This window comes from Streptococcus sp. SPS1, assembly GCF_030439915.1.
Lineage (GTDB): Bacteria > Bacillota > Bacilli > Lactobacillales > Streptococcaceae > Streptococcus.
This window is the reverse complement of record NZ_JAQFJG010000002.1, coordinates 115,011-228,587: the sequence shown is the minus strand read 5'-3', so window position 1 is coordinate 228,587 and position 113,577 is coordinate 115,011. Positions and strand designations below refer to the sequence as shown.

General features: G+C 40.2%; 125 protein-coding genes, 7 pseudogenes and 1 riboswitch (2 of these 133 running past the window's edge). Of the genes and pseudogenes, 28 read left to right on the top strand and 104 right to left on the bottom strand.

What is annotated here, in order from left to right:
- From PCY12_RS03145 to PCY12_RS03095, 11 genes are all read right to left on the bottom strand, one after another.
- A protein-coding gene (locus tag PCY12_RS03145; RefSeq protein WP_301351468.1) for an acyl-CoA thioesterase/BAAT N-terminal domain-containing protein crosses the window boundary here: on the bottom strand, positions 1 to 779 show its 5' portion. The gene continues 454 nt to the left of window position 1, outside the view; the window shows 779 of its 1,233 coding nt (coding positions 1-779); the start codon lies at positions 777 to 779; its stop codon lies off the left edge, out of view.
- Positions 780 to 835: 56 nt separating this feature from the next.
- The gene (locus tag PCY12_RS03140) at positions 836 to 1,291 is read right to left on the bottom strand and encodes a MarR family winged helix-turn-helix transcriptional regulator (protein WP_000358209.1); all 456 of its coding nucleotides are present in this window, start codon (positions 1,289 to 1,291) and stop codon (positions 836 to 838) included.
- A 92-nt stretch (positions 1,292 to 1,383) separates the two neighbouring features.
- A complete protein-coding gene (gene leuS, locus PCY12_RS03135; protein ID WP_301351467.1) occupies positions 1,384 to 3,885 on the bottom strand; it encodes a leucine--tRNA ligase in 2,502 nt (833 codons plus the stop codon).
- A 346-nt stretch (positions 3,886 to 4,231) separates the two neighbouring features.
- The gene (locus tag PCY12_RS03130) at positions 4,232 to 5,320 is read right to left on the bottom strand and encodes a glycerol dehydrogenase (protein ID WP_301351465.1); all 1,089 of its coding nucleotides are present in this window, start codon (positions 5,318 to 5,320) and stop codon (positions 4,232 to 4,234) included.
- 17 nt (positions 5,321 to 5,337) lie between these two features.
- Positions 5,338 to 6,006 carry a fructose-6-phosphate aldolase gene (locus PCY12_RS03125; protein WP_061765830.1) on the bottom strand — a complete coding sequence of 223 codons (669 nt, stop codon included), beginning with the start codon at positions 6,004 to 6,006 and terminating at the stop codon, positions 5,338 to 5,340.
- An 18-nt stretch (positions 6,007 to 6,024) separates the two neighbouring features.
- The gene (locus PCY12_RS03120; protein ID WP_000247407.1) at positions 6,025 to 8,463 is read right to left on the bottom strand and encodes a glycyl radical protein; all 2,439 of its coding nucleotides are present in this window, start codon (positions 8,461 to 8,463) and stop codon (positions 6,025 to 6,027) included.
- Between the two features lie 161 nt (positions 8,464 to 8,624).
- On the bottom strand, positions 8,625 to 9,914 hold the full coding sequence (locus PCY12_RS03115; protein WP_301351464.1) for a PTS sugar transporter subunit IIC: 1,290 nt from the start codon (positions 9,912 to 9,914) through the stop codon (positions 8,625 to 8,627).
- A 16-nt stretch (positions 9,915 to 9,930) separates the two neighbouring features.
- Positions 9,931 to 10,239: a PTS sugar transporter subunit IIB gene (locus PCY12_RS03110; RefSeq protein ID WP_301351463.1), complete on the bottom strand. Its 309-nt coding sequence runs from the start codon at positions 10,237 to 10,239 to the stop codon at positions 9,931 to 9,933.
- Between the two features lie 33 nt (positions 10,240 to 10,272).
- On the bottom strand, positions 10,273 to 10,593 hold the full coding sequence (locus tag PCY12_RS03105; RefSeq protein WP_000402908.1) for a PTS lactose/cellobiose transporter subunit IIA: 321 nt from the start codon (positions 10,591 to 10,593) through the stop codon (positions 10,273 to 10,275).
- A 195-nt stretch (positions 10,594 to 10,788) separates the two neighbouring features.
- Complete coding sequence (locus PCY12_RS03100; protein ID WP_301351461.1) at positions 10,789 to 11,769, bottom strand: sugar-binding transcriptional regulator; 981 nt, start codon at positions 11,767 to 11,769, stop codon at positions 10,789 to 10,791.
- Positions 11,770 to 11,781: 12 nt separating this feature from the next.
- Complete coding sequence (locus PCY12_RS03095; RefSeq protein ID WP_050242602.1) at positions 11,782 to 12,528, bottom strand: DeoR/GlpR family DNA-binding transcription regulator; 747 nt, start codon at positions 12,526 to 12,528, stop codon at positions 11,782 to 11,784.
- Positions 12,529 to 12,649: 121 nt separating this feature from the next.
- Here PCY12_RS03095 and PCY12_RS03090 point away from each other — a divergent pair, with 121 nt between their 5' ends.
- The 8 genes from PCY12_RS03090 (at position 12,650) to PCY12_RS03055 (ending at position 21,537) form a co-directional block, all read left to right on the top strand.
- Entirely contained in the window at positions 12,650 to 13,426 is a 777-nt protein-coding gene (locus PCY12_RS03090; protein WP_301351460.1) for a glycyl-radical enzyme activating protein, read from the top strand.
- A 174-nt stretch (positions 13,427 to 13,600) separates the two neighbouring features.
- Positions 13,601 to 15,250, top strand: coding sequence for a histidine kinase (locus tag PCY12_RS03085; protein WP_301351458.1), 1,650 nt, complete (start codon positions 13,601 to 13,603; stop codon positions 15,248 to 15,250).
- Entirely contained in the window at positions 15,243 to 16,013 is a 771-nt protein-coding gene (locus tag PCY12_RS03080) for a response regulator (protein WP_301351457.1), read from the top strand. Before PCY12_RS03085 ends, PCY12_RS03080 begins: the two co-directional genes overlap by 8 nt.
- Positions 16,014 to 16,306: 293 nt before the next feature.
- A complete protein-coding gene (locus PCY12_RS03075) occupies positions 16,307 to 17,347 on the top strand; it encodes an ABC transporter substrate-binding protein (protein ID WP_301351456.1) in 1,041 nt (346 codons plus the stop codon).
- 162 nt (positions 17,348 to 17,509) lie between these two features.
- A complete protein-coding gene (locus PCY12_RS03070; RefSeq protein WP_000731166.1) occupies positions 17,510 to 18,556 on the top strand; it encodes an ABC transporter substrate-binding protein in 1,047 nt (348 codons plus the stop codon).
- Positions 18,557 to 18,568: 12 nt separating this feature from the next.
- Positions 18,569 to 19,660, top strand: coding sequence for an ABC transporter ATP-binding protein (locus PCY12_RS03065; RefSeq protein ID WP_033685580.1), 1,092 nt, complete (start codon positions 18,569 to 18,571; stop codon positions 19,658 to 19,660).
- Positions 19,650 to 21,308 (top strand): iron ABC transporter permease, encoded by a 1,659-nt coding sequence (locus tag PCY12_RS03060; RefSeq protein ID WP_301351454.1) that lies wholly within the window; start codon positions 19,650 to 19,652, stop codon positions 21,306 to 21,308. The genes PCY12_RS03065 and PCY12_RS03060 overlap by 11 nt, the downstream gene beginning before the upstream one ends.
- An 82-nt stretch (positions 21,309 to 21,390) precedes the next feature.
- The gene (locus PCY12_RS03055; protein ID WP_007285118.1) at positions 21,391 to 21,537 is read left to right on the top strand and encodes a hypothetical protein; all 147 of its coding nucleotides are present in this window, start codon (positions 21,391 to 21,393) and stop codon (positions 21,535 to 21,537) included.
- Here PCY12_RS03055 and PCY12_RS03050 read toward each other — a convergent pair.
- The 49 genes from PCY12_RS03050 to uvrA form a co-directional block, all read right to left on the bottom strand.
- A complete protein-coding gene (locus PCY12_RS03050) occupies positions 21,534 to 22,226 on the bottom strand; it encodes a histidine phosphatase family protein (RefSeq protein WP_301351452.1) in 693 nt (230 codons plus the stop codon). The two genes, PCY12_RS03055 and PCY12_RS03050, sit on opposite strands and share 4 nt — an antisense overlap.
- A 243-nt stretch (positions 22,227 to 22,469) precedes the next feature.
- Complete coding sequence (locus PCY12_RS03045; protein ID WP_301351451.1) at positions 22,470 to 23,807, bottom strand: PFL family protein; 1,338 nt, start codon at positions 23,805 to 23,807, stop codon at positions 22,470 to 22,472.
- A gap of 9 nt (positions 23,808 to 23,816) precedes the next feature.
- Positions 23,817 to 24,083 (bottom strand): ACT domain-containing protein, encoded by a 267-nt coding sequence (locus tag PCY12_RS03040; RefSeq protein ID WP_261043234.1) that lies wholly within the window; start codon positions 24,081 to 24,083, stop codon positions 23,817 to 23,819.
- 264 nt (positions 24,084 to 24,347) lie between these two features.
- A complete protein-coding gene (gene rplQ, locus PCY12_RS03035; protein WP_000331493.1) occupies positions 24,348 to 24,734 on the bottom strand; it encodes a 50S ribosomal protein L17 in 387 nt (128 codons plus the stop codon).
- Between the two features lie 11 nt (positions 24,735 to 24,745).
- Positions 24,746 to 25,681 carry a DNA-directed RNA polymerase subunit alpha gene (locus tag PCY12_RS03030; protein ID WP_000568988.1) on the bottom strand — a complete coding sequence of 312 codons (936 nt, stop codon included), beginning with the start codon at positions 25,679 to 25,681 and terminating at the stop codon, positions 24,746 to 24,748.
- A gap of 42 nt (positions 25,682 to 25,723) precedes the next feature.
- Positions 25,724 to 26,107, bottom strand: coding sequence for a 30S ribosomal protein S11 (rpsK, locus tag PCY12_RS03025; protein WP_001118385.1), 384 nt, complete (start codon positions 26,105 to 26,107; stop codon positions 25,724 to 25,726).
- A gap of 17 nt (positions 26,108 to 26,124) precedes the next feature.
- A complete protein-coding gene (rpsM, locus tag PCY12_RS03020) occupies positions 26,125 to 26,490 on the bottom strand; it encodes a 30S ribosomal protein S13 (RefSeq protein ID WP_000090781.1) in 366 nt (121 codons plus the stop codon).
- Positions 26,491 to 26,507: 17 nt separating this feature from the next.
- Positions 26,508 to 26,624 (bottom strand): 50S ribosomal protein L36, encoded by a 117-nt coding sequence (gene rpmJ / locus PCY12_RS03015; RefSeq protein ID WP_001808836.1) that lies wholly within the window; start codon positions 26,622 to 26,624, stop codon positions 26,508 to 26,510.
- A 24-nt stretch (positions 26,625 to 26,648) separates the two neighbouring features.
- Positions 26,649 to 26,867 carry a translation initiation factor IF-1 gene (infA, locus tag PCY12_RS03010; RefSeq protein WP_001029883.1) on the bottom strand — a complete coding sequence of 73 codons (219 nt, stop codon included), beginning with the start codon at positions 26,865 to 26,867 and terminating at the stop codon, positions 26,649 to 26,651.
- A 116-nt stretch (positions 26,868 to 26,983) separates the two neighbouring features.
- On the bottom strand, positions 26,984 to 27,622 hold the full coding sequence (locus tag PCY12_RS03005) for an adenylate kinase (RefSeq protein WP_001050436.1): 639 nt from the start codon (positions 27,620 to 27,622) through the stop codon (positions 26,984 to 26,986).
- 263 nt (positions 27,623 to 27,885) lie between these two features.
- The gene (secY, locus tag PCY12_RS03000) at positions 27,886 to 29,196 is read right to left on the bottom strand and encodes a preprotein translocase subunit SecY (protein ID WP_301351450.1); all 1,311 of its coding nucleotides are present in this window, start codon (positions 29,194 to 29,196) and stop codon (positions 27,886 to 27,888) included.
- A gap of 12 nt (positions 29,197 to 29,208) precedes the next feature.
- Complete coding sequence (gene rplO, locus PCY12_RS02995; RefSeq protein ID WP_000766087.1) at positions 29,209 to 29,649, bottom strand: 50S ribosomal protein L15; 441 nt, start codon at positions 29,647 to 29,649, stop codon at positions 29,209 to 29,211.
- 144 nt (positions 29,650 to 29,793) lie between these two features.
- A complete protein-coding gene (gene rpmD / locus PCY12_RS02990; protein ID WP_000057241.1) occupies positions 29,794 to 29,976 on the bottom strand; it encodes a 50S ribosomal protein L30 in 183 nt (60 codons plus the stop codon).
- Positions 29,977 to 29,989: 13 nt separating this feature from the next.
- Complete coding sequence (gene rpsE / locus PCY12_RS02985) at positions 29,990 to 30,484, bottom strand: 30S ribosomal protein S5 (protein ID WP_000874202.1); 495 nt, start codon at positions 30,482 to 30,484, stop codon at positions 29,990 to 29,992.
- Positions 30,485 to 30,501: 17 nt separating this feature from the next.
- On the bottom strand, positions 30,502 to 30,858 hold the full coding sequence (gene rplR / locus PCY12_RS02980; protein ID WP_000624044.1) for a 50S ribosomal protein L18: 357 nt from the start codon (positions 30,856 to 30,858) through the stop codon (positions 30,502 to 30,504).
- A gap of 83 nt (positions 30,859 to 30,941) precedes the next feature.
- A complete protein-coding gene (gene rplF / locus PCY12_RS02975) occupies positions 30,942 to 31,478 on the bottom strand; it encodes a 50S ribosomal protein L6 (RefSeq protein ID WP_000086626.1) in 537 nt (178 codons plus the stop codon).
- A gap of 187 nt (positions 31,479 to 31,665) precedes the next feature.
- Complete coding sequence (rpsH, locus tag PCY12_RS02970) at positions 31,666 to 32,064, bottom strand: 30S ribosomal protein S8 (protein ID WP_000245504.1); 399 nt, start codon at positions 32,062 to 32,064, stop codon at positions 31,666 to 31,668.
- A gap of 180 nt (positions 32,065 to 32,244) precedes the next feature.
- Complete coding sequence (locus PCY12_RS02965) at positions 32,245 to 32,430, bottom strand: type Z 30S ribosomal protein S14 (RefSeq protein WP_001085697.1); 186 nt, start codon at positions 32,428 to 32,430, stop codon at positions 32,245 to 32,247.
- A gap of 17 nt (positions 32,431 to 32,447) precedes the next feature.
- On the bottom strand, positions 32,448 to 32,990 hold the full coding sequence (gene rplE / locus PCY12_RS02960) for a 50S ribosomal protein L5 (protein WP_000013542.1): 543 nt from the start codon (positions 32,988 to 32,990) through the stop codon (positions 32,448 to 32,450).
- Between the two features lie 23 nt (positions 32,991 to 33,013).
- A complete protein-coding gene (rplX, locus tag PCY12_RS02955) occupies positions 33,014 to 33,319 on the bottom strand; it encodes a 50S ribosomal protein L24 (RefSeq protein WP_000497691.1) in 306 nt (101 codons plus the stop codon).
- A gap of 78 nt (positions 33,320 to 33,397) precedes the next feature.
- Positions 33,398 to 33,766, bottom strand: a complete 369-nt coding sequence (gene rplN, locus PCY12_RS02950) for a 50S ribosomal protein L14 (RefSeq protein WP_000616545.1) — start codon at positions 33,764 to 33,766, stop codon at positions 33,398 to 33,400.
- 25 nt (positions 33,767 to 33,791) lie between these two features.
- Positions 33,792 to 34,052, bottom strand: coding sequence for a 30S ribosomal protein S17 (gene rpsQ, locus PCY12_RS02945; RefSeq protein WP_000440801.1), 261 nt, complete (start codon positions 34,050 to 34,052; stop codon positions 33,792 to 33,794).
- 24 nt (positions 34,053 to 34,076) lie between these two features.
- Positions 34,077 to 34,283 (bottom strand): 50S ribosomal protein L29, encoded by a 207-nt coding sequence (gene rpmC / locus PCY12_RS02940; RefSeq protein ID WP_000772918.1) that lies wholly within the window; start codon positions 34,281 to 34,283, stop codon positions 34,077 to 34,079.
- Positions 34,284 to 34,292: 9 nt separating this feature from the next.
- On the bottom strand, positions 34,293 to 34,706 hold the full coding sequence (gene rplP / locus PCY12_RS02935; RefSeq protein ID WP_000960946.1) for a 50S ribosomal protein L16: 414 nt from the start codon (positions 34,704 to 34,706) through the stop codon (positions 34,293 to 34,295).
- 3 nt (positions 34,707 to 34,709) lie between these two features.
- The gene (gene rpsC, locus PCY12_RS02930; protein WP_000529936.1) at positions 34,710 to 35,363 is read right to left on the bottom strand and encodes a 30S ribosomal protein S3; all 654 of its coding nucleotides are present in this window, start codon (positions 35,361 to 35,363) and stop codon (positions 34,710 to 34,712) included.
- Between the two features lie 12 nt (positions 35,364 to 35,375).
- Positions 35,376 to 35,720 (bottom strand): 50S ribosomal protein L22, encoded by a 345-nt coding sequence (gene rplV / locus PCY12_RS02925; protein WP_000818137.1) that lies wholly within the window; start codon positions 35,718 to 35,720, stop codon positions 35,376 to 35,378.
- A gap of 11 nt (positions 35,721 to 35,731) precedes the next feature.
- Positions 35,732 to 36,013 carry a 30S ribosomal protein S19 gene (rpsS, locus tag PCY12_RS02920; RefSeq protein WP_000533766.1) on the bottom strand — a complete coding sequence of 94 codons (282 nt, stop codon included), beginning with the start codon at positions 36,011 to 36,013 and terminating at the stop codon, positions 35,732 to 35,734.
- Between the two features lie 103 nt (positions 36,014 to 36,116).
- A complete protein-coding gene (gene rplB, locus PCY12_RS02915; protein ID WP_000512910.1) occupies positions 36,117 to 36,950 on the bottom strand; it encodes a 50S ribosomal protein L2 in 834 nt (277 codons plus the stop codon).
- 17 nt (positions 36,951 to 36,967) lie between these two features.
- Positions 36,968 to 37,264, bottom strand: a complete 297-nt coding sequence (locus PCY12_RS02910; protein ID WP_001055347.1) for a 50S ribosomal protein L23 — start codon at positions 37,262 to 37,264, stop codon at positions 36,968 to 36,970.
- Entirely contained in the window at positions 37,264 to 37,887 is a 624-nt protein-coding gene (rplD, locus tag PCY12_RS02905) for a 50S ribosomal protein L4 (protein WP_000024539.1), read from the bottom strand. Before rplD ends, PCY12_RS02910 begins: the two co-directional genes overlap by 1 nt.
- Positions 37,888 to 37,911: 24 nt before the next feature.
- Positions 37,912 to 38,538 carry a 50S ribosomal protein L3 gene (gene rplC / locus PCY12_RS02900; protein WP_000160197.1) on the bottom strand — a complete coding sequence of 209 codons (627 nt, stop codon included), beginning with the start codon at positions 38,536 to 38,538 and terminating at the stop codon, positions 37,912 to 37,914.
- 217 nt (positions 38,539 to 38,755) lie between these two features.
- Positions 38,756 to 39,064 carry a 30S ribosomal protein S10 gene (gene rpsJ / locus PCY12_RS02895; RefSeq protein ID WP_001284513.1) on the bottom strand — a complete coding sequence of 103 codons (309 nt, stop codon included), beginning with the start codon at positions 39,062 to 39,064 and terminating at the stop codon, positions 38,756 to 38,758.
- 244 nt (positions 39,065 to 39,308) lie between these two features.
- Positions 39,309 to 39,935 carry a phosphoribulokinase gene (locus PCY12_RS02890; RefSeq protein WP_301351447.1) on the bottom strand — a complete coding sequence of 209 codons (627 nt, stop codon included), beginning with the start codon at positions 39,933 to 39,935 and terminating at the stop codon, positions 39,309 to 39,311.
- Positions 39,932 to 40,522 carry an anaerobic ribonucleoside-triphosphate reductase activating protein gene (gene nrdG, locus PCY12_RS02885; RefSeq protein ID WP_301351445.1) on the bottom strand — a complete coding sequence of 197 codons (591 nt, stop codon included), beginning with the start codon at positions 40,520 to 40,522 and terminating at the stop codon, positions 39,932 to 39,934. The genes PCY12_RS02890 and nrdG overlap by 4 nt, the downstream gene beginning before the upstream one ends.
- A complete protein-coding gene (locus PCY12_RS02880; RefSeq protein WP_301351443.1) occupies positions 40,515 to 41,021 on the bottom strand; it encodes a GNAT family N-acetyltransferase in 507 nt (168 codons plus the stop codon). Before PCY12_RS02880 ends, nrdG begins: the two co-directional genes overlap by 8 nt.
- 43 nt (positions 41,022 to 41,064) lie before the next feature.
- Positions 41,065 to 41,205, bottom strand: coding sequence for a hypothetical protein (locus PCY12_RS02875; protein ID WP_000521621.1), 141 nt, complete (start codon positions 41,203 to 41,205; stop codon positions 41,065 to 41,067).
- 11 nt (positions 41,206 to 41,216) lie between these two features.
- The gene (gene nrdD, locus PCY12_RS02870; protein WP_301351441.1) at positions 41,217 to 43,424 is read right to left on the bottom strand and encodes an anaerobic ribonucleoside-triphosphate reductase; all 2,208 of its coding nucleotides are present in this window, start codon (positions 43,422 to 43,424) and stop codon (positions 41,217 to 41,219) included.
- A gap of 119 nt (positions 43,425 to 43,543) precedes the next feature.
- Positions 43,544 to 45,082, bottom strand: coding sequence for a damage-inducible protein CinA (locus PCY12_RS02865; protein WP_173282723.1), 1,539 nt, complete (start codon positions 45,080 to 45,082; stop codon positions 43,544 to 43,546).
- Positions 45,083 to 45,336: 254 nt separating this feature from the next.
- Complete coding sequence (gene cls / locus PCY12_RS02860) at positions 45,337 to 46,869, bottom strand: cardiolipin synthase (RefSeq protein ID WP_301351439.1); 1,533 nt, start codon at positions 46,867 to 46,869, stop codon at positions 45,337 to 45,339.
- 145 nt (positions 46,870 to 47,014) lie between these two features.
- Positions 47,015 to 47,473, bottom strand: coding sequence for an SP_0198 family lipoprotein (locus tag PCY12_RS02855; RefSeq protein WP_301351437.1), 459 nt, complete (start codon positions 47,471 to 47,473; stop codon positions 47,015 to 47,017).
- A gap of 87 nt (positions 47,474 to 47,560) precedes the next feature.
- Positions 47,561 to 48,811: a folylpolyglutamate synthase/dihydrofolate synthase family protein gene (locus PCY12_RS02850; RefSeq protein ID WP_301351436.1), complete on the bottom strand. Its 1,251-nt coding sequence runs from the start codon at positions 48,809 to 48,811 to the stop codon at positions 47,561 to 47,563.
- Between the two features lie 358 nt (positions 48,812 to 49,169).
- Positions 49,170 to 49,475: a DUF1292 domain-containing protein gene (locus PCY12_RS02845; protein ID WP_000017620.1), complete on the bottom strand. Its 306-nt coding sequence runs from the start codon at positions 49,473 to 49,475 to the stop codon at positions 49,170 to 49,172.
- A 15-nt stretch (positions 49,476 to 49,490) separates the two neighbouring features.
- Positions 49,491 to 49,910 carry a Holliday junction resolvase RuvX gene (gene ruvX / locus PCY12_RS02840; RefSeq protein ID WP_033609357.1) on the bottom strand — a complete coding sequence of 140 codons (420 nt, stop codon included), beginning with the start codon at positions 49,908 to 49,910 and terminating at the stop codon, positions 49,491 to 49,493.
- A gap of 3 nt (positions 49,911 to 49,913) precedes the next feature.
- Complete coding sequence (locus PCY12_RS02835) at positions 49,914 to 50,180, bottom strand: IreB family regulatory phosphoprotein (RefSeq protein WP_000507059.1); 267 nt, start codon at positions 50,178 to 50,180, stop codon at positions 49,914 to 49,916.
- Between the two features lie 86 nt (positions 50,181 to 50,266).
- Positions 50,267 to 50,836, bottom strand: coding sequence for an SP0191 family lipoprotein (locus tag PCY12_RS02830; RefSeq protein ID WP_301351434.1), 570 nt, complete (start codon positions 50,834 to 50,836; stop codon positions 50,267 to 50,269).
- Positions 50,837 to 50,901: 65 nt separating this feature from the next.
- Positions 50,902 to 51,300, bottom strand: coding sequence for a transcriptional regulator Spx (gene spx, locus PCY12_RS02825; RefSeq protein ID WP_000591165.1), 399 nt, complete (start codon positions 51,298 to 51,300; stop codon positions 50,902 to 50,904).
- A 135-nt stretch (positions 51,301 to 51,435) separates the two neighbouring features.
- Complete coding sequence (mgtA, locus tag PCY12_RS02820) at positions 51,436 to 54,096, bottom strand: magnesium-translocating P-type ATPase (RefSeq protein WP_301351432.1); 2,661 nt, start codon at positions 54,094 to 54,096, stop codon at positions 51,436 to 51,438.
- A 194-nt stretch (positions 54,097 to 54,290) separates the two neighbouring features.
- A riboswitch (M-box (ykoK) riboswitch) is annotated at positions 54,291 to 54,441 on the bottom strand.
- A gap of 57 nt (positions 54,442 to 54,498) precedes the next feature.
- Positions 54,499 to 55,560 carry a Xaa-Pro peptidase family protein gene (locus tag PCY12_RS02815; RefSeq protein WP_001042882.1) on the bottom strand — a complete coding sequence of 354 codons (1,062 nt, stop codon included), beginning with the start codon at positions 55,558 to 55,560 and terminating at the stop codon, positions 54,499 to 54,501.
- Entirely contained in the window at positions 55,553 to 58,384 is a 2,832-nt protein-coding gene (uvrA, locus tag PCY12_RS02810) for an excinuclease ABC subunit UvrA (RefSeq protein ID WP_301351430.1), read from the bottom strand. The genes PCY12_RS02815 and uvrA overlap by 8 nt, the downstream gene beginning before the upstream one ends.
- A 131-nt stretch (positions 58,385 to 58,515) precedes the next feature.
- Here uvrA and PCY12_RS02805 point away from each other — a divergent pair, with 131 nt between their 5' ends.
- From PCY12_RS02805 to PCY12_RS02790, 4 genes are all read left to right on the top strand, one after another.
- Entirely contained in the window at positions 58,516 to 59,460 is a 945-nt protein-coding gene (locus tag PCY12_RS02805) for a magnesium transporter CorA family protein (RefSeq protein WP_000815623.1), read from the top strand.
- An 11-nt stretch (positions 59,461 to 59,471) separates the two neighbouring features.
- Positions 59,472 to 60,149, top strand: coding sequence for a DUF1129 domain-containing protein (locus tag PCY12_RS02800; protein WP_301351428.1), 678 nt, complete (start codon positions 59,472 to 59,474; stop codon positions 60,147 to 60,149).
- Positions 60,150 to 60,288: 139 nt separating this feature from the next.
- The gene (locus PCY12_RS02795) at positions 60,289 to 61,323 is read left to right on the top strand and encodes a S66 peptidase family protein (protein ID WP_301351427.1); all 1,035 of its coding nucleotides are present in this window, start codon (positions 60,289 to 60,291) and stop codon (positions 61,321 to 61,323) included.
- Positions 61,324 to 61,428: 105 nt separating this feature from the next.
- Positions 61,429 to 61,692, top strand: coding sequence for a SemiSWEET family transporter (locus PCY12_RS02790; RefSeq protein WP_000166114.1), 264 nt, complete (start codon positions 61,429 to 61,431; stop codon positions 61,690 to 61,692).
- An 84-nt stretch (positions 61,693 to 61,776) separates the two neighbouring features.
- On the opposite strand, the pseudogene PCY12_RS02785 reads toward PCY12_RS02790, so the two are convergent.
- Positions 61,777 to 62,208, bottom strand: a pseudogene (locus PCY12_RS02785) (DNA-3-methyladenine glycosylase I); the annotation flags it as partial.
- Between the two features lie 549 nt (positions 62,209 to 62,757).
- Between PCY12_RS02785 and PCY12_RS02780 the strand changes: the two are divergent.
- The 3 genes from PCY12_RS02780 (at position 62,758) to msr(D) (ending at position 66,114) form a co-directional block, all read left to right on the top strand.
- Entirely contained in the window at positions 62,758 to 62,928 is a 171-nt protein-coding gene (locus tag PCY12_RS02780) for a hypothetical protein (RefSeq protein WP_000873143.1), read from the top strand.
- Between the two features lie 385 nt (positions 62,929 to 63,313).
- Positions 63,314 to 64,531, top strand: coding sequence for a macrolide efflux MFS transporter Mef(A) (gene mef(A), locus PCY12_RS02775; protein WP_054367041.1), 1,218 nt, complete (start codon positions 63,314 to 63,316; stop codon positions 64,529 to 64,531).
- A 119-nt stretch (positions 64,532 to 64,650) separates the two neighbouring features.
- Positions 64,651 to 66,114, top strand: a complete 1,464-nt coding sequence (msr(D), locus tag PCY12_RS02770; protein ID WP_000420313.1) for an ABC-F type ribosomal protection protein Msr(D) — start codon at positions 64,651 to 64,653, stop codon at positions 66,112 to 66,114.
- A gap of 117 nt (positions 66,115 to 66,231) precedes the next feature.
- Here msr(D) and PCY12_RS02765 read toward each other — a convergent pair whose 3' ends face one another.
- From PCY12_RS02765 to mutL, 7 genes and pseudogenes are all read right to left on the bottom strand, one after another.
- On the bottom strand, positions 66,232 to 66,531 hold the full coding sequence (locus PCY12_RS02765) for a DUF5960 family protein (RefSeq protein WP_001072467.1): 300 nt from the start codon (positions 66,529 to 66,531) through the stop codon (positions 66,232 to 66,234).
- On the bottom strand, positions 66,518 to 66,886 hold the full coding sequence (locus PCY12_RS02760) for a hypothetical protein (protein WP_000567222.1): 369 nt from the start codon (positions 66,884 to 66,886) through the stop codon (positions 66,518 to 66,520). Before PCY12_RS02760 ends, PCY12_RS02765 begins: the two co-directional genes overlap by 14 nt.
- Positions 66,887 to 66,898: 12 nt before the next feature.
- Positions 66,899 to 67,234, bottom strand: a complete 336-nt coding sequence (locus tag PCY12_RS02755) for a hypothetical protein (protein ID WP_000806926.1) — start codon at positions 67,232 to 67,234, stop codon at positions 66,899 to 66,901.
- The gene (locus PCY12_RS02750; RefSeq protein WP_001813542.1) at positions 67,231 to 67,476 is read right to left on the bottom strand and encodes a hypothetical protein; all 246 of its coding nucleotides are present in this window, start codon (positions 67,474 to 67,476) and stop codon (positions 67,231 to 67,233) included. Before PCY12_RS02750 ends, PCY12_RS02755 begins: the two co-directional genes overlap by 4 nt.
- A 187-nt stretch (positions 67,477 to 67,663) precedes the next feature.
- A pseudogene (locus tag PCY12_RS02745) lies at positions 67,664 to 67,849 on the bottom strand (DNA-3-methyladenine glycosylase I); the annotation flags it as partial.
- A gap of 9 nt (positions 67,850 to 67,858) precedes the next feature.
- The gene (gene ruvA, locus PCY12_RS02740) at positions 67,859 to 68,452 is read right to left on the bottom strand and encodes a Holliday junction branch migration protein RuvA (protein ID WP_301351426.1); all 594 of its coding nucleotides are present in this window, start codon (positions 68,450 to 68,452) and stop codon (positions 67,859 to 67,861) included.
- A 15-nt stretch (positions 68,453 to 68,467) separates the two neighbouring features.
- Entirely contained in the window at positions 68,468 to 70,417 is a 1,950-nt protein-coding gene (mutL, locus tag PCY12_RS02735; RefSeq protein WP_301351424.1) for a DNA mismatch repair endonuclease MutL, read from the bottom strand.
- A 205-nt stretch (positions 70,418 to 70,622) separates the two neighbouring features.
- On the opposite strand from mutL, the gene PCY12_RS02730 reads away from it, so the two are divergent.
- The 3 genes and pseudogenes from PCY12_RS02730 to PCY12_RS02720 all read left to right on the top strand — a co-directional run bounded on the left by PCY12_RS02730 (position 70,623) and on the right by PCY12_RS02720 (position 72,986).
- A complete protein-coding gene (locus tag PCY12_RS02730; RefSeq protein WP_301351422.1) occupies positions 70,623 to 71,063 on the top strand; it encodes a LytTR family DNA-binding domain-containing protein in 441 nt (146 codons plus the stop codon).
- Entirely contained in the window at positions 71,060 to 71,518 is a 459-nt protein-coding gene (locus PCY12_RS02725; protein ID WP_301351420.1) for a DUF3021 domain-containing protein, read from the top strand. Before PCY12_RS02730 ends, PCY12_RS02725 begins: the two co-directional genes overlap by 4 nt.
- A gap of 215 nt (positions 71,519 to 71,733) precedes the next feature.
- Positions 71,734 to 72,986, top strand: a pseudogene (locus tag PCY12_RS02720) (NRAMP family divalent metal transporter).
- Positions 72,987 to 73,269: 283 nt separating this feature from the next.
- Here PCY12_RS02720 and nrdI read toward each other — a convergent pair.
- The 3 genes and pseudogenes from nrdI to PCY12_RS02705 form a co-directional block, all read right to left on the bottom strand.
- Positions 73,270 to 73,740 carry a class Ib ribonucleoside-diphosphate reductase assembly flavoprotein NrdI gene (gene nrdI, locus PCY12_RS02715; RefSeq protein ID WP_176139473.1) on the bottom strand — a complete coding sequence of 157 codons (471 nt, stop codon included), beginning with the start codon at positions 73,738 to 73,740 and terminating at the stop codon, positions 73,270 to 73,272.
- Positions 73,741 to 73,817: 77 nt separating this feature from the next.
- Complete coding sequence (locus PCY12_RS02710; protein WP_301351418.1) at positions 73,818 to 74,351, bottom strand: ABC transporter permease; 534 nt, start codon at positions 74,349 to 74,351, stop codon at positions 73,818 to 73,820.
- A 60-nt stretch (positions 74,352 to 74,411) separates the two neighbouring features.
- A pseudogene (locus PCY12_RS02705) lies at positions 74,412 to 74,606 on the bottom strand (helix-turn-helix domain-containing protein); the annotation flags it as partial.
- Positions 74,607 to 74,722: 116 nt separating this feature from the next.
- On the opposite strand from PCY12_RS02705, the gene PCY12_RS02700 reads away from it, so the two are divergent.
- Positions 74,723 to 75,292, top strand: a complete 570-nt coding sequence (locus PCY12_RS02700; RefSeq protein ID WP_301351416.1) for an MptD family putative ECF transporter S component — start codon at positions 74,723 to 74,725, stop codon at positions 75,290 to 75,292.
- Positions 75,293 to 75,321: 29 nt separating this feature from the next.
- On the opposite strand, the gene PCY12_RS02695 is transcribed toward PCY12_RS02700, so the two are convergent.
- The 15 genes from PCY12_RS02695 to PCY12_RS02625 form a co-directional block, all read right to left on the bottom strand.
- Positions 75,322 to 76,014: a methionine ABC transporter permease gene (locus PCY12_RS02695; protein ID WP_000818850.1), complete on the bottom strand. Its 693-nt coding sequence runs from the start codon at positions 76,012 to 76,014 to the stop codon at positions 75,322 to 75,324.
- Position 76,015: 1 nt separating this feature from the next.
- On the bottom strand, positions 76,016 to 77,077 hold the full coding sequence (locus tag PCY12_RS02690) for a methionine ABC transporter ATP-binding protein (protein ID WP_000085663.1): 1,062 nt from the start codon (positions 77,075 to 77,077) through the stop codon (positions 76,016 to 76,018).
- Positions 77,070 to 78,443 (bottom strand): M20/M25/M40 family metallo-hydrolase, encoded by a 1,374-nt coding sequence (locus tag PCY12_RS02685; protein ID WP_301351414.1) that lies wholly within the window; start codon positions 78,441 to 78,443, stop codon positions 77,070 to 77,072. Before PCY12_RS02685 ends, PCY12_RS02690 begins: the two co-directional genes overlap by 8 nt.
- 99 nt (positions 78,444 to 78,542) lie before the next feature.
- On the bottom strand, positions 78,543 to 79,397 hold the full coding sequence (locus PCY12_RS02680) for a MetQ/NlpA family ABC transporter substrate-binding protein (RefSeq protein ID WP_050207619.1): 855 nt from the start codon (positions 79,395 to 79,397) through the stop codon (positions 78,543 to 78,545).
- 153 nt (positions 79,398 to 79,550) lie between these two features.
- The gene (locus PCY12_RS02675; RefSeq protein WP_049513066.1) at positions 79,551 to 80,381 is read right to left on the bottom strand and encodes an amino acid ABC transporter substrate-binding protein; all 831 of its coding nucleotides are present in this window, start codon (positions 80,379 to 80,381) and stop codon (positions 79,551 to 79,553) included.
- Positions 80,382 to 80,484: 103 nt separating this feature from the next.
- The gene (locus PCY12_RS02670) at positions 80,485 to 80,808 is read right to left on the bottom strand and encodes an AzlD domain-containing protein (RefSeq protein ID WP_301351412.1); all 324 of its coding nucleotides are present in this window, start codon (positions 80,806 to 80,808) and stop codon (positions 80,485 to 80,487) included.
- Positions 80,798 to 81,493 carry an AzlC family ABC transporter permease gene (locus PCY12_RS02665; protein WP_078135725.1) on the bottom strand — a complete coding sequence of 232 codons (696 nt, stop codon included), beginning with the start codon at positions 81,491 to 81,493 and terminating at the stop codon, positions 80,798 to 80,800. The genes PCY12_RS02670 and PCY12_RS02665 overlap by 11 nt, the downstream gene beginning before the upstream one ends.
- 273 nt (positions 81,494 to 81,766) lie before the next feature.
- Entirely contained in the window at positions 81,767 to 82,993 is a 1,227-nt protein-coding gene (locus PCY12_RS02660; protein WP_261060003.1) for an MFS transporter, read from the bottom strand.
- A gap of 148 nt (positions 82,994 to 83,141) precedes the next feature.
- Positions 83,142 to 83,810, bottom strand: coding sequence for a CPBP family intramembrane glutamic endopeptidase (locus tag PCY12_RS02655; protein WP_301351411.1), 669 nt, complete (start codon positions 83,808 to 83,810; stop codon positions 83,142 to 83,144).
- 66 nt (positions 83,811 to 83,876) lie between these two features.
- A complete protein-coding gene (locus PCY12_RS02650) occupies positions 83,877 to 84,074 on the bottom strand; it encodes a peptide pheromone VP1 (RefSeq protein WP_301351483.1) in 198 nt (65 codons plus the stop codon).
- A gap of 289 nt (positions 84,075 to 84,363) precedes the next feature.
- Positions 84,364 to 85,227, bottom strand: coding sequence for an XRE/MutR family transcriptional regulator (locus tag PCY12_RS02645; RefSeq protein WP_301351409.1), 864 nt, complete (start codon positions 85,225 to 85,227; stop codon positions 84,364 to 84,366).
- A gap of 103 nt (positions 85,228 to 85,330) precedes the next feature.
- The gene (gene tsaD / locus PCY12_RS02640) at positions 85,331 to 86,341 is read right to left on the bottom strand and encodes a tRNA (adenosine(37)-N6)-threonylcarbamoyltransferase complex transferase subunit TsaD (protein WP_301351407.1); all 1,011 of its coding nucleotides are present in this window, start codon (positions 86,339 to 86,341) and stop codon (positions 85,331 to 85,333) included.
- Positions 86,331 to 86,768: a ribosomal protein S18-alanine N-acetyltransferase gene (rimI, locus tag PCY12_RS02635; RefSeq protein ID WP_301351405.1), complete on the bottom strand. Its 438-nt coding sequence runs from the start codon at positions 86,766 to 86,768 to the stop codon at positions 86,331 to 86,333. Before rimI ends, tsaD begins: the two co-directional genes overlap by 11 nt.
- A complete protein-coding gene (gene tsaB / locus PCY12_RS02630; RefSeq protein WP_301351403.1) occupies positions 86,765 to 87,448 on the bottom strand; it encodes a tRNA (adenosine(37)-N6)-threonylcarbamoyltransferase complex dimerization subunit type 1 TsaB in 684 nt (227 codons plus the stop codon). Before tsaB ends, rimI begins: the two co-directional genes overlap by 4 nt.
- Positions 87,449 to 87,551: 103 nt before the next feature.
- Positions 87,552 to 87,767, bottom strand: a complete 216-nt coding sequence (locus PCY12_RS02625; RefSeq protein ID WP_301351401.1) for a hypothetical protein — start codon at positions 87,765 to 87,767, stop codon at positions 87,552 to 87,554.
- A 280-nt stretch (positions 87,768 to 88,047) separates the two neighbouring features.
- On the opposite strand from PCY12_RS02625, the gene PCY12_RS02620 reads away from it, so the two are divergent.
- On the top strand, positions 88,048 to 88,281 hold the full coding sequence (locus tag PCY12_RS02620; protein WP_000639572.1) for a DNA-dependent RNA polymerase subunit epsilon: 234 nt from the start codon (positions 88,048 to 88,050) through the stop codon (positions 88,279 to 88,281).
- A 1-nt stretch (position 88,282) separates the two neighbouring features.
- Positions 88,283 to 89,962 carry a ribonuclease J gene (locus PCY12_RS02615; protein WP_049509919.1) on the top strand — a complete coding sequence of 560 codons (1,680 nt, stop codon included), beginning with the start codon at positions 88,283 to 88,285 and terminating at the stop codon, positions 89,960 to 89,962.
- 202 nt (positions 89,963 to 90,164) lie between these two features.
- Here PCY12_RS02615 and mnmG read toward each other — a convergent pair whose 3' ends face one another.
- The 13 genes and pseudogenes from mnmG to PCY12_RS02550 form a co-directional block, all read right to left on the bottom strand.
- Positions 90,165 to 92,078 carry a tRNA uridine-5-carboxymethylaminomethyl(34) synthesis enzyme MnmG gene (gene mnmG, locus PCY12_RS02610; RefSeq protein ID WP_301351399.1) on the bottom strand — a complete coding sequence of 638 codons (1,914 nt, stop codon included), beginning with the start codon at positions 92,076 to 92,078 and terminating at the stop codon, positions 90,165 to 90,167.
- Positions 92,079 to 92,087: 9 nt separating this feature from the next.
- A complete protein-coding gene (locus PCY12_RS02605; protein ID WP_173213256.1) occupies positions 92,088 to 92,546 on the bottom strand; it encodes an NUDIX hydrolase in 459 nt (152 codons plus the stop codon).
- 391 nt (positions 92,547 to 92,937) lie between these two features.
- Complete coding sequence (locus tag PCY12_RS02600; RefSeq protein ID WP_185761002.1) at positions 92,938 to 93,084, bottom strand: hypothetical protein; 147 nt, start codon at positions 93,082 to 93,084, stop codon at positions 92,938 to 92,940.
- A 15-nt stretch (positions 93,085 to 93,099) separates the two neighbouring features.
- Positions 93,100 to 93,993, bottom strand: coding sequence for a serine protease (locus PCY12_RS02595; RefSeq protein WP_301351398.1), 894 nt, complete (start codon positions 93,991 to 93,993; stop codon positions 93,100 to 93,102).
- 119 nt (positions 93,994 to 94,112) lie between these two features.
- A pseudogene (locus PCY12_RS02590) lies at positions 94,113 to 94,241 on the bottom strand (DNA mismatch repair protein MutT); the annotation flags it as partial.
- Between the two features lie 8 nt (positions 94,242 to 94,249).
- Positions 94,250 to 94,705, bottom strand: coding sequence for an NUDIX hydrolase (locus tag PCY12_RS02585; protein ID WP_301351397.1), 456 nt, complete (start codon positions 94,703 to 94,705; stop codon positions 94,250 to 94,252).
- 140 nt (positions 94,706 to 94,845) lie between these two features.
- A complete protein-coding gene (gene mnmA / locus PCY12_RS02580; RefSeq protein ID WP_203212598.1) occupies positions 94,846 to 95,967 on the bottom strand; it encodes a tRNA 2-thiouridine(34) synthase MnmA in 1,122 nt (373 codons plus the stop codon).
- Positions 95,968 to 96,123: 156 nt separating this feature from the next.
- Positions 96,124 to 97,518: an argininosuccinate lyase gene (gene argH, locus PCY12_RS02575; protein WP_301351395.1), complete on the bottom strand. Its 1,395-nt coding sequence runs from the start codon at positions 97,516 to 97,518 to the stop codon at positions 96,124 to 96,126.
- Positions 97,519 to 97,546: 28 nt separating this feature from the next.
- Positions 97,547 to 98,743, bottom strand: a complete 1,197-nt coding sequence (locus PCY12_RS02570) for an argininosuccinate synthase (RefSeq protein ID WP_301351394.1) — start codon at positions 98,741 to 98,743, stop codon at positions 97,547 to 97,549.
- Positions 98,744 to 98,759: 16 nt separating this feature from the next.
- Positions 98,760 to 99,566 carry an ABC transporter substrate-binding protein gene (locus tag PCY12_RS02565; protein ID WP_301351392.1) on the bottom strand — a complete coding sequence of 269 codons (807 nt, stop codon included), beginning with the start codon at positions 99,564 to 99,566 and terminating at the stop codon, positions 98,760 to 98,762.
- A gap of 206 nt (positions 99,567 to 99,772) precedes the next feature.
- A complete protein-coding gene (locus tag PCY12_RS02560) occupies positions 99,773 to 100,414 on the bottom strand; it encodes an ABC transporter ATP-binding protein (protein WP_000571037.1) in 642 nt (213 codons plus the stop codon).
- On the bottom strand, positions 100,411 to 102,519 hold the full coding sequence (locus PCY12_RS02555) for a bacteriocin-associated integral membrane family protein (protein WP_301351391.1): 2,109 nt from the start codon (positions 102,517 to 102,519) through the stop codon (positions 100,411 to 100,413). Before PCY12_RS02555 ends, PCY12_RS02560 begins: the two co-directional genes overlap by 4 nt.
- A 285-nt stretch (positions 102,520 to 102,804) precedes the next feature.
- On the bottom strand, positions 102,805 to 103,392 hold the full coding sequence (locus tag PCY12_RS02550) for a hypothetical protein (RefSeq protein WP_301351389.1): 588 nt from the start codon (positions 103,390 to 103,392) through the stop codon (positions 102,805 to 102,807).
- Positions 103,393 to 103,713: 321 nt separating this feature from the next.
- Between PCY12_RS02550 and PCY12_RS02545 the strand changes: the two are divergent.
- Positions 103,714 to 104,007 (top strand): annotated as a pseudogene (locus tag PCY12_RS02545) (helix-turn-helix domain-containing protein); the annotation flags it as partial.
- 259 nt (positions 104,008 to 104,266) lie between these two features.
- Here PCY12_RS02545 and PCY12_RS02540 read toward each other — a convergent pair.
- Entirely contained in the window at positions 104,267 to 104,788 is a 522-nt protein-coding gene (locus tag PCY12_RS02540) for a hypothetical protein (protein WP_301351387.1), read from the bottom strand.
- A gap of 674 nt (positions 104,789 to 105,462) precedes the next feature.
- On the opposite strand from PCY12_RS02540, the gene PCY12_RS02535 reads away from it, so the two are divergent.
- The gene (locus PCY12_RS02535; protein WP_061438620.1) at positions 105,463 to 106,326 is read left to right on the top strand and encodes a helix-turn-helix transcriptional regulator; all 864 of its coding nucleotides are present in this window, start codon (positions 105,463 to 105,465) and stop codon (positions 106,324 to 106,326) included.
- A gap of 51 nt (positions 106,327 to 106,377) precedes the next feature.
- Here PCY12_RS02535 and PCY12_RS02530 read toward each other — a convergent pair whose 3' ends face one another.
- Positions 106,378 to 106,998: a LysM peptidoglycan-binding domain-containing protein gene (locus PCY12_RS02530; protein WP_301351386.1), complete on the bottom strand. Its 621-nt coding sequence runs from the start codon at positions 106,996 to 106,998 to the stop codon at positions 106,378 to 106,380.
- 241 nt (positions 106,999 to 107,239) lie between these two features.
- Between PCY12_RS02530 and sdaAB the strand changes: the two genes are divergently transcribed.
- The 4 genes from sdaAB to PCY12_RS02510 are packed head-to-tail and all read left to right on the top strand — an operon-like array spanning position 107,240 to position 109,771.
- Positions 107,240 to 107,911 carry an L-serine ammonia-lyase, iron-sulfur-dependent subunit beta gene (gene sdaAB, locus PCY12_RS02525; protein WP_000838912.1) on the top strand — a complete coding sequence of 224 codons (672 nt, stop codon included), beginning with the start codon at positions 107,240 to 107,242 and terminating at the stop codon, positions 107,909 to 107,911.
- A gap of 8 nt (positions 107,912 to 107,919) precedes the next feature.
- Positions 107,920 to 108,792 (top strand): L-serine ammonia-lyase, iron-sulfur-dependent, subunit alpha, encoded by an 873-nt coding sequence (gene sdaAA / locus PCY12_RS02520; protein WP_301351385.1) that lies wholly within the window; start codon positions 107,920 to 107,922, stop codon positions 108,790 to 108,792.
- A 21-nt stretch (positions 108,793 to 108,813) separates the two neighbouring features.
- On the top strand, positions 108,814 to 109,446 hold the full coding sequence (locus tag PCY12_RS02515) for an HAD family hydrolase (RefSeq protein ID WP_301351384.1): 633 nt from the start codon (positions 108,814 to 108,816) through the stop codon (positions 109,444 to 109,446).
- Between the two features lie 49 nt (positions 109,447 to 109,495).
- A complete protein-coding gene (locus PCY12_RS02510) occupies positions 109,496 to 109,771 on the top strand; it encodes a hypothetical protein (RefSeq protein ID WP_301351383.1) in 276 nt (91 codons plus the stop codon).
- On the opposite strand, the gene PCY12_RS02505 is transcribed toward PCY12_RS02510, so the two are convergent.
- The 3 genes and pseudogenes from PCY12_RS02505 to PCY12_RS10305 all read right to left on the bottom strand — a co-directional run.
- On the bottom strand, positions 109,750 to 111,600 hold the full coding sequence (locus PCY12_RS02505; RefSeq protein WP_301351381.1) for a nucleoside-diphosphate sugar epimerase/dehydratase: 1,851 nt from the start codon (positions 111,598 to 111,600) through the stop codon (positions 109,750 to 109,752). The genes PCY12_RS02510 and PCY12_RS02505 overlap by 22 nt on opposite strands.
- 236 nt (positions 111,601 to 111,836) lie before the next feature.
- The gene (locus tag PCY12_RS02500) at positions 111,837 to 112,637 is read right to left on the bottom strand and encodes a glycosyltransferase (protein ID WP_367316706.1); all 801 of its coding nucleotides are present in this window, start codon (positions 112,635 to 112,637) and stop codon (positions 111,837 to 111,839) included.
- A pseudogene (locus PCY12_RS10305) lies at positions 112,617 to 112,764 on the bottom strand (glycosyltransferase family 2 protein); the annotation flags it as partial. The gene PCY12_RS02500 and the pseudogene PCY12_RS10305, both read right to left, overlap by 21 nt.
- A gap of 57 nt (positions 112,765 to 112,821) precedes the next feature.
- Here PCY12_RS10305 and PCY12_RS02495 point away from each other — a divergent pair.
- Positions 112,822 to 113,577: the 5' portion of an MFS transporter gene (locus PCY12_RS02495; RefSeq protein WP_301351378.1), read on the top strand. Its footprint extends 411 nt past the window's final position; 756 of the gene's 1,167 nt are visible here — the first part of the coding sequence; it begins with the start codon at positions 112,822 to 112,824; the stop codon falls past the right edge of the window.

The window sequence follows — 113,577 nt, the reverse complement described above, 5'->3', positions numbered from 1 at the left end:
TGCACATCTTCCAAAATACTTTGTCCAGCCAGAACAAGCTCTGCTCCTTTAGAGCGACCATATATTCCTATTTTTGTATTATCAACTTGAGGATGATGATATAGAAAATCTTTCGCCTCCTCCAGACATTCTATTGGAATTCGTTCTAAATTTTGGGGTAATCCCTCTAAACCAAAATAAGCTATTGCAAGACAAATATAGCCTCTTGAAGATAAAAGTTGGGCAATATTCTGAGCTTTTTCAATTCTTCCCTCACTACCGCTAACAATAATCACGGCTGGCGCCCTTCTTAACTTTTCATCATAAAATAATCGACCTTGAAAATGCTTGTCATAGATATCTTGATATCTTACTCCCAGATTCATATAACGCCTTACAAAACTTTGCTCCGCGATTACATCTTTTCCCAGCCTGATTTTAATTTCAACACCAAAACAATCTCGTAATGGAATTCTATCAAGAGAACTCGGTAATCTCCTTTTCCTATTCTTCAACGGTTTCGCATTAAAGAATAATCCCATTTCTGAAACTCCTTTATAAGATCCCGAAATAGATGCTGTCTGAGAGGTATCAATCATACCGTCCTGATCAGATAAAAAAATTGCGGTTGATTTCCATATAACATCATGATCTAAAAGCAAGGGAGCATTTATACAGTAATAATCAGACAGGTACATTTCTACACAATACATTGCCCTTGGTTCTAAACCATTAATAGCAATATAAAAAGATTCATCCGCTAAATCTGTTTGTGAAATCAGTTCTATGTTTACAGTCATATCTTCTCCTTTTTGTTAATCCACTTAACAATTATATTTGAAATTTACCGTGACTTTTACCACGGTAATTCTCCCCACACCTTTTCAATATCATCCATCAATTTCACAACTGTTTTAAGTTCCACCTCGCTATAGTTGTTTAAAACTGAAAAGATTGATTTTTCAATATATGCTTGTTGCTCCTTATGGATTTTAAAAATTTCGATGCCCTTTTCAGATAATCTCAAATATTTATTTTTCCCATTATTCGGATCAAAATCAAAAACAACTAAATTTTTTTGAATCAATCTCCTAACACTTTGAGTTATTGCACTTCTTGAAACTTCTAATAATTCAGATAATTTTACTAGATTTAAGGGCTGATTTTCCCCAATCACAACAATCAAATGTACCTCATTCAAAGTAATGGATTTGTCAACACCACTTTTATGTTGATTTTTTTTTAACTGGTCAAACGCTAAAATAAATCTATTGAAACGATTATTAAATGCAATAAATTCTTTTTTATCCATAATCTCTCTTTCCTTTGTTAATCATATTAACAAAACAGAAACTTCCTGTCAAATAAAAAATCCTCCAGATTCTACTCTGAAGGATTCATTTCTTATTTCACAACAATATTAACTAATTTATTCGGTACCGCAATCACTTTCACGATTTCCTTACCGTCAATTTCTGCTTTGACTTTTTCGTCAGCCAGAGCAATTTCTTGTAATTCTTCGCGTGATAGGTCTTTAGAGACCATGAGTTTAGCACGGACTTTTCCTTTAATTTGGACGACGATTTCGATTTCGTCTTCAACTAATTTGCTTTCATCCCAAGTCGGCCAAGCCACGTAAGAGATTGACTCACCTGTTGCTGCAACTGTTTGCCAGAGCTCTTCTGCCAAGTGAGGAGCAAATGGCGCAATCAATTGGATAAATCCTTTGGCATAGTCCACATAGAGCTTGTCTTCCTTGTTAGCGGCGTTGACAAAGACCATAAGTTGGGCAATAGCTGTGTTGAATTTCAATGATTCGATTTGCTCTGTGACAGCTTTAACGGTTTCGTTATAAACCTTGTCAAGAGCACCATTGTTTTCCGCAAGGATTTCCTTACTCGTAATCAAACGGTAAACACGGTCAAGGAATTTACGGCTTCCTTCCAGACCTTCTTCTGACCAAGCAATCGAAGCATCAAGTGGTCCCATAAACATTTCATAGACACGAAGGGTGTCAGCACCGTATTGTTCCACCACGTCGTCTGGGTTGACAACGTTCTTGAGCGATTTAGACATCTTGGCTGGTGCTTGCTCCAACTCTTCCCCTGTTTCCACATGGAAGAAAGAACCGTCACGTTTTTCAACCTTGTCAGTCGCCACAAGAGCCCCACGGTGGTCACGGTAACTTGTTCCCAAAATCATCCCTTGGTTAAAGAGTTTTTGGAATGGCTCTTTTGTTGGAACAACACCAAGGTCATAGAGGAATTTGTGCCAGAAACGAGCGTAAAGCAAGTGAAGAACGGCATGCTCTGCACCACCAACGTAGATATCTACTGGCAACCATTGTTTGAGAAGGTCCTCATCAGCCAATTTCTCAGTGTTGTGTGGATCGATATAGCGGAGATAGTACCAGCTTGAACCTGCCCATTGTGGCATGGTGTTGGTTTCACGACGACCCTTGACACCATCTTCACGAGTCACTTCAAGCCAGTCTGTCAAGTTAGCTAGTGGACTTTCACCAGTACCTGAGGGACGGATGTCCTTGGTTACAGGCAAAACAAGTGGCAATTCACTTTCAGGAACAGCTGTTGAAGTTCCATCTTCCCAATGAATGATAGGAATTGGTTCACCCCAGTAACGTTGACGGCTGAAGAGCCAGTCACGGAGACGGTAGGTAACCTTCTCCTGACCACAGCCTTTTTCTTCCAACCAAGTTACAATCTTGGCAATAGCATCTTCTTTGTTGAGTCCATCTAGGAAGTCTGAATTAACATGAAGACCATCTTCTGTGTAGGCAGCTTCTGCTACATTTCCACCTTCAAGCACTTCTACGATTGGAAGGGCAAATTGTTTAGCAAATTCCCAGTCACGTTGGTCATGGGCTGGTACAGCCATAACGGCACCTGTACCGTAACTAGCAAGAACATAATCCGCAATCCAGATTGGAATCTCTTTGCCATTGACAGGGTTGATGGCATAAGCACCAGTCCAAACACCAGTTTTTTCTTTGGCAAGGTCGGTACGAGCCAAGTCTGATTTAAGGCTAGCTTGATGTTTGTAATCTGCCACTGCCTCTGCTTGCTCTGGACTTGTGATAGCATCTACTAATTCATGTTCAGGAGCCAAGACAGTGAAAGTCGCACCGAAAAGGGTATCAGGACGAGTGGTAAAGACTGTGAATTCCTTATCTGTTCCCTTAACTTTAAAAGTTACATTAGCACCAGTTGATTTCCCAATCCAGTTGCGTTGCATGTCCTTGATAGACTCTGGCCAATCAAGTTCATCCAAATCATTAAGCAAACGCTCTGCGTAGGCCGTAATTTTAAGCATCCATTGACGCATTGGTTTGCGGACAACTGGATAGCCTCCACGCTCAGAAGTTCCGTCAGGAAGCACTTCTTCATTGGCAATGGCAGTTCCCAATTCCTCAACCCAGTTTACTGGCACTTCCGCTTCATAGGCCAAGCCTTTTTCGTAAAGCTTGGTGAAGATCCACTGAGTCCATTTGTAGTAGTTTGGATCTGTTGTATTGACTTCACGATCCCAGTCATAAGAAAATCCAAGCGCATTGATTTGGCGTTTGAAGTTGGCAATGTTCTCAGCCGTAAATTCTGCTGGGTCATTACCTGTATCCATAGCGTATTGCTCTGCAGGCAAACCAAAAGCATCCCAACCCATTGGGTGAAGGACATTGTAGCCTTGCGCACGTTTGTAACGGCTGAGGATATCTGTCGCTGTATAGCCTTCGGGGTGTCCTACGTGCAGACCCGCTCCAGATGGATAAGGGAACATATCAAGAGCATAAAACTTCGGTTTTGAGGCATCTGTTCCTGTCTTAAATGTATGATGTTCTGCCCAGTAACCCTGCCACTTAGGCTCAATTTCTTTATGATTGTAAAAACTCATGGTCTCTCTCCAATTTTGTGATGTTACTATTATACCATTTTTGAGGGAATTTGAAATGTATTAAAAGAAAAAACTGTATACTGTATTTCATTAATTTTGATGGCTCTGAATTGCTCTATCACCCACTTTTTTATCTTATATGCGGGAAATCAAAGAGCAAAACAAGAAGTTTATCTCTTATAACACAAAATACTAATTTTAGACCGAAGATACGACTGGAATGCTAATTAATGTATTTATAATAAATAGCCGACAACCTATGTCGCTTTTTGATTTATGAAGAACGTCGGATTCAATACAAGGATCAATAAAAGACTACCATTTGGAAAACAGTAGTCCTTATTGTTTATTTTGAATTTACATAGGCGTCTACAGCGATGATAGCTTGAGCAACATCTGAAGGCGAAATCTTAAACGGCATCTGATGGATTGTCTCACCCTCCATAGTTGCTTGTTTACCAACTTTTATTAAATCATCATATCCAACTTGATCTAAATGCATTTCTTTTAGAGTTGTTGGCATACCAATTTTTTTGTAAAACTCAATATACTTATCTAGTTCTTCTTTAGGTCTATTTTCCAATAATAGTTGTACCAAAGTTCCATAAGCTACTTTTTCACCATGTGTTAAATGATGAATGTCACCTGTCAATGCAGTAAAACCATTATGAATTGCATGCGCCGCAGCTAATCCTCCACTTTCAAAACCTAGACCACTCAATAGAGTATTAGCTTCAACAATATTTTCTAATGCTGGTGTCACAACTTTAGCTTCACAAGCCGCCATGGCCTGTAAACCATCTGCGAACAGCGTTTCTTCACATTTTTTCGCAATTGCAACTCCAGCCAACGTTTGTTGTTGTCCTAACATAGTTTTTCCATTTGCCTGCATAACCGCACGCGCCTCAACCCAAGTTGCTAAACCATCTGCAATACCAGACGCTAATAAACGCTTAGGGGCTTGTGAAATAACTTTTGTATCAACCAAAACTAAATCTGGATTTTTAGAATAAAATAGATAATGATCAAATGCACCTTCATCTGTATAAATAACAGATAAAGCAGATACAGGTGCGTCGGTCGATGCAATTGTTGGAGCAATAATAACAGGTTTTTCAATCAAATCTGCAATAGCTTTTGCACTATCAATCGTCTTTCCTCCACCAAGACCGATAATACTATCACAATTTTCTTTCTCAGCCAAGGCAACAACTCGATTGATTTCATTGTCAGAAGCTTCACCATTAAACTGGGCTAGAACAATATGGAAACCATACCTATGTAGGTAATCTTCAAATCGTTTTCCAACAATATCATAAACCAACTGATCGCATAATAGAATAGGACGATTTCCCAAATCCAACATTGATTTGGCATTTTCAAACAAGGCATTTTCCCCTTGAATATATCTAGAAGGGCTAGCAAAAATTCTCATGTTTGTTTCCTTTCTACCTAAATGGAACGACTATGTTGAGTAACAAACCAGTCGTCAGAAAAATCATCAACCGCCTTTTGGATAGATGGCATGGCGAAAGCTGATTCAAAAACATCTGCTCCTGCTGTAACAGCATGCGCACCTGCAGCTAAAGCATTATTTACTTGTGCTACATTTTTAAAGGATGCAGCTAAAATCTTACTAGAAGAGTTCTGTCTATCAATAGCAAGAGCTAATTGACGAATGACAGAATTTGAATCAATGTTCAGATTTTCCATTCTATTATAATATGGAGCTAGGTAATCCGCTCCTGCTTCGATAGCTAATAATCCCTGAATAACTGTATAAATAGCTGTTGCAGTGATATGGTAGCCCTCTTTTTTTAGCACCTTTATTGCACGTAATCCAGCTGGAGTAACAGGTACTTTGATAAATATATCATCTCCTGCTTGTCTCCGAATTTCATGAGCATCCTTTAAGATGCCTTCAAAATCTTGAGAAATCACCTGAACATGAATAGAGGGTGTAGAGCCAATCAATTCTCTTACATCTTTGATTCGTTCAAAAAAATTAATAGAACCCTCTCTTTTGGCAATAGTGGGATTTGAAGTTACCCCAGCTAGCGGTAAAATTTCAGACCACTTTTTAATCTCATCTAAATTTAATGTGTCAAGCATAAATTCCATAAAAAGAACCTCTTTATTTTACAAAGTATGCTCAGTACGTCCTATAATATCATCTTGGGTTGCCTTAGAAAGAACATTGAAGAATGCAGAGTATCCTGCAACACGAACAATTAAATCTCTGTGTTTTTCAGGATGTTTCTGAGCGTCAATCAACGTCTCTCTGGAAACAACATTGTATTGAATATGGTACCCATGTAAACGATTAAAGAATGTTCGTAACAAAGCAATTAGTTTTAATTTATCTTCTTCTTTGGCTAACGTTTGAGGATTTACTTTCTGATTTAAGAGAACCCCACCTACGATTTCATCTGTTGGTAATTTTGAAACAGATTTTAAAACAGATGTAGGGCCGTGTTGATCCATATTATGTGATGGTGAACAACCCTCTGCTAACGGTGTACCCGCGTTGCGTCCATCTGGCGTTGCTAATGTTCCACGTCCCTGCCCTACGTTGGCTGAGATAGAAGATGTTCCTGAATAACGAATTCCTCCAATAGGACCTCTTCCATAACGTGTATTAGGATATTTAGCAATTTCATCAACATAAATGTCATAAGCAGCAGTAACCAATTTGTCAGCATAATCATCATCATTACCGTACTTAGGTGCATCATGAATCAACATTTCTTGAATGACCTTACCTTCTTCTCCGGCATAATCTGTTTCCAGTGCATGCCAAAGCTGACTTGGGCTTATACGTTCTTCCTCAAATACCAATTTTTTAATTGCAGCTAATGAATCCGACAAATTTGCAATTCCAACTTGCAAACCTGATATATAATCATATACTGCTCCACCTTCTTTAAGGTGTTTTCCACGACCAATACAATCATCAGTCAATGCTGAACATAGAATATCAGGAACTTCTCGTTCCAATGATAAATCAATAGAATTTTCAACAATAACACTCATTCGTGTCAAATATCTTAGTGTTTTATCCCAAGCATTTTCTAATTCAGAAAAGTTCTTCATATCCTTAAAATGACCAAAGCTTGGTGCAAACCGTTTACCCGAAGCCGGATCAATTCCATCATTCATCGTGATAAGTAGAACCTTAGGGAAGTTCATATAACTCATACCTGTGCAACGATAGCCCCATTTCCCTGGAACTGCCGTTTCAACACATCCAATGGCACTGTAATCATAAGCATCATCTTCCAATACTCCTTTTGCAATAAAAGAAGGAATAATAATCTCATCATTATTAAATGCAGGCATACCAAAACCAAGTTTCATCACTTCAATACACTCATTCATGAAACGAGCATCTAAACCTGCATGGTAACGTACAGTTAGATTAGGTTGCGGTAGATGGGTTTGTGCAACTGATTTTAATACCAAATAAGATAATGGGTTAACAGCATCCTTCTTATCTCGAGTCTGTCCACCAATTGTAACATTTTGATATAAAGGACTTCCTGCTGAAGAAAATGTATGTGCTTGACTGCGAACCTTATTAATTGTAATTGTCTTAATCCAAAGATTTGTCAGACGTTCAACAATGCTATCTTCTGTTTCTTTACCACTTTCTAAATCAGCCTTCATATATGGATACATATATTGATCAAAACGACCATATGAAAGAGAGTGGCCATTAGATTCAATTTGTAAAATACATTGAATAAACCAAACTGATTGAATAGCTTCTGCAAAAGTAGTTGCCGGTTCATATGGGACTCGAGAGCAAATATCTGCAATCTCAAGTAATTCTTTCTTACGTTTAGGATTTGCATTTTCGGCTAAACTTTTAGCAAGATCAACAAAGCGATTTGCATATACTTTAATAGCATCGATTACGATAAAGATAGAGTCGTAAAAATGATATTTATCAATACTTGCTGGATCTGTTAAATCTAGCGCTGCTTTCGCTTTACGAGCCCGCTCTTCAAAACCTCTTAAACCAAATTGCAACAGTTTCTGATAGTTAACTGCTAAATGAGCATCTCCAGAATTCATCTTACCTTCCATACCGAAGAATCCTGTTTCCATATAAACAGACACTTCTTCAGGTAACAAGGCACCAGCTCTAGCACGTAAATTATTATTTTCCCAAAACGGAGCAATACTTCTAAGTTGTTCTTTTGTTTCTTCAGTAATATAGAAAACATCTCCATCACGCTTTTCAAAAAGATCCAACTCATTGAGAACAAATTCTAGCGTATATTCTGGAAAAATAGGAGCATCTTTATTGGAAGAAGCTTGATTTCCTGCAATCATAGATTCTTCTTCAATATAGATAGTCATATTTTCTAAAATTTCTTTCAGCATATAGGCGCGTTTTAGGACATTAGGTTGTTCCTTATATCGATCATAAGCGCGTGTTGCTAGAACTGCTCTCTCAGCATCAATATAAGGTTTTTTATTTAAAACATCTTCTCGATATTTGTTCATTCTTTCAGTAAGGCTACCAAAATATTCTGTCTTGATTGTCGTTCTTGCTACTTCTTTATTTACCATCGTAAACACCTTTCTTTCGAAAATATTTTTGTTTCTTTCGAAAATATAATACCTGGTTTTTTAGAAAATTTCAAGCTTTTAACTAGAAAAACTTTAACTCTCTAATTTTTAGCACAAATGTGTATGTTTAATGATAATACACAAATGTTTTTTTAGAATTATCATGCTTCATTCTGATAAGCTAAACGATCCTGTACTTTAAAGAATGGGAAATAAACTAATGTAGACATCGCTAATATCACTAGCTGAGTAATAACTCCTTGCCATCCACCAACCATAAATCCTGATATAATAGCTGGGGTGCTCCAAGGTAATGTAACTCCTGAAAATGGCTGCATGAAACCTGTTGCAATAGCTCCATATACTATAACAGCTGCAAGTACAGGAACAAGAATGAAAGGTACAAACATAACTGGATTCATGACAATCGGAAATCCAAATACAACTGGCTCATTTACGTTAAATATTGCTGGAAAAGCGGCAACTTTTCCTAAGGCTTGGTATTGTTTTGATTTTGCTGCAAAAAGCATGGCAACTACAAGACCAAACGTAATCCCTGAACCTGATAGAATTAAAAATGAATCTAAAAATTGTTGAGTAACAATATGTGCACCATTTTCTAATGATAGATTACCAGAGGCTAACATAGCTTTATTAGCATCAAGATTAGATAAAAGCAGAGCTGTCACTACTCCATTTACTACCGATTGTCCATGAACACCAAACCACCACAAAAATGATATAAAGAATGCAATTCCAATAGCACCATACAAAGATCCAGTTAAACCTTGCAATGGAACTTGAATAGCAGAATAAATCATTTCTATGAATGTTCCGCCATTAGTCAATGACTTCGCTAAAATATATACAATCATAGAAGATAAGAAAATTACAAATGCTGGAATCATTGCTTCAAACTGTTTGGCAATAGCTTGTGGAACTTGTTCTGGCATCTTAATAACAATTTTTCTCTTTATAAAGAAGGTATAAATACTTCCTACTACCAAACCTATAATGATAGCACCGATAATTCCTTGGCCTCCAAACCAAACTTTACTAATAGCGTCCCCAATCGCCTCACCTTGTTTAGGGATATAAGATGATCTTAGCAAAATAAAGAATGCAGATACAGATAGAACTCCAGCTGGTAAAGCCTCTACTCCGCTATTCTTAGCATAAGAATAGGCAATTGAAAAACAAGAAATTAGACCCATAATAGCAAAAGTTCCTGAATATACTTGCATAAACGGCTCTGTCCAATTAGCTCCAAAAACACTAGCAATGCTCTTATTTAATCCTTCAAAGGGTAATTGCCCCATAATTAAGAACAAACTCCCAACTACTGTTAATGGTAAAATAGCCAACATACCATCTTTTAGAGCTATAATACCACGCATATTCACAAATTTCATCATTGGTGCAATGATTTTCTGAACATCCATCTTTGCCATAATAAATCTCCTTTTCTTACCCACTAATCAAAGATAGGGCCAAATCCAATACTTTTTTTCCATCTAACATGCCATAGTCCATCATCGGAATAACAGCTATCGGAATACTGCATTTATCGCAAATCTCTTTTGATTTATCTAATGTATAAGCAACCTGAGGCCCCAATAGTGCGACATCTATATTTGGGGCATAATCCGCTAATTTAGACTGAGAAAACGCCTCTATTTCTGCTTCAACTCCACTAGATTGCGCTGCAATTTTCATATTATTTACAAGCATACCAGTAGAAAATCCTGCTGCACAAAATAAACCGATCTTCACCATTATATTTTCCTCCTCTATGTTAATACTCTAGTATTATTTTTTATGAAGTTCTTTTCTCAAACTAATAATTTCTTTGATTAAATTAATCTCCGTCATACTAGTCATGAGATGATCTTGTGAATGGACAAAGAGAGCTGTAATTTCTGTCTTTGTACCAGACGCTTCCTGTGCCAAGAATTTTGTTTGTAGATTATGGGCTTCTAATAAGGCTGCATCAGCTAACTGTATTTCTTCTTCACATCGTTCACATGTACCGTTTTTTATGTAATCTAATGCTTTATAAATATGTTGTTTCGCATCGCCAGCATATAAAATTAAACCCATGATAATTTGATCTGGAACAATAATTTCCATAAATTCCTCCTCATTTCACTATGTAAAAAGCTTTTTTCATTTGAAATTTTAAAATTTTCTTTTGTAACTATAGAATACAACTACATAAGAAACTTGTCAATCTAAAAACAACAAATAGACAATTTTTATTTATATAAGCACAAATGTGCAAATTATTGAAAATAAAAAACGATAAACTGAATCAGTCTATCATTTTCACTCACATAAAATATTTCGAAAAGAAAAATCACCATCTTCTTCCAAGACTTTTAAAATTGTATTTTTATCTGTAATCAAATGATTTACTAAATTAGCACGCAAGACAGAAAGAATCGCAGATACTTTCGTATCACCGTAAGCAACAGCTAAACTTTGAGGAATATTTTTTAAATCTTCCAAAGAGATGGCTATCGTTCTTTCCTGTAAGTTCTCATAAACTTCTTTACCTTTTGAATCAAAGAATCGACAACAAATTTCCCCTACAGTTTTAACTTTGGTTAATTCTTTAAAGTCATCCTCTGTAAGCATGTCTAACCATTGATGTTTTCCTTTATTACTAAAATCACCAATCCCAACCACAGCTATATCTAAATCTTTCCAACTATTTTTCAAATCTTCAAAATATCTTGATTGCAAAATACCATCTGCTAACAATTTGTTCTCTTGCACAATCGTTGCATTCATAAATGTACACTCTCCATGAAATTTTCTAGACATTTCATAGATCAGTGTATTCACATGGTATTTAGCGTGTATGTGACTAGGACCACCTGCTAGAGGATAGAAGTGAACATTTCGGACACTTTTGCTGTGGATTAAATCTACTAAATTACTTAAACTTTTCCCCCAAGAAAAGCCAATTTTCATATTATCATCAATTAAATTCCTAAGGACACCTGCTGCAACTTGAGAAATTCTTTCAGATAAAATTGTTGGATTATCATCAAATTCATTTGGAATAATTTCTAAACTTTCCAGACCATATTTTTCTTTTACATAATTTTCCAACTTAAACATATTGGTATCAAAATTCTCTATTTCAATTTTAACAATTCCTGCATTCTTTGCTTCTGTTAACATTCTACTAATAGAGGTTCTATAAATTCCTAATTTTACTGCTATTTGTGACTGATTTAAGTTTTCAATATAATACAGATAAGCAATTTTAGAGAGCAGTTTATTCCTATCTTGATTCATACACTTAACCTCTTACGAAACTACCTTAACCATTATCCCAGCATTTTCTAATGTAGCTATATTTTGTTTAGAAAGTCCTTCGTCTGTTATTACTTCATAGACTTGACTTAAAGCAAATCTTCTTACTGTACCCCTTTTATCAAATTTACTTGAGTCAGTTAGCACAATGACTTTATCCGACGCTGCTGAAATATATTGAACTACCTCACTGCGCATTAAATCTTTTCCTGTAAAGCCCATCTCTTTATCGTAGCCATCTGTCCCAACAAAAGCTTGACGCACATGAAAAGTCTGTATCATTTCTTTTAATAAAGGTCCTACGGTAACCTGTGAATCTTTCTGAAACTCTCCACCAAGAACAATAACACGACATGAATCATAACCTCTTACAAAATTTGCTATAAAAAATGAATTTGTTACAATAGTGACATTTCTTTTTTGCTTGCAAATTTCCTCAGCAAGTAAAGCACAGGTTGAACCAGATTCTATCATTATTGTTTCATTATCTGATACCAATTTTACTGCTTCTTGAACAATTTTTCTCTTAATTTCATAATTAATTGACAAACGTACGTTTAAGTCATCTCCACTATTTAATACAGCATATCCATGCTCTCTGTGTAATAAGCCTTTTGACTCTAGTTTATCTAAATCTTTTCTAATCGTTACTTTCGATACATTTAATTTTTCCGATAATGTATTAACATCAATCTTTTCATATTCTGATACTAATTTAATAATTTGTTCCAATCTTTTCATTTTACACCTCCGTTTTATTCTACCAAAATAAATAGCAAAAAACAACAAATTAAACTTTCGTTCGTAATTGTTTTTCTTTCGTTTTTGTGATAGGATAGAATTATGAAGAGGAGGAACTATTATGGAAGTATCTAAAGGAATTATTTTTAATATTCAACACTTTTCAATTCATGACGGCCCAGGCATTCGTACAACTGTTTTTTTAAAAGGATGTCCTCTGCGCTGCCCATGGTGTTCTAATCCTGAATCTCAAAGAATGAAACCTGAAAAAATGAAAGATGCTCAACGTGAGAAATTCACTTTAGTCGGTGAAGAAAAAACTGTAGAAGAAATTATTGCAGAAGTATTGAAAGACAAAGAATTTTACGAAGAATCCGGTGGAGGTTTAACTTTATCAGGAGGTGAAATATTCGCTCAGTTTGAATTTGCTAAAGCCATCTTAAAGTCAGCTAAAGAACATCACATACACACTGCCATTGAAACCACTGCCTTTGTTGATCATGAAAAATTTGTTGATTTAATCCAATATGTGGATTTTATCTACACAGACCTAAAACATTATAATTCTATAAAACATAAAAAAGTGACTGGGGTTTTTAATCAAATGATTATTAAAAACATTCATTATGCCTTTTCTCAACATAAAACTATCGTTTTAAGAATCCCGGTTATTCCTGATTTTAACAATAGTTTAGAGGATGCAGAAGAATTCGCTACTCTATTTAACTCATTAAATATCGACCAAGTTCAACTACTCCCTTTTCATCAATTTGGTGAAAACAAATATCGTTTATTAAATCGGAAATATGAAATGGATGGAGTCAACGCACTTCATCCTGAAGATCTTATTGATTATCAAAAGGTATTTCTGAACCATCATATTAATTGTTATTTCTAGTTTATTTCCTTGAAATGCTCTAGCTATTTGCAGATAACAAGCATCTATAATACATACTTAACTTTTCAAAAGGTTTAGCTAAAAAATTTTAGCCAAACCTTTTCTATTTTACCTTGCTCTAGAATTTTTAAACTGCTATACTTATAACAGAAAACCCTTCCAAGGAGGTAGCGGATGTCTCATTCCTTTAAAAAATCTCTCCAAAAAGAAATTCTCCATAGAAGCTCTATCGCAGCCTTTGTGACCTCTCTTTTACTACTCATTTTACTTTTTGGTTTTTCCTATTTTTTACAAGAGCAACAACTCTCCAAAGATACGAGACAGATTGTAAAACAGGTTCAAGAAATGAAAGAAGCAAATAATGAGCTCCTGACTACCATGAACCATAAAATGATTCTTGGATTTTTGGATGGCAAACACACAGAGCGAGAAGTCTTTAGCTTATTTTACGAGACAAAAGCTAAATTAAAACTTAGTTCTGACCTCATTATCCTAAGCGATACAGGTGAATTACTATTTAGTACCAATCGAAATCATCAAGAAAGTATTTTATCACCCTACTATCTAAAACTACTCATTCAAAATCCTTCTCAAGATAAAGTGACAGAAAAAATTGCACTCTCTTCAGATAAACAACACTACACACTCTTTATCAAACCACTACTTCAAAACCAACGAGTTAAGGCCTATACTATTGCTTTCGTAAATGAGAATGATTTCATCTCAAGTTTCCCAATGATCAATTCCAAATACATCATTACCGATAGCTTTGGAAATATGTTTTCCAACAATACAAATCAGTTTACTCGTTCCACTCTTGAAAAATTGGATGAAAAACTCCTACACTCTCGCACCCACTGGTATGCGAATGAACCGCTTATTGTTCAAAAAGAAAAAGTCGGTGCTATTTTTTCAATCTATACTTTTCAATCCTTTTTTCCCATTCCTAGCTTACTTGGTCTAGCCTCCATTCTCACCTTATGTATATTCTTCCTCTACTTCTGGCAAGCAAGGCGAATTGCTCATAAGATTGCCACACACAACGCTGTTCCTATTGAAAGCTTAGTTTACCAACTTCAAGAAATTCCTAAACAAGCAGAAAAAAGGCTTTCTCTACAAACAGGTGATGAGTTTGAGTTTATGGCAGAAAAAATCAACAATATGTTGTACGAATTAGATCAACTTCATCAAAAAATGTTGACCATAGAAAAAGAAAAGTGGATTTTTGAAAGAAAAATGCTGGAAGCTCAGTTCAATCCTCATTTTCTCTACAATACACTTGAGACGATTAAAATCACTTCTTTAATGGATGCCGCTCTCACACAAGACCTGATTCAAAACCTCACGCGCATTCTTCGCTACAGTATCACCGATTTAGAAAAAGAAACAACCATTTGCCAAGATTTAAAGATTATAGAGGATTACCTGATTATTCATAAGATTCGTTTTGAGCACTTTTCTTATGATATTGTCTGTCCAGAAACTGTCGATAATCAGCCTATTCCTAAACTTTTCTTGCTTCCTCTAGTAGAAAATGCTATAAAATATGGGATGCAATACCGTATTGATCTTCATATTGATATCCAAATTACCTTGGAATCAGATTCTCTAACTTTTTTAGTCAAGGATAATGCTGGAGGACTCACAAAACAAGAGCGACTCGCTATTTTAGACTCTTTAGAAAGCCCTCATACCCAGCATGGTATCGTTAACAGCTATAAACGATTGAGCAATTTCTTTTCTGATGTCCAGCTAGATTTAGGAGTCAATCGCCAAGGAGAAACTTGGGTCAAATTTATAACGAAAGGACTAACTCATGTTTAAGCTCATCATCGTAGAAGATGAACACCTCATTCGAAAATGGCTAGAGATTGCCGTAGATTACTCTGCCTTAGGTATCCAAGTCGTAGGAACTGCCAGTCACGGTCAAGAGGGAATGAAACTCATCCAAGAAAAAGAACCTCATATTGTCTTAACAGACATCACCATGCCAATTATGGATGCTTTCATGATGTTTGAAGCCACTCGTACTCTCTCTTATGAAAAAGTTATCTTATCAGGTTATAACGATTTTCAAAATGCCAAAAAAGCCATGCAATATGGGGCAGTTGATTTTCTATCCAAACCAATTGATACCAAGGAATTGACAGAATGTCTTCAAAAAATTGTTTTGCGATTACGAGTTAGCACTTATCAAGAAACTCCTTTTTTAGAAGAATATCAAACTTTACTCACCTCTATCCAACAAGTCGATACACAAAACCAAATCATTCAGCAAATTCTGGAATTTGTGCATCAACACTACTGCATGCACTTTACCATTTCTACCATTGCAGAGCATCTAGGATATAGCGAAAGTTATCTATACAAGGTTATCAAAGAAGACTTCCCAATGACACTAAATGAATATATCTTACGCTACCGCCTCAAGCAAGCTATAGATAAAATGGCTGAATCCCCTAATTCTCCCTTAAGCGATATCTCTGAACAAGTTGGATTTTCAGACTATAAATATTTTGCCAAAGTTTTTAAAAAGTATCTCCATATTTCTCCAAAAGAATTAAAACTCATGGATAAAAACCATTGATGTAAAAGGATTGCTCAGGCAATCTTTTTATTTTGTACTTTTACTAGAGCAAACTAGGAAACTCGCTACAAGCTGCTCAAATCATAGCTTTGAAATCACAGATAAAATGACGTGCTTTGAAGAGAATTACCATCGAAATCCCAGTTACAATTCACCCATCCTTGCTCTAGGAACTCATTTCCTATTTTTCGTTTTAGATTTCTTTAAGGTTTTTATTATATCCTGTAGGACTCTACAATTTAAAAACATTAACAATCTAGGTAGAGAAAATGTTCGTAAAAAAGGAGATACTTATGAAAAAAATACTATTCTTTCTCTCTTGTGGCTGGATATTCCTTTCTTTATCAGGGTGTTCTTCTCCTATAGAAGCGGAAACTAGCGCTGAAAAAGATTCAGATAACACTTTGGTTGTCTACTCGCCTAACCCTGAAGACCTTATCGAAGAAACAGTCCCAGCCTTCGAAGAAAAATATGGTATTAAGGTTGACTTAGTACAAGCCAGCACTGGTGAATTGTTCAAAAAAGCTGAGGCCGAAAAAGAATCCCCTGTAGCTGATGTCATTTTCGGAGGCTCCTACGCCCTCTTCTCTTCTAACGAAAATCTTTTTGAACCTTATATTTCTCAAGAGAACGACCAGATAATCCCTGAATATCAAAATAAAACAGGATTCTATACACCTTATACACTGGATGTCAGTGTCATCATTGCCAATTCAGCCCTTACAAAAGATATTAAAATTGAAGGCTACAATGATCTACTCAATCCTAAATTAAAAGGAAAAATTGCTACTGCTGATCCAAGTAACGCATCTAGCGCCTTTGCTCAATTAACAAACATGCTTGTAGACCAAGGTGGATACGAAAATGAACAAGCTTGGACCTATGTGAAAAATCTATTTACCCTAGTAGATGGAAAAATTGCATCTAGCTCTTCAAATGTTTACAAAGCTGTCGCCGATGGGGAAATGGCTGTTGGACTCACCTATGAAGATCCTGCTTTAAAACTCTTAAATGATGGGGTTGATGTAAAAGTCATTTATCCAAAAGAAGGAACCGTCTTTTTACCTGGTAACGCGGCTATCGTCAAAAATGCCAAACACATGGAAAACGCTAAGAAATTTATCGATTTCCTCCTTTCTCAAGAAACCCAAGATAAGCTAGGAACTGAAACTACAATCAGACCCATTCGTAAAAATGCTAAAACCAATAAAAATATGAAGGCTATGACAGAAATCAATATTGCCACTGAAGATTCCGATTATGTCATTAAAAATAAATCTGCTATTCTTAAAAAGTACAATGACATTTTTACAGATATCCAATCTAAAAAATAAAATTTGACTTTCCAATGATTAACTGTCAAACCCTACTATAAAATCAAGAAGATTACTTCCGTTTTTGTAGAGAATTTTACTCTAATAGAATAGAATTGTCGGTTTTAAAAACGCTTACATTGTTTTAAAATAAACTTAAATAACACAACGGAGGTATCCATCATGAAAAAGAAATGGATGTATTATGCTGCTTGCGGACTAGCTCTTTTTGGTCTTGCTGCTTGTTCTTCTAATGAATCTGCCGATGGCGGTTCATCTGATAAAGGAGACGGCGGTTCGCTAGTCGTTTATTCACCAAACTCAGAGGGCTTAATTGGAGCAACTATTCCTGCCTTTGAAGAAAAATATGGTATCAAAGTAGAACTGATTCAAGCTGGTACCGGAGAACTTTTCAAAAAACTAGAGTCAGAAAAAGAAGCTCCTGTAGCTGATGTCATCTTTGGTGGTTCTTATACACAATATGCTACCCACGGAGAACTCTTTGAAAACTATACTTCAAAAGAAAATGATAATGTTATCAAAGAATATCAAAACACAACTGGCTACTCTACTCCTTATACACTAGATGGTAGTGTTTTAATCGTCAATCCTGATTTAACGAAAGGCATGAACATCGAAGGATATAGCGACCTTCTCAAACCTGAACTAAAAGGAAAAATCGCAACTGCTGACCCAGCAAACTCTTCTAGCGCCTTTGCTCAATTAACAAATATGCTACAAGCTCAAGGTGGTTACAAAGATGATAAGGCTTGGTCTTATGTAAAAGATCTTTTCACACTTATTGATGGGAAAATCGGTTCAAGTTCATCTGGCGTCTATAAAGCAGTCGCTGACGGAGAAATGGCTGTTGGTCTCTCTTATGAAGATCCAGCAGTTAAACTCTTAAATGACGGGGCTAATATCAAGGTAGTCTATCCAAAAGAAGGAACCGTCTTCCTACCTGCTAGTGCTGCTATCGTTAAAAAAGCGAAAAATATGGAAAATGCCAAGAAATTTATCGATTTTATTATCTCTCAAGAAGTACAAGATACACTTGGTACAACCACTACTAACCGTCCTGTTCGTAAAAATGCTAAAACAAGCGAAAACATGAAACCAATTGACAAAATCAAAACACTCACTGAAGATTATGATTATGTCATCAAGAATAAATCAGATATTGTTAAGAAATACAACGAAGTCTTTACAGATATCCAATCTAAACAGTAAAAGAGGTTCACTATGAGTGAGATCAAAATTATTAACGCAAAAAAAATCTATCACGATGTCCCTGTTATTGAGAATTTGAACATTACAATTCCAAAAGGAAGTCTCTTTACCCTTCTTGGACCTTCAGGTTGTGGGAAAACGACTCTTCTTCGTATGATTGCAGGTTTCAACAGTATCGAAGGCGGAGAATTTTACTTCGATGATACAAAAATCAATAATATGGAACCCAGCAAACGCAATATCGGCATGGTTTTCCAAAACTACGCTATTTTCCCACATTTGACTGTCCGAGACAATGTTGCTTTTGGTCTCAAGCAAAAGAAGGTTCCAAAAGAAGAATTGGTCCAACAGACAAACAAGTATCTTGAACTCATGCAAATTGCTCAATACGCGGATCGGAAGCCCGATAAACTCAGTGGTGGACAACAACAACGTGTCGCCTTGGCACGTGCCTTAGCGGTTAATCCAAGTGTTCTCCTCATGGACGAGCCACTTAGTAACCTAGATGCCAAACTTCGCTTGGATATGCGTCAAGCTATTCGGGAAATCCAACACGAAGTGGGAATTACAACCGTTTATGTGACCCACGACCAAGAAGAAGCCATGGCTATTTCAGATCAAATTGCTGTTATGAAAGATGGGGTGATCCAACAAATCGGCCGACCAAAAGAACTCTATCATAAACCAGCTAATGAGTTTGTAGCAACCTTTATCGGACGCACAAATATTATCCCTGCCAATCTCGAAAAACGGAGCGACGGCGCTTATATCGTCTTTTCAGATGGCTATGCCCTTCGAATGCCAGCCCTTGATCAGGCTGAGGAACAAGCTATTCATGTAAGCATCCGTCCTGAAGAGTTTATCAAAGATGAATCTGGAGATATTGAAGGAACTATTAGCGATAGCGTCTATCTTGGACTAAATACTGAATACTTCATCGAGACAGGCTTTGCCTCAAAAATTCAGGTTAGCGAAGAATCAACTTTTGAAGAAGATCTACAAAAAGGCGATCGTATTCGTCTACGAATCAATACTCAAAAATTAAACGTCTTTTCTGCAGATGGTTCCCAAAACCTGATAAAAGGAGTCAACCATGGAACGTAAAAAACTAAATATTTGGACAGCCTCCTCTTTCTTCATCTTTCTTACTTATCTTGTCTTTCTCGTTTATCCTATCGTTACCGTGCTAAAGCAAGCACTCATACATGAAGGACATTTCTCACTAGCTAATTTTGTCACTTTCTTTAGTAAAGCCTACTACTCTGAGACACTCGTCAACAGTTTCAAGGTTTCTATTACCGCTACTGTCACTTCCTTAGTCGTAGGAACCTTATTAGCTTATCTCTTCTCTATGTATGACTTCAAGGGAAAGAAATTTCTACAAATATTAATTATCATTGCTTCCATGTCAGCTCCGTTCGTGGGAGCCTACTCCTGGATTCTCTTGCTGGGACGAAATGGGGTCATTACTAAATTCCTGACAAATACCCTTCATCTTCCAGCTATCGATATTTATGGATTCAAAGGAATTGTACTTGTCTTTACACTGCAACTATTCCCACTGGTATTTCTATACGTTGCTGGGACAATGAAAAGTATTGATAATTCTCTACTTGAAGCTGCTGAAAGCATGGGGTCCTTCGGATTTAAGCGTATCGTAAGGGTTGTTTTGCCTCTCCTAGTTCCAACCTTACTAGCAGCTGCCCTGCTTGTATTTATGAGAGCATTCTCAGACTTTGGAACCCCTATGTTGATTGGTGAAGGATATCGGACTTTCCCTGTCCTGATTTATACTCAATTTATTAGCGAGGTTGGAGGAAATTCTGCTTTTGCATCTGCTTTAGCCATTATGGCGATTATCATTGCCTTGGCAATTTTCCTTATCCAAAAATACATTTCAAACCGCTACAGTTTCAGTATGAATTCGCTCCATCCAATCGAGCCTAAAAAAACTACAAAAGGAAAAATAGCTGCCATTTATGCAACAGTCTACGGAATTATCTTGTTCTCTGTTCTACCTCAAGTCTACTTGATTTATACTTCTTTCCTAAAAACATCAGGTATGGTATTTGTTAAAGGTTATTCTCTAAACAGTTACAAGGTAGCTTTCAATCGTATGGGATCTGCTATTTTCAATACCATTCGTATCCCTTTGATTGCCTTAGTTCTAGTTGTCCTATTTGCAACATTTATCTCCTACCTAGCCGTTAGAAAACGGAATTTGTTTACAAACTTAATTGACAGCCTCAGTATGGTCCCTTATATTGTACCAGGAACCGTTCTAGGGATTGCCTTCATTTCTTCCTTCAATACTGGTCTATTTGGAAGTGGATTTCTTATGATTACAGGAACTGCTTTCATCTTGATTATGTCCCTATCTGTCAGAAGATTGCCTTATACTATTCGCTCATCTGTTGCTAGTTTGCAACAAATAGCCCCAAGTATTGAAGAAGCCGCGGAAAGCTTAGGAAGTAGTCGTCTCAATACCTTTGCCAAGATTACAACTCCAATGATGCTATCTGGTATTATTTCTGGAGCCATCCTATCTTGGGTCACAATGATTTCAGAACTCTCTACTTCTATCCTCCTCTACAATGTCAAAACAAGAACAATGACTGTAGCCATTTATACAGAGGTTCTCAGAGGGAATTATGGTGTAGCCGCAGCCTTGTCAACTATCTTGACTATTCTAACAGTAGGTTCCTTGCTCTTATTTATGAAAATCTCTAAAAGCAACAGCATTACACTTTAGTTTCCCCCATCAAAAACAGCCGAAAGGATTACCCTCGGCTGTTTTTTCTTATCTTGATATTCCTATCAAATTCTTATACTCAATGAAAATCAAAGAGCAAACTAGGAAACTAGCCGCAGGTTGCTCAAAGCACTGCTTTGAGGTTGTGGATAGAACTGACGAAGTCAGTAACCATATCTACGACAAGACGACGTTGACGCGGTTTGAAGAGATTTTCGAAGAGTATTAAATAGAGGCTTCCTCCATCTTCTCACGTCCTAGTTCCCGGTAACTACGGTCGCCGACAACTTCTACGCTAAACTGACCGTCCTCATATTCAAGGATCGTCACGCTACCATTATCCAGACCATGAGGATGCATACCATTGATCAGATAAACAATGGTTCCAATAGTCATTCCGTGGCTCACGACAAGAGCATTGCCCCCACCTTGCTCTTCCATTTCTTTGGCAATCGCTTCAAAACCTTCCTTGATTCGACCACTGAGTTTTTCCCAGCCTTCAGCCCAACCAGCTGTATCGACCTCTACCAAACCCTCAGCCAGTTCAGCATAAGACAATTGGTGAACGTGGTCCACATTAAAGATACGAGGAATAATGCCCATGAAAAGATCGCCATCGTAGGCTCCGTCAAAGCTACCAAAACACCATTCTCTGATACGCTTGTCCATGCGATAAGGGATTTTCCCCTGCAATCCAAGTTCTTCAAGGATAATTCCCATTGTCTGAATGGTGCGCCCAGAATCACTCGAATAAGCGCGCTCAAACTGCAAACCAGTTTCTCGCAAACCGATTCCTAACTCTTGAATCCCTCGTTCACCTTCAGCTGTTAAGGGAGTATCGCTCCAACCTTGCGCGCGACCAATCGTGTTAAACATAGTCTTGCCATGACGTACCAAATACAATCGTACTTTTACCATTTTCCGTCCTCCGTTTGCTTCTATTATATCATGGATGATAAAACAAAAGCCACCCAGACAGGCGACTTTTGCAGGAGATTATTATGAAAAAGTTTAGGAGTTCATTAAATAAAGATATTAGATGAAAATCAAATTCAAACTAAATCAGTGTTATCTGTTTCAAATAATATTAGGAGGTCTTTATTTAATGATTATAGTATACACATCCAACCTTAAATAGAGCTTAAAATTTCTCCTATTTTCTTAATTTTTAAAACTATGAATTGGTGCTGGGATTTGTCCTCCACGAGAGATGAAATCGACAGACGAAGCCCCATTGACTTTCATAACAGGTGCAGTTCCTAATAGGCCACCAAACTCAATCATATCGCCTTCTTTTCCTTTTGGAATGATACGAACAGCCGTTGTCTTCATGTTAATAACACCAATTGCAGCCTCATCTGCAATCATGGCCGCAATGGTTTCAGCAGGTGTATTCTCCGGAATGGCAATCATATCCAAACCAACGGAACAGATAGCCGTCATAGCTTCTAGTTTTTCCAGATTAAGAGAGCCATTTTGCACTGCAGCAATCATTCCTTCATCCTCTGACACAGGGATAAAGGCACCAGACAAACCACCGACTTGGTTGCAGGCCATAACTCCACCCTTCTTAACTTGGTCGTTCAAGAGTGCCAAGGCAGCCGTCGTTCCATGCGTACCAACTGTTTCTAGTCCCATTTCTTCTAGGACACGTGCAACAGAATCTCCAACCGCAGGAGTTGGCGCCAAACTCAAATCCACAATACCAAACTCCACACCCAGTCTCTCACTGGCCATTTGACCAACCAATTGACCGATACGAGTGATTTTAAAGGCAGTCTTCTTGACCGTTTCTGCTACTACATCAAAGCTCTGTCCACGAACTTTTTCCAAGGCACGCTTGACCACACCAGGACCGGAAACTCCGACATTGATGATAACATCTGCCTCCCCAACACCATGGAAGGCACCCGCCATAAATGGATTGTCCTCAACAGCATTAGCAAATACAACCAACTTGGCCGCTCCCATATCTGATAGAGTTGCCGTTTCCTTGATAACTCTTCCCATATCTGCGACAGCCGTCATATTGATACCAGACTTGGTTGAGCCGATATTGACTGACGAGCAGACCTTGTCCGTTTCAGCCAAAGCACGAGGAATAGAATTGATGAGAATCTCATCTCCCTTTTGATAACCTTTTTGTACCAAGGCAGAGAAACCACCAATAAAATCCACACCGATTTCTTTCGCAGCCTTATCAAGCGCTTTTGCCAGAACCACGTAGTCCGTCGCATCTGTCGCTGCCCCAATCAAAGAAATAGGAGTCACCGATACACGCTTATTTACGATAGGAATTCCCAACTCAGCTGCAATTTCGTCGCCAACAGCCACTAAATTAGCCGCCTTGGTCGTAATCTTTTGATAAATTTTCTCCGCAGCACGATTGATATCTGGATCGATACAGTCCAAAAGAGAAATCCCCATGGTAATGGTTCTAATATCGAAGTTTTGCTCCTCAATCATGGAGATGGTTTCAGTAACTTGTCTAATATCCATGTGCACCTCCTAGATATTATACATAGCTTCGAAAATAGCTGCACTCTGAATATTGATTTTTACATTCAAAGTTTGACCAAAGGTTTCAAACTCATTACGAAGATAGGTGAAATCTTGCTTTTCATTGCTAGAGACGACAGCCATCATCGTGAAATATTCATCCAAGACAGTTTGAGAAATATCGTCTATATTCAAACCCAATTCTGCAATTTTACCAGAAACACCTGCAACAATTCCAGATTTATCTTTACCAACAACAGTTATAATCGCTTTCATAAGCAAACTCCAATTCTTCTTAAAATAGGAAACCTGAACATTAAACAGGATTCTTTTCAAATAGTATAGCATAATTCCAACTAAAATACTCAAAAACGCCTGCTTACGAAGTTGTTCTTAAGAAAAAAACAATTTCGTAAACAAGCGTCTACTATCCCAACTTATGATGAGTGTTCCCGCTAGGACCGAAATCCTAGCGGTAGACCAGAGCTAGACTAAGAGCACAAGACTCCATCATCATAACACTCAACAAAATTGATGATTTTATACTAATTCGATGATCGCCATTGGCGCTGCATCACCACGACGTGGTTCAGTTTTAAGGATACGAGTGTATCCACCGTTACGTTCAGCATAACGAGGTGCGATTTCTGAGAACAATTTTTGAAGTGCTGTAGTAGAAGTGTACTTGTCAGTTGCTTCATCATAGTTTTCAGATGCGATTTCATTACGTACGAAAGCAGCTGCTTGACGACGTGCATGCAAATCACCACGTTTACCTAGAGTAATCATTTTTTCAACAGTTTTACGGATTTCTTTAGCACGAGCTTCAGTTGTCACGATTGATTCGTTGATCAAAAGGTCAGTTGTCAAATCGCGAAGCATTGCTTTACGTTGTGAGCTAGTGCGTCCTAGTTTACGGTAAGCCATGTATTCCTCCTTTATTTATCTTTTAATCCAAGACCCAAATCAATGAGTTTGAGTTTCACTTCTTCCAAACTCTTGCGTCCAAGATTTCGTACTTTCATCATCTCTGCTTCAGATTTTTCTGTCAAATCATGCACAGTATTGATACCGGCACGTTTCAAACAGTTGTATGAACGCACAGACAAGTCCAGTTCCTCAATCGTACGATCCAAAATACGATCGTCAGATTCAGTATCAGCTTCTTTCATCACTTCAGTTGACTTAGCAATCTCAGTAAGATTTGTAAACAAATCAAGATGTTCTGTCAAAATACGTGCAGAAAGCCCTAAAGCATCTTCTGGAATAATTGTTCCATTTGTCAAGATTTCAAGGGTTAATTTGTCAAATCCATCATTGCTACCTACACGAGCAGGTTCCACTTGATAGTTGACTTTGGTAACTGGTGTATAAATAGAATCTACAGCAAGTGTCCCAACTGGTGCATTATCTTTTTTATTTTCATCAGCAGGTACATATCCACGACCACTGTTAACAGTCATAGTCGCTTTTAGAGAAGAACCTTCACCGATTGTAAAGAGATAATGATCTGGATTTACAATTTCAATATCGCTATCTGTCAAAATGTCACCAGCTGTTACTTCAGCAGGACCTTCAACATCTAGTTCGATGATTTTTTCGTCTTCAACGTACGATTTCACTGCAATTCCTTTAATGTTCAGAATGATTTGCATCACGTCTTCACGAACACCTGGAACTGTGTCAAACTCATGTAACACACCATCAATGTTGATAGATGTCACAGCTGCTCCTGGTAGAGAAGCTAGAAGTACACGACGAAGAGAGTTACCAAGAGTTGTACCGTAGCCACGTTCAAGTGGTTCAATTACAAACTTGCCATAATCTTTATTTTCATCAATTTTTGTTATATTTGGTTTTTCAAACTCGATCATTTAGTTACTCCCTCTTAAACGAAAAGCAGTGTAATGCGATGATTATACACGGCGACGTTTTGGAGGACGAGCACCATTGTGTGGCACTGGAGTCACATCACGAATTGCTGTTACTTCAAGACCAGCGGCAGCAAGCGCACGAATAGCTGACTCACGACCAGAACCTGGACCTTTTACAGTAACTTCAACTGATTTAAGACCGTGTTCTTGTGCAGATTTAGCAGCAGCTTCAGAAGCCATTTGAGCAGCGAATGGTGTAGATTTACGAGAACCTTTGAAACCAAGAGCACCAGCTGATGACCAAGCAATTGCATTACCATGCACATCAGTAATCATAACAATAGTGTTATTAAATGTAGCGTGAATATGAGCAATACCAGATTCGATATTCTTTTTCACACGACGTTTACGTGTTGGTTTAGCCAAGACTTTTACCTCCTATATTATTTTTTCTTACCAGCAATCGCAACAGCTTTACCTTTACGAGTGCGAGCGTTGTTTTTAGTGTTTTGTCCACGGACAGGAAGTCCACGACGGTGACGGATACCACGGTATGAACCGATTTCCATCAAACGTTTGATGTTCAAGTTTACTTCACGACGAAGGTCACCTTCAACTTTGATTGCATCCACTTCACGACGGATAGCATCTTCTTGATCTGATGTAAGATCACGTACACGAACATCTTCTGAGATTCCAGCAGCAGCCAAAATTTTCTTAGATGTTGCAAGTCCGATACCATAAACATAAGTCAATGAGATTACTACGCGTTTGTCATTTGGAATGTCAACTCCAGCAATACGAGCCATGTTTTCTCCTTTCTATCTTATCCTTGACGTTGTTTGTGTTTTGGATTTGCTGGGCAAATTACCATAACACGACCATTACGACGAATAACTTTACAGTATTCGCAAATTGGTTTGACCGATGGTCTTACTTTCATTTCTTATCCCTCCAAGTTTTTCGATTATTTAAAGCGGTAAGTGATACGTCCACGTGTCAAGTCATATGGACTCATTTCGACAGTAACACGATCTCCCGCTAAAATACGAATATAGTTTTTACGAATTTTACCAGAAACTGTTGCTAAAATCTGATGTCCATTTTCAAGTTCAACCGTAAACATTGCATTCGGCATTGTATCAACTACTTTGCCTTCAACTTCAATCACATCGTCTTTTGCCACGCAAAAGCACCTCCATAAATTTCGATTCGATGCCTCTAGACACAGAGACAACAATTATAAGTCAGACTATCTCAGTATAACATTTGTAGCGGATTTTTGCAAGTGTGAAAAACGCTTTATTTCAAATTTGTCAATACTTTTTCGATATCTGAGAAGACATCGTTAATATCTTGATTACCTTCGATGTCATGAACCAAACCTTTGGCACGGTAGTGAGCAATGATTGGTTCTCCTTGTGCAATATTCACATCCAAACGACGTTTGACTGTCTCAGGCTTATCATCTTCACGTTGGTAGTAATCTTCTTCTTTATAGTCAACTGGTGGGTTAAAGACCTTGTGGAAAGTTTCCCCAGTTACGCGGTGGATGATACGACCACTCAAACGTTCTAAGAGGCTATCTGGATTTACTTCAATGTTGATGACACCTTCTAGTTCAATGCCAAGTTCAGCCAATGTTTTGTCCAAGGCATGAGCTTGTTCGATTGTACGTGGGTAACCATCCAATAAGAATCCTGTTTCTTTAATATCATCTTGTGAAAGACGTTCTTTTACGATTCCATTTGTAACTTCATCAGGAACTAATTCACCCTTGTCAATGTATGACTTAGCAAGAACACCCATTTCAGTTTGATTTGCCATTGCAGCGCGGAACATATCACCTGTTGAGATATGTGCAACATGGAATTGTTCTACGATTTTTGCTGCTTGAGTTCCCTTACCTGCACCAGGTAAGCCCATAATCAAAAGATTCATGATCTGATCTCCTTATTTTATTTTTAAGTAGAAGTAAAAAGTCTTTCACCCCTATTTAAAAACAAAATAGAAGAGGGGAGACCAAACTCTCACAAATGTTAGAGTTTAAACCTCCACTCCCTCAGTATTTACTGATTCATACTCAATGAAAATCAAAGAGCAAACTAGGAAGCTAGCCGCAGGTTGCTCAAAGCACTGCTTTGAGGTTGCAGATAAAGCTGACGTGGTTTGAAGAGATTTTCGAAGAGTATCAGTAAATACTTTTATTCTGTTCTATCCATGAAACCAACATACTTACGTTTCAATAGGTAACCTTCCAATTGCTTGATTCCTTCGATACCAGTAGAGATAATGATCAAGAGACTGGTTCCCCCAAAGGCAACAACATCAGAAAGACCAAATACATCTTTAGCTGCAATCGGCAAAATGGAAATCACACCAAGGAAGAGGGAACCAACAGTTGCAAGACGACGAAGAAGTTTAGACATATATTCTTCTGTACCTTTACCAGGACGAACTCCATGGATATAGGCACCGCTCTTTTGTAGGTTCTCTGCCGCTTTTTCAGGATTAATCTGTACAAACGTATAGAAGAATGTAAAGAGAATAATCAACAAAGCATACATGGCAATACCAGTTGGAGAAGTGGTTGCCAACATCTCTTGTGCTACCCTTACCCAAGCCCAATCATGACCTGTAGCGCTCAAAAACTGAAGAATAGCCGCAGGCGCTGCAGTAATGGAACTGGCAAAGATAACAGGGATAACTCCAGCAGGGTTTACCTTCAATGGAAGGTAAGAGCTAGATGGAGCACCTTGTGCAACCTTAGTATATTGGATTGGAATTTTGTATTCTGCTTGTTGAACATAGGTTGTAAAATAAATGATCAACAATACAGTAATAATCAAAATGATTACGAAAATGATAGATGAAGTGATACGGCTACTTGGGACGTTCACAAAGTAGTCCACATAGATGCCCTGAATCATCTCTGGAATTGAGGCAACAATCCCGGCAAAGATAATCATGGAAACACCGTTTCCGTATCCCTTATCTGTAATTTGCTCTCCCAACCACGTGACAATCATACTACCAGCTGTTAAGATGATACCAATCGTCAGAAAAACTTGTGGAGTTAAAGCAGTTTTAATCAATTGAGCTCCAGCCAAGGTATTAAAACCAGCTGTAATCCCGATAGATTGCACAAAAGCGAGAACTAGAGCAATATAACGAGTAGCTTGATTTAATTTTCTTCGGCCTACTTCCCCTTGTTTCCCCCACTCTACAAACTTGGGTAAAATATCCATTTGCAAGAGTTGGACAACGATAGAAGCAGTGATATAGGGACTAACTCCTAGAGCAAAAATCGAAAAGTTTTTTAGGGCATTCCCCGACACCAAGCTCAACATGTTTAAGAAGGATAATCCACTTAAAGCATTCAAGCTATTGGCATTCACACCAGGAACTGTAATGCTAGTTCCGACACGAAAGACCAAAACGATAAAAATTGTAAATAAAATTTTTGATCGAACCTGCTTGACTTTAAGAGCTTCTCTTAATAATTTAAAAAACATAGGTCACCTCTCTTAGATGACTTCTACTGAACCACCTTTAGCAGTGATAGCTTCTTCAGCTGATTTAGAGAATTTAGCTGCTTTCACAGTCAATTTCTTAGTCAACTCACCGTTACCAAGAATTTTAATACCTGATTTTTCAGCTTTAACAATTCCTGCTTCGATAAGAACAACTGGAGTAACTTCAGCACCATCTTCAAAGACGTTCAATTGGTCAAGGTTCACAATTGCGTATTCTTTAGCGTTGATGTTAGTGAATCCACGTTTTGGAAGACGACGGAACAATGGAGTTTGTCCACCTTCAAAACCAAGGCGAACTCCGCCACCGCTACGAGCTTTTTGACCTTTTTGACCACGACCAGATGTTTTACCGTTACCTGATGAAGTACCACGACCAACGCGGTTACGTACTTTACGAGAACCTTCTGCAGGTTTCAATTCATGAAGTTTCATTTTTATTTTCTCCTCTTTTGTAAAATGCTAGCGCCGATAAGGGAGAAAAGGTTGTCTCCCCCATCAACTCGCCTATACGACGTCATCATAGATGACTATATCTAGTTTTAGGGGATGGTATAGTGCACATCCCCTAAAAATTCATTAGTTTACTTCTTCAACTGTTACCAAGTGAGATACTGCTGTGATCATACCACGGATAGCAGCGTTATCTTCTTTAATAACAGAGCTGTTCAATTTGCCAAGTCCAAGTGCTACAACAGTTTTACGTTGTGATGGAATGCGTCCGATTGGAGACTTAGTCAAAGTAATTTTAATTTGAGCCATTTTATCCCCCTTCTTATGCCAAATCAGAAACTGAAATACCACGAAGGGCAGCAACTTCTTCAGCGCGTTTCAATTGTTTCAAACCTTCAACAGTTGCACGAACAATGTTGATTGGAGTGTTAGAACCAAGTGATTTAGATGTAATATCTGCCACACCTGCCAATTCCACAACGGCACGAACTGCACCACCAGCGGCAACTCCAGAACCTTCTACAGCAGGTTTCAACAATACTTTAGCTCCACCGAATTCTGAAAGAACTTCGTGTGGGATTGTTGTTCCAACCATAGGAACTTCGATCAAGTTTTTCTTAGCATCATCTACTGCTTTACGGATTGCTTCTGGAACTTCTTGAGCTTTACCAGTACCAAATCCTACGCGACCGTTGTGGTCACCAACAACAACAAGAGCTGCGAAACGAAGACGACGTCCACCTTTAACAACTTTTGTAACACGGTTGACAGCAACTACGCGTTCTTCTAATTCAACTGCATTGTCTTTAAATGCCATTTTCTAGTGTCCTCCTATTAGAATTTCAATCCGTTTTCACGAGCTGCATCAGCCAAAGCTTTCACACGTCCGTGATATAGATATCCACCGCGGTCGAACACCACTTCTGAAATACCTTTAGCGTTTGCACGTTCTGCAACGAGTTTACCGACAGCAACGGCTTGTTCAGTTTTAGTTCCTTTTGAAACTTCTTTGTCAAGAGTTGAAGCACTTGCGAGCGTTACACCCGCTACGTCATCAATCACTTGAGCGTAGATGCCTGTATTAGAACGGAATACGTTCAAACGTGGGCGATCAGCAGTTCCAGAGAGTTTTCCGCGAACGCGACGGTGGCGTTTTTGGCGGAGTTTGTTTTTATCTGGTTTTGAAATCACAGTTTTCACCTCTTTAGTTTTAAATCGTGTGCTATGCACAAAGTTGGAAAATAGGTTGGTGGTTGAGACTCAACCACTCAACATTATTTACCTGTTTTACCTTCTTTACGGCGAACGAATTCACCAACGTAACGGATACCTTTACCTTTATATGGTTCTGGTGAACGAAGGCTACGTACGTAAGCAGCTGTTTGTCCAACTACTTCTTTTGAAATTCCGCTAACAACGATTGTTGTTGGGTTTGGAAGTTCAAAAGTAATTCCTTCTGGAGCTTCAACTTCGTCTGGATGAGATTTACCAACAGCCAAAACAAGTTTAGATCCTTGAAGTTGTGCACGGTAACCAACCCCACGCATTTCAAGTTCTTTCTTGAATCCTTCTGATACACCAACAACCATGTTGTTCAAAAGGGCACGAGTAGTTCCGTGGATAGTTTTCATTTCTTTTGAATCGTTTGGACGGTGAAGAGTTACTTCAGTACCTTCCACACGGATTTCAATATCTTTTGAGAACTCACGAGTAAGTTCTCCTTTAGGTCCTTTTACAGTTACAACGTTGTCATTGTTAGTGATTTCAACACCAGCAGGCAACACGATAACTTTATTACCAATACGTGACATGTTTATTTTCTCCTGTTAAATTGTCAGGCCAGAACGGCCAGTTTTCACGGGGTTAAATCGATTTCTCGATTTAAAGGAACATTTAGGTTTCAATTTCAAAGTGAATCTAAGCATCGTCTCGCAGGCATAACTTTGGGTTAGGTAAGAGACGATAACGAAGAGTCACAAAGAAATTGGGAGCTAAATATTACCAAACGTAAGCGATAACCTCACCACCAACATTCTTTTGGCGTGCTTCTTTATCAGTAAGCAAACCTTCAGAAGTTGAAAGGATAGCAATTCCAAGTCCGTTAAGAACTTTTGGAAGGTCTTCACGTTTTTTGTAGACACGAAGTCCTGGTTTAGAAACACGTTTCAAGTTAGTGATAACTTTTTCACCGTTTGGTCCGTATTTAAGGAATACACGGATGATGCCTTGTTTGTCATCTTCGATGATTTCAACGTTTTTTACAAAACCTTCGCGTTTAAGGATTTCAGCAATCCCTTTTTTGATGTTTGATGCAGGTACTTCAAGTACTTCGTGTTTCGCTTGGTTAGCGTTACGAATACGAGTTAGGAAGTCTGCGATTGGGTCAGTCATAACCATTTTGTTTTTCTCCTCTTACTAGTAGTTTGCAAGTTGCACTTGCTAGTTAATGATTGAGCTAGGCTCAGAATATGTTTCTAGGTTTCAATTCCTAAGTGAGTCTAGGCATCTGCTTGCAGGCATAACTTGAGTTAGGCAAAAGCAGATAACGACGAATCACGACGGGATTGAAAGCTAGAATTACCAAGATGCTTTTGTTACACCAGGAATTTGTCCTTTGTAAGCTAATTCACGGAAGCAAACACGGCAAAGTTTAAATTTGCGGTAAACTGAATGTGGACGACCACATTTTTCACAACGAGTATAAGCTTGAGTAGAGAACTTCGCTGGACGTTTGTTCTTAGCAATCATTGATTTTTTAGCCATTAGATTTACCTCCTATATTATTTTGCAAAAGGCATTCCAAGGCCTGTAAGCAATGCACGTGACTCTTCGTCAGTGTTAGCAGTTGTTACGATAACGATGTCAAGACCACGAGTTTTGTCAACGTCATCGAAGTTGATTTCTGGGAAGATCAATTGTTCCTTCACACCAAGTGTGTAGTTCCCGCGTCCATCAAATGATTTTGTTGGAACACCGTGGAAGTCACGTACACGTGGAAGTGAAACTGAAACCAATTTATCCAAGAATTCGTACATACGTTCACCACGAAGGGTAACTTTTGCACCGATCGCAACACCTTCACGAAGACGGAAGCCGGCGATTGATTTTTTAGCTTTAGTGATAAGTGGTTTTTGACCTGAGATAAGTGCCAATTCTTCAGCAGCTTTTTCAAGGCTTTTAGCGTTTGATACAGCTTCACCAACACCCATGTTCAAAACGATCTTATCTACTTTAGGCACAGCCATCACTGATGAGTAGTTGAATTGTTCTGTCAAAGCAGGAACTACTTCATTAAGATATTTTTCTTTTAAACGATTTGCCATTATACTTCTCCTTTCCTTCGTGATTAATCAAGCACTTCGCCTGATTTTTTGTTGTAGCGAACTTTTTTACCGTCTACAAATTTGTAACCAACACGACCAGCTACACCATTTTTGTCCAAAACTTGAACGTTTGATACGTGAATAGCTGCTTCTTTCTCGATGATACCACCTTGAGGAAGTTCGTTAGTTGGACGTTGGTGTTTCTTAACGATGTTAACACCTTCAACGATAACTTTGTTTACTTTTGGAAGGGCAGTAAGGACAACAGCTTCTGTCCCCTTATCTTTACCAGCGATTACGCGAACTTTGTCGCCTTTTTTTACAAACATTAGGTTTCTCCTTGATTTTTCTTACGCCCATAAGGGCACCCTGGAGTTAAATCCAGGGGACTAGTTTGTTTCTAAAAATTAAAGTACTTCTGGAGCAAGTGACACGATCTTCATGAAGCCACCTTCACGCAATTCACGTGCAACTGGACCAAAGATACGTGTTCCGCGAGGAGTTTTGTCTTCACGGATGATAACTGCTGCGTTTTCGTCAAATTTGATGTATGAACCATCAGCACGACGAGCACCTGATTTAGTACGAACGATAACTGCTTTAACAACGTCACCTTTTTTAACCGCACCACCAGGAGTAGCTTGTTTTACAGATGCCACGATAACATCACCGATGTTTGCAAATTTACGTCCTGAACCACCAAGAACTTTGATAGTCAAGATTTCGCGAGCACCGCTGTTGTCTGCGACTTTCAAACGAGTTTCTGTTTGAATCATTTCAGTTTTCTCCTTTCAGGTTTGATTAGATGATGACCGCTTCTTCAACAACTTCTACAAGACGGAAACGTTTTGTAGCTGAAAGCGGGCGAGTTTCCATGATACGTACGATATCGCCTTCTTTGGCAACATTGTTTTCATCATGAGCTTTGTATTTTTTAGAGTAGTTAATACGTTTACCATAGACTGGGTGGTTACGTTTTGTTTCAACTACAACTGTGATTGTCTTGTCCATTTTGTCAGATACAACACGTCCAACAAGAACTTTACGATTATTGCGTTCCATTGAAATTTCTCCTTCCCTAGTCTATTATTTCGCTTCAGATTGAACTGTTTTGATACGAGCGATTTGTTTTTTAACTTCTTTCAAGCGAGCTGTTTGTTCCAATTGACCAGTAGCAGCTTGGAAACGAAGTTCAAACAATTCTTTTTTCAATTCGTTTTCGCGCTTCGCGAGTTCTTCTTGAGAAAGACCACGAAGTTCTTTAACAAATTCTTTTACTTCATTAAGTTTCATGCCTTCTCCTTATTCTGCTTCACGTTTTACGAATTTACATTTAACTGGCAATTTGTGGCTAGCAAGACGAAGCGCTTCACGAGCGATCTCTTCAGATACACCAGCGATTTCGAACATCACTTTACCACGTTTAACTGGTGCTACCCAACCTTCAGGTGCCCCTTTACCAGATCCCATACGCACACCGATAGCTTTAGCAGTGTATGATTTGTGTGGGAAGATTTTAATCCAAACTTTACCACCACGTTTCATGTAACGAGTCATGGCGATACGAGCAGCTTCGATTTGGCGGTTAGTGATCCAGTGGCTAGTTGTAGCTTGAAGACCGTATTCACCGAATGCTACTTCTTTTCCACCTTTTGCTTCACCGCGCATTTTTCCACGGAATTCACGACGGTGTTTAACACGTTTAGGTACTAACATTGGTTATTTACCTCCTTTAGTGTTTTTGCGAGCTGGAAGAACTTCACCACGGTAGATCCATACTTTAACACCAAGTTTACCGTATGTAGTATCTGCTTCTTCCCAAGCGTAATCGATATCTGCACGAAGTGTGTGAAGTGGAACAGTTCCTTCAGAGTATCCTTCAGCACGGGCGATATCTGCACCGTTCAAACGACCTGATACTTGAGTTTTGATTCCTTTAGCTCCAGCACGCATTGCACGTTGGATTGCTTGTTTTTGTGCACGACGGAAAGCAACACGTTGCTCCAATTGACGAGCAATTCCTTCACCTACAAGGTGAGCATCCAAATCAGGTTGTTTGATTTCGATGATGTTGATGTGTACTTGTTTTCCAGTCAATTTGTTAAGTTTTGCACGGAGTGCATCAACGTTAGCACCGCCTTTACCGATAACCATACCTGGTTTAGCAGTGTGAAGTGAAACGTTAACTTTGTTTACTGCGCGTTCGATTTCGATAGTTGAAACTGCTGCGTCAGCAAGTTCTTTTTGAACGAATTTACGGATTGCAAGATCTTCATGAAGGTAATCCGCGTATTCTTTTTCAGCATACCATTTGGCATCCCAATCACGGATGATGCCGACACGCATACCAATTGGATGTACTTTTTGACCCACGATTTTACCTCCTTATTTTTCTGCAACAGCTACAGTGATGTGAGCTGTACGTTTGTTGATTGGTGAAGCTGAACCTTTCGCACGTGGACGGAAACGTTTCATAGTTGGCCCTTCGTTTGCGAATGCTTCAGATACTACCAAGTTAGCTTTATCCAAACCAAAGTTGTTTTCAGCGTTAGCTACAGCTGAGTTCAAAACTTTCAAGATGATTTCAGCAGCTTTGTTTGGAGTGAATGTCAAGATTGCGATTGCATCGGCTACGCTTTTACCACGGATGTTATCAAGAACAAGACGTGATTTACGAGGTGAAACACGTACTGTACGAGCCATTGCTTTAGCTGAAGTAATTTCTGCCATTTATGTTCTCCTTATTTTCTACGTGTTTTCTTGTCGTCTGCAGCGTGACCTTTGTAAGTACGAGTTGGTGCAAATTCACCAAGTTTGTGACCTACCATGTCTTCTTGGATGTAAACAGGTACGTGTTTACGTCCGTCATAAACTGCGATAGTGTAACCAATGAAACTTGGGAAGATCGTTGAACGACGTGACCAAGTTTTAATAACTTTTTTCTTTTCGTCGTTAGCTTGAGCTTCAACTTTTTTCATCAAATGCTCATCGACGAAAGGTCCTTTTTTAAGACTGCGTCCCATTTTTATATTTTCTCCTTTAAATGTTGTACCACAGCGGCTTGCGCTCCTATGGAGCGCTACCGAGCTGGCGGATTTACTAGTCGCTTAAGCGACTAGTTTAATATTATTTCTCGTTGCGACGACGAACGATAAGTTTGTCAGATTTCGCTTTCTTGTTACGAGTTTTAAGACCAAGAGCAGGTTTGCCCCATGGAGTAGATGGTGCTTTACGACCAACTGGTGCTTTACCTTCACCACCACCATGTGGGTGATCGTTAGGGTTCATTACAGAACCACGAACTGTTGGGCGGATACCTTTCCAACGGCTACGTCCTGCTTTACCAAGGTTTACAAGTCCATGTTGTTCGTTTCCGACAACACCAACTGTAGCACGACAAGTTCCAAGGATCATACGTACTTCGCCAGATTGAAGACGAACAAGAACGTATTTACCTTCTTGACCCAATACTTGAGCAGAAGCTCCAGCAGCACGTACCAATTCACCACCACGACCTGGTTTCAACTCGATGTTGTGGATCAAAGTACCAACTGGGATGTTAGCAAGTGGAAGAGCATTTCCGACTTTGATATCTGCTTCTGGACCTGAAACGATACGTTGACCCACTTCAAGACCTTTTGGAGCGATGATGTATGCTTTCACACCGTCAGTGTAGTGTACAAGAGCGATGTTTGCAGAACGGTTTGGATCGTACTCGATTGTTTTAACAACTGCTTCAACGTTGTCTTTGTTACGTTTGAAGTCAACCAAACGGTAGAAACGTTTGTGTCCACCACCTTGGTGACGAACTGTGATACGACCGTTGTTGTTACGACCAGCCTTGCTCTTCAATGCAACAAGCAATGATTTTTCAGGAGTGCTTGTTGTGATTTCAGCGAAATCCAAAGAAGTCATATTACGGCGACCGTTTGTTGTTGGTTTATAAACACGAATTCCCACGATATTTCCTCCTTAGATTATTCAGCTTCAGCAGCAAACAACTCGATTGCTTTAGAATCAGCTGTAAGTGTGATGATAGCTTTTTTAGTTTTGTTAGTAAAACCAGTGTAACGTCCAACACGTTTAGCTTTTGGTTTTACGTTGATTGTGTTAACGTTGGCAACTTTAACACCTTCGAAAGCAGCTTCAACAGCTTGCTTGATCAAAAGTTTGTGTGCACGAGTGTCAACTTCAAATACATATTTACCTGCTTCGAGTTGAGCCATTGAGCTTTCAGTGATGACAGGTTTTTTGATAACATCATACAAATTCATTATGCAAGAACCTCCTCGATTTTAGAGATAGCTGCTTGTGTGACAAGAAGTTTGTCGCTATTTGCGATGTCAAGAACACTTGCAGTTGTAGCAGTTGCAACTTTCACGTTTGGAAGGTTACGAGCTGAAAGAGCTGCGAATTCATTTCCTTCTTCAAGGATAACAAGAACTTTAGAATCGATGCTCAATGCTGCAAGAACTTTTGCAAATTCAGCAGTTTTTGGAGCTGTAAATTCAAGAGAATCAACGGCTACAAATTTGTTTTCAGCAACTTTTTCAGAGTAAACTGATTTAAGAGCTAGGCGACGAACTTTTTGTGGAAGTTTGTAGCCATATGAACGTGGAGTTGGTCCGAAGACAACACCACCACCACGCCATTGTGGTGAGCGGATAGAACCTTGACGAGCACGTCCAGTTCCTTTTTGACGCCATGGTTTGCGTCCACCACCTGATACTGCAGAGCGGTTTTTAACAGCGTGTGTTCCTTGACGAAGGCTTGCGCGTTGGCTGATGATCACATCAAACACAACTGATTCATTTGGTTCGATACCAAATACTGCATCGTTAAGAACAACTTGGCCAGCTTCTTTACCAGTTTGGTCAAATAATGTTACGTTTGCCATTGTGACTGATTTCCCCTTTCTTTATTATTTACCAGCTTTAACTGCTGATTTGATAGTGATAAGAGATTTCTTAGCACCTGGTACGTTACCTTTGATAAGGATAACGTTCTTTTCTGGAACAACTTGTACAACTTCAAGGTTTTGAATTGTTACGCGGTCGCCACCCATACGTCCTGCAAGGTTTTTACCTTTGAATACGCGGTTAGGTGCAACAGGTCCCATAGAACCTGGACGACGGTGGTAACGAGAACCGTGAGCCATTGGTCCACGTGATTGTCCGTGGCGTTTGATAACACCTTGGAAACCTTTACCTTTAGAAGTACCAGTTACGTCAACAACGTCTCCAGCCGCGAATGTTTCAACTGTGATTTCAGCACCAACTTCCAAGCCTTCAACGTTTTTGAATTCACGAATGAAGCGCTTAGGAGCCGTGTTAGCTTTCGCTACATGTCCTTTAGCAGGTTTGTTGCTCAATACTTCGCGTTTGTCATCGAAACCAACTTGGATAGCGTTGTATCCGTCTGTTTCAACAGTTTTAACTTGAAGAACAACGTTTGGAGTTGCTTCAATAACTGTTACAGGGATCAATTCGCCAGCTTCAGTGAAGATTTGAGTCATTCCCACTTTTTTCCCTAAGATTCCTTTTGTCATGAGAAAATAGTTCCTTTTCTATATTTTTTATTCAAAAAGTTTTTAACGAGCGTTTTTTATGCTCAAGTCTAAGATACAAAGGGGCGTCAAACTCAAAGTGAAAATAGGAAACTAACGCAGCGTCTAGCAGACACTAGGAAGTTTGTCTTTTTCACACCGAGTTTAGCCCGTGTTCAATTAGATTGAAACACCAGCCTCTGCTCTTTTATATTTTAGATTAAAGTTTGATTTCTACGTTTACACCACTTGGAAGATCCAATTTCATCAAAGCATCAACTGTTTTTTGAGTTGGGTTAACGATATCGATCAAACGTTTGTGTGTACGCATTTCAAATTGTTCGCGAGAGTCTTTATATTTGTGAGTCGCACGAATGATTGTGTAGAGGCTACGTTCAGTTGGAAGTGGGATTGGACCCGCAACTTGTGCACCTGTACGAGTAGCTGATTCTACGATTTTTGCAGCCGCTGTGTCAAGCGTACGGTGTTCGTAAGCTTTCAAACGGATACGGATTTTTTTGTTTGCCATCTTTTTCTCCTTTTCGTCTATTTAAGATAATAGGCTAGCTCCACAAGAAAACCGACGCGGTGTTGCGTGGCAATGCAACCGAGCGTGTCGCAACCTCTTGCATCAAAGCTAAAGCTGTAATTTACAGCACCATAATAGAATAACACAAATCCCCTGCGATTGCAAGGGATTTGTTGCTGTTTTTTCATTTTTTTACAATGAAACTGTTTTCCTATTTTTTCTTTTTAAAATTAGGGATTTTCTTCTATATAAACTGACTCCTCTTGACATCAAATTTATCTTCTGATTGGTCCACTAAGATATCCGCCTCAGACTCAGTTTCTTTATAGTATCGCAGATACTGCTCCCGTCTCATCTGATGACTAGCCAATATAACGGATGCATCGCGATTTCTCACAGTCGTATCTCTAGCTAGGCGCCGCTTTAATTCGGTCTCCTCATCCGTGTAGAAACAGATGGTTTTGTCAAAGAGTTCTTTGGGTAAAAAGCCAACAGACATCCCTTCGACAATCAGAATTGGCTTTGCTCCAGACAAGACCTCACTAGCTTTCCAAGGTTCTTCAATTGTTAAGATATCCATGCCAGCCTTTAAAGCGAGAATGTCTCTTTCTAAACTTACCAGTTCATGAGCCACAGGTAAACAAGCGGTCACTTTTTGGTCTGGAGTCTCCTTTGGCACCACTAAATGACGATTTGAAGCAATGTAAGGATCGGTTTCCAATAAGTTTACCTTTGCAGAATCTAGGGTTTGGTACAATTCCTGTGCAAAAGTTGATTTACCCGAAGCTCCATGACCGTATATTCCCAGTGTCCTGACTTTCCCCGTCTCGATCTCTGAGACTAGTTGGTCTACTAAGTCTTCTTTCTTCATTCTCTCTTCACCTGTTCATAGCTTTCTTTTCCGTCATTAAGCTTATGCCAAATCACTACTTGCCCACTTTTGAGAGAGTTTTGCACATCAATAATTCGTTGATTGGACGAACCTCGAAACTGGAGCATAAGATTCCTCTTAGTTCGATCGTATCGTCCATCGACAAGGATGTCAATCAAGGATAAGAGTTCCAGTTTATCTGGAGTTTCCAACATCATTTCTTCCCATGTATAGCCCGTCCAGGACCAGATATCTTTATCTGGTAATTCCTTCCGAATCCGCTTAACGAGAGGTAAGAGAATGCCCGTATTGAGGAAAGGCTCCCCTCCCAGCAAGGTCAATCCTTGAACATAAGGTTGAGCGAGATCTTCCATGATCTGTTCTTCTAATTCTGCTGTATAAGGAATTCCGGCATTGAAGGACCAGGTCGCTACATTATAACACCCCTCGCAGTGAAACATGCAACCTGCTACATAGAGAGAGTTGCGCACGCCTTCTCCGTCCACAAAGTTAAAGGCCTTGTAGTCAATGATACGCCCTTGACTGAGCTCCTCACTTTTCCATTCTTGTGGTTTTGGATTATTCATTCGCTACCTCTATCCAATAACGATCGACTCCATTACGAACATCCTCAAGGAGCCCACCATTTGCTAAAATGACTGCTCTGCTAGCAGAGTTATTCACGCTACAGGTGACAAGAGCTTTCTTGATGTTCTTTTCCTTAGAAACTTGCAAACCCTGACGGAGAGTTTCCTTAGCATAACCTTTGCCTCTTTCAGACGGTCGGATGGAATAGCCAATGTGGTCAGCATAATTCAATAATCCCTCATTCAGTCTCAATCGCAGATTCAAAAAAACTAGAGCACGACCTACATCATCAAATGATACAAATTGAATAGAAGGAACACGATTTTCAGGCAAGTTAATCCCCATTTCCTGATTCTGATTACTTTCCAACCATTCCTCATAAGAAAAATTTTCTGTATCCCAGAAACCACCGTCGTGAGGTGACTGGAATTTCTCGAATTCTGCCATCATCTCTAAAACTGTTTCTTTATCTGCTAATCTTGGTCTGCGTAATTCCATCCTTACCTCCCACTATGAGAAAAGCGAGAGCTGACTCTCACTTTTATTTTTTCTTATTCTTGTTTAAAAATTGTTCTCTGAGGCTGAGCAAACGTTCTTTTTTACCAGCTCCACCTTTAGAGTGTTTCTCGTGATAACGGGTCACTTGTGCTCGACCCTTATCATCTAATTGATATTTTCCCATTTCATTTCTTTCTAATTTGTTACTTGATGTCCAGCTATTTTAATCGTTGAGCCATTCATGTGTTTGACACGCGCTGCGATTTCCTTGTGACGTCCATTAACCATCGGACGCGCTTGAGGATTGCCTAAATAGCCACAAGTTCGTTTAACAACGTCTACTGTTTTAGGGTCGCTATTGCCACAGTTTGGACAAGCAAATCCTCTCTCAGTTGGTTCAAAATCCCCTTCAAAGTCACACTTGTAGCAACGGTCAATCGGAGTATTGGTGCCTAGATAGCCTACACGGTCATAAGCGTAATCCCAGACAGCTTCCAAGGCTTTAGGATTTTGCTGAAGGACTGGATACTCACAATAATGGATGAAACCACCTGACGCACCTGCTTCTGGATAAACTTTCTCAAAGTCTAATTTTTCAAACGGTGTTGGATTTTTACGAACATCGTAATGGAAAGAGTTGGTGTAGTATTCCTTGTCAGTAATATCTGGAATAGAGCCAAACTTGTCTGTATCTAGTCGGCAGAAACGATCTGTCAAACTTTCAGATGGTGTTGAGTAGATAGAGAAATGATAGCCATATTGGTCAGACCACTCTTCTACACGGCGTTTCATATCGCGAATGATGTCTAGCGTGAATTCCTTAGCATCTGGATTGCTTTCCCAGCTGTTACCAAAGAAAACAGTCGCTACTTCATACAAACCGATATAGCCCAGCGAAACTGTTGCCCGACGGTTCTTAAAGAGCTGGTCAACGCTTTCTTCTTTACCTAGACGATGGCCAAAAGCACCGTACTGATAAAGGATAGGAGCATTGGCTGGTGTCGCCTCTTTAGTGCGTTCGACACGGTAAACCAGAGCATCTTCAGCGATATTCATCCGCTCGTTGAAGATCTCCCAGAACTTATTCATGTCTCCCTCAGACTCGAGGGCAATACGAGGCAGGTTAACCGTCACAACGCCTAGATTCATCCGACCTGAATTGACTTCTACACCATTTTCATCCTTCCATCCTTGAAGGAACGAACGACATCCCATAGGAACTTTGAAAGAACCTGTCAACTCAACAATCTTATCATAGGACAAAACATCTGGGTACATCCGCTTGGTTGCACACTCTAGAGCCAACTGCTTAATGTCGTAGTTTGGAGTCCCTTCTTCCAAGTTAAGGCCTCTTTTCAGAGTAAAAATCAGTTTAGGGAAGATAGCCGTACGATGTTCTGAACCAAGGCCCTTAATGCGAATGTTTAAAATTGCCTTTTGAATTTCACGCTCAAAACGATTGGTTCCCAGACCAAAACCTAGCGAAGTAAAGGGTGTTTGACCATTTGAAGTGAAGAGAGTATTGATTTCATACTCAAGAGATTGCATGGCATCATAGATGTCTTTTTGGGTTTTCTTCCAGGCATAATCTTCTCGTTTTTCAGGCAATACCCACTCTTCTGCATCTTTGAGATGTTTTTGATAGTTCTTCTCTGCATAAGGCGCCAAAACTTCATCGATACGGTCAGCTGAACAGCCACCGTACTGGCTAGAAGCAACGTTGGCGATAATTTGGGAAATCTGAGCTGTCGCAGTCTGGATAGACTTGGGACTTTCTACCTCTGCATTTCCAATCTTAAAACCATTTTCCAACATACCTTTAAAGTCAATCAAACAGCAGTTGGTCATAGGGGTATAGGGGCTGTAGTCCAAATCGTGATAGTGGATATCTCCCTTTTGGTGGGCATTGGCTACGTGCTTAGGCAGCATTTGCAGTCCGATTGATTTCCCAACAATCCCTGCTGTCAAATCACGCTGGGTATTAAAGACATCGCTGTCTTTATTAGCATTTTCATTGACAACTGCTTGGTCTTTGTTGAGTAGTTTATGGATACTAAAGTTAATATCTGTCGCTTTTGAGCGCTCAAAATCCCTCTGCGTCCGATAAGTAATATACTCCTCAGCCAGCGCATATTCTTTGGCTTCAAGGAGTTCATGTTCTACAATATTTTGAATTTCGTAAATCTTAACCCCCTGTGGAAAGCGACTATGAATTTCTGTGACAATTCGCTCGGTCAGAGCATTGAGGCGTTTTTCGACCAAGGGTGTCACATCCATAACCTTGTCTGCCGCCTTGTGGAGAGCCTTGTCAATCTTGTCCACATCAAATACAACACGTCTCCCATCTCGTTTCTCGACGAAGAGAGTTGGCAAAATTGTAATTTTTTCTTCTAGTGCAATCATATGCATTCTCTTTTCTAAAATGTTCTTTCTAAAAAGTATTATACCACTCTAAAAAGAAAAATCAATATCTTGTGTTAAAAATCCTAAAATTTTTAAAAATACACAAGATATTGATTTGGTTATTTAATTTTATAGACTTTAAACTCTGAGTAATCCGTCTTTACTGGTTGGTAATTTTCTTTTAAGAGTGTTTCCACTTCAGACCAGACTGGCACCTTGTCATTCACCACAATCACCTTAGGTTGTTTTTCTTTCAAGTCATTGAGTAGCTTATTCCGGTTTTCCTCAGTTGCTGTATAGTGCACGGGAGACAAAATCGCCGATGGCGACAAGCGCTCACTCTTACGATAAAGAGTCGCAGTATCATCCCATGCATAGATAGCATCTTCCGTATTTGTCTCCTCTTTTACCAAATCAGCAAGACGATTACGTTCTTGATAAGGTACCGGATAAAGGACAAACTTCATCAAAAAAGGAACAGTCAAAAGATAGACAAGCCCTAAAACTGGCAGATATAGATTTCCTTTAAAAAAACGACTCCATAGGCTAACTGGCGTTTCTCTTCGTCTTCTTCTAACACTACGCCCCCTCTGTTGACTCTTAATATTGGTTACCAATAAAAGTAGGAAAACAGGGAAGACGACCATCAAATAAGAAGCGTGCAGAGGCTCTTGTGAAAAGAAAAGCAAAATCAAACCTAAAATTGTCACAAGACTTGCAGGAACCGAAATGACGTATAGTTTAGAGGGCTTGGATTGAAAGAGACCTAAAAAGATACAAACCACAAATCCCAAACCAAGGGACAACAAGCCATAAAAAGCCATATTCTCTAAAATTTTAGAAGTGAAATCAAAGCTAATACTGTCAATAGGATAACGAATACCACTAATGGCATCCCCAAAACTTCCTGTTGCAACACTATAGTAGGCAGTTGGATAAAAGATAAGTGAAAAACCTAAAGCCACTGCAAGAAACTGATAAAACCCATGCGCAAAGCGTCTATGCCCAAGGTTAAAGACCAACAAGCCTAAACTCACTACAGCAATAAACAGGAGCGATGACAAGGGGGCAAAGAAAAATCCTCCCGCCAAAGCCAGCCCAATCCGTATAAATCCCTTATCATGGCTTGGATTGCTTAGATAGGCCGCAACTAAACTAAAGGCCGCGAATAAGAAAGGAAGCGCTAAAAGAGTCGCATAACCTCCACCAAAAGCAAGACCTGTAACTAGCATGTAAAAAATAGTCACCACTTGTCCAGCTTGGTCTCCTTGCTCTGTCAAGGTGTCCGCCGATTGAAAGAGGAAAAATCCTCCTGCTACCAAGGCTAACCACTCAAAAATGGCAAAGAAAAATCCGCCCTGAGTCACATAAGTCAGCAAATAATAAAGCAAACCTTGACTTCCATAATAGTCGCTGTAAATCTTCCCTGTCTGATGAAGCGCCCAACCTGCATAAAAATCCTGCACTTCTTGTGCACTCATTAAATCGAGTAATAGCGGTACTCCTAGAGTTATCCCCGTTACAAGCGTACTCCATAGTAAAATTTTCACCAAAGGAAGACGACTTGATTCACGATGATACGATTCTTGTTCGATTTGGTATTCTAGAGGTTCACGATTCTCCTGATGAACTTCTTCTACTCTACCATACACACTCATATCGTTTCTCCTATTCAATTTATCTGTCTTAGTATATCAAAAAGTCCTAGGATTGTCAGCTTGCGATGGCTGTTTGAGTGATTTTTTGCATAGTTTCACAAAGGTTTCAATTTCCCGAAAGCGGTGTAAATGTGTCTGTTTGAATGTCAGGATATAGTTTATTTCTTTCTGAGTCATCATCATCCCTCCTATATCTTTCTATTCGTAAAAATCAAGAAAAAGAGGACTGGTTTGCGTCCTCAGTCCTAGATTTCTTATAAGATAGGGGCGAATAACTGGGCAATTTCTTTTACAAGCTTTTGATACCAGCTCGTTTTGATAGAATGAGGATAGACTTCCTGAGAATCTGCAAATATGTTTTGAAAATCTCGGGCAATTTCCATTATAGAAGGAGTTTTATAGAGTAAGACTGCATTTTCATAATGGTGTACCAAGCTTCGGTAGTCGAGATTGATTGTCCCCACCACCGCAAAATCTTCGTCTACCAACATCTGCTTACTATGAATAAAACCTGGACTATACTCATAAATCCGAACCCCAGCAGAAAGAAGGTCTGGATAAGCTCCTCTCGTGACTAACTGAATGAACTTCTTATCTGGTATGTAAGGGGTGACAATCCGAACATCGACCCCTCTCATAGCAGCATTTTTGATTGTCTCTGTTAAATCATAGTCCATAATCAAATAAGGTGTCGTAATATAGACCGATTCCGTTGCCTGATTGATTAAACTCTGATAAACCTTTTTCCCTACCTGCGTTCGAAAAATTGGCTTGGGTCCACTCCCGTATGGAATGGTTAAACCGTCACTTGGGATAGAATGATTTTCTAAATGATATTGATCAAAATCACTAATCTCTCCTCGATTGATGTACCAAGTGGTCAAAAATAAGCGTGTCAGGGCTTTTACTGCTAGTCCGTCCAAGCGAATTCCACTATCCTTCCAATAACCAAATCTCTTGACGTGGTTAATGTACTCATCGGCTAAGTTAATGCCTCCTGTATAAGCTATCTGACCATCAACAATCAATATTTTTCTATGATCTCTGTTATTATAGGCCACTGTCAAACGAGGAATAACTTTATTGAATTTGTGGGCCTCGATGCCTAGCTGACGAAGTCGATGTGCATAATCTCCTGTTAAAGTAGCCATACAGCCAATATCGTCATAGAGCAGTTTAACTTCAATGCCTTGAGCAACTTTTTCCTCCAAGATTTCTAAAATACGATTCCACATCAAACCTTCTTCTATAATATAATATTCCAAGAAGATAAATTTCTCAGCCTTTTTAAGATCTTCTACCATCTTTTTCCACATAGCCTCTCCGTTAGGAAAAAATGTAGAGGCAGTTTGATCATAGACATCGGCATTGGTATCCATACTCAATAAGGACTTGATGACGCCATATGCCGCCTTATCACTTTCTTTTAATTCCTCTTTTAGTAGCTGGCTATTTGCTTCTTGGAAATGCATGGAGCCTAGCTTCTTCAGTTGTTTGATTTCTTTTTTGGACAATCGCCTTTCACCAAACATCAGATAGAGCAAGGGGCCAAATACTGGCACAAAGGCTACTAATAACCAGGTTACCTTATTCTCAGGAGTCGTATTACGGTTGACTATCGAAATGATTGTGATGATACTCAGTAGAATGAGGACAGTAATCCATAAAATGGGAGCCATGCGTCCTAAATAAAGAAAGAGACCAAAAACCAGACAAAGTTCAAGTAGCATAATCGAAAGACTAAAGCCATACTTGGACATCAATAATTGAAATTTTCTATATTTCATATCCCCTCCTTGATATTTTGAACACTAAAAACAAGTAATTGATACTAGTATAACTCAGGTATTCGATAGAAGGCAAGTATTTATGATTATTTTCTAGGTAAAAGTAAAAAGGCTGAAAAATCCAGCCCTTCCTACTTGCATAGTCTTATTTAGTTAAAATGACTTGGTCCGATGGGTCTCTATCCATATCGTCTACGACGATTTGATTACCGTTTACAGTGTAAATTTTGACATCATCGCCAATAATCATGCGTTGATTTGCTGCATCAAATGTGACCTGTTTGACTTTCTGATCCCCGTCAGATTCGAGCTCAGTCCATGTACCAGTCGTTCCAGTGACCACTAAAGTGATACGGTCTCCGTCATCTTGGCCTGTATAAGTCCCATCAATATCAGTCGGTTGAGCAACAGGTTGATTCTGTACTGGAGCCGCTTGATTTTGGTTAGTCCCTGCATTTGCAGTATTGGTATTCTGTTGAGCAGGTTGTTGGACCTGCTGCTGAGCCACAGGCTGTTGAACTGGTTGTGTTCTTTGGGAACAAGCAACTAGCAAAGATACACTCGCTAAAGAAACAATAGAAAGTGCTGCTGTTTTGAATGTCATAATAAATGTCCTTTCTCTTGCCATGCTAGAAAAATAGATTTTCCTTAGCCAGCAATTTATCTAGTATAACAAAGGCAAAAGAAGAGGTCAATTTATCTGCTCATGGTCCAGCAGGTAGCCCCGTACTTCTGAGATAAAATAGAGAGATCCTGTAACGAACAACAAATCCTGAGCATCTGCTCTTTCTTCAAAATCGCTAATAAATTCTCTGTAAGAGGGAATTACATGGTAACCTGTTACATCTGTCTCGTCCAGAGAACCTTGATAGTCAAAACCAGTCACCTTGAGTTCCACCTGAGGTAAATTTTCAGTCAGATAAGCCAACATCCCTTGATAATTCTTGCGTTTCAAAGCCCCAAAAAGTATTTGAGGACGATAACCTTCCTGCTCTTTTTCTTTGATAAACTCCACCAGGCGAGTCAAAGCAGGGAGGTTATGAGCACCATCCAAGTAAATCTGTGGGCGAATACGCTCCAAACGGCCAGCCCAATGGGTCTTCTCCAAAGCCTGTCTTACAGCCTGTTCATCAACAGCTTCCTTTCTTTCTCCCATAAAAAGAAGAAAAGTTTGCAACGCCAAGGCCGCATTCTCCTGCTGATAAGCTCCTTCCAATCCTATTTTCAACTGCGAAAAAGTTCCCAAAGAACTTGAAAAATCACCATTCAGCATTGAAAAATCCTGACCTGCCTGATAAAGGTCAACAGCTAAAGAGGCTGCTTTTTTCTGACAGACAAGTCTAGCTTCTGGAGGCAATTTCGAAATCACTGCCTTTTTACCAGCCTTGAAAATACCAGCTTTCTGCTCTGCGATTGCTGCTATACTGTCACCCAGAGTCTCCTGATGGTCAAGTCCGATGGAGGTGATGACAGCAATCTCTCCAGTTATCACATTGGTCGTGTCAAGTAAGCCACCAATTCCTACTTCTAGTAAAACCAAATCCACCGCTTGCTCCCTAAAGTAGAGGAAAGCAATCAAGGTCAGCAATTCAAAAAAGGACAACTGGTCATGAGTTTGCAAAAGCGTCTTTTCCATCTCCCTGACCTGCTCAGCTAAACGGATAAAGTCTTCGTCTGCTATTGGTTGCCCACCAATGCAGATTCGGTCATTGATAGAGACAATATGAGGTGAGGTAAAGGTCGCAACTTTTTTACCATGTCCCATAAATAATTCCCTCATAAAAGCAATGGTAGATCCTTTCCCATTAGTCCCTGTTACGTGGATAATAGGGTAAGACTTCTCGGGATTTCCTAACAAATCCACTGCTTGCTGCATTCGGCCTAAACCTGACCTAAAATTCAAACCAATCCGACTATGAAGCCACTCTTCTACTTCAAACATACACATCTCCTTGACAAAAGTCCAATCAATTATCGCATTAAAGTATGGTTACTAATAAAAACAAGGCCAGGATTTTCGTCCCGACCTCTTACCTGGTTAGCTAATAACTAGCTACTATAAATGTTAACGTGGGCTAAAAACATCCACAGGACATTCCAACTCTTCCCAATTTCTGGGAGTTGGGGTGATACAGTCTCCCAGACTTACCAGCTCTCTCTTATTTAAAGGAACTGGGGTAAAAATGTTCACTGGATGTGCCTGCGTTTCTAATTTCTAGCGCAGGGCTAAACACGTCCACTGGACTTACCAGTTCTCTCTTATTTTAAGGAACTGGGCTAAAAACATCCACTGGATGTTTTTACTCCTCCATAAAACTATTGAAGACTTCTTCAATCATGTTCCATTCGTCTTCTGAGTCTTCTGGGATTGGCTGCAATTCGCCTTCTGTTCCATCTTCGTTTTCGATGAATGAGTAAGCTTGGATTTCAACTTGTCCGTCTTCGTCTTCTTCTGCGTTAACTGGTACTAGAAGAACATAGTTTTTACCAAATTCTTCTTTTCCATCAATCGTCAAAAGGATTTCAAACAAGGTTTCATTCCCTTGCTCATCTACTAGTGTGATTAGTTCACGTTCTTCGTGGTCGTGGTTATGATCGTGTGACATAGCCTCTCCTTTATATTAAAATTTTCTATCTAAATAATTTTGTAAAATCAGCTGAGCTGCTAACTTATCAATGACTTTCTTACGCTTGTTACGGCTAATATCTGCTTGTTCAATCAACATGCGCTCTGCGGCAACTGTTGTCAAGCGTTCATCCTGATAATCTACTGGTAAACCAAAAAGCTCTTCTAGCTTTGCTCCGTAGGCTTGACTAGCTTCCACGCGCGGTCCACTTGTATTGTTCATGTTTTTAGGCAAGCCCACTACAAATCGTTCCACCTTGTAAGCATCAACCAATTCCTTAACGCGGTCAAAACCAAATTGGCCTTGTTCCTCATTGATTTGGATGATTTCAAGCCCTTGAGCTGTAAAACCGAGCGGATCGCTAATCGCCACCCCTACCGTTTTTGAACCGACGTCCAATCCCATAATTCTCATAGGTTATAGATCGACTCCTTGTCCTTTAAGGTAGTAGCGGACCAATTCCTCAACGATTTCATCACGCTCATACTTACGGATTTGATTTCGTGCATTATTATAACGAGGAACGTAGGCAGGGTCTCCACTCAATACGTAACCAACGATTTGGTTAATTGGGTTGTAGCCCTTATCGTTCAACGAAGCATAGACATCAGTCAAAGTTTCGCTAATTTCTTTTTTATTGGAATCGTCCAATTTAAAACGTACTGTTTCTTCAGTAAATCCCATTCTAACACCCTCTTTCCTTAGAATAGTACCATTATAGCATAATTCCTTACGTTCTACAATTCAGGCAGTCTATTTATTTGGATTTTCTATTGTTCTGTCGCGCCATTTGCCAATCTGTCTGAAATATATTTGCTTGGTTCATTCTTCAAAAGATTTTCTAAGCCAATATTCTTCAAATATTCTAACTGAGAAGCCTTCTTGACATCCAGAACTTGAAAATCAAAACTAGTCGTTGTTTGAAGTTCTGTTGCACTCAATAATTTGGTTTCAAGCTTAAAGCCTGATAATTTACGAGCTTCTATGATGGACTCATCCTTCTCCTCCGCCTCGAGGAGAGCTTTTTGAGTTTCTTCCACTCCGTGTTGGTCAATATAAGTTTTCAACTCATCAGAGACTGGACGCTTTTGTTGAATCGTTAAGTTCAAAAAAGTCTTGTCCTTGTATGTAATGGTTTGGGTTTGCTGGCTACCATCATCTGACTTGGGCAAGACCAAAGTCTTGGTCACAACTGTATTCTTCTCGGCATTCTCAATAACTGGCAATGCCGACTGAAGCGTATCCTTTTCTGTTTTTGTAGCTGTTCCAGCTTCTTTTTTCTGTCCGCAACCAACCAGGACAAAAAGGAAAGCTAGACTAACAAGAACAATTTTTTTCATTTCTTTCTTCTTTCTTTTTGAAATTAAAATAGAATAAGGCTGGGAATTGCTCCCAGCCTTGATGTTTATAGAGCTGCACGCAAACGTGCTTCTGCATTTTCTACATTACGGACAGAGCGTGGTAGGAAGGCACGAATATCGTCTTCCTTATAGCCAACTTGCAGGCGTTTTTCATCTACAAGGATTGGGCTCTTTAAAATTCTCGGTGTTTCCATAATCAGATTGAGGACTTCATTGACACTCAAATCTTCAATATCCACTCCAAGGGCTTTGGCATAGCGATTTTTAGACGAAACGATGCTGGCTATTCCGTTATCTGTTTTTGTCAGAATATCCAGTAATTCTTCTCTCGTAATTCCTTCTTTACCAAGGTTTTGTTCTTTATAACTTAACTGGTGGGCATTGAGCCAGGTTTTTGCTTTTTTACAGCTAGTACAACTTGAGACTGTATAAATTTTAATCATGTACCTACCCCTTTCGCTACATGTTACTATCAGTTTAGTCTATTATACCATAAAAAACATCCGACTTGCGACCTATTTTTAAATTTTTTTAACTTTTTTCGTCATTTTCGTACTTTTTTCTTGACAAAATGAAATTTACAGCCATTCTTGATATTTCTTGATATAGATTTTTTTCACAATTGTCACGCTAATCATATACAAAATAATGATGAAAAGTAAAAAGATGAAATAAATCGGTTTTAAAGGAGTTAGATGGAGAAAGCTAGCTAGTGGACTGTAAGGAAGGAAGGTCACAAAGGCTGCAGCCAATAAGGTTGTCACAAGGACTAGCCAAGCTGGACGACTTTGTAAAAAGGGAATTTTGGCTGAACGCAGCATATGGATAACCATGGTCTGTGACCACATGGACTCGATAAACCAACCTGTCTGAAACAAGACAATAAATCCTACGGCAGACTCCGCTCCATGGACATAGGCTTGACCTGTCGTCATGGGTACAATGATAAAATAAAGCAAACTGAAGGTCAAAATATCAAAGGCAGAAGAGATAGGTCCCATCCAAATCATGAAACGTGTGATGGACTTAGCTTCCCAGGTATGCGGATTTCTCAAAAAATCTTTATCCACCTTGTCAAAAGGCAAGGCAATACAAGACAAATCATAGACTAGATTTAGGATAATCAAATGGACTGGTGCCATTGGTAAAAATGGCAAAAAGATTCCAGAGACTAATAGGGATAAGATATTTCCAAAATTAGAACTCACTGTCATTTTGATATATTTAGTCATATTGGCATAGACCTTACGCCCTTCAACAAGTCCTTTTTCCAGCACCATGAGATCCTTATCAAGTAGGATAACATCAGCTGTTTCTTTGGCAATATCTACTGCTGTATCAACAGAAATCCCCACATCTGCAACTTTCATAGAAGGAGCATCATTGATCCCATCTCCCATATAGCCGACAGCATGACCATTAGCCTTAAATTGCAGAATAATCCTTGCTTTTTGGTCCGGAGAAAGTTTGGCGAAGACAGTTACCTCCTCTACCGCTTGGGCCAATTCTTGATTACTCATCTGATCAATTTCAGACCCCAACAGCATCTGATTGATATCCAAACCAACCTTTTCACAGACTGCTTGGGTAACTTTTTCGTTGTCTCCCGTCAAAATCTTTGTTTGAACTCCATGTTCTAACAGAGCCTTAATTGCTGGTGCTGCAGATGATTTAGGAGGGTCTAGGAAGGCTAAATAACCAGTTAGAATCATATCCCCTTCATCATCAACTGTATAGGCATGACCTTCCCTCAAACCTGACTTATAGGCCACTCCCAAGACACGCAAACCTTGTTGATTTAGTTGTCTGACTTCTGCTAAAATTTCTTCTCTAATAACATCTGTCAAGGGAGTAATCACTCCTTGGTATTCCGCATAACTGGAAATCGTCAACATTTCCTCTAGGGCACCCTTGGTTACCAAACTAACCACTTCGTGTTCATCCTTAACGATAACACTCATACGTCTACGTTCAAAATCAAAGGGAAGCTCATCTATTTTTTGAAAAGTTTGAGCCAGATTTTGCAAGAGGGCGTGTTCTTTGGCTTCCTTTTCAGTCCGTTTGATGATGGCTCTGTCCATCAAATTTTTCAAGCCCGTTTGAAAATAGGAATTGAGATAAGCTCGTCTCAAGACGGTCAAATCCAAGCGTCCGTGGATGTCCAAGGGATATTCAAGGACAATTTCGTCTTGGGTTAGAGTTCCTGTCTTATCTGTACACAAAATATCAATCGCCCCTAAGTCCTGTATGGCATTGAGTTTCTTGATAACCACTTTTTCCTTGGCCATAATGATGGAGCCTTTTGCTAGACTGGCTGTGATAATCATAGGAAGCATCTCAGGTGTCAATCCAACACCAACACTCAAAGCAAATACGCCAGCTTCTAACCAATCTCCATCTGTTAAACCATTGGACAAGAAAACGATGGGCACCATGACCAGCATCAAACGAATCAAGAGCCACGAAATACTATTCATCTCCCGTTCAAACGAAGTAGGCTCATCATAGGTGTTCAAAGTCTGTTCAATGGCCCCCATCATGGTATCATCACCAACTGCTAAAACCACGGCCTTGGCACTACCAGACAAGACATTGGTTCCCATAAAGGCTAGCGCTTCTGCTTCTAGCAGACTATCAGATTGTTGAACTGTTGCCTTGGTCAAGGCCAATTTTTCAACCGATTCACTTTCACCTGTCAAGCCCGACTGTTGTACAAAGAAATCGCGCGACTCAAATAAAAGAAGATCTGCTGGAATCATGTCTCCAGCGCTTAATTTAACCACGTCACCCACTACCAAATCATCGATAGGTACTTCTTGGATTTCTCCTTGACGAATGACAGTCGCTGTGTTGACAATCATTTTTGATAGATTGGTCGCAGCCTTATCACTACGGAGTTCTTGGACAAAGCGTATGCCACCAGAAATGAGGACTAGGACAACGATGATAATGGAAGTTGTCGGATCTTCTTGACCTGGTTTTGCCAACCAGACATTGGTCACCAAGGAAATCACGGCGATGACCAGCAAGATGATTGTAAAAGGATTGATAATGGATTCGTAAATCTTTTTGAGGATACTGTCTTCTTGACCCTTTGTGATGGTATTTTCGCCATATAGGTCACGATTTTTCTCCACCTGCTCCTCAGTCAAGCCTGTTAGACTTGTCTTATAAAAAGATAGAGTTTCGTTTAAAGATGTATGAATAGCTGTTGCTAATCTTTCTTTTGTAGTTTTCATTGGTTTCTCCTATCTATATGAATGATGTGTTTCATACACAGAGACCAATCACTTTATAAGGGCAGAACGACACAAATCAGCGATTGGCTGTGTATGTGCGGTTCCGGATGATCGTCAATTTGCATCGTCTATCTCCTTTCTTTGATTTAAACAGTAGAAAATCCCACCATAAAATGGCAGGATTAAAAAACTAATTATCTGTTTTTCGTTCAAGCTTTAACTCCATAGGGCAATGTAATGAGCTTAGTCTTGGCCTTCGCGACCAGGACTGTTGACCAACGAGTAGTGTCTCCACTGCTTTGCGGTAGTCATCCGTATCCCTATGGTAGCCTCACCTACCGTTTTCGTCTTTCAGTATAAACCTTTAAAATTTAAAAGTCAATCATTTGAGTTGTTTAACTCTTAGATAACTATCAACTCTTTTGGAGCTAGGGTCAATAATTCACAACCCGTCTCTGTAATCAGGATATCATCCTCGATACGAACGCCATATTTGCCTTCGATATAGATACCTGGCTCATCTGTCAATGCCATACCTGCCTTAATAGTTTCTGTAGAAGTCTGGCTAAAGTATGGTTCCTCATGGATATCCAGTCCAATACCGTGTCCAATACCGTGGGTAAAGTAGTCGCCATAGCCTGCCTCGATGATAATATCACGAGGGATTTTGTCAAAGTCACGGAAACCTAAGCCAGCCTTAGCCTGGTCAATCAAGGCTTGATTGGCTTTCAAAACCGTATTGTAAATCTCTGCTTGCTCGTCGCTAACATGTCCTAGATAGATAGTCCGTGTCATATCACTGACATAGTGGTCATAGAGGCAGCCGAAATCCATGGTAATAGCTTCTCCCAGCTCCACTGGTTTGTGCATAGGATGGGCATGAGGCTTAGAAGAATTGATACCACTAGCTAGAATTGTGTCAAAAGACAAGCCAGATGCTCCCAACTCACGCATGCGGAAGTCAAGGAAGTTGGCAATCTCAATTTCAGTCTTTCCTGGCTTAATAAAGTCAAGCGCATCGCGGAAAGCTTGGTCTGAGATAGAACAAGCCTTGCGAATAGCTGCAATCTCCGCTTCATCCTTAATCATTCGAAGACCTTCGACAAACTGAGTTTGTGGAAGCAAGTCAATTCCCTCAAAGGTTGCCTGCATACGGTGATAATAAGACACTGAAATCTCATCCTCAAAACCGATTCGAGACAAGCCCATGTCCTTAACAATGTCTGCAATGACAGCCAATTCATCACGGTCAGCCACAATCTCAAACCCACTGGTTTCTTGCTTGGCTGCAATGATATAGCGAGAGTCCGTCACCAAGACCTGGCGGTCACGGCTGAGAAAAACTGTTCCGTTCGAACCCCAAAAACCAGTCAAATAATAGACGTTTTTAAGATTGTTGATGATAATTCCATCTAGTTCTTTTTCTTGCATTTTAGCTAGAAATGCTTGTACACGTTTATTCATGATGTAATTTTCCTTTCAAATAATGTCCTGTGTAGCTGGCTTGGTTAGCAGCTACTTCTTCTGGAGTTCCTGTTGCGATGATGGTTCCACCACCGACACCGCCCTCAGGTCCCAAGTCAATAATATGGTCTGCTGTCTTAATAACATCTAGATTGTGCTCGATAACAAGGACTGTATTGCCATCGTCGACAAAGCGAGCCAATACCTTGAGCAAGCGAGCGATATCCTCAGTATGAAGGCCTGTCGTTGGCTCATCTAAAATGTAGAAAGATTTTCCTGTCGAGCGTTTGTGGAGTTCACTAGCCAGTTTCATACGCTGGGCTTCTCCCCCAGAAAGGGTGGTAGCTGGTTGCCCTAGCGTTACATAGCCTAGACCTACATCCTTGATGGTCTGAAGTTTGCGTTGAATCTTGGGAATGTGTTGGAAGAACTCCACCGCATCATTGACGGTCATGTCCAAGACCTGCGAGATATTCTTTTCCTTATAGTGAACTTCTAGGGTTTCACTGTTGTAGCGGGTTCCGTGGCAGACTTCACAAGCCACATAAACATCTGGCAAGAAGTGCATCTCAATCTTAATAATCCCGTCACCTGAGCAGGCTTCACAGCGACCACCCTTGACATTGAAACTGAAACGGCCTTTCTTGTAACCTCGAATCTTGGCTTCATTTGTCTGAGCAAAAAGGTCACGTATATCGTCAAAAACCCCTGTATAGGTAGCTGGGTTAGATCTCGGCGTTCGTCCGATAGGACTCTGGTCAATATCAATCAAGCGGTCTACATGCTCAATTCCTGTAATGGTTTTGAATTTACCTGGTTTGTCTGAGTTGCGGTTGAGCTTTTGGGCAATGGCTTTTTTGAGAATGCTGTTGATTAAGGTCGATTTTCCTGAGCCGGATACCCCCGTAACCGCGATGAATTTTCCTAGTGGAAAGCGAGCCGTGACATTTTGCAAGTTATTCTCACACGCTCCTGTCACTTCAATAAAACGACCATTTCCAACACGGCGCTCTTCTGGTACTGGAATGACACGTTTTCCTGACAAGTACTGGCCTGTGATAGACTTGCTATTACGAGCCACCTGTTTGGGCGTACCTGCCGCAACAATCTCCCCACCAAATACTCCCGCACCAGGACCAACGTCAATCAGATAATCCGCCTCACGCATGGTATCTTCGTCGTGTTCCACCACGATAAGAGTATTACCCAAGTCGCGCATCTTTTTGAGACTGGCAATCAAACGGTCATTGTCCCTCTGGTGGAGACCGATTGACGGCTCATCCAGGATATAAAGGACACCTGATAGGTTAGAACCAATCTGAGTTGCCAATCGAATACGCTGACTTTCCCCACCTGAAAGAGTTCCTGCCGAACGTGACAGAGTCAGATAGTTAAGGCCCACGTTATTAAGGAAGGTCAAACGATCCTTGATTTCCTTGAGAATAGGCCGAGCAATGATGGCTTCGTTTTCAGAAAGAGTCAACTGACTGACTAATTCCAAGTGATCTGCGATAGACAGGTCTGAAATTTCTCCGATATGTGGCCCGTTCTCGCCACCCACACGGACAGACAAGGCCTGATCATTGAGACGATAGCCGTGACAGGTCCCGCAGGTCAGCTCATTCATGTAGAGACGCATCTGGGTGCGGGTGTAATCGCTGTTTGTCTCGTGATAGCGACGCTTGATATTATTAACAACTCCCTCAAAAGGAATATCGATATCGCGCACGCCACCAAATTCATTCTCATAGTGGAAATGGAATTCCTTGCCATCTGACCCATAGAGAATCAAGTTCTTGTCTTCTTCTGCCAAGTCCTCAAAAGGCTTATCCATGTCTACTCCAAAAGCTGTCATAGCCTGCTCTAGCATGTTTGGATAGTAGTTGGATGAGATAGGATTCCAAGGAGCCAAGGCTCCCTCACGTAAGGTTTTGCTGGCATCTGGTACTACCAAATCAGTATCCACCTCCAGCTTGATGCCCAAACCGTCACACTCACTACAAGAACCAAAAGGAGCATTGAAGGAGAAGAGACGTGGCTCTAACTCTGGAACAGTAAAGCCACAAACTGGACAGGCATAATGCTCAGAGAAGAGCAACTCAGAGTCGTCCATAGTGTCGATAATGACATATCCTTCTGCGATACGAAGGGCAGCCTCAATGGAATCAAAGAGACGACTACGGATACCCTCCTTGATGACAATACGGTCAACCACGACATCGATATTGTGTTGCTTACCCTTAGACAACTCTGGCACTTCGGTCACATCATAGACTTCCCCATCCACACGGACACGAACATAACCGTCTTTCTGAACCTTCTCAATAACACTTTTATGTTGCCCTTTTTTCTTGCGGATGACAGGAGCTAAAATTTGCAGACGCTGGCGTTCAGGTAACTCCAAAACCTTATCAACGATTTGCTCCACAGAAGAAGCCTTGATAGCCCCATGCCCGTTGATACAGTAAGGCGTCCCCACACGCGCGTAGAGGAGACGCAGATAGTCATTGATTTCAGTCGTGGTTCCCACCGTCGAGCGAGGATTTTTGCTAGTCGTTTTCTGATCGATGGAAATAGCTGGGCTGAGGCCATCAATGGCATCTACATCAGGCTTCTCCATATTTCCCAAAAACTGACGAGCATAGGCTGACAAACTCTCCACATAGCGACGTTGTCCCTCAGCATAGAGGGTATCGAAAGCCAGACTGGATTTCCCTGAACCTGACAAGCCGGTCACTACAACCAGCTTGTCTCGTGGAATCTCCACATCAATATTTTTTAAATTATGGGCACGCGCCCCATGAATGACAATTTTATCTTGCATCTTTGTTCTTTCTAGTCCATTATTGCTTACCATTATACCAAAAAAAGTGAGATTCTATTACCCAAAAGGCCGATTTTGTAGTATAATAGTACGGTGTGAAAAAATCTGAAAAATGAGAAAGGATAAGGGATATGAAACAAGTTTTTCTCTCTACAACAACTGAATTTAAAGAGATCGATACACTTGAACCGGGTACTTGGATCAATCTCGTCAATCCGACTCAAAATGAATCACTCGAAATCGCCAACGCCTTCGATATCGATATTGCCGATCTTCGAGCACCGCTCGATGCGGAAGAAATGTCTCGTATTACGATTGAAGACGAGTACACCCTGATTATCGTAGACGTGCCGGTCACAGAAGAAAGAAATAATCGCACCTACTACGTAACCATCCCGCTTGGTATTATCATAACAGAGGAAACCATTATCACTACTTGTTTGGAACCATTACCGGTCCTCGATGTCTTTATCAACCGTCGATTGCGTAATTTCTACACCTTCATGCGTTCGCGTTTCATCTTCCAGATTCTCTATCGCAATGCAGAACTTTACCTAACAGCCCTTCGTTCAATCGACCGTAAGAGTGAGCAAATCGAAAGTCAACTGCATCAATCAACTCGAAATGAAGAATTGATTGAGCTCATGGAATTGGAAAAAACCATCGTCTATTTCAAGGCCTCCCTCAAAACAAATGAGCGTGTGATTAAGAAATTGACCAGCTCAACCAGCAATATCAAGAAATACCTTGAGGACGAAGACCTGCTTGAAGACACCCTAATTGAAACCCAACAGGCCATCGAGATGGCAGATATTTATGGAAACGTCTTGCACTCTATGACAGAGACCTTCGCCTCTATCATTTCCAATAACCAGAACAACATCATGAAAACCTTGGCCCTTGTGACCATCGTCATGTCCATCCCAACCATGGTCTTTTCTGCCTACGGGATGAACTTTAAGGATAATGAAATCCCCCTAAACGGCGAGCCAAATGCTTTCTGGTTAATCGTCTTTATTGCCTTTGCTATGAGTGTCTCACTCACTCTCTATCTCATCCATAAAAAATGGTTCTAAGAGGAGTTCCTATGTCTCAGATTGATCTACAAAAATTAACAAAGAAAAACCAAGAGTTTGTCCACATCGCTACCCAACAATTCATCAAAGATGGAAAAACAGACGCTGAAATCAAGGCTATTTTTGAGGAAGTTATTCCCCAAATCCTTGAAGAGCAAGCCAAGGGTACGACTGCTCGTTCCCTCTATGGAGCACCGACCCATTGGGCTTATAGTTTCACTGTCAAGGAACAATATGAAAAAGAACATCCAAAAGAAAATGATGATCCAAAACTCATGATTATGGATTCAGCCCTTTTCATCACTAGCCTCTTTGCCCTCGTCAGCGCCCTCACAACTTTCTTTGCGGCAGATCAAGCTTTCGGCTATGGATTGATTACTCTTCTATTAGTTGGACTGGTTGGTGGATTTGCCTTCTACTTGATGTACTACTTTGTTTACCAATACTATGGACCAGATATGGACCGCAGTCAACGTCCGCCTTTCTGGAAATCTGTACTGGTTATTCTAGCATCTATGTTCCTTTGGTTACTTGTTTTCTTTGCAACAAGCTTCCTACCAGCTAGCCTTAACCCAGTACTGGCTCCATTGCCACTAGCTATTATCGGAGCAGTTCTCCTAGCCCTTCGCTTCTACCTCAAGAAACGCTTGAACATCCGCAGCGCAAGTGCAGGACCAACACGCTATTAAGAGAATGATAAAAGCAACTGCAGGTGCGGTTGCTTTTTTACTACTTTCCTGATTTAAAAGTATTCTTCTGACATCCCACATAGCTTTCTCTTATCTTTTGTGATAAAATAGGCTCAATCTATTTCTAGGAGGATAAGATATGGTTTCTACCATTGGTATTGTTAGTTTGTCTAGTGGTGTTATCGGAGAGGACTTTGTCAAACACGAAGTGGACTTGGGTATCCAGCGTCTCAAGGACCTGGGACTAAATCCTATCTTTTTGCCCCATTCGTTAAAAGGCTTAGACTTTATCAAGGACCATCCTGAAGCTCGTGCAGAGGATTTGATTCATGCCTTTTCTGATGATAGCATCGACATGATCCTATGCGCCATCGGTGGAGACGATACCTATCGCTTACTACCTTATCTTTTTGAAAATGACCAACTACAAAAGGTTATCAAACAAAAAATTTTTCTTGGCTTCTCGGATACAACCATGAACCATCTCATGTTGCATAAACTAGGAATCAAAACTTTTTATGGTCAATCCTTCCTAGCAGACATTTGTGAATTGGACAAGGAAGTGCTGACCTATAGCCTCCACTACTTTAAAGAATTGATTGAGACGGGAAGAATCTCAGAAATCCGCCCTAGTGACGTTTGGTATGATGAAAGGACTGACTTCAGTCCCAAGGCTCTGGGGACACCTCGTGTCAGTCATGCAAATACTGGTTTCGAGCTGTTGCGGGGAAATGCCCAGTTCGAGGGAAAAATCCTCGGTGGTTGCCTCGAATCCCTCTACGATATCTTTGACAACTCTCGATACGCAGATAGCACGGAGCTCTGCCAAAAATACAAACTTTTCCCTGACTTGTCAGACTGGGAAGGAAAAATCCTCTTGCTAGAAACAAGCGAAGAAAAGCCTGAGCTGGAAGACTTCAAAAATATGTTGCGGACTTTAAAAGACACTGGTATATTCGAGGTCATCAGTGGACTCTTGGTCGGAAAACCTATGGATGAAACTTTCTATGACGACTATAAAGAGGCACTATTGGATATTATTGACAGCAATATCCCGATTATCTATAATCTAAATGTCGGCCACGCAACTCCAAGAGCAATTGTACCCTTCGGAGTTCACGCCTATGTAGATGCAAAGGAGCAAATCATTCGCTTTGACTATAACAAAAAATAAATAGTTTCTCTATTTTTGTGCTTTTGTATTCGTTTTCGTTACAATTTGTATCTGAATTTATTGCATTTCGCTAATTTCTATGATATCCTTTTGAAGGAGGTGTATATGACAAAACAAAAAATTAATCGAATCGTAGGTTCTATTGGTGCCTTTATTGGAATTATAGTATTTATTGCCTACATACCTCAAATTATCGCTAATTTACAGGGAAATAAAGCTCAACCATTTCAACCTTTATCAGCTGCTATATCTTGCTTAATCTGGGTTATTTATGGATGGACAAAGGAACCTAAGAAGGATTGGATACTAATCATTCCAAATTCAGCTGGTGTTATTTTAGGTGGAATCACTTTTTTGACTTCACTCTAACAAATCTAATAGTATATATAAAAAGCTGGGAAAAATTTCTCAGCTTTTTTCTATATTCTCAGATATGCTAGTTACCTGTACATACTAACGACCGCTTTTCCACTCACAATCATTCTCATGGTCATCAACTAGCCCTGCAGCCTGTAGAAAAGACAAGACGGCGACTGGGCCTGTGAACTTGAAGCCTCGTTTTTTGAGATCTTTGGCTAACTTCTCAGACAGAGGTGTTTTAGCTGGGGCTTGGCGGTAATCGGGAACATCGTTAACGATCGTTTTCCCCTCAACAAAGGACCAAAGATAGGCATCAAAAGAGCCATATTCTTCCTGTAGTCGTAAAAATGCTTGGGCGTTAGCGCGTGTAGCAAAAATCTTGGCTCTATTTCGGATGATGGCTGGATTCTCCAGCAAGTTTTCCAATTCGGTATCAGTCATCTCTGCGACCGCTTGAATTTGATAGCCATAAAATGCTTCTCGGAAAGCTTGACGTTTGTTGAGCACCGTTTCCCAAGACAGACCATGTTGAGGCGGTAAGTTTGCTAGTCAAGGAGTAAAACGACGAAGATTAGCATTTACTTCCGCCCATGCGATAGCTGTCCGTGATTGACAAGTGCTAGCACGCAGACAGAACGGAGATAGCGAACCGCTGAGTGTGTCGCTCTGCTCGTAAAAGCTTAGAAACCTTTGAACGAAAGGGATAATGAAAGCCTTGATTGCAAGGCTTTTTGCTTTATGGTGGGTAAGTATCAGAGTGAGAAAATTTTTGGAATGAGTAGAAGTGATAGCTAGAAATTATCAGTTTCTATTTCCATTTACCCTGTGGGTACGTGTTTGTTTCCATTGACAAGGAGTTTGTGGGAATAGAAATGTACCCACCTTGTTTGAATCAAGTGAAGTGTAGTTGAAGGAAATCTGTTGAAAGCAATACTTCATTTTACCGAATAAGTAATAATTTAGGCAACTTCAAATCGATTAAAAAAAACTATTTTAAAGGTTAAGAGTAGACAAAAATTGTCCACTCTTTTTTGCAAACTCAATTTATCAATAAATGAAATGAGGGAATGTAAAATGAAATATTTTGAGGTTGAGTTAGAAAATCCTGATGAATTTTTAAAACTACAAACAGAAGATTTTGTGAAAGCTAATCGCTTGCTACTAAGGAAGATAATCCAGAGCGTTACAGTCTATGAAGAAAACTTCGTCATATCCTTTAAATCTGGCATCGAATTGGAAGTATGAGTCTCATTCCATAACTTTTATATTGAACATATCATCTTGTTGTGTTATACTATAAATTGATATAAACAAAGATGTAGGAGGAACCGAAACTATGACAGCCTCAATGCGTTTAAGATAAGCTGGCAATAAAAAAAGCAGAATCTATACCCGATGATAGGCTTTTTTGTTGTGCTTATTTATACGATATTGAGCATTCATTAGTTACGGTGAGGATATTGGTTATTTAACTATACCTTTATTTAACTATGTCTTTAATATGAATGTTTCCAAATTGTATGTATGCAGACCAAAAGCCACATTGTGGGGTTTGGCCTGCATTTTTTATTGCCTAGAATGCTATTCAAAATAGAAATTCAAGCAAAATAATATGCAGGAGATAATATAAATGGAAAAATACAACAATTGGAAACGAAAATTTTATGCAATATGGGCAGGGCAAGCAGTATCATTAATCACTAGTGCCATCCTGCAAATGGCGATTATTTTTTACCTTACAGAAAAAACAGGATCTGCGATGGTCTTGTCTATGGCTTCATTAGTAGGTTTTTTACCCTATGCGATTTTGGGACCTGCCATTGGTGTGCTAGTGGATCGTCATGATAGGAAGAAGATAATGATTGGTGCCGATTTAATTATCGCAGCAGCTGGTGCAGTGCTTGCTATTGTTGCATTCTGTATGGAGCTACCTGTCTGGATGATTATGATAGTATTGTTTATCCGTAGCATTGGAACAGCTTTTCATACCCCAGCACTCAATGCGGTTACACCACTTTTAGTACCAGAAGAACAGCTAACGAAATGCGCAGGCTATAGTCAGTCTTTGCAGTCTATAAGCTATATTGTTAGTCCGGCAGTTGCAGCACTCTTATACTCCGTTTGGGATTTAAATGCTATTATTGCCATCGACGTATTGGGTGCTGTGATTGCATCTATTACGGTAGCAATTGTACGTATACCTAAGCTGGGTAATCAAGTGCAAAGTTTAGAACCAAATTTCATAAGGGAGATGAAAGAAGGAGTTGTGGTTCTGAGACAAAACAAAGGATTGTTTGCCTTATTACTCTTAGGAACACTATATACTTTTGTTTATATGCCAATCAATGCACTATTTCCTTTAATAAGCATGGAACGCTTTAATGGAACGCCTGTGCATATTTCTATTACGGAAATTTCCTTTGCATTTGGGATGCTAGCAGGAGGCTTATTATTAGGAAGATTAGGGGGCTTCGAAAAGCATGTATTACTAATAACAAGTTCATTTTTTATAATGGGGACCAGTTTAGCCGTTTCGGGAATACTTCCTCCAAATGGATTTGTAATATTCGTAGTTTGCTGTGCAATAATGGGGCTTTCGGTGCCATTTTATAGCGGTGTGCAAACAGCTCTTTTTCAGGAGAAAATTAAGCCTGAATATTTAGGACGTGTATTTTCTTTGATCGGAAGTATCATGTCACTTGCTATGCCAATTGGGTTAATTCTTTCTGGATTCTTTGCTGATAAAATCGGTGTAAATCATTGGTTTTTACTATCAGGTATTTTAATTATTGGCATTGCTATAGTTTGCCAAATGATAACTGAGGTTAGAAAATTAGATTTAAAATAAACAATATTGGAGGAATATTTATGTATCTTATTTTCATGTAACTCTTCCTGCTAAAATCGCAGGGTTTTCCCTGCATACAAGCAAATGAAAGCATGCGATTATAGACAGGAGGAAATGTTATGGAATTAATATTAAAAGCAAAAGACATTCGTGTGGAATTCAAAGGACGCGATGTTTTAGATATAAATGAATTAGAAGTATATGATTATGACCGTATTGGTTTAGTAGGAGCAAATGGTGCTGGAAAAAGCACTTTACTCAGGGTACTTTTAGGAGAATTAACTCCCCCAGGATGTAAAATGAATCGTCTGGGTGAACTTGCCTATATTCCCCAGTTGGACGAAGTAACTCTGCAGGAGGAAAAAGATTTTGCACTTGTAGGCAAGCTAGGTGTTGAGCAATTAAATATACAGACTATGAGCGGTGGTGAAGAAACAAGGCTTAAAATAGCACAGGCCTTATCGGCACAGGTTCATGGTATTTTAGCGGATGAACCTACGAGCCATTTAGACCGTGAAGGAATTGATTTTCTAATAGGACAGCTAAAATATTTTACAGGTGCACTGTTAGTTATTAGCCATGACCGCTATTTTCTTGATGAAATAGTAGATAAAATATGGGAACTGAAAGATGGCAAAATCACTGAGTATTGGGGAAACTATTCTGATTATCTTCGTCAGAAAGAGGAAGAACGTAAGAGCCAAGCTGCAGAATACGAACAATTTATTGCGGAACGTGCCCGATTGGAAAGGGCTGCGGAGGAAAAGCGAAAACAGGCTCGTAAAATAGAACAGAAGGCAAAAGGTTCTTCAAAGAAAAAAAGTACTGAAGACGGAGGGCGTTTAGCTCATCAAAAATCAATAGGAAGTAAGGAAAAAAAGATGTATAATGCTGCTAAAACCCTAGAGCACAGGATTGCGGCCTTAGGAAAAGTAGAAGCTCCGGAAGGCATTCGCAGAATTCGTTTCAGGCAAAGTAAAGCATTGGAGCTCCATAATCCATACCCTATAGTCGGTGCAGAAATTAATAAAGTATTTGGAGATAAGGCTCTGTTTGAAAATGCATCTTTTCAAATTCCGTTAGGAGCAAAAGTGGCGTTAACTGGTGGTAATGGAATCGGAAAAACAACTTTAATCCAAATGATCTTAAACCATGAAGAAGGAATTTCTATTTCGCCTAAGGCAAAAATAGGTTACTTTGCACAGAATGGTTACAAGTACAACAGTAATCAGAATGTTATGGAGTTTATGCAGAAGGATTGTGACTACAATATATCAGAAATTCGTTCAGTGCTAGCATCTATGGGGTTCAAACAGAACGATATTGGAAAAAGTTTATCTGTTTTAAGCGGTGGAGAAATTATAAAATTGTTGCTTGCTAAAATGCTCATGGGTAGATATAACATCCTAATAATGGATGAACCCAGTAACTTCCTTGACATACCAAGTTTAGAGGCTTTGGAAATACTAATGAAGGAGTACACCGGAACTATCGTGTTTATCACCCACGATAAACGATTACTCGAAAATGTAGCAGATGTAGTTTATGAAATTAGAGATAAGAAAATAAATCTGAAACATTAAATTTAAGGTAGTCGCTGGTCAGTATAGTCTGTTCTGGTTGGCGACTCCATTGTTAAAGAGTATAAAGACTTTAGATTTTATGAATATTAAAAATAGGAACAGTCAATTGAACTGCTCCTATTTTTCTGCTAAATATATTGTAGTTTTCTTATATGTATAATGATAGATTAGCGGATTCTCATCTACGGTACTTACTTCAAATATGAAGAAGTGATCGCGGTTATCTCTGGACTTTTCCTTATTGAGGACAAAGTAATTCTTACGTGAAGTCGCCATTGTTTTTAGGATATCATCAGTTAGGAAGGTCAATGGAATATTCATGTTAGAGTAGCGGTAGAAGTCACGTTCAAAATCTTGGTAGCTCTCGCTATAATAGTCCATTTGTAGGTGATTACGCTGAAACTCAAGCTGATTCATAGAGCACCTCCTCGACAAGTTCAATACTAATAATGTCTTTTAATTTCAAATTGATGTGACCTGTTGTAGTTTTTATCAAAATGAAATCTTTGGTCAGACTTGGTATTGTTCCAGTGTAGGAAACACGCTTGTTTTTTTCAATCACTTGAATGCGTGTGCGTAGCTGCCCGGCGTATACTTGACTGAGGAGTAATAATTTCTTCTCTAGTGATAAGTCAGACATGTACGTTACTTTGTTTGTATCATCAGAGAGTGCTGATGCATGTTCAGATAGGAAAAAGCCCATCCATTTTTGCATCTTTGTATCCTGGTACTCTCTTGCTGATTGAAATGGTAAATATGAACGGTCAATCATATCAAATCCTTTCTATGCAGAGGCAAGGGTATTTTTATCAAATTGAATCGTAAAACCTTGAATTCCCCCACCTGTGTAACATTCTTTAAAGCGATTGATTACCTCAGTATAGATTATCACAGATGAGCTTGTTGGCTTAATGCTAAATGTAAATTCCAATGGTAATCGGTTTTCAGATTTAGCATGTACTAGTCGTATCGATATTTCAGTTGTTTTGAGTTTTCTCTGACGAAGTTTTGAAGTTGCTGTTTCAACGATTCCATGTAAAAATCTTTCAAGCATTTCAATATCATTACATCCTTTGCTACGGATTTCTGAAAATTGTACTGTATTTTTTTCTTGTTTCATTTTAATCCCTCCAATCCACCCGCGGAATGACCACCGATAAGTTTACTGCGTTCAATATTTCTGGAACCTTCAGTTAGGACGGTTCCTTTTTGTATGGCTAAAAAACCAAACTGTTCTCTGACAACATCAATAGCTGTCTGAAGTCTATTATCTTTTTCAATTTGTTCTACATCATCAAAGAGTGATAGTAGAGTATAGCTTTCATCTACGAAGCCACTATAAGATACACCAATTTGTCTCACTGCACCAGAGGTGTATTTTTTCGGAATAATACAAGTACATGACTCACCATTGTTTTGGGGAGATTTGCGGGTTCAATTTTATTCTGAGCATTTATAGATTTTTTCATCTCAGTCCTAGAATAGCCAATATGAATAGAAACGACAGTAGTCAATACTAGGGCTACTGTTCCGTTCCACAGTATCATTTAAAAATCATTTTCACACCCTTTCGTCTATTAGTATAGAAGAAAGCTCTCAGCACAGCCTGATAGGTTTCCATACACAACAACTCAAACAATGCTTGGTCATCATGGAGGGGTTGACCCCACTCCTCATCATGATAGGCAATGTAGAGCGGATTGGTCACCTTGACCCACGAACAACGTTTTGTCATGCTCTGCTCCTATTTGACCAACATTTTAAGGGCCGACTTGATATAGTTCTCAGCTGTATCTGTCGTTCCTTCAAAGAATTTCTTGATTTTCTTGAGTTCGGTCGCCTTGTATCCCAGTGCCAACATGGCTTCCATGGCTTCTTCCAATTCTTGGTTTTCAGCGCTTGCTTGCACTGCGACCTTAGCAGGAAGGTCATCTCCAGCAACTACTACCTTGCCTTCCAAGTCCAGCACCATCTGCTGGGCTGTTTTCTTGCCAATTTTAGGGAACTTGGTCAAGTAGGTAATATTCTTGGTTTCGATGGCTTGAACCAAGCCAGCATTGTCATCAGCAGCGATAATAGCAAGAGCTGATACAGGACCAATCCCAGAGACCGAAATCAGACTGAGAAAGAGCTTTTTCTCGTCTTCTGAGCGAAATCCATAAAGCAGATGAGAATCCTCACGCACGACCTGGTGCACATAAATTTGAGCTTCTTGGTTGACCTGTCCTGAGTAGGCATAGGGATTGGCCACATGCAAAATATAACCGATACCGTTGACTTCAAGGACAATGTATTTAGCAGTGATTTTGGTAATGATTCCTTTTAAATATTCGTACATAGTTTTCCTTTTAGTTTAATATTTCCCTAACTCACGGAGACTAGTGTGATTTTCCTGAATGCGTCGGAACATCTTTTCCATATCTGACTTGGTAAAATGCACCAAAACAGGACGTCCATGCGGACAATTATAGGGATTGTCACATTGAGAAAGTTGATAAAGGAGCTGTCTGGCCGAATGATCATCGATACGATGGTTGGCCTTGATAGACCGCTTGCAGGACATCATGATGGCTAGCTCTGCTCGGTATTTCTTGATCGAAACTTCCTTGGTCAAGAGCAGCATGTCACACATTTCATAGATACCAGACTCGATTTCTTCCTCTGCCATCCAGATAGGATGTTCACGTAAGATGAATTGATTTTCCCCGTACTCTGCTAGAAAGACACCCACTTCCTCCAAAAGAGACATTCTTCCCTTTAGACGAAGGGCATCATCCGCAGGAAATTCAAAGATATAGGGCACTAGAAGTTGCTGCTGGCTCTGATCAACATCGCCAATGCTTTCACGATATTCCTCATACTTGACCCGTTCCTGAGCCGCATGCTGGTCTATGATGTAAAGTCCATCTCGCCCCTGGGCAAAAAGATAAGTCCCGTGCATCTGACCGAAAAATTCCAACTCTGGGAAGCTTGATGATTCTTCTCGCTCCAGCTTGTCATAGGCCTTATCGAGGCTAGCAAGATCCAACTCTGGATGGTCTAATTGATCGTAGTTAGCAGGCTTTCTCTCTGCAAAATGCAATTTTGCTGGCTTGGCCAATTGATCCAAGGTTTCCTTGGCAAATAAAGTCAAATCCTGTTTCTCTTCAGTCAGATTCACCTGATAATCAGCCACCTCAGCTTGGCTAGGTCTTGTCGGCTCAGTTTGCTCATAGTAAAGAGTGTTTTCTTTGAGTGGTAGAATGGTCTGCTCCACCTTTTGACGATTACGCACGGTCGATTTGGCAAGATTCTCCAAGGCATCAGGTATCAAAGTTTGCTCCTTGAGACTGTTGGAAATAGCTTCTGAGACCAGCGTCATCAGTTCTTTTTCCTTGGAAATCCGCACCTCTTGCTTGGTTGGATGCACATTGACATCCGCTAGATAAGGGTCAATATGGATATGAATGACAGCCAGTGGAAAACGGCCTACCATGAGCTTACTACCATAGCCGTCAAGAATAGCACGATTGAGTAAAAAGTTCTTGATATAACGACCATTGATGAAGAGACTGATATAATTGCGATTGGCCCGAGTTAACTCAGGCAAGGACACAAAACCTGAAATTTCGAAATCAAGGTCAGAATTCTCAATTTCAATCATCTTCTTGGCGCTAGCTAAACCGTAAATTCCTGCAATAGCTTGGCGCAATTGACCAGTACCTGCTGTCCGCGTCATTTCCTTGCCATCACTGATCAAATTAAAAGAAATCTCAGGATGGGCCAAGCCCAGACGGTTTACAATATCAATGATATGAGACAGCTCCGCTTGCTGACTCTTCATATACTTGAGGCGGGCAGGCGTGTTGAAAAAGAGGTCCTCCACACAAACCTTGGTTCCCACAGGACTAGTCGCTGGGATGACTTCTTCAACTTCTCCCCCACGCGCGACTAGCTTGGTTCCATGACTTGCTCCCTCAACTGCTGTCAAAAGAGTTAAAGCGCTGACGGATGCGATAGAAGGCAGAGCTTCACCACGAAAACCAAGTGTCCGAATCCGAAAGAGGTCTGCCTGATTTTTTATCTTACTGGTCGCATGACGACGCAGGGCCAATTCCACCTCATCGTGGGCAATTCCATGACCATTATCTGTGATTTGGATTTTCTTGAGACCAGCTTCCTCAATCTCAATGATAATCTGGCTAGAGCCCGCGTCAATGGCGTTTTCTACCAGCTCCTTAACAACGCTAGCTGGACGCTCGATAACCTCTCCAGCCGCAATCTGGTTTGCCAGCACCTCTGGCAATTCAATAATATGAGACATCTTTCAGCCCCTTTCTGTATCTGTTTTCCTAGAAATTGATTAGTGCTATTATACCATATTTCAGATAGGACAGAAAAGCTCCACCACATAGGAGCCAAATCCCTCCACATAGACAAAGTCCCTTGCAAGGGGGCATAAAATAGTGTTTAATAAAGGTGTACAAGAAGTGATCACAACCTTGTATAACTAAAAAGGAGAAAAATTTATGAAAGTAGAACTACAGATTAGTGAGACTTACAAGGAGGAAAAACTGATTGTCCAAGCACCTCAAGAAACCGATAAAATACAAAAAGTCATCGAGTTCGCAGAAAATCTGGACCGAAGAGAAACAATCAAAGGGAAAATCGATAATCAGGTCTATCTCATTGAGATTGGCAAGATTCAACGTTTCTATATCGAGAATCGGAAGGTTCTAGCAGAAACCGCGAGTCAGACCTACAGCATTGATTTGCGACTCTATCAGGTCCTTGAACTCCTGCCAACAACTTTTATCCAAATTTCCCAATCAGAAATCATCAATATCAACTCCATCTCTCATCTCAAGCTCACCCCCAACGGTCTGGTAGAAATTTTCTTGAAAAACGAAAATTTCACCTACTCTTCACGCCGTTACCTAAAAAACATCAAGGAGAAATTAGAACTATGAAAAAACAAGTATTTCACGACGCAACCGCAGGTGTCCTCATCGGCCTCATCCTCTCTATCCTCTTTTCATTCATCTACGCCCCAAACACCTACGCCCCACTGAGTCCCGAGTCTCTGATCGGGCAAGTGATGGTGCAACATCAGGTTCACGGTGCCTTGGTCTTGCTCTACTGCACACTTATTTGGGCAGCTATCGGTATTCTCTTCAACTTTGGAAAGCGATTATTCAGCCGTGACTGGAGTTTGCTCCGTGCGACGCTTTCCCATTTCTTCCTTATGCTGGCTGGCTTTGTCCCACTAGCAACTCTAGCAGGTTGGTTCCCTTTCCACTGGCTCTTCTATCTCCAGCTCATTATCGAGTTTGCGATTGTCTACCTCATCATTTGGGCTATTCTTTATAAAAGAGAAGCTAAAAAAGTGGACCATATCAATCAACTCTTGGAGCATAAAAAGTAAGAACCTCATAATAAGCAAATCCGAGAAAGAAACTTCTCGGTTTTTCTTTATCCTGCTGCACCTTTCTATCATAGCAGTTATTTTCAGATCTTCTTTGTAAATTTTCTGTAATTTTCTATCTTTTTTCAAAATATTCTTGCATTTTCCCAAAGTTTTTTGTAGAATATAGATTACATATCCAGATTATTCTGAAAATTCAAAAAGGAGTATTTATCATGTCGCAAGCTATTTCCTTAAATCAATCAACCTGGACAAGTAAACTAAAAGCAATGGGACCTGGAATCCTAATGGCTTCTGCCGCTGTTGGAGGTTCTCACATTGTATCTTCTACTCAAGCTGGTGGTTCTTATGGGTGGTCGCTACTCCTCTTGGTCATCTTAGCCAATGTCTTTAAATATCCATTTTTCCGTTTTGGTGCTGAATACACCGCTGATACTGGAAAGACTTTGGTTGAAGGTTATGCCGAAAAAGGAAAACTCTATCTCTGGATTTTCTTTATTCTCAATGTCTTTTCGGCTATGGTCAACACAGCTGGTGTTGCCATTCTGTGCTCAGCTATCATCGCCAGTGCCTTCCCAATGATTGGACTTAGCATCACTCAGTGGTCCCTCATTCTCGTTGCAATCATTTGGGCTATGTTACTCTTTGGAGGCTACAAACTATTAGACGGCATGGCAAAATGGATCATGTCAGCTTTGACCATTGCAACTGTTCTTGCAGTTATCATTGCGGCAGTCAAGCATCCCGAATACCGCTCTGATTTTGTCGAGAAAACACCTTGGCAAATCCCTTCATCGTTTCCCTCTTAGGATGGATGCCGGCTCCTATTGAAATTTCAGCTATCAATTCACTTTGGTCAGCTGAAAAGAGAAAGACCGTCAACTTTAACACAGAAGACGCTCTGTTTGACTTTAACACTGGTTATATTGGAACAGCTATTCTAGCCGTCTTCTTTGTGGCACTGGGAGCACTGATTCAGTATCCTACAGGGCAAGCAGTTGAAGCTGCTTCAGCCAAATACATCTCTCAATTCGTAGGCATGTATGCCTCTGTTCTTGGCGAATGGTCCCGTTACTTGATTACCTTTATTGCCTTCCTCTGTATCTTTGGAACAGTTATTACTGTTATCGATGGTTACTCTCGTGTCAATCAGGAATCTCTCCGACTGCTAATCAGTCAAAAAGAAGACAGTAGTAAATCTTTGAACATCTGGATGACCATCACTGCTATCATCGGTATCGTCATTATCAAGTTCTTCGCTGGTCAGGTGTCGACCATGCTCCGCTTTGCCATGATTGGTTCTTTCCTGACAACACCTTTCTTTGCTCTTTTGAATTACGCCTTGGTAACGCGTGAAAACAAACATCTTCCTTCTTGGCTCAAACACCTTGCCATTGCAGGATTGATTTTCCTCTTTGGCTTCGCCATCTTCTTTATCTACGCACTCGCAATCGGAAAAGCAGGTTAACTGACAAGCGCGAGATGAAGATAATACTCTTCGCAAATCAAATTCAAACCACGTCAACGTCGCCTTGCCGTACTCAAGTACAGCCTGCGGCTAGTTTCCTAGTTTGCTCTTTGATTTTCATTGAGTATAAGGTTTCATTTCAAGAGAAAATGCAGCAAATATTTCTATAATAAAAAGCATAAGAACAAGGTTTTAAAGACCTGAACTTATGCTTTTTTACGTTCTCAAAGACTGTTTATACTCAAAAACAGTTGAAAAATCCCAAACGCCTCTTATATTGATTTTAATTCTCCCTTTCCAACTCATACAAATCTGCGATAATAGCTGCGACATGTTTGATATCTTCCAGCATACCTCGCATTTCAAAATCAGCCAAGACAGGGAAACCAAAGCGTTGACTGTATTGCTTGGCTGTTAGGCAGTATTGGTTATTAAAGTTACGATTTCCTGACCCAACCACACCAAAACACTTACTAGCATTGTCACCATAGGCGATAAAATCCCCCACCGGTGTCGTCAAAATCTCGACATCTCCGTTATCCACGCCATTCCCACCTTCGAGATAGGTCGGCAAAAAAGCGACATAGGGATGGTCCATTTCATAGAAATCGTGACCTTCCTTGACCAAATCCTTGATATGAATCTTTTGAACCTCAATCCCTTTGTACTGGGACAAGAGATAGTCTTTCAAGCGCGTCACAAAACTTTCAGTGTTGCCACTCAAACTAATATAAACTAAAGAAATTGTCTTCATATGTACCTCCATGATTTTATTTTTAATCGAAAAAGAACTACCAAGATTGTATCTTGATAGTTCTTTTTTGTCAATACTTAGGCAAGATTTTCTGCTTCCTCTTCTTCTGCCAAGGCTTTCTGTTGTCGCCACATCTTATAGAAGACAAGAGCTAGGAAGAGAATATTGATGACGATATAGAAAATGCTGACAGCTTTTGAACCAATACTCATCGTCAAACGCATGCTTTCATCTTGAACCAACTGCACAGCGTCCTGTAAACCAACATAGCCATAAATCGAACCGATAATAGCTAACAAAACATAGCCAACGTAAGTATAGTTTGCATATTGCAAATTCTTACGAATAAGGAAGACAAACGCTACGACCACTAAAATAGCAGATAGCACAATCAAGGCCATATTAAAAATAGAATGATACGCTTCTGCTACTCCATAGTTGTAATTAAGCTGGTCTTCTAATTGCTGAGCACTGACCCCTGCAACTTGTTTCTGAGCAGCACGAAGGGCTTCTTTGCTAGGTAAGGGACTCAACATTCCAAACAGAGACATAGCTGAAATAAGGGCAGACAAGATTAACAAGACCCATAGATAAATCGGTTTCTTTTTCATGATAGAACCTCCTAATAATATTATTTTTATTATAGCACATTTTGTAAAGGAATACAAATCTTATAGTATCGTTTCTACCTGTTTTCGGTAGGCTTTTGGCGATTTTCCGCACAATTTTCGGAACACTTTATAGAAATATCCAAGGTTACTGTAACCAACAGCATAACAAATATCTTCGATACTGTCACTGGTTGAAAGCAAGAGCTGCTGGGCAGCCTTAATACGTTGTTTGTTTAAAAGCTCTGCGAAACTTGACTTGATACCTTCAAATTCCGAAATACCTGACTATTAACTTCGATGCTGCGCCCATTTACAATCCCATCAAACCGTGATACAATGAGAATTGTGAAAAAATTATCAGGAGACAATTCATGAAGAAATCTATCTTAACTACACTGCTTTTTGCAGTTCTTTACTTCCTCTGCATGGGGATTGGTGTCCTTTTGGGCAATCTCTTTGACCAAGCTGGAAACATGTTTTATGCGCCTGCCTTTACTGCCCTTGTCGGCGGTAGCGTCTATATGATCCTAGTCGCAAAAGTTCCGCGCTTTGGAGCTATTACCACTATCGGCCTTGTCATCGCCCTCTTTTTCTTGGGAACTAAACACGGTGCTGGCGCCTTCCTTCCTGGAATTATCTGTGGTCTCCTAGCAGATGTAGTAGCTAACCTCGGAAAATACAAGAACCAAACAAAGAACTTCCTTTCTTTCATTCTCTTTGCCTTTAGCATTTCAGGACCAATCTTACTTATGTGGATTGCGCCCCAAGCCTATATGGCTACCCTTCTGGCAAGAGGAAAATCCCAAGAATATATCGACCGTATCATGGTTGCGCCAAATCCTGGAACCATCCTTCTATTTGTCGCAAGTGTTGTCATCGGAGCCCTAGTGGGTGCTTTGATTGGACAAGCCTTGAGTAAAAAATTGGCACAAAAAATCTGATTAATAAAAAAGAGCCAGGTGGCTCTTTTTTATTTATGGCTCAATTTTTTAGTCAAGAAGTCTCCCAAGAATTGGATTGCAAAGATAATCAAAATGATAATGATGGTTGCCAAGATAGTCACATCATGATTGTAGCGGTTAAATCCATAAGCGATGGCTACGTTACCGATACCACCAGCTCCAACCGCACCAGCCATAGCTGTTTCCCCAACAAGGGAAATCAAGGTCACAGTCGTCACACGAATCAAATCTGGAAGACCTTCTGATAGGTAAACACCCACAATGTCCCAGAAAGTCGCTCCGCTCGCTTGAGCCGCCTCAATGACACCGCCATCCAGTTCAGCCAAGACAACCTGCACCTGACGGGCAAAGAAGGCAAAGACCGCAAAAGATAGGGGTACGATAGCTGCATTTGGACCAATGCTTGTTCCTACGATTAGATGAGAGAAGGGTGACAAGACTGCCAAGAGAATGATAAATGGTACCGCACGGAAAATGGAAGTAATCTTATCCAAAATCCAGAAAACAACTTTATTTTCCAAGACCCCACCTGGCGCTGTCAAGACAAGGAAAAGCCCTGCAACCAGTCCTAAGAAACCTCCGATGATAAAGGAAAGAACCGTCATATAAAGAGTCAAGTAGATAGCTGTCCCCCAGCCAGCTTGACCAGACCAACCCATCTTATAGACGTTTGGTAAGTATGCTTTAATCAATTCTGCCATCTTACTGTCCTCCCTTCAATACTTTTAGTTGCACACCAGCCTGACGGATGGCTTCTTGGGCACCTGCTAGCGCTGCTTTTTCACCTGACAAGACTACAACCAATTCTCCAACAGGAGTGCCATCGAGGATTTCGATATTTCCATAGAGGATATTAGCTGTTACTTGGTAACGCTTGTACAATTCATTCAAAAGTGGCTCGTCTGTTGAAGCACCTGCGTACTTGAGCTGCACCAAAATGCTGTTTTCAGACAAGTGTTCCACGATTTCTTGCTTCTCGATTTTGACCATGGCTTCGTCAATACCTGTAGCTGTTGAGATAAAGTCTTGAGTCAAAGGTTGTTTAGGGTCTGAGAAGATTTCAAGGACACTGCCCTCTTCAATCAAATGTCCATCCTGCATAACTGCCACACGGTTGGCAATATCTTTGACAATCTGCATTTCATGCGTAATCAAGACAACAGTCAAGCCTAATTTTTGGTTCAAATCTTGCAACAAGGCCAAAATCTGCTTGGTTGTCTTAGGGTCAAGGGCAGAAGTTGACTCGTCTGAAATCAAGATTTTTGGATCATTGGCTAAGGCACGCGCAATGGCCACACGCTGTTTTTGCCCTCCAGATAGTTGTGAAGGGTAGTTTTCAGCACGATCCGCCAAGCCAACCAAGTCCAACAACTTGGCTACTTTAGCCTTCTTTTCTTCCTTGCTGAGTCCAGAGTGTTTAAGGGCGAAGGCTACATTCTCCTCTGCCGTCTTTTGGCTCATCAGATTGAAATGCTGGAAAATCATTCCAATATCCTGACGTTTACGACGCAACTGCTCGGCCGTCAAGGTCACCTTGCCATCGAAAATCACATCGTCGTCAATGGTAATTTTCCCTGCAGATGGTTTTTGCAAGAGGTTAATCACCCGTACAAGGGTTGATTTCCCTGCTCCAGAATATCCAACGATTCCGTAGATATCCCCTTCTTGGATGTGAATGGTCACATCCTTGACCGCTGTGATGGTTCTCTTCTTTTGGTGAAAAGTCACATCGATCTGATCTAACTTGATAATATCTCTACTCATAGCTTCTAATCAGCTCCTCTACTAATTCAATATGGGTGTAGTAATCGGCGATTCGCACATTTTCATCTCCACCGTGGTCCCGGCTATTGGCATTTCCTAGACCGAAGGCCACCATTGGCACCTCTAGGGCATCAAAGACCGTATGCATAGGTCCTGTCCCAGCTGTAGTCGGCAAGACTGAAACGCCCTGTGGATAGAATTTCTTGGCCAACTCGATTACATTAAGAATAGATGGTGCGCTCATATCGCTTCGATAGCTCATCTCTCCCAAGGTATAGTATAATTCTACCCTATCAAAGCCATTTTTGTCTAGCTGTTTCCGAATTTTTTCCAGAACATCATGCGGTTCTAGACCAGGAACCAAACGAACCTCTAGCTTAGCACTGGCTTCTGCTGGCAAAATCGTTTTAACTCCTTGCCCTTGATAACCCGATTGAATCCCTTCGATATTAAGGGCTGGCTCGAAAAAGAAGCGTTTTAGAAAGGCTGCTCGATCCTCTTGTAAGAGAGGCAATTCCAAACCATAAATCCGACTAACTTCCTCTGGGTTTCGTTGACCATAAGTTTCTAGCAAGGCCATTTCTCGTTCATTTGGCTCTTGTACTTCTTCGTACAAGCCTTCAACCAAGATACGGCCATCTGCAGCGCGAAGAGACTGTAAGGCTTGAAGGAGATACCAGGGAGCTGATTCCACAACCCCACCATAACTCGAGTGGATATCGACATCAGCGCTTTTCACCTTGGCATCAAAGGTCACAATCCCCTTATTTCCACCAGAAATTTCTAGCTGTTCCAAGGCATTTTTGGTCCCTTGTTCCCAGACCAACAAATCTGCACCACGGAGTTTATCCGCATGTTTTTCCAGATACTTATCTAGGTCTGTCGAGGCCGATTCCTCCGCACCCTCCATGATAAAACTGATATTGACAGGCAGGTCATCATGGTTCTGCATATATTTTCTCAAAGCACTCAAACGAGCTGTGATATGACCCTTGTCGTCATCAACCCCACGCCCATACATGAAACCATTGCGGACCGAAAGCGTAAAGGGATCCTCTGTCCAGACCTGATCCCCATCCGCTGGCACAGTATCATAGTGGTTATAGAAAATCAAGGTCTTAGCATCTGGGCGCGAACTCTTGAAATGCGCCATGACAAAGGGAGCCGTATAAGTCTCATCAATCTCCACTTCAGCCCCAACACGCTTGAAAATCTCGCCCAGATAATTTGCGACTTCCTTAAGTCCAACCTGCTGGGCAAAGACTGATTTTTTGGAAATCAAGGTACGCAAAACCTCAAAATAATGCTGTGCTACATGATCCTTTTCAAATTTTTCAATCTGTTCTTGTTCGCTAGGAAAAACCATATACTCTCTACCTTTCTATGAACCTATAGTCTTCTTTACAATCCATGCTCTATACAAAAGCAAGAGGTGGAATTTTCTCTCCCACCTCCCTGTTTCTTATTACCAAACTGGTTGATCCAAACCGTCTGATGTTTCTTCGATAACTTTTTTCACATCATCTGTGTGGTAAGCTGCGATCACTTTCTTGATAGCATCAGCTTTTGGTGATGTTTCCCAATCTTTTTTCGCAACGATGATGTTGTACCATTGTTTTGAGTTTTCGTCAGCTTGTTCTTTGAAAAGTGCTTTCTTGTAGTCCAATTTTGCTTCTGTAACGAAGGTATTGTTTACAACGGCAGCGTCAACTGATGACAATGAACGAGCTGTTTGGCTAGCATCCAATTCAGTAATTTTCAAGTTTTTTGGATTTTCTTTGATGTTGGCAACTGTTGCAAGAGCAGTTCCAGAAACATCCAATTTAATCAAGCCAGCTGATTGAAGCAAGTAAAGCGCACGGCTTTCGTTTGTAGCATCGTTCGGTACAGCAATTTCTCCGTTTGCTGGGATGTCTTCTACTTTAGTGTACTTGTTGTCGCTTCCATTCAAACCTGAGTAAAGGCGAATTGGAGAGATGTAAGTATCTGCAATCGCTACAAGGTCTTTTCCGTTTTCTTTATTCCAGTTGTTCAAGAAGTTATAGTGTTGGAAAGCGTTCAAGTCTACTTCGCCGTCAGCAGTTGCCTTGTTTGGTTGTGAGTAGTCTGTGAACTCTGTAAATTCCAAGGTAATTCCGTCTTTTTTAACCAATTCTTGGACCTTATCCCAACGAGCTTCTTCAGAACCGCTACGGTTGACAGTTGCGATTTTGATAGTTGTTGCATTGTCTGCTTTCTTTTCTGAGTTTCCGCAAGCTGCAAGAGCCAAACCTGCGACTGTAGCAAGGGCTGCTAGGCCAAGCCATTTTTTAATTTTCATGATTCTTTCTCCTTAAAAATAATACCGTACTAGTATCTCATACTTTGTTCAATTGCACAAATTGTTATTAGATAGTCAGATATATAGTTTAAAACTATATATCTAAAAACTGAGAAATCACCCATCTTACTCAGAATGGATGACTTCAAGAAATTATTTAATATCAGCTTCTGCCGGTAGGTAAGTGTCTCCGAAGAATTGTTTAGACAATTTTTCAAGCGTTCCGTCTTTATAGAGTTCTTTGATGCGTTTGTCTACAAATGATTTCAACTCATCTTGACCTTGAGCAAGAAGTGGGTAAACGTACGGTTGTTGGTCGCTTGGAAGTTCAATGACTTTCAAGTTGTCCAAACCTTGGTTCTTAATGACTGTTTCAACACCGATTTTATCAAAAATTTTATAGTCAAATTGGCCATCGCTCAAACGTACCATGATTTGTTGGAAGTCTGCCTTAGTATAGTTAAGGATAGTTGGGTTGTCCGGGTGTTCAGCGTTGTATGCTTCTAACTGCTTAGCTGATGTAGTGGCTTGAACGACTTCCGTCGATTTTCCACCGATATCAGCGAGAGACTTGATACTAGAGTCATCTTTCTTCACTACAAGGACATTAGGGTTTTGGGCAATTGGTGCGGCATAGAGGTATTTCTCCGCACGTTCTTTAGTGTAGCTCAGATTGTTGACAGCCATATTGTAACGGTCAGCGTCAAGACCAGCAAATACACCTGACCATTCTGTCTTTTCAAACTTGACATCATATTTGTCAGAATCTTTAAAGATAGCGCGAACGACTTCAATCTCGTAACCAGTCAATTCACCATTTTCTTCATAGATAAATGGTTTTGGCGAGCCATTGGTTGCAACGATGATTTCTTTCTTGCTAGCTGCTTCTCCTTCTTTCTTAGCACCACCTGAACAAGCCGCAAGCACACCTGCAGCAATAAGCCCTAGAGCAGCAAGAGATGAGTATTTAACGATTTTTTTCATGTCATTTCCTCCAAAATAGAATACCTTATAATCTTAACAGAAAAAGACTATTTACGCCATTATATGATATCTATCTCTGTGATAAGTTTTCTTTATGGCTGATTTAAAAGACCAAACGCAAGATGGCAATCAAGACTACTCCGAAGAGAACCGTTCCGACTAGATTGCGGTAACGAAATGCTACCCAAGCTGTTGGAAAGACTGCTAAGAAATCCAGCCATTTGATTTGAGGCAAGCTTCCAACCTTACCTGTCACTACGCTTGATAGAATCAAGGCAAAGATAATGGAGACGGGCAAGAACTTCAAAAAACGCTCAACGATCGCAGGCAAGCCCTTATACTTGACCACGATGAAGGGAATCATACGGGGAATCCAGGTCACAAGACCAGAGAAAATAACTGCTAATAAAAGATACTTACTGACCATCTAAAACCACCCCCATTGTACAACCTAGCAAGGTCGCAAACAGAACAGCTAGTGACTGAGACACCACTGTCAAGAGCAAAAAGAAGGACACCGCAACAACTGCTAAGATAATGAGCAGATTGCGGACAGGAATCCGTCTTTGCATAATCTGGAATTGCGAAGCAAAAATGCCGATAAACATCCCAACCAGGGCAAAATCTAAACCAAAGATTTCTGGATTTGGCAGCAGGCCACCCAGAGCCGTTCCGACCACTGTTCCCACAAACCAAGCCACATAACTGTTGAGATTGTTCCCGTGCATCCACATAGGATTGACCTTGTCTGCATGGGCCAACTCGCCCATCAAGACGCCATAGGTCTCATCTGTCAAGATACTAGACATACCGATATTGTGCCAGAGACTAGTATGACGAAAATAGGTCGACGCATGCAAACTCAACAAAAAGAGACGCAAATTGATCAAAAAAACCGTCATAGCAATAGCTGCCACAGGAGCTTGAACCGCAATCAGTGCCAACATGGCAAACTGGGCGCTCCCAGCATAAACAAAGAGGCTCATCAAGCCCATCTCTACAGGTGTCACATAGGGCGCACCGATAATCCCACAGGCCAGGCCGATACTGACATAACCAAGGGCCGTTGGCATAGCCGCCTGCGCCCCTTCCCAAAATCCTTTTTCTTTCATCTTTCTCCTCATATTGTCTTAATAATACTCAATGAAAATCAAAGAGCAAACTAGAAAGCTACCCACAGGTTGCTCAAAACATTGTTTTGAGGTTGCAGATAGAAGCTGACGCAGTTTGAAGAGATTTTCGAAGAGTATAAGTAGGCTGAAAAGGCTCCAGCCATAGCATGGACTATTATAACACATTCAGGAAAGAGAAAAAAGTCTGCTGATTTTGACCATCATAAAAAGACTGGCAATCCAGTCTCAAATATATATTATAGAAATTCTCCGCTAAATACTTTCACGAATATTCAGAAGCATGACAAAGGCAACTAGAAGAAATAGCAGTAAAACAAAGCTAACTGCCAGAGTTCCAAAGCTAGTAGCAATGGTTACCAAAGCTATTGTAAATAAGCTAGGTAAAACAACCGTAATAGCACCGATAGAAGATTGAACTGCTCCCATTGACTCCTCAGGTATTTGTTTAAAGACGAGTTCCTGTAATCGAGGAGAGAGAATACCTGCGAAAAAGGCGTCTAAGGCACTAAAGATGAGAATCCAGTCAAAACGAACTGTGGCAAATCCTACTAGAAGAAGCAACTGGATGACAAGTGAGGCATAGAGAGCTGTTTTTATAGAAATCGTATTTTTCAGATAGCCACTCACAAGACTTCCGACAATAAGGGCTGCTAATTCAAGAGTGGATAACAAGGCAAGAGATTGACCTGTTTGTAAATTCAAAAAGGGCTGATTCCTCAAAAACAGAGTAGAGACAGGAACTGTAACATTTATCACTGCTTGACTAATAGAAATAATAAACAAAACCAAGAGTACCTTATTCATATTCCATATCAATTTCGATGATTGGAGCAGATGCTGGCAAAAGGATTTTACAGAGAGTCCTTCTTGATAGCTAATCGTTTTTTCTACTTTCAAGAGGTCATTTTTTATGAAGAGGATACCTAAAAATGCGATTAAAAAGGTAAGAGCGTTCAGTAAGGAAATAAACTGGATGGATAGAATACCTAATAAGACTCCTCCTAGAATATTACTGATTGTTTTCACTAAACTAACAGTTGACTGTTTAAATCCAATAGCTTCTGCCAAATGGTCTTGCCCAATAATTCTAATGAAAATCGGAGTGAGCATGGCGCCTGAAAAATAACTCAATGTGTCAGACAAGAGGTTAATCAGACAAATAAAGGCTACTAGTACTAAGGAAAAGGACTGCCCTGAAAGTGATAAAGAAACGATAGAGTAAAGCAAAAATTTTGCAAAACTAATGACTGTGTATTTTAGGACACGATGATGTTGAAAATCCGCCAAAACTCCTAGAAAGATTTGCAGAACTTGAGGCAGGGTTTCTGAAATCGTGATGAGTAAAATCGCCAGAGGGGCAAAAGACGCATCTGCCACATAATTCAAAAAGGCCAGATAAAAAATCGTATCCCCAAGTGTTGAAATCCACTGGTTGATGGTTAATTGCCTAAAATCTCTATTTTGAAGAAATACTTTCATTATAACTCCTTTTTAAATTCCAGTTAGAATTTTTATTCCAAAACATCCTAATAAACCCTGTATCCCCAGTCTATACCATATCATATAGATAGCCTACACAGCCTTTTTCACTGCACACCTCATCATGTCTTTAGCTACTAACCAGCTCCTAGTGTAATAACATCAAAATCTGACCAATGCCATTGTAGACTATATGCAGTCCAATAGGCCAATAAATTGACTTTGTCATTCTAAACAAGGCTGCAAATATGAGACCGCCACCCATATAAACGAAAAAGTCTGTCAAGACCCAACCGTGATTACTAATGTGCAAGACACCAAATAAAACAGCAGAACCAAGTACATCTAGCCCCCATTTCTTTCCTTTTTCCAGAGCAGTCATCACTAATCCACGATAAATCATGTCTTCAAAAATGGGACCTGCAATCACAGGATAAAAAAAATACATCAAAAATGCTGTAGCCCCTGTAAAAGTCGGAGCGTAATGTTGATAAGAAATTGCATTTTTGGTAGGAGGGAAAAGAAAAAAGGTGACGAAATTCCAAACAACAAAAGCAAGCAGAGCTAGAAAGGAATAGAAAAGATAGGATCCTTTAAACTTTCTACTGTTGATTTTCTGCCATTTCCCCGACCAAATCATAGCAATAAGAGCAAATAAAACCACAAGAAAATTCAACATCATATCCGACAGATAAAATGCAAAGTCAGATAGACCAACTACCAAGTCGCTATGTAAAAGCAAACGAATGAAGAACTGGTCAGCAATGACAAGTAAAATGGCTATAAACAAGTAATAGTGTGAGATTATCTTTTTCATCCTATTTTCTCCTATATTACGAAATAAAGAAAGCCCTAACCCAAACAAAGGCAAGGGCTTTAAATATCAACGACGACGATTAACAGTGGAAGAATCATGGTTAAAATTTTTCTCCCAGAAATTAGTGATTGACCAAGGTGTCCCGAACCCTCCCCAACCTCCACCGCCTGGGATAGTACCAGCATACACAAGATCTCCACCGTAAATCTTCTCCAACTCAGCTTCTGTCAATTCCATTGTTTCTGCAAATTGTAAATTTAATATCTTTTACACTCCTTCAATTATCTTCATTTGTAAACCACTTCTGCGACCTAGGATTTGCTTCAAGTGCTTTACAAGGACAGTATAACACGGAAATTGGCTTATTTTAGAAAATCGCATATTTGATATTTTTTCTTATAGAAATTTCAGATTTGCGATTTTGGTGAATTTGATTACTTCTCTGGTATAATAAAGTTATTACTAACAAGGAGGGATATAATGATGAAGAAAAGAAAAATACAACTGATACTCCTGCTTATTTCGGAGTGGGTTATTGTCATCCCGTTTTTAACTAATCGATAAGCTCTTTGTATTGCTGCAAACGCAATTCAAAAAGGGCTGTCAATTGTGGATTTTCTAATACTTGCAGAGATTGGATAAAGTGTTCAATCTCTTTTTGATTGCTTCCTTTGGTTTGAAGAAAAATCTGCATTTTCTTTAAAAATTGCCACAATACTTTTTCAAAAACATCGTATGGACGCAGCATGCTCTCCAACTCGGCTTCAAAGATTGGGATGTAGGAGAAAAGTTTACGCTCCATGAACTCTGATAAGATATTTAAGAGCCCTTGCTTCATATACAATCGATTGTGTACTAACTCTTTAAATTCTTTGGATTTCTCAAGTAAAGAAGTTGATAAAAATATCAAATCTTGGTTACTCAAGAAGGGCATAGTATTGCAAAAAAGGTAGAGTTCAAACCATGTCCAAGACTCAATAGCATAGAGATAAGTAGTCAAAAACTCCCTATCCTCCTCTGTTAGCAGATAGCTCTTATTTAAGGAATGAATAGCATTTTTAATCACAATGGCATTCAAACAACGATAGGTCTCTGCCATCTGTCCTTGCTCGACTTCCTCCAACAGTTGCTCTAAACCAGCTATATCTTGGTGGGCAAAGCGATCCACAACCCTCCTACCAATCTGCATATGTGGAGATTCTTGATAGTTGTTGAGCTTGTGCCCAAACTCATCAAAATTCATATTGATTCCTTGAATAGCTAGGATTAGCTTGTCCGCAGATAGCATAGACTGTCCTAGTTCAAACTTGGATAGCTGAGAAGCTGTTAGTCCAGCACAAGCCACATCTGACTGCTTGAGCTTTCTAGCCAAGCGCAATTCCTTGTAAAATTCTCCCAATTCCATTCTCTCAATCATCTTACCACCTCCTAGCTTTTGCATATTATATCATTATTTTTATAGTTTTGTCAAAATATTCTGACACTTTGGTGATTGAAAAAGCCAGCCTTAAGCTGACTCTTTATTCCATCGTATCAAAAGCGAGGCTTGGTTTGGCATTGAGGTCCCAGTTTGCAAAGTTTTCTTTGTTCCACTCGCTGACGCTGGCATAGGCAATCATACCTGCATTATCTCCGCAGAGGCGCAGAGGTGGAATGATAACCTTGACATCTGTGATTTCGGCTGCTAGGCGTTCTCTGAGACCTTTATTGGCTGCCACACCACCTGCCACGACAAGGGTTTTAACAGGGTATTTCTCCAAAGCCTTCTTAGTTTTTGCCATAAGAATATCCAAGACAGCTGCTTGGAAGGAAGCACACAAATCCTCTGTGGACAAGCTTTCTCCCTTTTGCTCGGCATTGTGGTGAAGATTGATAAAAGCCGATTTCAAACCTGAGAATGAAAACTCCAGATTATCTTCCTTAATCATGGCACGAGGAAAATCATAAATATCCTGTCCCTGATGAGCTAGCTCGTCAATCTCACGACCAGCAGGATAGGTCAAGCCCATGACACGGCCGACCTTATCATAAGCCTCACCAACCGCGTCATCTCGCGTTTCCCCAACAATCTTGTAGTCACCAGCCTCAGAAACATAAACCAACTCTGTGTGTCCACCGCTAACCAAGAGGGCTAACAAGGGAAACTCCAGAGGCTCCACGCTCTGAGCTGCCATGAGGTGACCAGCCATGTGGTTAACGGGAATCAGCGGAAGTCCATGTGCCCAAGCAAAGGCCTTAGCCGCTGACAAACCAACTAGCAAGGCTCCGACCAAGCCTGGTCCATAGGTAACAGCCACAGCTGTCACATCCTCTTCGGTAATCCCTGCTTCTGCCAGAGCCTCCTCGATACAGGCTGTAATGACCTCGACATGGTGACGACTGGCTACTTCAGGCACTACGCCACCGAAACGTTTATGGCTCTCAATTTGACTAGCAATGACATTGGACAAGAGCTCATCATCGTTTTTCAAGACGGCAACACTAGTCTCATCACAGGATGTCTCAAATGCTAAAATATATCTATCCTTCATCTATTTCTCTCTTCATGATGATGGCGTCCTCGACTGGATCATGGTAGTAGGCCTTTCGCTCAGCGATAACCGCCATCTTTTCTTTCTTGTAAAATGCTTGCGCCCGTTGATTTGACTTTCTAACTTCTAGGAAAATCTCCTTATCTGTCGGCAATTGAGCAAACAAAGCTGACGCAATTCCCTGACCCTGACAGGCTCCTTTGACAGCGATTTGCAGGACTTCTGCTTCAAAAAGATTCTCCTGAACAGCTAGAAAGCCAATAACTTCTGCCCCATCATAAGCCAGAGCATACCAAGTCTGGTCTTGGGACAGGTCTGCTTGGATTTGTTCCAGCGTCCAAGGACTAACCGAGTAAACAGCTGCCATCACAGCGTAGATGTCTTGAGCCAAGTCAGGTTGCTGTTGGATTCGTTTGATTTCTATCATAGGCGCTTAATGTAGGACTCACCAGACTCGGTATGGTTCTTGAGCCAGTTTTCCTCAGCCTCAACACGCTTGAGGTAGTTGGGTACAAAATCATGCAAGGAGTCTGCTTCCTTGTCCCAAGCCAAAAGAGCAAGATTGGCTGCATTAGGCAAGGTTTCTTTGTAATCAGTCCTTGGCAAGTGTTCTTGAATCTGCTCAACAAAGGGGCCAACTTCTCCGACAAAGGTTACCTGACTAGCCCCCTTGATTAGCTCGATGACTCGCTCAAAAGGCAGGTGCGCTTCTGGCATGACAGGTTTGGCATTTTCATAAAATCCTGCGTAAACATTGTTGCGACGCGCATCCATCAAAGGGACGAACAAGCCTTCTTGTTGGTAGGGCACCAGAGCCAAGAGGCTAGACATACCAACTAACTCAATGTTCAGAGTATGAGCCAAAGTCTTGGCAGTTGCTACCGCAATTCGCAAACCTGTGTAGCTACCAGGCCCTTCCGCTACCACGATTCGGTCCAAATCCTTGGGCGTCCAGTCCAAACTCGCCATCAAAAAATCGATGGCAGGCATGAGGGTAATACTGTGATTTTTCTTAATATTAATCGTCGTCTCGGCAAGAACCTGCTTATCCTCTAAAATAGCGAGAGAAAGAGCCTTGCTGGACGTATCAAAAGCTAATACTTTCATAACACATTCCTATCTTTTTGTCTGCTTACTATTATACTACAAAAGCTGGCACATGGGAATTTTCTTTATCCCCAAACAAAAAGCCCCAGCATGAGCAGGGCATCTAAGCATTTAATCCAAAGTAAAATACAAACCAAACTACATAGGTTACAAGGAGGAGAAAAAGCGAGTAGAGAGTCACAAAACTAATCTTCCACAAGAACTTGGTTTGTCGTTGTTCCAGTTTGGCAAATAGAAGATTCCCCGCATAAACGCAAGCAACAAAAACAATAAAAGCTACCAAGCGAGCTCCGATAGCAAAAGCAAATAAGTTATACATAGGGCAACCTCCTTGACTTAAAAACTATATGGAATTATGACAAACAATAAATTTCACTTCCGTTATCAATATAACACATTTTCTTTATTTTTGCAAGCGCTTACCAAATAAATCGGCCTGTGACTTTCTCGTTTCCGTCTTTTACTAATTTTTCATTTTGTGGTATAATTGAAATAATTGTAACGAATCAAGGTCAATCTAGACACAAAATGGAATGAAATCAAGCAAATCTCTGCTAAAAGTTTGGAATAAGCTGACCTGTAAAATAGAAAGGAACTATATGATTTACAAAGTTTTTTATCAAGAAACAAAAGAACGTAGCCCACGCCGTGAAACAACACGCGCACTTTACCTAGACATCGATGCCAGCTCAGAACTTGAGGGTCGCATCGCTGCTCGCCAACTTGTCGAAGAAAATCGCCCAGAGTACAATATCGAGTATATCGAACTCTTGTCTGACAAATTGCTAGATTACGAAAAAGAAACTGGCGCCTTCGAAATTACGGAGTTCTAATATGGCCTACACTCTTAAACCTGAAGAAGTTGGCGTTTTTGCCATCGGTGGTCTGGGGGAAATCGGGAAAAACACATACGGGATTGAATACCAAGATGAGATTATCATCGTCGATGCTGGGATTAAATTCCCAGAAGATGACTTGCTGGGTATCGACTACGTCATTCCTGATTACTCTTACATCGTAGACAATATCGACCGCGTCAAAGCTGTTTTGATTACACACGGACACGAGGACCACATCGGTGGGATTCCATTCCTACTCAAGCAAGCAAATGTCCCTATCTATGCCGGACCACTTGCCTTGGCTTTGATTCGTGGGAAACTCGAAGAACACGGCCTCTTGCGCAACGCCAAACTTTACGAAATCAACCACAACACTGAGTTAACCTTTAAAAACCTCAAGGCAACTTTCTTTAGAACGACTCACTCTATTCCAGAGCCTTTGGGGATTGTCATTCATACTCCTCAAGGGAAAATTGTCTGTACGGGTGACTTCAAGTTTGACTTAACACCAGTTGGTGAACCAGCAGATTTGCACCGTATGGCTGCGCTTGGTGAAGAAGGCGTGCTCTGTCTCCTGTCTGACTCGACAAATGCGGAAGTGCCAACCTTTACCAACTCTGAAAAAGTCGTTGGCCAGTCCATCATGAAGATTATCCAAGGTATTGAAGGACGTATCATCTTTGCATCCTTTGCCTCAAATATCTTCCGTCTCCAGCAAGCAACAGAAGCTGCTGTTAAGACTGGACGTAAGATTGCGGTCTTTGGTCGCTCTATGGAAAAGGCTATTGTCAACGGAATCGAGCTTGGCTACATCAAAGCTCCTAAGGGAACCTTTATCGAGCCAAATGAAATCAAAGACTACCCTGCAGGCGAAGTTCTCATCCTCTGTACAGGTAGTCAGGGTGAACCTATGGCAGCCCTCTCTCGTATCGCCAACGGAACCCACCGTCAGGTGCAACTCCAACCCGGCGATACGGTTATCTTCTCTTCAAGTCCAATCCCTGGAAATACGACTAGCGTCAACAAGCTCATTAACATCATTTCTGAAGCTGGTGTCGAAGTTATCCACGGTAAGGTTAACAATATCCATACATCTGGACACGGTGGCCAGCAAGAGCAAAAACTCATGCTCCGCTTGATTAAGCCAAAATACTTCATGCCTGTCCACGGTGAATACCGCATGCAAAAAGTCCACGCTGGACTAGCGGTGGATACTGGTGTTGAAAAGGACAATATCTTTATCATGAGCAATGGTGATGTGCTTGCCCTTACTGCTGACTCAGCTCGTATCGCAGGCCATTTCAATGCCCAAGACATCTATGTCGATGGAAATCGTATCGGTGAAATCGGCGCAGCTGTCCTCAAAGACCGTCGTGATCTATCTGAAGACGGTGTCGTTCTGGCAGTCGCAACTGTTGACTTCAAGTCTCAGATGATTCTATCTGGTCCAGACATCCTCAGTCGAGGCTTTGTCTACATGAGAGAGTCTGGCGACTTGATTCGCCAAAGCCAACGCATCCTCTTCAATGCCATTCGTATCGCACTGAAAAACAAGGATGCTAGCGTGCAATCTGTCAATGGTGCCATTGTCAACGCTATTCGCCCCTTCCTCTATGAAAATACCGAACGTGAACCGATTATCATCCCGATGATCCTCACACCAGATGAAGAATAAATCAACAAAACAGCCCCGGTTTTTCGGAGCTGTTTTTCTCTATGCTTTCTTTTGAGATTAAAACTCAATAAAAATCGAAATCAGACTAGAAGGCTAGGCGAAAGCATAACTTGAGTTAGCTCCCATAGTTCGGGGAACTATGGGAGGCTGTAGATGAATCAAAGCCAAGCTTTGAACTCATTCGTAAGAAGCCGACGACGTATTATTTTGATTTTTGAAGAGTTTTAGAAATACTACGATTTTTACCTTCCAAATACACCATCAAAATAGAAATATCTGCTGGGTTTACTCCCGAAATACGGCTGGCTTGGCCGATGGTTTCTGGATTGATGAGTTTGAACTTCTGACGGGCTTCCGTTGCGATAGAATCAATGTCATCCCAGTCTATATTGGATGGAATGCGTTTTTCTTCCATGCGTTTCATCTTAGCAACCTGGTCCATGGCTTTGGAAATATAGCCTTCATACTTGATTTCTGTTTCAATCAATTCGATAATCTTATCATCCAAGTCCTCTGCAGCTGGTCCGATGAAGGCCACCACATCTTGGTAAGAAACTTCTGGACGGCGAAGGAATTCCTTAGCTGTCACTGCATCTGTCAACGGCTTGAAGCCCATCTCCTCAACCTTAGCATTGGTTTCCTTGACTGGCTTGAGTTTGATGCTGTCTAGGCGTTTCATCTCATTTTCAAATTGATTTTTCTTGATTTCAAAGCGAGTCCAGCGTTCATCATCCACAAGACCAATCTCACGGCCCATCTCAGTCAAACGCATATCAGCATTGTCATGGCGGAGAATGAGGCGGTATTCAGCACGACTGGTCAAAAGGCGATAAGGCTCAATCGTTCCCTTGGTCACCAAGTCATCAATCATCACCCCGATATAACCATCACTGCGCTTCAAAATCAACTCAGGTTTACCTTGGATTTTCAGAGCCGCGTTGATACCAGCGATAATCCCTTGACCAGCAGCTTCTTCGTAACCTGACGTTCCATTTGTCTGACCAGCAGTGAAGAGACCTGAGATTTTCTTGGTTTCCAAAGTCGCACGCAACTGGTGAGGCAAGACCATGTCGTATTCAATGGCATAACCAGTTCGCATCATCTCAGCATTTTCCAAACCTTTGATAGAATGAACCAAGTCACGTTGGACATCCTCAGGCAGACTGGTTGAAAGTCCTTGGACATAAACTTCCTCTGTATTGCGCCCTTCTGGCTCTAGGAAGAGTTGGTGACGTTCCTTGTCCGCAAAACGCACAATCTTGTCTTCAATTGATGGGCAGTAACGAGGTCCCACTCCCTTGACCACACCTGTAAACATAGGCGCACGGTGGAGGTTATTTTGGATAATCTCATGACTGGTACCATTGGTATAGGTCAACCAGCATGGCACTTGGTCTTTGACATAATCCTCATCACGCGAAGTGTATGAGAAGTGATTAGGCGCTTCGTCTCCTGGCTGAATCTCTGTCACATCGTAGTTGATAGAAGAAGCCTTGACACGTGGAGGTGTTCCTGTCTTGAAACGACCAATTTCAAGGCCCAGTTCCTTGAGATTGTCAGCTAGGTTAATAGAAGCCAAGCTGTGGTTAGGACCTGATGAATACTTAAGGTCTCCAATGATAATTTCCCCACGGAGGGCCGTCCCTGTCGTCACGATAACAGCCTTGGCAGCATATTCTTGATGGGTCGCTGTACGCACACCGACAACCTTACCATCTTCCACCAAAATCTCATCAATCATGGTTTGACGAAGGGTCAGATTTTCTTGATTTTCAACTGTCTTGCGCATCTCCTTAGAGTAAAGTTCCTTATCAGCCTGCGCACGAAGGGCACGAACAGCCGGCCCCTTCCCAGTGTTGAGCATCTTCATCTGGATGTAAGTCTTGTCAATGGTTTTAGCCATTTCACCACCGAGGGCATCGACTTCACGCACAACGATCCCCTTAGCAGAACCACCGATAGAGGGGTTACAAGGCATGAAAGCCAGCATTTCAATGTTGATGGTCGCAAGCAGGACCTTGCAGCCCATACGGCTAGCGGCCAAGGAAGCCTCGACCCCAGCGTGTCCCGCACCAATTACAATAATATCGTATTCTTCAGTAAAATTATATGTCATGTTTCTCTCCTATTCCGCAAGATGAATGTGTCTTAGTTGGCCGTCCCAATCTGGTAGGGCTGTTTTTAGAAAGGCTGGAACTAACTGGAAATCCTCAAGTTTATCCAAATCAATCCATTCACAGGGCTGCCTTTTCTCATCTTCCTGCATGATGGTCAATGGGGCATCTTCAAGCAAATCCACCAGATAATGAAACTCGATATTGTGATAGGAAACACCGTCCTGTTCAAAACGATTTTCAACCACGAAAGCTAGTTGCCCAGCTTGAGCTTTAACACCCAGTTCTTCCCTCACTTCACGAACTACCGCGTCTTCCGTGCTTTCATTGACTTGAATCGCACCGCCAATAGTATAATACTTGCCCTTATCTTTGGTAACTAGGAGCTTACGATTTTGAAGAATCAAGGCTGTCACCCGAACTCCAAAAACTGTATTTCCTGTTTTTGTCCGAAAGTCTTGTTGAATCATTCTTGTCCTTTCCCTTAAACGACACAAAAACAGTCAAAACTCCAAAGAAGTGCAGGACAAAAAAGCCTGCAACATCCATGAGCTTTGACCATCATTTCTATTGCTTTTATTATTGTAGCAAATTGAGAAAATTTGTCAATCTAAATGTACTATGATTGACGAATCGCTATCTAGTCTCACTCCTACTTCTTCAACACTCTCTTTAAAAGCTTCATATCGCGGAAGTTAACTCTTCGCAAAATTATCCATTACATCAAATTACCAGTCTCTTAATCACACAATTTCTTCAAAAATTTTTATAGATCAGCAATTATTAGTACAAAAAGAGTTTTTAGAAAATATTCTAAAAACCCTATGTTAATACTAGCAATCTGCTCATATGATATTAAAATCAATAAGTAATTACTCTGATTTCTGAGCTAATTTTTCCAGATTTAGCAATTTCTTTGAGCTCTTTAATCTCTTTAATCCTAGCTATTTCTTTAGTATTTTGTAAGCTACTATATAATTTTTCAATTTGTTCCATTGTGTAAATCATGACTATCCTCCTTTATTAATTGTCCGACACCATATAAGCGTTCGAGGAGCTTTCGATTATCTTAGACACTCTTGTATTTTGCAGGGTTACCATACAAGCATGGTGTAAACTCAATACTGCATTCTGAAATTCTTGATCATTCTCTAAAGGAGAGATCTTTAATCCCATTTCCTGGCCTGATTTTATATTAAAATGTCTAGCATGAACTTTAGAGTTTTCATGTTCATTTAAGTTTTTAACTATATTAGCAATCACATCTTTTTTGTCTTCTCCAATAAACATAACTTCTGTAAGCCATTTTTCAATAAGTTCAGCAGATAAAGCCACTGCATCCTGTGCAAACTTTACAAAAGCGGGCGGATACTTAGACAGCAAGATATGCCAGTAATCTACATTTGGATTTGGTTGGCCTAACTCTGTATAAGCATCTTCAAATTCAGAAATGATATTATATGCAGGTAAACCCGAAATCTGCGGATCTACAGGTCCAATACTAGAATGCTTTCCCATCCAAATTTTTTTAGAGGCACATGAAATCATAGTTCCTGCAGACATAGCCATATGTGGTATAACGACTTCTATATCATCATTAAAAACTTCCCTGAGATATGAAACAATAGACTCAGCAGCATTAGGATCACCCCCAGGTGTATGCAAAAGTAGAGTTAGACCTTTCTCCCTATCCATACCTTTCATTACACTCATAAAGCCTTCCATATCGCTATCGTTTATATCAATGGAACTAACCCTATTTTGAAGCCATCCAGAGTAATAGCAGATGACATTTCTATTTATTTGTTTTTCTAAGTGTTCAAAATATTTATGCCTAATAAGATCATATCGAGAAGGAATATTAGTTGTTTCAGTCAAAATATCAGACCAATTACCACCATTAACTTCAAAATCCATAGCATTCCCTCCTTTATTGGAATATTGTAACATAATCACATTAATAAATCAATTGAGGACTAAGCCAAAGCTCATCCAAAACACTCTTTCCCATAAAAAAATATCTCACTATGTATTCTCCCCCCACAAGTAATATTCCAACAAGTTGGATAAACGTTGGGTTGTCCTCTTTTAATTTCCGAACGCTGAATGAGCAAATAATCATCACCACTATGAGCAAGTACATGGGCAATAAACTTAACTATCATTTTCTCTCCTATTCCTCAAGATGGATGTGTCTTAGTTGGCCGTCCCAATCTGGCAGGGCTGTTTTTAAAAAAGCTGGGACTAGTTGGAAATCCTGAAGCTGGTCCAAGTCAATCCACTCACAGGGCTGCCTTTTCTCATCTTCCTGCATGGTCAATGGGGCATCTTCAAGTAAGTCCACCAAATAATGAAACTCGATGTTGTGATAGGAAACACCGTCCTGTTCAAAACGATTTTCAACCACGAAAGCTAGCTGGCCAGCTTGAGCTTTGACACCCAGTTCTTCCCTCACTTCACGGACTACCGCGTCTTCCGTGCTTTCATTGACTTGAATCGCACCGCCGATAGTGTAATACTTGCCCTTATCTTTGGTGACTAGAAGCTTGCGGTTTTGAAGAATCAAGGCTGTCGCCCGAACTCCAAAAACTGTATTTCCTGTTTTTGTCCGAAAGTCTTGTTGAATCATTCTTGTCCTTTCCCTTAAACGACACAAAAACAGTCAAAACTCCAAAGAAGTGCAGGACAAAAAAGCCTGCAACATCCATGAGCTTTGACCATCATTTCTATTGCTGTTATTATTGTAGCAAATTGAGAAAATTTGTCAATCTAAATGTACTGACAAACTTGTCCGTCACGGTAAGCATTGTCAATCAAGCCACCACCTAGACACTCTTCACCATCGTAAAAGACAACTGCCTGTCCTGGTGTGATGGCACGCTGAGGTTCCGCAAAGATGACCTCTGCCTTGTCTCCTTTGACATGGACGGTCACCTTAGAATCAGGTTGACGGTAGCGGAATTTAGCCGTACATTCGAGCGTAAACTCCTCTGGCATCTCACGAGTAAAGTGAACTTGGCTAGCCTCTAGGCTGGTTGACATGAGCGAATCATGGTAGAAACCTTGGCCTACATAGAGGATGTTCTTACTTAGGTCTTTTCCGACAACGAACCACGGCGCATTGTCACCACCGTGTTGCCCACCGATACCAAGTCCACCACGCTGACCGATTGTATAATACATCAGACCTGCATGCTCACCCATATCGCGTCCATCCACTGTCATCATACGACCAGGTTGAGCTGGCAGGTAGTTGCTGAGGAAGTTTTTAAAGTTCTTTTCTCCGATAAAACAAATCCCTGTCGAGTCTTTCTTCTTAGCAGTCGCAAGGCCTGCTTCTTCTGCTAGTCTGCGTACTTCAGGTTTTTCCAAATGTCCTAGTGGGAACATGGTTTTTTGAAGTTGTTCTTGCGACAGTTGGCTGAGGAAATAAGTCTGATCCTTGCCATTGTCCACGCCACGAAGCATGTGAACGATGCCATCCTCATCACGCGCCACTCGGGCATAGTGCCCAGTCGCTACATAGTCTGCCCCCAAGGTCATAGCATAGTCCAAAAAGGCCTTGAACTTGATTTCCTTATTGCACATAACATCTGGATTTGGCGTGCGCCCTGCACGGTATTCCGCTAGGAAATACTCAAAAACGCGGTCCCAGTACTCTTTTTCAAAATTGACAGAGTAGTAAGGAATGCCAATCTGGTCTGCCACCGCAGCCACATCCTTGTAATCTTCGGTCGCCGTACAGACGCCGTTTTCATCTGTGTCGTCCCAGTTCTTCATGAAGATACCAATCACATCGTAGCCCTGCTCCTTGAGAAGAAGAGCCGTCACCGACGAATCGACACCACCACTCATCCCCACAACAACACGTGTTTTAGAGTTCTCACTCATGGTAAGTCTCCCATCTATTCGTTTATTCACGATTGAAGGTCGTGTGTGCTTCAACGATTGAAGGTCGCTTGAGCAGTATTCATTATAACATGCTTGGTTGGAGAAGACAAGAAAGAGGCTGATAATCTACCAACCTCTTATTCTGAACCTATCACTCTAGCACTTTCTAGCTTCATTCGCTTTCTTAGCGACTGCAATCTGGTATTCGACTTGGTCAAACCCTGTACCTCCCAAGGAATTTCGTCTTTGAACAGCAGTTTTAGGTTGCAAGTAGACATAAATATCCTCGACAATGAGGGAATGATAGGTTTGCAATTCCTCCAGACTCCAATCTTGAATATTTTTAGCAGACTTGATAGAGTCTAACACTAATCTTCCCACAACCTCATGAGCTTCTCTAAATGGCAAGCCTTTCCCTGCCAAATAATCTGCCAACTCAGTTGCATTTGAAAAGTCCTTCTCTGTTGATTCTTGCATTTTTTCCTTGTTTACCTGCAAGCTAGATAACATACCTGCCAATACATCGAGGGAATTTAAAATCGTTTCGACAGTGTCAAACATTCCTTCCTTATCCTCTTGCAGATCCTTATTATAAGCTAAGGGCAAGGACTTCATGACTGTCAACAGTCCAAACAGATTCCCATAAACTCTACCAGTCTTTCCTCGAATCAACTCAGCCATATCTGGATTTTTCTTTTGGGGCATAATAGAGGAACCTGTTGTAAACGTATCTGACAAGGTAATGAATTGGTACTCAAAGCTACACCAATTGATCATTTCTTCGCAAAAACGGCTCATATGCATCATGAGTATGCTGGCATTGGACAGAAATTCTAAGATAAAATCGCGGTCACTAACAGCATCCAAAGAATTTGTATAAGGTTGCTTAAACTCTAACAAATCGCTAGACAATTGGCGATCAATGGGGAAAGTCGTTCCTGCCAAAGCTGCCGCACCTAGAGGGCATAGATCTGTATGCTTCTGGTTAAATTCAAAACGTTCACTGTCTCTCTGAAACATATTGTAGTAAGCCATCAGATGGTGGGCAAAACTAATAGGCTGGGCATGTTGCAGATGGGTATAGCCCGGCATGATCGTCTCCACATGATTTTCCGCCAAATCCAATAAAACACCCTTGAGATGAGCCAGTTTATCTAGGACATGACCTAGTTGTTCCTTGAGATACAAGTGCATATCTGTCGCAACTTGGTCATTTCGAGAACGAGCTGTATGTAGTTTCCCTGCAAGGGGACCAATTTTTTCTGTCAGCAACACTTCCATATTCATATGAATATCTTCGTTTGCAATATCAAAATCAAGTTGGCCTGCCTCTAGCTCTTCTAAAAGCTCTTTCAAGCCTTCTTGAATCTTTTCTGACTCATTCAAACTCAAAATACCCGTCTGACCCAACATCTGAACGTGGGCTAAAGAACCAATCACATCAAATTTAGCTAATTTCTGGTCAAAAGATATACTCGCTCCAAAGCGCTCTACCCAATCTTCGACAGTACCTTCAAAGCGACCACCCCATAATTTTGTATTCTTAGCCATATCACATCCACCTCTCTATCCAATCGCCCTATTTAGCGCTTTTTTGAACCTCAGAATGAACCTTGGTTGGAAGTCCCCACAACTTAATAAAGCCAACAGCTGCATCTTGGTCAAAGGTATCTGCACTGGTATACGTCGCCAAATTTTCATCGTAAAGTGAATTTGGTGATTTCCGAGCCACGACCTGAGCGCTTCCCTTATAGAGTTTAACTTTTGCAGTCCCATTGACAACTTTTTGGGTCTCTTTAATATAAGCAATCAAGGCTTGTGTAGCTGGACTAAACCACAAAGCATTATAAATGAGATTTGATAATTCATTTTCTATGATTGGTTTAAAATGAGCTACTTCTCTCACAAGCGTCAAATCCTCAATTTCCTTATGAGCTGTCAGCAGGGTCACCGCCCCTGGGCATTCATAGATTTCTCTTGATTTAATCCCAACCAAACGATTTTCCACGTGGTCAATCCGTCCAACCCCATGCTTTCCAGCTATTTCATTGAGTTTTTGAATTAAATCTGCCAATTTTAGCTCTTCTCCATTGAGGGAAACTGGAACACCTTCACTAAACTCAATTTCAATGTATTCTGGCGTATCTGGAGCTTGCTCTGGAGAAGTTGTGATGCCAAAGGCTTCTTCTGGAGCCTGATTCCATGGATTTTCCAAAATACCACACTCATTGGCACGTCCCCAAAGATTTTGGTCAACAGAGTAGGGATTGTCAAGGTCAGCAGGAACAGGTACTCCATTTTCCTTGGCATAATGAATTTCTTCCTCCCGAGACCATTTCCATTCACGAACTGGCGCAATCACTTTTAAATTGGGATCCAAGGCTGCAATGGATACTTCAAAACGCACTTGGTCATTCCCCTTACCTGTACAACCATGAGCAATTGTAGTCGCTCCTGTCTGATGCGCTATTTCAACCAATTTTTTAGAAATAAGAGGGCGGCTCAAGGCAGATACCAAAGGGTACTTTTGTTCATAGTAGGCATGTGACTGAAGAGCCACTAGCACATAATCTGTAGCAAATTCGTCCTTAACATCAATGACATAAGATTCTACTGCCCCAACCTTAAGAGCCTTATCATGGATGAAATCTAAGTCTTTCCCTTCACCCACATCCATACAAACTGCAACAACATCATAGTCTTTCTTTAGCCAGGTAATAGCAACTGATGTGTCTAAACCGCCAGAATAGGCCAAAATTACTTTTTCTTTACTCATGTTCTTTTCCTTCTTTCTATTTTTCAATGGATGCTTTAAAGGCATCCTCAATGAGTTTGTCTAATTCCCCAGAATCCTTCAACTTTTGAATGGTTTTATCGACTGCCTCTTTCAATTCCTTGCTATCTTTTTTCATGGCGACCGCGTAGGAATCATCTTGCTCTTTTTCAAAATTGAGGTCTGCGATTGCTAAATCAGGATTATTTTCCACAAATCCCTTGGCAACAGGTTCTTCAAAGATAACGGCATCCACTTGTCCTGATTTTAAATCTGTGATTAAATTCCCATTTTTAGGCAGAGATACGAGGGAAGAATTTTGAAGCAAATCTTTCGCCATCGTCTCTTGAATTGAACCTTTCTGCGCTCCGACCTTTTTCTGCGCCAAGTCGTTGACAGACTGATAAGTGGCCAAGTCTGATTTTTTGACAATGAGCTTATTTTTTGAAGTATAGTAGGGAGTTGAAAAATCGAATACCTTACTCCGTTCATCTGTCTTAGAAACACCTGATATGGCAAGGTCGGCTTTTCCTGATTGAACACTAGCCAATACATTGTCAAAACTCATAGGTGATAGTTCCAATTCGACACCTAGTTCTGTTGCGATAGCCTTGGCTAATTCGATATCTGAACCCACAATCTGATTTTTCCCATCAACTATTTTTTGGTATTCAAATGGAGCAAAATCTGGATTGAGAGCTACAACCAATTTCCCTTTGGACTTGATGGCTTCAATTCCAGCCGATTGATTGTTACTACAAGCAAATAGTAGGGGGAGCATCACTAAACCAAACATCGTCATCAACACCTTCTTCATCTTATTCATAACAAAGCCTCCTTTATGTTTATTCCTTTTGTTTGTATAAATAATACACCTATCTTCATCCTTTGTCAAGCCTAAATTGTAATTTTTTTCAATTCAAAACAGAAAAACCTAGGAAAATTACATAAAAATGTCATTCCTAGGCGTATTTATGCTATTTCTCTCTGGAAAACATGAGTATTCAGCCAGTCAAAAGAAGCCGAACAAACTCATTTCCCCTCGCCCAATTCAATGATACGATGACATTGTTGGGCTACATAAGCATCGTGGGTCACGATAATAACTGTTTTCCCCTCGCGATTCATCTCTAAGAGGAACTTCAAGACCAAATCTCTATTTTCAGGGTCCAGCGAACCTGTAGGTTCATCGGCTAAAATCAGCTGGCTGGGTTTTAAGATGGCTCTAGCAACTGCAATTCGTTGTTGTTCGCCACCAGATAACTCAGAGACCTTTTGGTGCAACGTAGATGACAAACCTACTCTCTCTAAAATCTCTTCCACCTTTTTGAGCTTGTCTTTCTTGGACAATTTTACATATTTCAGCGCCAGCATGAGATTGTACTCGACCGTTTCATCATCAATCAGGGCAAAATTTTGAAATAGATAAGAGATATGTTCACGGATTATTGTTTGTGACTTAGCAGAATTGACCGCTAGATTTGTCTGACCAAAAATCTCATACCGTCCGCTGTAATCACCATCTATCAAACCTAATAAATTTAACAAGGTCGACTTACCACTACCACTCTTGCCAACAATAGCTACCAAATCCCCCTGATCAATCCTGAGAGACAAGTGATCCAAAATCACTTTTCCCCCAATGGTTTTGGTAATATTTTCCAACTCAATCATAAGATGCCCCCTTTCAATAACTCTACTAGACTTCTTTTCTCCATCCTAGAAGCCAAGCCTAGCACAAATAGTATATCCAGACATGTAAAGCCTGCAAACAGCAGAAATGGCAAGAACGCATGGGCAAAGAAAATCAAGACTAGAAGAGGCAGACTATAGCCCAGCAAGAGCAGAACGAGGAGAGGACGGTAGCGATCGACCAGTTTCCACCCCATAAACTTCTTGGTAATGATATCCCTGCGCTTCAACAAGAAAGTAGTAACGAGTAAAAAGTAGGAAATCATCATGCTAAGGAGACCAAACAAAGCAAAGAGTAGGTTAAAATTCCGAACAGCATCTCTATAAGAATCCACTTTCTCTTGTTGAATGGCTTGAATCGATGAAAATTTTAAATAATTCCCATCTGATAATTTCTCAACTAACTCCGTAATCACTTTTTGATTTTGTTCTGTATTTTCAACTTTCATCGGGTTGTTTAAACCTGTCGTTGACAAGCGAGTCTTTTCTTCCCACATCATGTCTTGATCATTTACTAGACTAATGATTGGATTGTGGAGATTTTCCTTTCGCTTATCACTATATGGGAAAAATGACCAATCTCCTTCATAATAGGCAATCTCGACATCCATCTCCTCTATCGTTCGTTTTTGCTGCTCTTCATACTTCATCGAATGAAAGGCAATTAACTTCCCCAAGAGCTGATTTTTATCTTCTTCACCTTTCGTACTTGCTGGCATCAAAATAACTTTTTTAATACCGGTATCTGGTAGCTTGAATCCCTTGCTCTTTAGAAAATTGCGATTGGCATAGTAAACATCCACCGTATCTGTTAACTGATATTGCTGAATCTGTTCTGATTGGACAAAATTTTTTACAGGAAGACTGCTACTCTGCACATAGCCCGCCTGCGTTTTTTCTACCAAATCCTGATAAAATCGATAGAAATAATCTGTAGATTTCCCTGACCCTGCTAGCTCTTCTTGCCACAGGTTATCATTGAGTTTGAAGGTTTCTAAGGTCAGGTAATTGCCTTGGCTTACCCACTGTTGCTGATAAGCAAGTTCTTTGTTTTCTTGTTCTAAACTTCTGCCCACCCCAATCAGTAAGGCCGTCAGTAAAATAGTTGTCCCTATTTTCATCACATAATTGAAGATGAGACCAAGTTTGACAGATGAAAAACCTTTCAACATGGAACTGACTGTCATTTTCTGAATCATCAGGTAGGTCAGCCAACTGATGAACAAATACAACTGTAAAAGCAGAAATTGGGATAAGAGTAAACTTGGGAACAAAAGTTTTGGTCTATAGTCCAGCACTAAAAATAGTCCCAAGTCAATGATAAGACTTCCACCCAAGAGAAGATAAAAATTAGTCTTTACAAAACCAGCTAAAATCGCTCTACTTTGAAAACCAAGTAACTTTTGAACCCCCACTCGTTTCATCTCCATCATCGGCTGATAAACTGTCATTAAAATCACAAGTAAGATTGCCAAGATAAAGATAATGATAGATAGCAACAAAGCTTGATTTAGCACTCCAACCTGACTTCGGTAAGTGGGTTCTAATAAAATCGTCTTATCTATCTGGAAAAAATCACTCCACTTTTGTAGAATGGTATCGCGATCTATCTCTTTGCTGGAGGTAATCATGTAGCGCCCATTTACAGTATGGGATTTATCCTCAATATAAGATTGGAAGGTCTGGAGTCGAATGAGTTTCACCTTTAAAAAGGTGGGAATGGTTCCTAGATTATTGGGAAGATCCTGGTTGCTGTAGACTCCCTTCTCATTCTTTGAAAAATCAAGAGAAGTCAGACCGAATTCCTGATAGGGAAAGGTTTCCTTATCAAAAACACCAGCCTTGACGGCTTCATCGCCATTATCTACTTTGATAATAGAGACCTTGTCTTGATTTGCAACCTCTTCAAAAAATTGGAGAATCGTTTCTGTCGGTTTAGTGACATCTTTCAAGTACAAGTCAAATGAATAGGTTGTCTTGCCCATCTCCTGAATCCGCACTATTTCACGTGTAACATTTACATTCAGGACAAAAAACGTAGTACACAGCAAGAGCAGGAGCATACAAAGATGACTGATTTTTTTCATAGAGATACCTCCCGTGAAGAGACGAAAGCGATATAGGTACAATTGCTTTTTATTTTTTACTAAATTTTAAGTAGGTGTAAATAAATCCTGCACTTATAGCCAGAGTTGTCCACCATTTAAAATCCATATGCAAAAGTGAAAAGATTATAAAACTGATGATTAGCGAGGCTAAAATATAAACAATGATTAAAATTTTATTTTTCATAGGAATTGCCTTTCTGAATGGATTCTAGTATTTACAGCTTATTTGTAAAGTTTACAATAAGCTGTTAGGGCAATTGTCAATCAGAATGTTCTTTTATCTGTCAATAATCCTAGAAAATCTTGTCGTTTCAAGTCTGAGAAATGTTTGGTAGAAAGACTTCCTTTTTGAAGTCCATCATCTCTAACCTGCAAATAATAGCTATGTTGGCTTGTTTTAATTGTCAAAAAATCGCCAAATATAAAAAATTTTTTCCAGTTACGAATCTCAAATTCTTTCATCTCTGATTTTGGAATGCGGATAAGGCCTTGTCGCAAATCACGATGATGCTCACTTGTGAAAGTCATCCCATTCCCAAGATTTCTTATCAGCAGTTCGTCTGGGGTTACCATCACCAGCGCTATTTTAGTTAAGAAAATTTCAACTGTTGGTGGTAAAATCGCCAAATCAAACCAGGGATGTAGGTAGCGATAGGCTAAGAAATAATGAGGCTCCTCACCCAATCCTAGTTGTTTATATAAGTCCTTGACCTCACTATCTAACCTCGCTTCAAAAGACACATCCGAATGCGCTTCTTCCTTCTTCTGATTAAAATAACGCATCCAGACTAGGAAACCTATAAAGACTAGGACAAATATTCCTGATAAAAGATATTTTAAATTGTAGTTCATCGCTTAACCTCCTGATTCACACCTCTGCCTAAAACAGAAGCCTATTTATTTTGAAAATAGTTCCATCACAACTTTAAATAAGACGGGTGTCATTAAAATGAGGATGATTCCTATCACAAATATCATGACTACTCGAAAAAGCTCCTTATTTTTAAACATTTTTTCACCCCTTTTCTAGTTACATCATAGTACTGTTAAACCCATTTAAAAATTACACCCAGCTTATTTTAGTTTTCTTTTTTACTATTCCTGTTACTATGATACAATATTTTTAATTGGATTTTATTATTTGTTAACTTTTTTCACGAAAAGGAGAAAATCATGCGTTATGATTTCGGAAAGGTCTATAAAGAAATACGTGAGTCAAAAGGCTTGACCCAAGAAGAGGTCTGCGGAAATGTCCTCTCAAGAACCAGCCTATCAAAGATTGAAAGTGGCAAGGTAACTCCCAAATATGAAAATATGGAATTTCTTCTCCGTCAAATCAATATGAGTTTTGAAGAGTTTGACTACATCTGCCATCTCTATCAACCGAGCCAACGAACAGAAATCATGCAAACTTATCTTAATATGAATTCTATCATTGGTAGCAACGGTCTAGTCAATTTTTTTGAAACATACCAAAACAGTTGTAGAAGCAAGTATACCACATGCCATTAAATATGCAACACCAATTTTTTATCATATTTACTTCATATCATACAGTATTTTCAGAAAAAATAGAGCTATTCATTTGTAAACATCTGAGTCCTGGTCTTTAAATAGGATTGATTATAACACTTTTTGAAAGCGAAATACAAGGGAGTCCCATATTGACTCCCTTGATTTGAAAAATATTTTGACCCTTATCCTTAGAACTATAAATTGTAATATATTACCACATTCGTTTGATTTCTTCTCTATAAGCAACTTCATATCTCATTGCTTCATCAGAGTAAAAATGGTAACAGTATTTGTAAAATTGATACCCATTACGATAGTATCTACTTAGTTTTACATACATACCTGGAGCTCCTTCTCCTAATAAGGCATCTAATATTGAACCAATACCAATCGCAGGGGTTAAATAAGGGATGAGAAAAGCAATAACACCTAACAAAACTGTACGACCTCTATTTTGAAAGTCAATATTATAAGTATGTGTATCAAGATAATACCAAGTAATAGCTGATCTTGCCATAATAGCCTGTTCAGTTGACTGGTCTTCATTTTTACTTACTTGAACCATACCATCAAATTCATCTGAGGTTAGTTCTAAGACCCCGTCAACAAAAACATTGTGTTCGTCATCAATATATACTTTTGACACCACTCCATCTTCGTTTGTGATTGCTAGATTATGTGAATCTACAACACGAACATACGACGGAGTAGATTGAAAATCAGACGTTGTCAAATTAGATTTATTACTCATTGCAGATTCTAAAGCTAACGCCGTTGGAGAGAATATATTAAGAAAAATTACGGTCAAAAGAAACAGAGAACATTTTTTCATTTTGTAAGCCTACTTTCTTATAAAATATTTAATGACAACATAACTCATAGGGAATATTAACAATATCAAAAATATAATTTGAATCCTATAAATATCTGGTTGAAAAAATGAAATATAACAACCCGTCAATAACAATCCCATGAAAACGACACCAAAAATAAAATCAACTATATAGTCATTTTTATTTCTTTTCAAAAACATCACCCCCTATCACTATACAAATCTAACACCAAATGGCTGATGATAGCACATTACATCTCTATGTGTCGTAAGCTCCCTCCTCTCTTTATTAAATCATTAGCAGATTATATCGGCCAGTTCCATGGGAAAACCGTAGCAATGCTGAATAAGAAAGCAAGAATAACTAAAAAACGAAAAACTTTTTTATTCATACTCTTTCCCTCCTATCTGTATTTCGTATCTATAGTATACCTCTTCTTTACTCTATTTTAAAATTAGTTAACTTTTTTCACACACTATTTTAGTTTTCTTTTTTACTATTTCTGTTACTATGATACAATATTTTTAATTGGATTTTATTATTTGTTAACTTTTTTCACGAAAAGGAGAAAATTATGCGTTATGATTTCGGAAATATCTATAAAGAAATACGTGAGTCAAAAGGCTTGACTCAAGAAGAGGTCTGTGGAAATGTCCTCTCAAGAACTAGCCTATCAAAGATTGAAAGTGGCAAAGCAACTCCCAAATATGAAAACATGGAATTTCTTCTCCGGCAAATCAATATGAGTTTTGAAGAGTTTGACTACATCTGCCATCTCTATCAACCGAGCCAACGAACAGAAATCATGCAAACTTATCTCAATATAACTTCCATCATTGGTAGTAATAGTCTAGTTCATTTTTTTGAAACATGCCAAGACTATCTCAAGACCCACCACGACCTGCCTATAGAAGAAATAAGGGATATGCTGGAAATTGTCATCCATATCCGTCAACATGGTACAGAGCAACTGTCAGACCAAGTGAAACAGACTGTCAAAAAACTTTGGGAAAAAATTGAAAAACAAGATACATGGTATGAAAATGACCTAAAAATCCTCAATACCATCCTTTTCAGCTTTCCCATTGATCACCTCCATCTCATTACTGGAAAAATCCTGCAACGCTTGGAAGTCTATAAAAACTACCAACATTTATATGACTTACGAATGGCAATCCTACTCAATCTGTCCACCATTTACTTATACCATCAAGACAAAAATATGTGTCAACAAATCTGCTATACTTTACTAGAGGATGCCAAGAAAAAGAAGCACTACGATAGGCTTGCTATCTGCTATGTCCGTATTGGGATTTGTACGGATAATGCTAGACTTATCCAAAAAGGGTTCTCTCTTCTGGAGCTAACTGAGGAAACTTCCATGCTGTCTCATCTCAAAAATGAAGTGGAGACCTATTACCAGCCGAAGGAAAGATAAAAAAGTCGAGGAAATTCCCCCGACTTTTTATACTATTCTATTCATTAGTTCTTAATACCATCCGTTGTTAAGCCAGAAGTTTTTAGCGGCTGTCCATGAACCGTAACGTCCTGCAACGTAGGCATCTGCTACACGTTCTTGGTTTTCAGCTGAGTAGTCACCGTTCAAGTATGAATCTGTCAATTGGTAACGTCCGATATAACGTCCGTTTGTAGCTGTGTAGCTACCGCCTGATTCTTTTTGAGCGATCCATTCTTTAGCTTCTGCTTCAGATCCGCTTACAGTTGAAGCAACTGTTTCTTCTGCTACTGTTTCACCTACTACCGGAGTTTCTTCCTCTACCTCTGTAGTTTCTGCCACTGTGGCTAAAACAGTTTCGTCTTGGGCAGCTGGAGCTTCATAAGTCGTTGAAGCTGGTGCTGCTGGCGCTACAGGGCCATCGATAACCAACTCTTGACCAACATAAATCAAATGAATGTTATCAATGTGGTTGTTTTCTGCCAATTTTTCAACTGTTGTGTTGTGAGTTTCAGCGATTTCTGAAAGTGTATCACCTTCTTTAACTGTGTAAGTTGATGATTCTTGAGCAGATACAAATGATGGAGCAAATACTGCAAACAAGGCAGCTACTCCTGCAAGAGTTGCTTTAATCTTTTTAGTTATTGATTTCATATTCGAAAATTCTCCTTCTTTCTATAGTTCTATCATACCCTTTAAATATTACCGTTTCTTGACACTTTTATGTAGAAATATTACAAAATTATTTTTTATTTCCCTAAATAATGTGTTTTTTGTCATAAAAGATACTATTTTTATGCTATTTGAGGTATTAGAAAGGTTTTCATCTACAATTAAAGTCAAGACCTTTATTCTTTGATATAATAGAGATAAGAATTTTTATAAGGGGAAACTGATGAAATCACTTCGTTTTCAATCTGTCTTTGATATCATCGGACCAGTTATGATTGGCCCATCTAGTAGCCATACCGCTGGTGCTGTTCGTATTGGGAAGATTGTTTCTTCCATTTTTGATGATACTCCGACAGAAGTCGAATTCCAACTATTTAACTCATTTGCCAAAACCTATCGTGGTCACGGAACAGACCTAGCCCTTGTTGCAGGTATTTTAGGCATGGATACAGATGATCCTGAAATCCCAAATAGTCTGGAGATTGCCCACAAGCGTGGCATCAAGATTGTCTGGACCATTCAGAAAGACAGTAATGCTCCTCATCCTAATACCACTAAAATTACCGTCAAAAATGCCCACAAGACTATCAGCGTGACTGGTATTTCTATCGGTGGCGGGAATATTCAGGTAACCGAACTCAATGGCTTTGCCGTCTCTCTCAATATGAATACACCGACTATCATCATTGTTCATCAAGATATTCCAGGCATGATTGCCCTCGTAACAGAGGCCCTTTCACGCTATGGTATCAATATCGCCCAGATGAATGTTACTCGTGAAAAAGCTGGTGAAAAAGCTATTATGATTATCGAAGTTGACAGTCGCAACTGTGATGAGGCCATCGAAGAAATTCGAAAAATCCCTCATCTCCACAATGTCAATTTCTTTAAATAGGAGGAAGCATGTTTTATTCTATTAAAGAATTGGTCGAGCAAGCAGATCTGGACTTTCAAGGAAATGTCGCAGAACTCATGATTACAACTGAGTTTGAATTGACCGGTCGCGAACGTGAAGAAGTCCTCCTTCTCATGGAACGCAATCTGGAGGTCATGAAAGCCTCTGTCCAACTTGGCCTCAATGAAAATAAATCTCGTAGTGGCCTGACAGGTGGAGATGCTGCCAAATTGGATCACTACATCAAAAACGGAAAAACTTTATCAGATTACACGATTCTCTCAGCTGCCCGAAATGCCATTGCAGTCAATGAGCACAATGCCAAAATGGGCTTGGTCTGTGCCACTCCGACCGCTGGAAGTGCTGGCTGTCTGCCTTCAGTTCTAACAGCTGCTATTGAAAAATTAGACCTCAGCCACGAGCAACAGCTGAATTTCCTCTTTGCTGCCGGTGCCTTTGGACTAGTCATCGCAAACAACGCCTCTATCTCAGGTGCTGAAGGTGGCTGTCAGGCCGAGGTTGGTTCGGCCTCTGCTATGAGTGCTGCTGCCTTGACTCTAGCTGCCGGTGGAACACCTTATCAGGCCAGTCAGGCCATTGCCTTTGTCATTAAAAACATGCTAGGCCTCATCTGTGACCCTGTTGCCGGCTTGGTTGAAGTTCCCTGTGTCAAGCGCAATGCTATGGGAGCTAGCTTTGCCTTCATCGCAGCAGACATGGCCCTGGCAGGTATCGAATCTAAAATTCCTGTGGATGAAGTTATCGATGCCATGTACCAAGTAGGAGCAAGCATGCCAACTGCCTTCCGTGAAACAGCTGAAGGTGGACTAGCTGCTACCCCAACTGGTCGTCGCCTCCAAAAAGAAATTTTCGGAGAATAAGCTTATCAAATAGGAGAAACCATGACCTCTATCACAGCTATCTTTTTCGATCTGGATGGAACCCTCGTTGACAGTTCTATCGGGATTCACAATGCCTTTACCCATACCTTTAAGGAGCTGGGGGTGCCTAGCCCTGATGCCAAAACGATTCGTGGTTTTATGGGGCCACCTCTCGAAAGTAGTTTTGCGGCCTGCCTGCCTAAAGAACAAATTTTTGAGGCTGTCCAGATATACCGTTCTTACTACAAGGCAAAAGGAATCCATGAAGCTCAACTCTTTCCTCAGATTGTAGACTTGCTTGAGGAATTATCAAGCAATTATCCTCTCTACATCACCACGACAAAGAATACACCTACTGCTCAAGACATGACTAAAAACTTGGGAATCTATCATTTCTTTGATGGCATTTATGGTTCCAGCCCTGAAGCACCCCATAAGGCAGATGTCATTCGCCAAGCCTTGCAGACACATCAACTAGCACCGGAACAAGCCATCATCATCGGAGATACCAAGTTTGATATGCTGGGAGCTCAAGAAACAGGCATTCAGAAATTGGCCGTCACTTGGGGATTTGGAGAGCAAGCAGATCTACTAAACTATCAGCCTGATTATATCGCCCACAAACCCTTAGAGGTTTTGGCGTATTTTCAATAACATAGACTGGGCAACAACTCCATTTCAGAAGAAAATGAAGTAATACTCAATGAAAATCAAAGAGCAAACCAGGAAAGTAACCGCAGGCTGCTCAAAACACTGTTTCGAGATTGCAGATAGAACTGACGAAGTCAGCTCAAAACATGGTTTTGAGGCTGTAGATGAAACTGACGAAGTCAGTAACCATACATACGGCAAGGCGACGTTGACGTGGTTTGAAGAGATTTTCGAAGAGTATAAATCTCTACATAACAAAACGCATACTACCAAGGTTTCAAGTCCTGATAATATGCGTTTTCTTTTTTATTCAACGTGGGTGGTTTGATTGGCAAAGGCGATAATGGCTTGCTTCAACTCATCTCCACTAAGAGTGCGGAACTCTTCAATCTTTTGATCGATGGCTTCTAGAGGCATAACATTAACCTTACCAACGAAAATCTTATCCATAACCTGATTATCAACAAGTTCGGTTGATACCAAGAGTTCTTCGTAGAGTTTTTCACCTGGGCGGATTCCAACTTCAACAATTGGAATTTCGCTTTCGGTGTGTCCACTTAGAAGGACCATTTTCTTGGCCAAATCATAAATTTTGACTGGTTTGCCCATATCAAGGATAAAGACTTCTCCATCTTTAGCATAAGCACCAGCGTGAATAACCAAACGGCTAGCTTCTGGAATGGTCATGAAGTAACGGGTCATGCGGAAGTCTGTGACCGTTACAGGCCCACCTTCAGCAATTTGACGTTCAAAGACTGGAATGACACTACCACGGCTACCAAGTACATTCCCAAAACGAACTGCACAGTAGGTCGTTTGGCTACGTTGGTTAAAGCCAGTGACAATCAACTCCGCCACGCGCTTGGTTGCTCCCATAACATTGGGTGGATTAACCGCCTTATCTGTCGAAATCATAACCATCTTAGGTACTTTGGCTTCATCAACAGCCTTAGCAACGTTGTAAGTTCCACGGATATTGTTTTTGAAGGCTTCTTTTGGATTGCGCTCCATCATAGGAACGTGTTTGTGGGCAGCTGCATGATAAACAATAGCTGGCTTGTACTGCTCAAAGACTTGCAAGAGACGACCGTAGTCTTGAATGTCAGCAATCACAGGTACATAATCAATCCCTTGGAACTTACGAATCAATTCATGATAAACAAGGTAGATTGAGTTTTCCCCATGACCAAGCAAGACGATGCGTTCAGGATTGAAGCGACTAACTTGGCGACAGATTTCAGAACCGATTGAACCTCCAGCACCTGTAACCAAGATTGTCTTACCTGTCAGTTCTGCGCCCAGACGCGATTCGTCAAGACGAATTTCCTGACGGCCTAAAAGGTCCGTAATATCAATTTTTTGGAAGCCAGTAGCTGCTTGGTGAAGACCTTGAACAACAGTTTCAACCTTAGGCATCTTGTAACATTTGACACCCAGCTTATTACACATCTGCAAGATACGCTCATATTCTGACGGATCAAGCGACGGAATCGCAACAATAACACGTTCGATTTGGTGGCGTTTGGCTAATTCAGGCAGATCATCATATGAACCCAAAACAGGAATTCCACCAAGTTTTTGGCCCTTTTTCTTAGAATCCTTGTCCAAAATACCAACAAGTTCCAAATCACTGGTTGGATGTTGGTAACTATCCATAAAGAGGGCCCCACCATCACCAGCACCAATCAAGAAGGTTCGACGGTGTTCCCCATCACCACTGCCTTTTTTTCGTCTTGAATAGATTAGTTGCCAAGTAATCCGTGGCAATAAAATCAAGAAGGTACTCAACAAGATAAAGAGAATGATGAAACGGATGGAGAAGAGTGGCAAGAAGGCATAGCAGATACTATATGACAAGACGCTGCTGGCAGTCACACCAAAAAAGATTTTCATAAAGTCCGTAATCTTGCTGTAACGACTAATACTAGCGTTCAACCCCCAAAATCCAATCATCAATTGATAGAACAGGAAGGCCAAACTCGTATAGATAATGTAGTCAACAGGTGCTGGATTAATCAGCCCATAAAATAAAATATAAGATACAATGATGGAAACCACCATACTGAAAATATCAAATATTCCCCAGAAAACCTGCTTTTGTTGTTTATTTAAAATTTCCACCAGATCAATGACATAATCTGTGAGTTTTTTATTCATAGAAATTTACTCCTCCTTAAAAGAGCTGGATGATTATACTCAATGAAAATCAAAGAGCAAACTAGGAAACTAGCCGCAGGCTGCTCAAAACACTGTTTTGAGGTTGTAGATGAGACTGACGAAGTCAGTCACATATATACGGCAAGGCGACGTTGACGCGGTTTGAAGAGATTTTCGAAGAGCATTATATTGTTATTATAACACTTTTTCTCTAGTTTACGATTTGCTACAATCTTTTAATTGCTTTTTCTTAACAGTTTCATAAAAATAAACTGTCGGACAAATCCGGGACAAAGGGCAACAACCATCTGAATGGCAACACTCTTGGCATACTCCATGTAAGAAATTTGCCCTCTCTTCAGTATGCGCTGACGAGCTTGACGATAGAGTTTGAGGTAACGCAGTCCCCCACGACGCTCAAACATCCCTGCTCCGACACGAACCTTACACAAGATTTGATCCAGATTTCCAGTCTTGGCTCCTGCAGCAATCATATTGAGCCAGAGGAGGTCATCTTCCATATAAAGCCCATCCTCATAGTTGCCTGCCTTGAGAACCATGTCCTTCTTGAACATGACAGTCATGTGGTTAAAGGCACTTCTCATCCTTTGATAAGCTACAATCTCTGCATGTTGAGTCGGAACACGACGGTAAGAAACAATCTCATCAGGATTATCAATAAACTCTGCAATATGGCCACCTAATAGGTCGAGGTTGTCCTTCTCCATTAGCTGAACCTGTTTCTCAAAACGATCTGGAACTGCTATATCATCCGTATCCATACGGGCAATAATATCATACTGACACTGCAAAACACCCTGTCGAAGAGCCAGACCCAAACCTTGATTCTGCTCAAGAGGATAGCGTTTCACTGGAATATCAGACTGGGCTTCCACTTGGTCTAACACCTGATAGAGCTCAGGTGTCAAAGGCCCATCCTCAACCAGAACCAATTCGCTCGGTTTCAGGGTCTGATTTTGAACACTCTCAATAGCATCCTTTAAAAATGTCGGATTTTCCTTGATATAGACCGACATCAATACGCTGATTTTTTGCTTTTCAGACACAGTTTTTCTCCAATGTATAGATTTCCTTCCACTATTTTATCATAATTTTCAAGACTTTCCCATTTTTATCTTGAAAGCCAGAAACCTTACTTGACATTATAAGGAAAAAACCTTAAAATAAGCTGTTATTAAAATCAGCTAGAAGAGGTATTATATGAAAAAGCAATCACTCTTTTTTGTTCCAGGTATTATCCTGATTGGTGTTTCCTTGCGGACTCCTTTTACTGTTTTACCCATTATTTTGGGAGATATTTCGCAAGGTCTGGAGGTAGAAGTTAGTTCACTTGGTGTCTTGACCAGCCTTCCTCTCCTCATGTTTACTCTCTTCTCGCTATTTTCTACCCGACTGGCTCAGAAAATTGGCTTGGAGCATCTCTTCACCTACAGCCTCTTCTTCTTGACCATCGGTTCTCTCATTAGACTAATCAATCTGCCTCTGCTCTATCTAGGAACCTTGATGGTTGGGGCAAGTATCGCAGTCATCAATGTTCTGCTTCCTAGTCTTATCCAAGCCAATCAACCAAAGAAGATTGGTTTTCTGACCACCTTATATGTAAGCTCTATGGGGGTTGCGACGGCTCTGACCTCCTATCTGGCTGTGCCTATTACACAAGCCAGTTCTTGGAAAGGACTTATCATCCTCCTCACCCTGCTCTGCCTAGCAACTTTTTTGGTCTGGCTCCCAAATCACCGCTATAATCACAGACTGGCTCCACAAACCAAACAAAAAAGTCAAACAAAGGTTATGCATAATAAACAGGTCTGGGCAATTATTGTCTTTGCAGGTTTTCAATCCTTGCTCTTTTACACCGCTATGACCTGGCTACCTACCATGGCCATCCATGCAGGCCTATCCAGTCACGAAGCTGGCTTGCTGACTTCTATCTTCTCTCTGATCAGCATTCCTTTT

Excerpts from the sequence above, each read along its gene's own strand:
- PCY12_RS03140 (WP_000358209.1), bottom strand. The coding sequence starts at position 1,291 with ATGGATAAAAAAGAATTTATTGCATTTAATAATCGTTTCAATAGATTT.
- leuS (WP_301351467.1), bottom strand. The coding sequence starts at position 3,885 with ATGAGTTTTTACAATCATAAAGAAATTGAGCCTAAGTGGCAGGGTTAC.
- PCY12_RS03130 (WP_301351465.1), bottom strand. The coding sequence starts at position 5,320 with ATGAGAATTTTTGCTAGCCCTTCTAGATATATTCAAGGGGAAAATGCC.
- PCY12_RS03125 (WP_061765830.1), bottom strand. The coding sequence starts at position 6,006 with ATGGAATTTATGCTTGACACATTAAATTTAGATGAGATTAAAAAGTGG.
- PCY12_RS03120 (WP_000247407.1), bottom strand. The coding sequence starts at position 8,463 with ATGGTAAATAAAGAAGTAGCAAGAACGACAATCAAGACAGAATATTTT.
- PCY12_RS03115 (WP_301351464.1), bottom strand. The coding sequence starts at position 9,914 with ATGGCAAAGATGGATGTTCAGAAAATCATTGCACCAATGATGAAATTT.
- PCY12_RS03110 (WP_301351463.1), bottom strand. The coding sequence starts at position 10,239 with ATGGTGAAGATCGGTTTATTTTGTGCAGCAGGATTTTCTACTGGTATG.
- PCY12_RS03105 (WP_000402908.1), bottom strand. The coding sequence starts at position 10,593 with ATGGAAATTATTGTTCCAGATCAAATTATCATGGGTTTAATTTTATAT.
- PCY12_RS03100 (WP_301351461.1), bottom strand. The coding sequence starts at position 11,769 with ATGAATCAAGATAGGAATAAACTGCTCTCTAAAATTGCTTATCTGTAT.
- PCY12_RS03095 (WP_050242602.1), bottom strand. The coding sequence starts at position 12,528 with ATGAAAAGATTGGAACAAATTATTAAATTAGTATCAGAATATGAAAAG.
- PCY12_RS03090 (WP_301351460.1), top strand. The coding sequence starts at position 12,650 with ATGGAAGTATCTAAAGGAATTATTTTTAATATTCAACACTTTTCAATT.
- PCY12_RS03085 (WP_301351458.1), top strand. The coding sequence starts at position 13,601 with ATGTCTCATTCCTTTAAAAAATCTCTCCAAAAAGAAATTCTCCATAGA.
- PCY12_RS03080 (WP_301351457.1), top strand. The coding sequence starts at position 15,243 with ATGTTTAAGCTCATCATCGTAGAAGATGAACACCTCATTCGAAAATGG.
- PCY12_RS03075 (WP_301351456.1), top strand. The coding sequence starts at position 16,307 with ATGAAAAAAATACTATTCTTTCTCTCTTGTGGCTGGATATTCCTTTCT.
- PCY12_RS03070 (WP_000731166.1), top strand. The coding sequence starts at position 17,510 with ATGAAAAAGAAATGGATGTATTATGCTGCTTGCGGACTAGCTCTTTTT.
- PCY12_RS03065 (WP_033685580.1), top strand. The coding sequence starts at position 18,569 with ATGAGTGAGATCAAAATTATTAACGCAAAAAAAATCTATCACGATGTC.
- PCY12_RS03060 (WP_301351454.1), top strand. The coding sequence starts at position 19,650 with ATGGAACGTAAAAAACTAAATATTTGGACAGCCTCCTCTTTCTTCATC.
- PCY12_RS03055 (WP_007285118.1), top strand. The coding sequence starts at position 21,391 with ATGAAAATCAAAGAGCAAACTAGGAAACTAGCCGCAGGTTGCTCAAAG.
- PCY12_RS03050 (WP_301351452.1), bottom strand. The coding sequence starts at position 22,226 with ATGGTAAAAGTACGATTGTATTTGGTACGTCATGGCAAGACTATGTTT.
- PCY12_RS03045 (WP_301351451.1), bottom strand. The coding sequence starts at position 23,807 with ATGGATATTAGACAAGTTACTGAAACCATCTCCATGATTGAGGAGCAA.
- PCY12_RS03040 (WP_261043234.1), bottom strand. The coding sequence starts at position 24,083 with ATGAAAGCGATTATAACTGTTGTTGGTAAAGATAAATCTGGAATTGTT.
- rplQ (WP_000331493.1), bottom strand. The coding sequence starts at position 24,734 with ATGGCTTACCGTAAACTAGGACGCACTAGCTCACAACGTAAAGCAATG.
- PCY12_RS03030 (WP_000568988.1), bottom strand. The coding sequence starts at position 25,681 with ATGATCGAGTTTGAAAAACCAAATATAACAAAAATTGATGAAAATAAA.
- rpsM (WP_000090781.1), bottom strand. The coding sequence starts at position 26,490 with ATGGCTCGTATTGCTGGAGTTGACATTCCAAATGACAAACGCGTAGTA.
- rpmJ (WP_001808836.1), bottom strand. The coding sequence starts at position 26,624 with ATGAAAGTAAGACCATCGGTCAAACCAATTTGCGAATACTGTAAAGTT.
- PCY12_RS03005 (WP_001050436.1), bottom strand. The coding sequence starts at position 27,622 with ATGAATCTTTTGATTATGGGCTTACCTGGTGCAGGTAAGGGAACTCAA.
- secY (WP_301351450.1), bottom strand. The coding sequence starts at position 29,196 with ATGTTTTTTAAATTATTAAGAGAAGCTCTTAAAGTCAAGCAGGTTCGA.
- rplO (WP_000766087.1), bottom strand. The coding sequence starts at position 29,649 with ATGAAACTTCATGAATTGAAACCTGCAGAAGGTTCTCGTAAAGTACGT.
- rpmD (WP_000057241.1), bottom strand. The coding sequence starts at position 29,976 with ATGGCTCAAATTAAAATTACTTTGACTAAGTCTCCAATCGGACGCATT.
- rpsE (WP_000874202.1), bottom strand. The coding sequence starts at position 30,484 with ATGGCATTTAAAGACAATGCAGTTGAATTAGAAGAACGCGTAGTTGCT.
- rplF (WP_000086626.1), bottom strand. The coding sequence starts at position 31,478 with ATGTCACGTATTGGTAATAAAGTTATCGTGTTGCCTGCTGGTGTTGAA.
- rpsH (WP_000245504.1), bottom strand. The coding sequence starts at position 32,064 with ATGGTTATGACTGACCCAATCGCAGACTTCCTAACTCGTATTCGTAAC.
- PCY12_RS02965 (WP_001085697.1), bottom strand. The coding sequence starts at position 32,430 with ATGGCTAAAAAATCAATGATTGCTAAGAACAAACGTCCAGCGAAGTTC.
- rplE (WP_000013542.1), bottom strand. The coding sequence starts at position 32,990 with ATGGCAAATCGTTTAAAAGAAAAATATCTTAATGAAGTAGTTCCTGCT.
- rplX (WP_000497691.1), bottom strand. The coding sequence starts at position 33,319 with ATGTTTGTAAAAAAAGGCGACAAAGTTCGCGTAATCGCTGGTAAAGAT.
- rplN (WP_000616545.1), bottom strand. The coding sequence starts at position 33,766 with ATGATTCAAACAGAAACTCGTTTGAAAGTCGCAGACAACAGCGGTGCT.
- rpsQ (WP_000440801.1), bottom strand. The coding sequence starts at position 34,052 with ATGGAACGCAATAATCGTAAAGTTCTTGTTGGACGTGTTGTATCTGAC.
- rpmC (WP_000772918.1), bottom strand. The coding sequence starts at position 34,283 with ATGAAACTTAATGAAGTAAAAGAATTTGTTAAAGAACTTCGTGGTCTT.
- rplP (WP_000960946.1), bottom strand. The coding sequence starts at position 34,706 with ATGTTAGTACCTAAACGTGTTAAACACCGTCGTGAATTCCGTGGAAAA.
- rplV (WP_000818137.1), bottom strand. The coding sequence starts at position 35,720 with ATGGCAGAAATTACTTCAGCTAAAGCAATGGCTCGTACAGTACGTGTT.
- rpsS (WP_000533766.1), bottom strand. The coding sequence starts at position 36,013 with ATGGGACGCAGTCTTAAAAAAGGACCTTTCGTCGATGAGCATTTGATG.
- PCY12_RS02910 (WP_001055347.1), bottom strand. The coding sequence starts at position 37,264 with ATGAATTTGTATGATGTTATCAAAAAACCTGTCATCACTGAAAGCTCA.
- rplD (WP_000024539.1), bottom strand. The coding sequence starts at position 37,887 with ATGGCAAACGTAACATTATTTGACCAAACTGGTAAAGAAGCTGGCCAA.
- rplC (WP_000160197.1), bottom strand. The coding sequence starts at position 38,538 with ATGACAAAAGGAATCTTAGGGAAAAAAGTGGGAATGACTCAAATCTTC.
- rpsJ (WP_001284513.1), bottom strand. The coding sequence starts at position 39,064 with ATGGCAAACAAAAAAATCCGTATCCGTTTGAAAGCTTACGAACACCGT.
- PCY12_RS02890 (WP_301351447.1), bottom strand. The coding sequence starts at position 39,935 with ATGAAGAAAGAAGACTTAGTAGACCAACTAGTCTCAGAGATCGAGACG.
- nrdG (WP_301351445.1), bottom strand. The coding sequence starts at position 40,522 with ATGAATAATCCAAAACCACAAGAATGGAAAAGTGAGGAGCTCAGTCAA.
- PCY12_RS02880 (WP_301351443.1), bottom strand. The coding sequence starts at position 41,021 with ATGGAATTACGCAGACCAAGATTAGCAGATAAAGAAACAGTTTTAGAG.
- PCY12_RS02875 (WP_000521621.1), bottom strand. The coding sequence starts at position 41,205 with ATGGGAAAATATCAATTAGATGATAAGGGTCGAGCACAAGTGACCCGT.
- nrdD (WP_301351441.1), bottom strand. The coding sequence starts at position 43,424 with ATGATTGCACTAGAAGAAAAAATTACAATTTTGCCAACTCTCTTCGTC.
- PCY12_RS02865 (WP_173282723.1), bottom strand. The coding sequence starts at position 45,082 with ATGAGTGTGTATGGTAGAGTAGAAGAAGTTCATCAGGAGAATCGTGAA.
- cls (WP_301351439.1), bottom strand. The coding sequence starts at position 46,869 with ATGAAATATAGAAAATTTCAATTATTGATGTCCAAGTATGGCTTTAGT.
- PCY12_RS02855 (WP_301351437.1), bottom strand. The coding sequence starts at position 47,473 with ATGACATTCAAAACAGCAGCACTTTCTATTGTTTCTTTAGCGAGTGTA.
- PCY12_RS02850 (WP_301351436.1), bottom strand. The coding sequence starts at position 48,811 with ATGTTTGAAGTAGAAGAGTGGCTTCATAGTCGGATTGGTTTGAATTTT.
- PCY12_RS02845 (WP_000017620.1), bottom strand. The coding sequence starts at position 49,475 with ATGTCACACGATCATAACCACGACCACGAAGAACGTGAACTAATCACA.
- ruvX (WP_033609357.1), bottom strand. The coding sequence starts at position 49,910 with ATGAGAATTATGGGATTGGACGTCGGTTCAAAAACGGTAGGGGTGGCG.
- PCY12_RS02835 (WP_000507059.1), bottom strand. The coding sequence starts at position 50,180 with ATGGGATTTACTGAAGAAACAGTACGTTTTAAATTGGACGATTCCAAT.
- PCY12_RS02830 (WP_301351434.1), bottom strand. The coding sequence starts at position 50,836 with ATGAAAAAAATTGTTCTTGTTAGTCTAGCTTTCCTTTTTGTCCTGGTT.
- spx (WP_000591165.1), bottom strand. The coding sequence starts at position 51,300 with ATGATTAAAATTTATACAGTCTCAAGTTGTACTAGCTGTAAAAAAGCA.
- mgtA (WP_301351432.1), bottom strand. The coding sequence starts at position 54,096 with ATGAAAACTACAAAAGAAAGATTAGCAACAGCTATTCATACATCTTTA.
- PCY12_RS02815 (WP_001042882.1), bottom strand. The coding sequence starts at position 55,560 with ATGAATAAACGTGTACAAGCATTTCTAGCTAAAATGCAAGAAAAAGAA.
- uvrA (WP_301351430.1), bottom strand. The coding sequence starts at position 58,384 with ATGCAAGATAAAATTGTCATTCATGGGGCGCGTGCCCATAATTTAAAA.
- PCY12_RS02805 (WP_000815623.1), top strand. The coding sequence starts at position 58,516 with ATGAAACAAGTTTTTCTCTCTACAACAACTGAATTTAAAGAGATCGAT.
- PCY12_RS02800 (WP_301351428.1), top strand. The coding sequence starts at position 59,472 with ATGTCTCAGATTGATCTACAAAAATTAACAAAGAAAAACCAAGAGTTT.
- PCY12_RS02795 (WP_301351427.1), top strand. The coding sequence starts at position 60,289 with ATGGTTTCTACCATTGGTATTGTTAGTTTGTCTAGTGGTGTTATCGGA.
- PCY12_RS02790 (WP_000166114.1), top strand. The coding sequence starts at position 61,429 with ATGACAAAACAAAAAATTAATCGAATCGTAGGTTCTATTGGTGCCTTT.
- PCY12_RS02780 (WP_000873143.1), top strand. The coding sequence starts at position 62,758 with ATGAAATATTTTGAGGTTGAGTTAGAAAATCCTGATGAATTTTTAAAA.
- PCY12_RS02765 (WP_001072467.1), bottom strand. The coding sequence starts at position 66,531 with ATGAATCAGCTTGAGTTTCAGCGTAATCACCTACAAATGGACTATTAT.
- PCY12_RS02760 (WP_000567222.1), bottom strand. The coding sequence starts at position 66,886 with ATGATTGACCGTTCATATTTACCATTTCAATCAGCAAGAGAGTACCAG.
- PCY12_RS02755 (WP_000806926.1), bottom strand. The coding sequence starts at position 67,234 with ATGAAACAAGAAAAAAATACAGTACAATTTTCAGAAATCCGTAGCAAA.
- ruvA (WP_301351426.1), bottom strand. The coding sequence starts at position 68,452 with ATGTACGAATATTTAAAAGGAATCATTACCAAAATCACTGCTAAATAC.
- mutL (WP_301351424.1), bottom strand. The coding sequence starts at position 70,417 with ATGTCTCATATTATTGAATTGCCAGAGGTGCTGGCAAACCAGATTGCG.
- PCY12_RS02730 (WP_301351422.1), top strand. The coding sequence starts at position 70,623 with ATGAAAGTAGAACTACAGATTAGTGAGACTTACAAGGAGGAAAAACTG.
- PCY12_RS02725 (WP_301351420.1), top strand. The coding sequence starts at position 71,060 with ATGAAAAAACAAGTATTTCACGACGCAACCGCAGGTGTCCTCATCGGC.
- nrdI (WP_176139473.1), bottom strand. The coding sequence starts at position 73,740 with ATGAAGACAATTTCTTTAGTTTATATTAGTTTGAGTGGCAACACTGAA.
- PCY12_RS02710 (WP_301351418.1), bottom strand. The coding sequence starts at position 74,351 with ATGAAAAAGAAACCGATTTATCTATGGGTCTTGTTAATCTTGTCTGCC.
- PCY12_RS02700 (WP_301351416.1), top strand. The coding sequence starts at position 74,723 with ATGAAGAAATCTATCTTAACTACACTGCTTTTTGCAGTTCTTTACTTC.
- PCY12_RS02695 (WP_000818850.1), bottom strand. The coding sequence starts at position 76,014 with ATGGCAGAATTGATTAAAGCATACTTACCAAACGTCTATAAGATGGGT.
- PCY12_RS02690 (WP_000085663.1), bottom strand. The coding sequence starts at position 77,077 with ATGAGTAGAGATATTATCAAGTTAGATCAGATCGATGTGACTTTTCAC.
- PCY12_RS02685 (WP_301351414.1), bottom strand. The coding sequence starts at position 78,443 with ATGGTTTTTCCTAGCGAACAAGAACAGATTGAAAAATTTGAAAAGGAT.
- PCY12_RS02680 (WP_050207619.1), bottom strand. The coding sequence starts at position 79,397 with ATGAAAATTAAAAAATGGCTTGGCCTAGCAGCCCTTGCTACAGTCGCA.
- PCY12_RS02675 (WP_049513066.1), bottom strand. The coding sequence starts at position 80,381 with ATGAAAAAAATCGTTAAATACTCATCTCTTGCTGCTCTAGGGCTTATT.
- PCY12_RS02670 (WP_301351412.1), bottom strand. The coding sequence starts at position 80,808 with ATGGTCAGTAAGTATCTTTTATTAGCAGTTATTTTCTCTGGTCTTGTG.
- PCY12_RS02665 (WP_078135725.1), bottom strand. The coding sequence starts at position 81,493 with ATGAAAGAAAAAGGATTTTGGGAAGGGGCGCAGGCGGCTATGCCAACG.
- PCY12_RS02660 (WP_261060003.1), bottom strand. The coding sequence starts at position 82,993 with ATGAAAGTATTTCTTCAAAATAGAGATTTTAGGCAATTAACCATCAAC.
- PCY12_RS02655 (WP_301351411.1), bottom strand. The coding sequence starts at position 83,810 with ATGAAAAAGATAATCTCACACTATTACTTGTTTATAGCCATTTTACTT.
- PCY12_RS02645 (WP_301351409.1), bottom strand. The coding sequence starts at position 85,227 with ATGATTGAGAGAATGGAATTGGGAGAATTTTACAAGGAATTGCGCTTG.
- tsaD (WP_301351407.1), bottom strand. The coding sequence starts at position 86,341 with ATGAAGGATAGATATATTTTAGCATTTGAGACATCCTGTGATGAGACT.
- rimI (WP_301351405.1), bottom strand. The coding sequence starts at position 86,768 with ATGATAGAAATCAAACGAATCCAACAGCAACCTGACTTGGCTCAAGAC.
- tsaB (WP_301351403.1), bottom strand. The coding sequence starts at position 87,448 with ATGAAAGTATTAGCTTTTGATACGTCCAGCAAGGCTCTTTCTCTCGCT.
- PCY12_RS02625 (WP_301351401.1), bottom strand. The coding sequence starts at position 87,767 with ATGTATAACTTATTTGCTTTTGCTATCGGAGCTCGCTTGGTAGCTTTT.
- PCY12_RS02620 (WP_000639572.1), top strand. The coding sequence starts at position 88,048 with ATGATTTACAAAGTTTTTTATCAAGAAACAAAAGAACGTAGCCCACGC.
- PCY12_RS02615 (WP_049509919.1), top strand. The coding sequence starts at position 88,283 with ATGGCCTACACTCTTAAACCTGAAGAAGTTGGCGTTTTTGCCATCGGT.
- mnmG (WP_301351399.1), bottom strand. The coding sequence starts at position 92,078 with ATGACATATAATTTTACTGAAGAATACGATATTATTGTAATTGGTGCG.
- PCY12_RS02605 (WP_173213256.1), bottom strand. The coding sequence starts at position 92,546 with ATGATTCAACAAGACTTTCGGACAAAAACAGGAAATACAGTTTTTGGA.
- PCY12_RS02600 (WP_185761002.1), bottom strand. The coding sequence starts at position 93,084 with ATGATTTACACAATGGAACAAATTGAAAAATTATATAGTAGCTTACAA.
- PCY12_RS02595 (WP_301351398.1), bottom strand. The coding sequence starts at position 93,993 with ATGGATTTTGAAGTTAATGGTGGTAATTGGTCTGATATTTTGACTGAA.
- PCY12_RS02585 (WP_301351397.1), bottom strand. The coding sequence starts at position 94,705 with ATGATTCAACAAGACTTTCGGACAAAAACAGGAAATACAGTTTTTGGA.
- mnmA (WP_203212598.1), bottom strand. The coding sequence starts at position 95,967 with ATGAGTGAGAACTCTAAAACACGTGTTGTTGTGGGGATGAGTGGTGGT.
- argH (WP_301351395.1), bottom strand. The coding sequence starts at position 97,518 with ATGGCTAAGAATACAAAATTATGGGGTGGTCGCTTTGAAGGTACTGTC.
- PCY12_RS02570 (WP_301351394.1), bottom strand. The coding sequence starts at position 98,743 with ATGAGTAAAGAAAAAGTAATTTTGGCCTATTCTGGCGGTTTAGACACA.
- PCY12_RS02565 (WP_301351392.1), bottom strand. The coding sequence starts at position 99,566 with ATGAATAAGATGAAGAAGGTGTTGATGACGATGTTTGGTTTAGTGATG.
- PCY12_RS02560 (WP_000571037.1), bottom strand. The coding sequence starts at position 100,414 with ATGATTGAGTTGGAAAATATTACCAAAACCATTGGGGGAAAAGTGATT.
- PCY12_RS02555 (WP_301351391.1), bottom strand. The coding sequence starts at position 102,519 with ATGAAAAAAATCAGTCATCTTTGTATGCTCCTGCTCTTGCTGTGTACT.
- PCY12_RS02550 (WP_301351389.1), bottom strand. The coding sequence starts at position 103,392 with ATGAACTACAATTTAAAATATCTTTTATCAGGAATATTTGTCCTAGTC.
- PCY12_RS02535 (WP_061438620.1), top strand. The coding sequence starts at position 105,463 with ATGCGTTATGATTTCGGAAATATCTATAAAGAAATACGTGAGTCAAAA.
- PCY12_RS02530 (WP_301351386.1), bottom strand. The coding sequence starts at position 106,998 with ATGAAATCAATAACTAAAAAGATTAAAGCAACTCTTGCAGGAGTAGCT.
- sdaAB (WP_000838912.1), top strand. The coding sequence starts at position 107,240 with ATGAAATCACTTCGTTTTCAATCTGTCTTTGATATCATCGGACCAGTT.
- sdaAA (WP_301351385.1), top strand. The coding sequence starts at position 107,920 with ATGTTTTATTCTATTAAAGAATTGGTCGAGCAAGCAGATCTGGACTTT.
- PCY12_RS02515 (WP_301351384.1), top strand. The coding sequence starts at position 108,814 with ATGACCTCTATCACAGCTATCTTTTTCGATCTGGATGGAACCCTCGTT.
- PCY12_RS02510 (WP_301351383.1), top strand. The coding sequence starts at position 109,496 with ATGAAAATCAAAGAGCAAACCAGGAAAGTAACCGCAGGCTGCTCAAAA.
- PCY12_RS02505 (WP_301351381.1), bottom strand. The coding sequence starts at position 111,600 with ATGAATAAAAAACTCACAGATTATGTCATTGATCTGGTGGAAATTTTA.
- PCY12_RS02500 (WP_367316706.1), bottom strand. The coding sequence starts at position 112,637 with ATGTCGGTCTATATCAAGGAAAATCCGACATTTTTAAAGGATGCTATT.